84 protein-coding genes and 1 tRNA gene (1 of these 85 cut by a window edge) are annotated in these 100,828 nt (G+C 56.0%); 26 read left to right on the forward strand and 59 right to left on the reverse strand.

Going from position 1 to position 100,828, the window contains the following annotated elements; translation table 11 throughout:
* From IM282_RS02395 to cysG, 11 genes are all read right to left on the reverse strand, one after another.
* Positions 1-488, reverse strand: the 5' portion of a protein-coding gene (locus tag IM282_RS02395) for a protein-L-isoaspartate(D-aspartate) O-methyltransferase (protein WP_022649184.1). The gene continues 139 nt to the left of window position 1, outside the view; only the first 488 of its 627 coding nucleotides appear in the window; it begins with the start codon at positions 486-488; its stop codon lies off the left edge, out of view.
* Positions 482-1,243 carry a 5'/3'-nucleotidase SurE gene (gene surE / locus IM282_RS02400; protein ID WP_017382816.1) on the reverse strand — a complete coding sequence of 254 codons (762 nt, stop codon included), beginning with the start codon at positions 1,241-1,243 and terminating at the stop codon, positions 482-484. Before surE ends, IM282_RS02395 begins: the two co-directional genes overlap by 7 nt.
* Positions 1,224-2,273 carry a tRNA pseudouridine(13) synthase TruD gene (gene truD, locus IM282_RS02405; RefSeq protein ID WP_022649186.1) on the reverse strand — a complete coding sequence of 350 codons (1,050 nt, stop codon included), beginning with the start codon at positions 2,271-2,273 and terminating at the stop codon, positions 1,224-1,226. The genes surE and truD overlap by 20 nt, the downstream gene beginning before the upstream one ends.
* Complete coding sequence (gene ispF / locus IM282_RS02410; protein WP_003862097.1) at positions 2,270-2,749, reverse strand: 2-C-methyl-D-erythritol 2,4-cyclodiphosphate synthase; 480 nt, start codon at positions 2,747-2,749, stop codon at positions 2,270-2,272. Before ispF ends, truD begins: the two co-directional genes overlap by 4 nt.
* Positions 2,749-3,459: a 2-C-methyl-D-erythritol 4-phosphate cytidylyltransferase gene (gene ispD, locus IM282_RS02415; protein WP_192970079.1), complete on the reverse strand. Its 711-nt coding sequence runs from the start codon at positions 3,457-3,459 to the stop codon at positions 2,749-2,751. Before ispD ends, ispF begins: the two co-directional genes overlap by 1 nt.
* 19 nt (positions 3,460-3,478) lie before the next feature.
* A complete protein-coding gene (gene ftsB, locus IM282_RS02420) occupies positions 3,479-3,790 on the reverse strand; it encodes a cell division protein FtsB (RefSeq protein WP_003862095.1) in 312 nt (103 codons plus the stop codon).
* 79 nt (positions 3,791-3,869) lie between these two features.
* Positions 3,870-4,196: a DUF3561 family protein gene (locus IM282_RS02425; protein WP_022649187.1), complete on the reverse strand. Its 327-nt coding sequence runs from the start codon at positions 4,194-4,196 to the stop codon at positions 3,870-3,872.
* A gap of 58 nt (positions 4,197-4,254) precedes the next feature.
* The gene (gene cysC / locus IM282_RS02430; RefSeq protein WP_022649188.1) at positions 4,255-4,860 is read right to left on the reverse strand and encodes an adenylyl-sulfate kinase; all 606 of its coding nucleotides are present in this window, start codon (positions 4,858-4,860) and stop codon (positions 4,255-4,257) included.
* Entirely contained in the window at positions 4,860-6,284 is a 1,425-nt protein-coding gene (gene cysN / locus IM282_RS02435) for a sulfate adenylyltransferase subunit CysN (RefSeq protein WP_192970080.1), read from the reverse strand. Before cysN ends, cysC begins: the two co-directional genes overlap by 1 nt.
* 9 nt (positions 6,285-6,293) lie before the next feature.
* On the reverse strand, positions 6,294-7,202 hold the full coding sequence (cysD, locus tag IM282_RS02440) for a sulfate adenylyltransferase subunit CysD (protein ID WP_006811770.1): 909 nt from the start codon (positions 7,200-7,202) through the stop codon (positions 6,294-6,296).
* Between the two features lie 9 nt (positions 7,203-7,211).
* Positions 7,212-8,570 carry a siroheme synthase CysG gene (cysG, locus tag IM282_RS02445; protein WP_192970081.1) on the reverse strand — a complete coding sequence of 453 codons (1,359 nt, stop codon included), beginning with the start codon at positions 8,568-8,570 and terminating at the stop codon, positions 7,212-7,214.
* Between the two features lie 237 nt (positions 8,571-8,807).
* Here cysG and IM282_RS02450 point away from each other — a divergent pair, with 237 nt between their 5' ends.
* Complete coding sequence (locus tag IM282_RS02450) at positions 8,808-9,851, forward strand: aminopeptidase (RefSeq protein WP_023298484.1); 1,044 nt, start codon at positions 8,808-8,810, stop codon at positions 9,849-9,851.
* 93 nt (positions 9,852-9,944) lie between these two features.
* Here IM282_RS02450 and cysH read toward each other — a convergent pair whose 3' ends face one another.
* The 3 genes from cysH to cysJ all read right to left on the reverse strand — a co-directional run bounded on the left by cysH (position 9,945) and on the right by cysJ (position 14,296).
* Complete coding sequence (gene cysH / locus IM282_RS02455) at positions 9,945-10,679, reverse strand: phosphoadenosine phosphosulfate reductase (protein WP_023298485.1); 735 nt, start codon at positions 10,677-10,679, stop codon at positions 9,945-9,947.
* 99 nt (positions 10,680-10,778) lie between these two features.
* Positions 10,779-12,491 carry an assimilatory sulfite reductase (NADPH) hemoprotein subunit gene (cysI, locus tag IM282_RS02460; RefSeq protein WP_023298486.1) on the reverse strand — a complete coding sequence of 571 codons (1,713 nt, stop codon included), beginning with the start codon at positions 12,489-12,491 and terminating at the stop codon, positions 10,779-10,781.
* Positions 12,491-14,296, reverse strand: a complete 1,806-nt coding sequence (gene cysJ / locus IM282_RS02465) for an NADPH-dependent assimilatory sulfite reductase flavoprotein subunit (protein ID WP_192970082.1) — start codon at positions 14,294-14,296, stop codon at positions 12,491-12,493. The genes cysI and cysJ overlap by 1 nt, the downstream gene beginning before the upstream one ends.
* Before the next feature lie 303 nt (positions 14,297-14,599).
* Between cysJ and queD the strand changes: the two genes are divergently transcribed.
* On the forward strand, positions 14,600-14,965 hold the full coding sequence (gene queD, locus IM282_RS02470; RefSeq protein WP_006811776.1) for a 6-carboxytetrahydropterin synthase QueD: 366 nt from the start codon (positions 14,600-14,602) through the stop codon (positions 14,963-14,965).
* Here the strand turns inward: queD and IM282_RS02475 are convergent.
* Positions 14,950-17,304, reverse strand: a complete 2,355-nt coding sequence (locus IM282_RS02475; protein ID WP_038416606.1) for a helix-turn-helix domain-containing protein — start codon at positions 17,302-17,304, stop codon at positions 14,950-14,952. The genes queD and IM282_RS02475 overlap by 16 nt on opposite strands.
* 171 nt (positions 17,305-17,475) lie before the next feature.
* Between IM282_RS02475 and IM282_RS02480 the strand changes: the two genes are divergently transcribed.
* Together IM282_RS02480 and IM282_RS02485 are read left to right on the forward strand one after the other, a co-directional pair.
* On the forward strand, positions 17,476-18,645 hold the full coding sequence (locus IM282_RS02480; protein WP_023306836.1) for a M20 aminoacylase family protein: 1,170 nt from the start codon (positions 17,476-17,478) through the stop codon (positions 18,643-18,645).
* Between the two features lie 27 nt (positions 18,646-18,672).
* The gene (locus IM282_RS02485; RefSeq protein WP_032626005.1) at positions 18,673-20,070 is read left to right on the forward strand and encodes an MFS transporter; all 1,398 of its coding nucleotides are present in this window, start codon (positions 18,673-18,675) and stop codon (positions 20,068-20,070) included.
* 17 nt (positions 20,071-20,087) lie between these two features.
* Here the strand turns inward: IM282_RS02485 and queE are convergent, their stop codons facing one another.
* From queE to IM282_RS02500, 3 genes are read right to left on the reverse strand one after another with little or no spacing between them, the layout of a single operon-like run.
* The gene (gene queE, locus IM282_RS02490; protein ID WP_006811780.1) at positions 20,088-20,759 is read right to left on the reverse strand and encodes a 7-carboxy-7-deazaguanine synthase QueE; all 672 of its coding nucleotides are present in this window, start codon (positions 20,757-20,759) and stop codon (positions 20,088-20,090) included.
* A 54-nt stretch (positions 20,760-20,813) separates the two neighbouring features.
* Positions 20,814-21,521 (reverse strand): N-acetylmannosamine-6-phosphate 2-epimerase, encoded by a 708-nt coding sequence (locus tag IM282_RS02495; protein ID WP_023298492.1) that lies wholly within the window; start codon positions 21,519-21,521, stop codon positions 20,814-20,816.
* On the reverse strand, positions 21,521-23,080 hold the full coding sequence (locus IM282_RS02500) for a PTS transporter subunit EIIC (protein WP_192970083.1): 1,560 nt from the start codon (positions 23,078-23,080) through the stop codon (positions 21,521-21,523). Before IM282_RS02500 ends, IM282_RS02495 begins: the two co-directional genes overlap by 1 nt.
* A 166-nt stretch (positions 23,081-23,246) precedes the next feature.
* Between IM282_RS02500 and IM282_RS02505 the strand changes: the two genes are divergently transcribed.
* Complete coding sequence (locus tag IM282_RS02505) at positions 23,247-24,071, forward strand: MurR/RpiR family transcriptional regulator (protein ID WP_015571725.1); 825 nt, start codon at positions 23,247-23,249, stop codon at positions 24,069-24,071.
* A gap of 52 nt (positions 24,072-24,123) precedes the next feature.
* Here IM282_RS02505 and eno read toward each other — a convergent pair whose 3' ends face one another.
* The 5 genes from eno to rlmD all read right to left on the reverse strand — a co-directional run bounded on the left by eno (position 24,124) and on the right by rlmD (position 31,805).
* The gene (gene eno / locus IM282_RS02510) at positions 24,124-25,422 is read right to left on the reverse strand and encodes a phosphopyruvate hydratase (protein WP_022649201.1); all 1,299 of its coding nucleotides are present in this window, start codon (positions 25,420-25,422) and stop codon (positions 24,124-24,126) included.
* A gap of 82 nt (positions 25,423-25,504) precedes the next feature.
* Complete coding sequence (gene pyrG / locus IM282_RS02515) at positions 25,505-27,142, reverse strand: glutamine hydrolyzing CTP synthase (RefSeq protein WP_022649202.1); 1,638 nt, start codon at positions 27,140-27,142, stop codon at positions 25,505-25,507.
* A 223-nt stretch (positions 27,143-27,365) separates the two neighbouring features.
* A complete protein-coding gene (gene mazG, locus IM282_RS02520) occupies positions 27,366-28,157 on the reverse strand; it encodes a nucleoside triphosphate pyrophosphohydrolase (protein ID WP_022649203.1) in 792 nt (263 codons plus the stop codon).
* 66 nt (positions 28,158-28,223) lie between these two features.
* Positions 28,224-30,455: a GTP diphosphokinase gene (relA, locus tag IM282_RS02525; protein WP_022649204.1), complete on the reverse strand. Its 2,232-nt coding sequence runs from the start codon at positions 30,453-30,455 to the stop codon at positions 28,224-28,226.
* A gap of 51 nt (positions 30,456-30,506) precedes the next feature.
* On the reverse strand, positions 30,507-31,805 hold the full coding sequence (gene rlmD / locus IM282_RS02530; RefSeq protein ID WP_022649205.1) for a 23S rRNA (uracil(1939)-C(5))-methyltransferase RlmD: 1,299 nt from the start codon (positions 31,803-31,805) through the stop codon (positions 30,507-30,509).
* A 57-nt stretch (positions 31,806-31,862) separates the two neighbouring features.
* Here rlmD and barA point away from each other — a divergent pair, with 57 nt between their 5' ends.
* The gene (gene barA, locus IM282_RS02535) at positions 31,863-34,622 is read left to right on the forward strand and encodes a two-component sensor histidine kinase BarA (RefSeq protein WP_022649206.1); all 2,760 of its coding nucleotides are present in this window, start codon (positions 31,863-31,865) and stop codon (positions 34,620-34,622) included.
* Positions 34,623-34,672: 50 nt separating this feature from the next.
* On the opposite strand, the gene IM282_RS02540 is transcribed toward barA, so the two are convergent.
* The 8 genes from IM282_RS02540 to syd form a co-directional block, all read right to left on the reverse strand.
* Positions 34,673-35,818: a glycerate kinase gene (locus IM282_RS02540; RefSeq protein WP_192970084.1), complete on the reverse strand. Its 1,146-nt coding sequence runs from the start codon at positions 35,816-35,818 to the stop codon at positions 34,673-34,675.
* A gap of 77 nt (positions 35,819-35,895) precedes the next feature.
* Positions 35,896-37,233: a glucarate dehydratase gene (gene gudD, locus IM282_RS02545; protein WP_063147438.1), complete on the reverse strand. Its 1,338-nt coding sequence runs from the start codon at positions 37,231-37,233 to the stop codon at positions 35,896-35,898.
* Positions 37,234-37,248: 15 nt separating this feature from the next.
* Positions 37,249-38,589, reverse strand: coding sequence for an enolase C-terminal domain-like protein (locus IM282_RS02550; protein WP_069597116.1), 1,341 nt, complete (start codon positions 38,587-38,589; stop codon positions 37,249-37,251).
* Positions 38,589-39,944, reverse strand: a complete 1,356-nt coding sequence (gene gudP / locus IM282_RS02555; RefSeq protein WP_003862734.1) for a galactarate/glucarate/glycerate transporter GudP — start codon at positions 39,942-39,944, stop codon at positions 38,589-38,591. Before gudP ends, IM282_RS02550 begins: the two co-directional genes overlap by 1 nt.
* Before the next feature lie 308 nt (positions 39,945-40,252).
* On the reverse strand, positions 40,253-40,702 hold the full coding sequence (locus IM282_RS02560; protein ID WP_022649212.1) for a flavodoxin: 450 nt from the start codon (positions 40,700-40,702) through the stop codon (positions 40,253-40,255).
* A gap of 15 nt (positions 40,703-40,717) precedes the next feature.
* Positions 40,718-41,503 carry a tRNA pseudouridine(65) synthase TruC gene (gene truC, locus IM282_RS02565; RefSeq protein WP_023298500.1) on the reverse strand — a complete coding sequence of 262 codons (786 nt, stop codon included), beginning with the start codon at positions 41,501-41,503 and terminating at the stop codon, positions 40,718-40,720.
* Entirely contained in the window at positions 41,500-41,829 is a 330-nt protein-coding gene (locus IM282_RS02570; RefSeq protein ID WP_032626018.1) for a YqcC family protein, read from the reverse strand. The genes truC and IM282_RS02570 overlap by 4 nt, the downstream gene beginning before the upstream one ends.
* A 632-nt stretch (positions 41,830-42,461) precedes the next feature.
* The gene (gene syd, locus IM282_RS02575; protein ID WP_126502692.1) at positions 42,462-43,007 is read right to left on the reverse strand and encodes a SecY-interacting protein; all 546 of its coding nucleotides are present in this window, start codon (positions 43,005-43,007) and stop codon (positions 42,462-42,464) included.
* Between the two features lie 69 nt (positions 43,008-43,076).
* On the opposite strand from syd, the gene queF reads away from it, so the two are divergent.
* The 5 genes from queF (at position 43,077) to xni (ending at position 49,492) form a co-directional block, all read left to right on the forward strand.
* Positions 43,077-43,919: an NADPH-dependent 7-cyano-7-deazaguanine reductase QueF gene (gene queF / locus IM282_RS02580; protein WP_023298501.1), complete on the forward strand. Its 843-nt coding sequence runs from the start codon at positions 43,077-43,079 to the stop codon at positions 43,917-43,919.
* A gap of 116 nt (positions 43,920-44,035) precedes the next feature.
* A complete protein-coding gene (gene ppnN / locus IM282_RS02585; RefSeq protein ID WP_192970085.1) occupies positions 44,036-45,400 on the forward strand; it encodes a nucleotide 5'-monophosphate nucleosidase PpnN in 1,365 nt (454 codons plus the stop codon).
* Positions 45,401-45,904: 504 nt separating this feature from the next.
* Positions 45,905-47,194, forward strand: coding sequence for an HAAAP family serine/threonine permease (locus tag IM282_RS02590; protein WP_022649218.1), 1,290 nt, complete (start codon positions 45,905-45,907; stop codon positions 47,192-47,194).
* A 62-nt stretch (positions 47,195-47,256) separates the two neighbouring features.
* Complete coding sequence (locus IM282_RS02595; protein WP_022649219.1) at positions 47,257-48,624, forward strand: L-serine ammonia-lyase; 1,368 nt, start codon at positions 47,257-47,259, stop codon at positions 48,622-48,624.
* Between the two features lie 112 nt (positions 48,625-48,736).
* Entirely contained in the window at positions 48,737-49,492 is a 756-nt protein-coding gene (gene xni, locus IM282_RS02600; RefSeq protein WP_032626021.1) for a flap endonuclease Xni, read from the forward strand.
* Between the two features lie 57 nt (positions 49,493-49,549).
* Here the strand turns inward: xni and rlmM are convergent, their stop codons facing one another.
* From rlmM to IM282_RS02620, 4 genes are all read right to left on the reverse strand, one after another.
* A complete protein-coding gene (gene rlmM / locus IM282_RS02605) occupies positions 49,550-50,650 on the reverse strand; it encodes a 23S rRNA (cytidine(2498)-2'-O)-methyltransferase RlmM (protein WP_022649221.1) in 1,101 nt (366 codons plus the stop codon).
* Entirely contained in the window at positions 50,643-51,038 is a 396-nt protein-coding gene (locus tag IM282_RS02610; protein ID WP_003862756.1) for a DUF423 domain-containing protein, read from the reverse strand. The genes rlmM and IM282_RS02610 overlap by 8 nt, the downstream gene beginning before the upstream one ends.
* Positions 51,039-51,077: 39 nt before the next feature.
* Positions 51,078-51,995 carry a glycine cleavage system transcriptional regulator GcvA gene (gene gcvA / locus IM282_RS02615; RefSeq protein ID WP_022649222.1) on the reverse strand — a complete coding sequence of 306 codons (918 nt, stop codon included), beginning with the start codon at positions 51,993-51,995 and terminating at the stop codon, positions 51,078-51,080.
* 350 nt (positions 51,996-52,345) lie between these two features.
* Positions 52,346-52,573, reverse strand: a complete 228-nt coding sequence (locus IM282_RS02620; RefSeq protein ID WP_015571738.1) for a YgdI/YgdR family lipoprotein — start codon at positions 52,571-52,573, stop codon at positions 52,346-52,348.
* 192 nt (positions 52,574-52,765) lie between these two features.
* Here IM282_RS02620 and csdA point away from each other — a divergent pair, with 192 nt between their 5' ends.
* Both csdA and csdE read left to right on the forward strand, forming a co-directional pair.
* Positions 52,766-53,971 carry a cysteine desulfurase CsdA gene (gene csdA, locus IM282_RS02625; protein WP_192970086.1) on the forward strand — a complete coding sequence of 402 codons (1,206 nt, stop codon included), beginning with the start codon at positions 52,766-52,768 and terminating at the stop codon, positions 53,969-53,971.
* Positions 53,971-54,417: a cysteine desulfurase sulfur acceptor subunit CsdE gene (gene csdE / locus IM282_RS02630; RefSeq protein WP_023298505.1), complete on the forward strand. Its 447-nt coding sequence runs from the start codon at positions 53,971-53,973 to the stop codon at positions 54,415-54,417. Before csdA ends, csdE begins: the two co-directional genes overlap by 1 nt.
* On the opposite strand, the gene tcdA is transcribed toward csdE, so the two are convergent.
* Entirely contained in the window at positions 54,408-55,214 is an 807-nt protein-coding gene (gene tcdA / locus IM282_RS02635) for a tRNA cyclic N6-threonylcarbamoyladenosine(37) synthase TcdA (protein ID WP_006811804.1), read from the reverse strand. The genes csdE and tcdA overlap by 10 nt on opposite strands.
* A gap of 75 nt (positions 55,215-55,289) precedes the next feature.
* Positions 55,290-56,387: a murein transglycosylase A gene (mltA, locus tag IM282_RS02640; RefSeq protein WP_192970087.1), complete on the reverse strand. Its 1,098-nt coding sequence runs from the start codon at positions 56,385-56,387 to the stop codon at positions 55,290-55,292.
* A gap of 208 nt (positions 56,388-56,595) precedes the next feature.
* Between mltA and IM282_RS02645 the strand changes: the two genes are divergently transcribed.
* Positions 56,596-56,672, forward strand: a tRNA-Met gene (locus IM282_RS02645).
* Between the two features lie 89 nt (positions 56,673-56,761).
* Here IM282_RS02645 and amiC read toward each other — a convergent pair.
* The gene (gene amiC, locus IM282_RS02650; protein WP_022649226.1) at positions 56,762-58,015 is read right to left on the reverse strand and encodes an N-acetylmuramoyl-L-alanine amidase AmiC; all 1,254 of its coding nucleotides are present in this window, start codon (positions 58,013-58,015) and stop codon (positions 56,762-56,764) included.
* A gap of 227 nt (positions 58,016-58,242) precedes the next feature.
* Here amiC and argA point away from each other — a divergent pair, with 227 nt between their 5' ends.
* Positions 58,243-59,574, forward strand: a complete 1,332-nt coding sequence (gene argA / locus IM282_RS02655) for an amino-acid N-acetyltransferase (protein ID WP_022649227.1) — start codon at positions 58,243-58,245, stop codon at positions 59,572-59,574.
* A gap of 33 nt (positions 59,575-59,607) precedes the next feature.
* Here the strand turns inward: argA and recD are convergent, their stop codons facing one another.
* The 12 genes from recD to rppH all read right to left on the reverse strand — a co-directional run bounded on the left by recD (position 59,608) and on the right by rppH (position 77,970).
* The gene (gene recD, locus IM282_RS02660; protein ID WP_058646258.1) at positions 59,608-61,428 is read right to left on the reverse strand and encodes an exodeoxyribonuclease V subunit alpha; all 1,821 of its coding nucleotides are present in this window, start codon (positions 61,426-61,428) and stop codon (positions 59,608-59,610) included.
* The gene (recB, locus tag IM282_RS02665) at positions 61,425-64,967 is read right to left on the reverse strand and encodes an exodeoxyribonuclease V subunit beta (RefSeq protein WP_192970088.1); all 3,543 of its coding nucleotides are present in this window, start codon (positions 64,965-64,967) and stop codon (positions 61,425-61,427) included. Before recB ends, recD begins: the two co-directional genes overlap by 4 nt.
* Complete coding sequence (gene ptrA, locus IM282_RS02670; protein ID WP_192970089.1) at positions 64,964-67,846, reverse strand: pitrilysin; 2,883 nt, start codon at positions 67,844-67,846, stop codon at positions 64,964-64,966. The genes recB and ptrA overlap by 4 nt, the downstream gene beginning before the upstream one ends.
* Before the next feature lie 139 nt (positions 67,847-67,985).
* Complete coding sequence (recC, locus tag IM282_RS02675) at positions 67,986-71,360, reverse strand: exodeoxyribonuclease V subunit gamma (RefSeq protein WP_192970090.1); 3,375 nt, start codon at positions 71,358-71,360, stop codon at positions 67,986-67,988.
* A gap of 12 nt (positions 71,361-71,372) precedes the next feature.
* On the reverse strand, positions 71,373-71,696 hold the full coding sequence (locus IM282_RS02680; RefSeq protein ID WP_023298509.1) for a prepilin-type N-terminal cleavage/methylation domain-containing protein: 324 nt from the start codon (positions 71,694-71,696) through the stop codon (positions 71,373-71,375).
* Positions 71,681-72,079, reverse strand: coding sequence for a DUF2509 family protein (locus IM282_RS02685; RefSeq protein WP_192970091.1), 399 nt, complete (start codon positions 72,077-72,079; stop codon positions 71,681-71,683). The genes IM282_RS02680 and IM282_RS02685 overlap by 16 nt, the downstream gene beginning before the upstream one ends.
* Entirely contained in the window at positions 72,076-72,636 is a 561-nt protein-coding gene (locus IM282_RS02690) for a prepilin peptidase-dependent protein (RefSeq protein ID WP_157506775.1), read from the reverse strand. The genes IM282_RS02685 and IM282_RS02690 overlap by 4 nt, the downstream gene beginning before the upstream one ends.
* Positions 72,627-73,091: a prepilin peptidase-dependent protein gene (locus IM282_RS02695; RefSeq protein ID WP_023298512.1), complete on the reverse strand. Its 465-nt coding sequence runs from the start codon at positions 73,089-73,091 to the stop codon at positions 72,627-72,629. The genes IM282_RS02690 and IM282_RS02695 overlap by 10 nt, the downstream gene beginning before the upstream one ends.
* 184 nt (positions 73,092-73,275) lie before the next feature.
* On the reverse strand, positions 73,276-74,070 hold the full coding sequence (thyA, locus tag IM282_RS02700) for a thymidylate synthase (protein WP_006811817.1): 795 nt from the start codon (positions 74,068-74,070) through the stop codon (positions 73,276-73,278).
* 6 nt (positions 74,071-74,076) lie between these two features.
* Positions 74,077-74,952 (reverse strand): prolipoprotein diacylglyceryl transferase, encoded by an 876-nt coding sequence (lgt, locus tag IM282_RS02705; protein ID WP_022649236.1) that lies wholly within the window; start codon positions 74,950-74,952, stop codon positions 74,077-74,079.
* A 228-nt stretch (positions 74,953-75,180) separates the two neighbouring features.
* Positions 75,181-77,427: a phosphoenolpyruvate--protein phosphotransferase gene (gene ptsP, locus IM282_RS02710; protein ID WP_023306854.1), complete on the reverse strand. Its 2,247-nt coding sequence runs from the start codon at positions 77,425-77,427 to the stop codon at positions 75,181-75,183.
* 12 nt (positions 77,428-77,439) lie between these two features.
* Entirely contained in the window at positions 77,440-77,970 is a 531-nt protein-coding gene (gene rppH / locus IM282_RS02715; RefSeq protein ID WP_032622373.1) for an RNA pyrophosphohydrolase, read from the reverse strand.
* 684 nt (positions 77,971-78,654) lie between these two features.
* Between rppH and mutH the strand changes: the two genes are divergently transcribed.
* From mutH to IM282_RS02730, 3 genes are all read left to right on the forward strand, one after another.
* A complete protein-coding gene (mutH, locus tag IM282_RS02720) occupies positions 78,655-79,347 on the forward strand; it encodes a DNA mismatch repair endonuclease MutH (protein ID WP_022649239.1) in 693 nt (230 codons plus the stop codon).
* A gap of 128 nt (positions 79,348-79,475) precedes the next feature.
* Positions 79,476-79,694, forward strand: coding sequence for a YgdI/YgdR family lipoprotein (locus IM282_RS02725; protein WP_192970092.1), 219 nt, complete (start codon positions 79,476-79,478; stop codon positions 79,692-79,694).
* A gap of 132 nt (positions 79,695-79,826) precedes the next feature.
* Complete coding sequence (locus tag IM282_RS02730) at positions 79,827-80,867, forward strand: NADP(H)-dependent aldo-keto reductase (RefSeq protein ID WP_015571754.1); 1,041 nt, start codon at positions 79,827-79,829, stop codon at positions 80,865-80,867.
* A gap of 105 nt (positions 80,868-80,972) precedes the next feature.
* Here the strand turns inward: IM282_RS02730 and lplT are convergent, their stop codons facing one another.
* Positions 80,973-82,166 carry a lysophospholipid transporter LplT gene (gene lplT / locus IM282_RS02735; RefSeq protein ID WP_022649240.1) on the reverse strand — a complete coding sequence of 398 codons (1,194 nt, stop codon included), beginning with the start codon at positions 82,164-82,166 and terminating at the stop codon, positions 80,973-80,975.
* Positions 82,159-84,318 (reverse strand): bifunctional acyl-ACP--phospholipid O-acyltransferase/long-chain-fatty-acid--ACP ligase, encoded by a 2,160-nt coding sequence (aas, locus tag IM282_RS02740; RefSeq protein WP_058646260.1) that lies wholly within the window; start codon positions 84,316-84,318, stop codon positions 82,159-82,161. The genes lplT and aas overlap by 8 nt, the downstream gene beginning before the upstream one ends.
* A 617-nt stretch (positions 84,319-84,935) precedes the next feature.
* On the opposite strand from aas, the gene galR reads away from it, so the two are divergent.
* Positions 84,936-85,958, forward strand: a complete 1,023-nt coding sequence (gene galR, locus IM282_RS02745) for an HTH-type transcriptional regulator GalR (protein ID WP_003862806.1) — start codon at positions 84,936-84,938, stop codon at positions 85,956-85,958.
* Here galR and IM282_RS02750 read toward each other — a convergent pair.
* From IM282_RS02750 to IM282_RS02765, 4 genes are all read right to left on the reverse strand, one after another.
* Positions 85,913-86,389 (reverse strand): GNAT family N-acetyltransferase, encoded by a 477-nt coding sequence (locus IM282_RS02750; RefSeq protein WP_023306858.1) that lies wholly within the window; start codon positions 86,387-86,389, stop codon positions 85,913-85,915. The two genes, galR and IM282_RS02750, sit on opposite strands and share 46 nt — an antisense overlap.
* Positions 86,386-87,159 (reverse strand): GntR family transcriptional regulator, encoded by a 774-nt coding sequence (locus tag IM282_RS02755; protein WP_022649243.1) that lies wholly within the window; start codon positions 87,157-87,159, stop codon positions 86,386-86,388. Before IM282_RS02755 ends, IM282_RS02750 begins: the two co-directional genes overlap by 4 nt.
* A gap of 78 nt (positions 87,160-87,237) precedes the next feature.
* Positions 87,238-88,665 carry a glycoside hydrolase family 1 protein gene (locus IM282_RS02760; RefSeq protein WP_023298517.1) on the reverse strand — a complete coding sequence of 476 codons (1,428 nt, stop codon included), beginning with the start codon at positions 88,663-88,665 and terminating at the stop codon, positions 87,238-87,240.
* Between the two features lie 7 nt (positions 88,666-88,672).
* Positions 88,673-89,998 (reverse strand): PTS sugar transporter subunit IIC, encoded by a 1,326-nt coding sequence (locus IM282_RS02765; RefSeq protein WP_003862812.1) that lies wholly within the window; start codon positions 89,996-89,998, stop codon positions 88,673-88,675.
* Between the two features lie 299 nt (positions 89,999-90,297).
* Here IM282_RS02765 and IM282_RS02770 point away from each other — a divergent pair, with 299 nt between their 5' ends.
* Positions 90,298-91,335 carry a LacI family DNA-binding transcriptional regulator gene (locus tag IM282_RS02770; RefSeq protein WP_155025161.1) on the forward strand — a complete coding sequence of 346 codons (1,038 nt, stop codon included), beginning with the start codon at positions 90,298-90,300 and terminating at the stop codon, positions 91,333-91,335.
* Here the strand turns inward: IM282_RS02770 and lysA are convergent.
* A complete protein-coding gene (lysA, locus tag IM282_RS02775; protein ID WP_017692727.1) occupies positions 91,305-92,567 on the reverse strand; it encodes a diaminopimelate decarboxylase in 1,263 nt (420 codons plus the stop codon). The two genes, IM282_RS02770 and lysA, sit on opposite strands and share 31 nt — an antisense overlap.
* A 120-nt stretch (positions 92,568-92,687) precedes the next feature.
* Here lysA and IM282_RS02780 point away from each other — a divergent pair, with 120 nt between their 5' ends.
* Positions 92,688-93,614 (forward strand): LysR family transcriptional regulator, encoded by a 927-nt coding sequence (locus IM282_RS02780; RefSeq protein WP_192970093.1) that lies wholly within the window; start codon positions 92,688-92,690, stop codon positions 93,612-93,614.
* Here the strand turns inward: IM282_RS02780 and IM282_RS02785 are convergent.
* Positions 93,609-94,301, reverse strand: a complete 693-nt coding sequence (locus tag IM282_RS02785) for an aspartate/glutamate racemase (RefSeq protein WP_192970094.1) — start codon at positions 94,299-94,301, stop codon at positions 93,609-93,611. The two genes, IM282_RS02780 and IM282_RS02785, sit on opposite strands and share 6 nt — an antisense overlap.
* Positions 94,302-94,436: 135 nt before the next feature.
* Between IM282_RS02785 and IM282_RS02790 the strand changes: the two genes are divergently transcribed.
* Positions 94,437-94,760 (forward strand): cupin domain-containing protein, encoded by a 324-nt coding sequence (locus IM282_RS02790; RefSeq protein ID WP_022649249.1) that lies wholly within the window; start codon positions 94,437-94,439, stop codon positions 94,758-94,760.
* Positions 94,761-94,793: 33 nt separating this feature from the next.
* On the opposite strand, the gene wzz(fepE) is transcribed toward IM282_RS02790, so the two are convergent.
* Positions 94,794-95,930: an LPS O-antigen length regulator Wzz(fepE) gene (gene wzz(fepE), locus IM282_RS02795; RefSeq protein ID WP_192970095.1), complete on the reverse strand. Its 1,137-nt coding sequence runs from the start codon at positions 95,928-95,930 to the stop codon at positions 94,794-94,796.
* 543 nt (positions 95,931-96,473) lie between these two features.
* Here wzz(fepE) and IM282_RS02800 point away from each other — a divergent pair.
* The 4 genes from IM282_RS02800 to IM282_RS02815 are packed head-to-tail and all read left to right on the forward strand — an operon-like array spanning position 96,474 to position 100,699.
* Entirely contained in the window at positions 96,474-97,364 is an 891-nt protein-coding gene (locus IM282_RS02800) for a carbohydrate ABC transporter permease (RefSeq protein ID WP_003862825.1), read from the forward strand.
* Positions 97,357-98,259: a carbohydrate ABC transporter permease gene (locus tag IM282_RS02805; protein WP_022649251.1), complete on the forward strand. Its 903-nt coding sequence runs from the start codon at positions 97,357-97,359 to the stop codon at positions 98,257-98,259. Before IM282_RS02800 ends, IM282_RS02805 begins: the two co-directional genes overlap by 8 nt.
* 12 nt (positions 98,260-98,271) lie before the next feature.
* Positions 98,272-99,399 carry an ABC transporter ATP-binding protein gene (locus tag IM282_RS02810; protein ID WP_023306863.1) on the forward strand — a complete coding sequence of 376 codons (1,128 nt, stop codon included), beginning with the start codon at positions 98,272-98,274 and terminating at the stop codon, positions 99,397-99,399.
* Between the two features lie 13 nt (positions 99,400-99,412).
* Positions 99,413-100,699 carry an ABC transporter substrate-binding protein gene (locus IM282_RS02815; protein WP_032626062.1) on the forward strand — a complete coding sequence of 429 codons (1,287 nt, stop codon included), beginning with the start codon at positions 99,413-99,415 and terminating at the stop codon, positions 100,697-100,699.
* Positions 100,700-100,828: the final 129 nt, after the last annotated feature.

Below are 100,828 nucleotides of genomic sequence, written 5' to 3' on the forward strand. Positions count from 1 at the left end.
TCCAGCTGCGAAAGAAGCGCAGTGGGGATTTCAGGTGGCGCTGCCGTGACAATGATGGCGTCAAACGGGGCGCGAGCCTGCCAACCCTGCCATCCATCGCCGTGGCGTGTCGATACATTATGTAAATCAAGCTGTTTCAGGCGACGGCGCGCCTGCCACTGCAACCCTTTAATCCGTTCCACCGAACAGACATGGTGCACAAGGTGAGCCAGGATCGCGGTTTGATACCCTGAACCGGTGCCAATTTCCAGCACCCGGGACTCTGGCGTTAGCTCCAGAAGCTCCGTCATACGCGCCACCATGTAGGGCTGCGAAATTGTCTGGCCTTGCCCAATGGGCAGCGCCACGTTTTCCCACGCTTTGTGTTCAAACGCCTCATCTACAAACTTCTCACGGGGAACCTGGGCAAGCGCGTTCAGCACCTGCTCGTTGGCGATCCCCTGTGCGCGTAATTGTTCCAGAAGAGTTTGTACACGTTTACTTACCATTGCGCGTTCACTCCGACCCGATCTAACCAGTCCGACACCACATCATGCGCGCTATAAGCGGTTAAATCTACGTGCAACGGCGTAACGGAAACGTACCCTTCATCCACCGCAGCGAAGTCGGTGTCTGGCCCGGCATCGCATTTATCTCCCGGCGGGCCGATCCAGTACAGGGTATTGCCGCGCGGATCCTGCTGGGGAATAACCTGATCGGCAGGATGGCGACTGCCACAGCGCGTCACGCGGATCCCTTTGATCTCGTCCAGCGGGAGGTCCGGCACGTTAATATTGAGGATACGTCCGGTACGCAGCGGCTCGCGGCCAAGCGCACGGAGAATGGAGCAGGTCACCGCGGCGGCTGTGTCATAGTGGGTGTGACCGTTTAACGAGACCGCCAGCGCCGGAAACCCCAGGTGACGCCCTTCCATCGCCGCAGCCACGGTGCCGGAGTAAATCACATCATCGCCAAGATTTGGCCCGGCATTGATGCCGGAGACCACAACGTCCGGCCGCGGGCGCATCAGCGCGTTCACGCCCAGAAACACGCAGTCGGTCGGCGTCCCCATCTGGACGGCAATATCGCCATTCTCAAAGGTAAAGGTGCGAAGTGAAGATTCCAGCGTCAATGAGTTAGACGCGCCACTGCGGTTACGATCGGGAGCCACGACCTGCACATCCGCAAATTCGCGGAGGTGTTTCGCCAGCGTCTGAATACCTGGCGCATGGATCCCGTCATCGTTACTCAGCAATATTCGCATAATCACCCGACGTGTTGATAAGTTCCCTGACAACACTGGTGGCAAAGCTACCTGCCGGCAGCCAGAAGCGTAACTCGACGGTTACGTCATCCCACCAGTTCCAGCTCAGCTGTTGCGGGTAGAGGAGCATCGCACGGCGTGCCGCCTCGACCTTTTCCCGCACCAGCAACGATTGTAATTCTGGCGCATCCGCCACCGCTGACTGCTCAGCGGCCAGCGCCTCGCCCTGGGTTCCCCAGTCGCCTGAACCCGGCAAGGTGGCGGTAATCATCAGCGTTTTAGCGTCCACGCGCGACTGGACATCGGCCATCTCTTCGGCCGTTGCCACAAACCAGCTTCCGCGTCCCGCTAATTGTAGCGCATCGCCGACAACAACTTGATTAGCGTCCGGTTTTTTCAGCCGTTCGCTCACAATCTGATTAAACAACGCACTGCGGGCCGCCGACAACCAAAAACTGCGTTTATTACGATCGCGCACCGGTGCACCGCTTTGCGCCCAGCGCAGCGCGCCCAGCAGGTTGCTACCACCGATACCAAAGCGCTGAGCACCGAAATAGTTTGGTACGCCGCGTTCGTTTATGGCCTTTAGGCGTTTTTCAACGTCCTCGCGTTCGGTCACTTCGCGCAACACCAGGGTAAAGGCATTGCCTTTCAGTGCGCCCAGACGCAATTTGCGTTTATGGCGGGCGTACTCCAGTACCTTACAGCCCTCAAGCTCAAATTTGCTTAAATCGGGCATGGCATTGCCGGGCACGCGGGCGCAAAGCCACTGTTCGGTCACGGCATGTTTATCTTTTTGACCGGCAAAGCTCACTTCGCGGGCGTGAATATTGAGGAATTTTGCCAGCGCGTCCGCCACGAAGCGGGTATTGCAGCCGTTTTTCAGAATGCGCACCAGGATGTGCTCGCCTTCGCCGTCCGGCTCAAAACCCAGATCTTCCACTACCACGAAATCTTCAGGGTTGGCTTTCAGCAGACCCTTGCCCTGCGGTTTACCGTGCAGATACGTCAGATTGTCGAAATCCGTCATTTGGCCGCCTTCACCAGCAGCGCCACGGCTTCACAGGCAATGCCTTCGCCACGACCGGTAAAGCCCAGCTTCTCCGTGGTGGTCGCTTTGACGTTGACGTCGTCCATATGGCAACCCAGATCTTCAGCGATAAACACGCGCATCTGAGGGATGTGCGGCAGCATCTTTGGTGCCTGAGCAATGATCGTCACATCAACGTTGCCGAGGGTGTAGCCTTTGGCCTGAATACGACGCCAGGCTTCGCGCAGCAGTTCGCGGCTGTCTGCGCCTTTAAAAGCAGGATCGGTGTCCGGGAACAGTTTGCCAATGTCGCCCAGCGCGGCGGCACCCAGCAGCGCGTCGGTCAGCGCATGCAGCGCCACGTCGCCATCAGAATGCGCCAGCAGACCTTTTTCGTAAGGAATGCGCACGCCGCCAATGATAATTGGGCCAACGCCGCCAAAGGCGTGTACATCAAAACCGTGTCCAATACGCATTATGCCTTCTCCTGACTGGTCGTACGGGTAAGATAAAATTCCGCGAGCTGTAAGTCTTCCGGGCGCGTCACTTTTATATTATCAGCGCGTCCTTCAACAAGCGTGGGGTGGAAACCGCAATACTCCAGCGCCGAGGCTTCGTCCGTAATGGTCGCACCTTCTTTAAGCGCTCGCGTTAAGCAGTCGTGGAGTAATTCGCGGGGAAAAAATTGTGGCGTCAGCGCGTGCCACAGATCGACGCGCTCGACGGTGTGGGCAATCGCCGGTTTACCCGGTTCGGCACGCTTCATGGTGTCACGCACCGGGGCGGCCAGAATGCCGCCCACTTTACTGGTTTCACTCAGGGCCAGCAGACGCGACAGATCGTCGTGATGCAGACAGGGACGCGCGGCATCGTGCACCAGCACCCACTGCGCGTTCCCGGCAGCCTGAATGCCCGCCAGAACGGAGTCAGCCCGCTCTGCGCCGCCGTCAACGACGGTAATCTGAGGATGATTTGCCAGCGGGAGCTGCGCAAAACGTGCATCGCCGGGGCTGATGGCAATAACAACGCGTTTCACCCGGGCATGCGCCAGCAGCGCCGCCACGGCGTGCTCGAGGATCGTTTTATCGCCAATTGAGAGATACTGCTTAGGACATTCTGTCTGCATACGCCGGCCAAAACCTGCGGCCGGCACCACGGCACAGACGTCCGAAAAAGTTGCTGCCATGTCGTAATCCTGGGCCTGATTATCGATTGTTTTGTGCGGAGCCCTGATTGCGTTTAGACGCATCCGGAACCAGGCGATAAAACGTTTCGCCCGGCTTAGTCATACTAAGTTCATTGCGTGCGCGCTCCTCAATCGCCTCCTGGCCGCCATTGAGGTCATCAATTTCAGCAAAAAGTTGATCGTTACGCGCTTTAAGTTTGGCGTTTGTCGCCTGCTGTGCCGCGACGTCATCGCTCACCCGGCTGTAGTCGTGCAGTCCGTTTTTGCCGAACCACAGCGAATATTGCAGCCAGACCAGCAAAGCCAGCAACAGCAGCGTTAGTTTACCCATCCTGCCCCCTGAAAAAACGGCATCATCATCCCATAACTTTCCGCTGGACTCTACTGCGGGGTTTTAATTATGCCGTAAGTTAGCCCATCAGCCATAAAAACAGCAGGCCAAAGATGGCCACAACGGTGGCGATAGTGATGAGCGTACTATACAGGAGCTTGCCGTTGAAAAGGGAGTGCAGCGCCACGCCCACCACAACCGCAACGGGCATCAGCGCGAGGAAGAAAGGCCAGGTATAGAGGAAGAAAAAGAGGGTGTTTCCACCGTAGATCAAGAACGGGATACCCAGCGCCAGTAGCCACGACACAAAGCCGACAATCGCCCCAGGGAAGGACCAGGTCGTCTCGTCGTCGGTCGTTAACGGTTCCGACCCGGTGGTAATCATGTAGTTTTCACTGTTGCGCATAGCTAATCCTGTGACCGTGACTCATCGCTCGGGAAGACAGCTCCCGAACGATACCGTCTCAGGATCTGATAATATCGTCCCGTCTGAGCAGGTCTAATAATTGGCTTACTAAATTTGTTACCAATTGTTGACCTTCCAGATGAATCTCAGGGGATTCAGGCGCTTCGTAAACCGAGTCAATACCGGTGAAGTTTCGCAGCTCTCCCGCGCGGGCTTTTTTATACAGCCCTTTCGGATCGCGCGCTTCGCAGATTGCCAGCGGCGTATCCACAAACACTTCAATGAAGCGATTCCGGCCCACGCGCTCACGCACCATCTGACGTTCGGCGCGGTGCGGTGAGATAAACGCCGTCAGCACCACCAGCCCGGCATCCGCCATCAGGCTGGCGACTTCTCCCACCCGGCGAATGTTCTCTTTACGGTCTTCATCGCTGAACCCTAAATCGCTGCACAGGCCGTGACGCACGTTGTCGCCGTCCAGCAGGTAGGTGCTCACTCCCTGCTGATGCAGCGCTTCTTCCAGCGCGCCTGCCACCGTGGATTTACCGGAGCCAGACAGCCCGGTAAACCACAGCACAACCCCACGGTGACCGTGGAGCTGTTCGCGCTGGGCGACGGTGACCGGATGAGGATGCCAGACGACGTTCTCATCATGGGCAGCCATTACTTGCCTCCCAGCAAATCGCGTGCGCCCCAGTGCGGGAAGTGTTTACGCACCAGCGCATTCAGCTCAAGTTCAAACGCGCTGAACTCAGAGGCCACGGTAGCCTGCGTGTTTGGTTCACGGACCATCCCGGCGCCGACGGTGACGTTGGTCAGGCGGTCGATAAAGATCAGCCCGCCCGTCACCGGATTCTGCTGATACGGATCCAGCACCAGCGGCTCGTCGAAGGTCAGATCCACCAGACCGATGCCATTCAGCGGCAGCTCGCTCACGTCACGGTGGGTCAGGTTGTTGATGTCCACCTGGAACTGAATGCCGTCCACGCGGGCGCGGGTTTTCTTGCCGGCAATTTTAATGTCATAGCTCTGGCCTGCGGTCAGGGGCTGTTCCGCCATCCACACCACGTCCATGGATGCGCCCTGCACCGCCGCCAGCGTTTCCTGCGCGTCGACCAGCAGATCGCCGCGGCTGATGTCAATCTCGTCTTTTAGCACCAGGGTTACCGCTTCACCTGCCCCTGCTTCGTCCAGATCACCATCAAAGGTGACGATACGGGCAATGGTCGATTCCACGCCGGACGGCAGCACCTTCACGCGCTGGCCCACGTTGACCGAGCCGGACGCAAGGGTGCCGGAGAAGCCGCGGAAATCGAGGTTCGGACGGTTTACGTACTGCACCGGGAAGCGCATCGGCTGGGTCTCAACCACGCGCTGAATTTCAACGGTTTCCAGCACCTCCAGCAGCGTCGGGCCGCTGTACCACGGCATGTTCGCGCTCTGAGAGGCGACGTTATCCCCTTCCAGCGCCGACAGCGGCACAAAGCGAATATCGAGGTTGCCCGGCAGCTGTTCAGCAAAGGTCAGGTAGCTCTGGCGGATCTCGTCGAATCGCGCTTCGCTGTAGTCCACCAGATCCATTTTGTTCACCGCCACCACCAGGTGTTTGATCCCCAGCAGCGTAGAGATAAAGCTGTGACGACGCGTCTGATCCAGCACGCCTTTACGGGCGTCCATCAGCAGGATCGCCAGGTCACAGGTGGACGCGCCGGTCGCCATGTTACGGGTGTACTGCTCATGCCCCGGGGTGTCGGCGATAATAAATTTGCGCTTTTCGGTAGAGAAGTAGCGATAGGCGACATCAATGGTAATGCCCTGCTCGCGCTCCGCCTGCAAGCCGTCCACCAGCAGCGCCAGGTCGAGTTTTTCGCCCTGGGTGCCGTGGCGTTTACTGTCATTGTGCAGGGAAGAGAGCTGATCTTCGTAAATTTGTCGCGTGTCGTGCAGCAGACGACCAATCAGGGTACTTTTCCCGTCATCAACGCTGCCGCAGGTCAGGAAACGCAGCAGACTTTTGTACTGTTGGGCGTGCAGATAAGCTTCTACGCCGCCTTCATCGGCAATTTGTTGGGCAATAGTCGTATTCATGGCGGCTCCTTAGAAATAACCCTGACGTTTCTTCAGCTCCATGGAGCCTGCCTGGTCGCGGTCAATCACGCGGCCCTGTCGCTCACTGGTGGTCGACACCAGCATCTCCTCGATGATCTCCGGCAGCGTCTGCGCACTGGATTCCACCGCGCCGGTCAACGGCCAGCAGCCGAGAGTACGGAAACGGACCATCTGTTTTTTGATCACTTCACCCGGCTGTAAATCAATGCGATCGTCGTCGATCATCATCAGCATGCCGTCGCGCTCCAGGACCGGGCGCTCTGCTGCCAGATACAGCGGAACGATCTCAATATTTTCCAGATAGATGTACTGCCAGATATCCAGCTCGGTCCAGTTGGAGAGCGGGAAGACGCGAATGCTTTCGCCCTTGTTTATCTGGCCGTTGTAGTTGTGCCACAGCTCCGGACGCTGGTTTTTCGGGTCCCAGCGGTGGAAGCGGTCGCGGAAAGAGTAGATTCGCTCTTTGGCGCGGGATTTCTCTTCGTCACGCCGCGCGCCGCCGAAGGCCGCATCAAAACCGTATTTATTCAGCGCCTGCTTCAGCCCTTCGGTTTTCATGATATCGGTATGCTTGGCGCTGCCGTGCACGAACGGGTTGATGCCCATCGCCACCCCTTCCGGGTTTTTGTGCACCAGCAGCTCGCAGCCGTAGGCTTTGGCGGTACGGTCACGAAACTCGTACATCTCGCGGAATTTCCAGCCGGTATCCACATGCAGCAGCGGGAACGGCAGCGTTCCCGGATAAAACGCTTTACGCGCCAGGTGCAGCATGACGCTGGAATCTTTACCGATGGAGTACATCATCACCGGGTTAGAGAACTCGGCGGCCACTTCGCGGATAATATGGATACTTTCCGCTTCGAGCTGCCGCAGGTGAGTAAGTCGTTTTTGGTCCATAACCGTTCCTTAAGCCAAATTTACAACAGAAGCGCCGAAGCCTTCTGTGTCGGTTGTGTGTTGGAACCAGGCGAGCGAGCTGTGCAACTGCACCACTTCTCCCACCACGATCAGGGCGGGCATCGGGGCGTCTTTCGCCAGGGTTGCAAGGTCTTGTAAAGTGCCGATGGCGACATGCTGATCGACGCGTGTCCCGCGGGAGATCACTGCTACCGGCGTCGTCGCATCGCGACCGTGCTGAATAAGCTGTTCGCTGATGTCTGCCGCTTTCATCGTGCCCATATAAATCGCCAGCGTTTGTCGGCTCTGGGCGAGATGCGACCAGTCAAACGGCGTGCTGTCGGCTTTATAATGCCCGGTCACAAAGGTCACGCTCTGGGCGTAATCGCGATGGGTCAGCGGAATACCGGCGTAGGCCGTGACGGCAGACGCCGCCGTAATGCCGGGGACCACCTGGAACGGGACGCCCGCTTCGGCTGCCGCCTGCAACTCCTCGCCACCACGGCCGAAGATAAACGGGTCGCCCCCTTTCAGACGCACCACGCTCTTGCCCGCTTTTGCGGCGGCAATCAGCATTTGATTGGTGTCGTGCTGCGGCACGGAGTGCTCGCCGGCACGTTTGCCGACGCAAATTTGCTCCGCGTCACGGCGGATCAGTTCGCGAATACCGTCGGTGACCAGATGGTCGTAGAACACGACATCCGCATCCTGAAGAACCTGGAGGCCACGCAGCGTGAGCAGCCCGGCATCGCCCGGCCCGGCGCCCACCAGAATGATCTCCCCGCCCGTGCTGCCGGGGTTATCCAGTTCGTCCTCGAGAATTTGTTGCGCCGCCGTCTCGTTACCGGCATGCATCAGGCTGGCAAAGCGGCCGCGAAACACACGCTCCCAGAAGCGACGGCGTTCCGTCACGCTGGTCAGACGCGTTTTAAGGTGGTTGCGCCAGTAGCTGGCCTTCTCCGCCATGCGCCCGAGGCTGGTCGGCAGCAGCGCTTCGATTTTTTCCCGCAGCACGCGCGCCAGCACCGGTGCGGTGCCGCCGGAGGAGATCGCCACCAGCAGCGGCGAGCGGTCAACAATCGACGGGAAGATAAACGAGCACAGCGGCTGGTCGTCTACCACGTTCACCAGACGGTGGCGGACCTGGGCTGCGTCGGAGATTCGGCGGTTGAGCGCCCGATCTTCGGTTGCCGCAATCACCAGCACCACGCTGTCGATCTGAGACTCTTCAAAATCCGCCTCTGCAACGACCTGCACCTGCGCCCCGGCGCGTTGCAGGAACGCGATTTTGCGATCGGCAATTTCACCCGTCCCGACAACCAGTACCGGTCGGTCTTTCAAGGCAGCAAAAAGGGGGAGATAGTCCACAGGCAACAACTCACTAACAACCAGGAATAAAGGGACTATAGGGGGCGGCTTAGACCGAATGAAATTACGAATTGGAATGAGTAGTTACTCAATGGAATAACGCCATGGAAAAGCAAATATCAAAAAGTGCTTAACACGCGAAATTTCGGGCATTTAAGCGCAATTCAAATTGTGTCTACCCGATCACAGTTTCATACTATGCGGGTTAAAATTTTGCTCTGTTTTTAAGGACTCACTATGTTTTCCGCAATGCGCCACCGATTCGTTGCCCTGGCGCTCGGCGTTTGCTTTATCCTTCCGGCTCAGGCAAAAAATCAATCTTACGGTGAAATAGCCAGTATGCAGGCGCGGCATATTGCGACGGTCTTTCCGGGCCGCATGACCGGAACCCCAGCCGAAATGCTCTCGGCAGACTATATTCGTCAGCAGTTTGCGGATATGGGCTATGAGAGCGACATTCGCGCTTTCCACAGCCGCTACATCTATACCTCACGCAATAAAACGCAGAACTGGCATAACGTAACCGGCAGCACGGTCATTGCGGCGCACGAAGGAAAGGCGGCTGAGCAGATTATTATTATGGCGCACCTTGATACCTACACGCCGATGAGCGACGCCGATGTCGATAATAACCTCGGCGGGCTGACGCTTCAGGGACTGGATGACAATGCGGCGGGGCTGGGCGTCATGCTTGAGCTGGCCGAACGCCTGAAGAATATTCCGACGAAATACAGCATTCGCTTTGTTGCGACCAGCGGTGAAGAAGAAGGAAAACTCGGCGCTGAGAATCTCCTTAAGCGCATGACCGCTGAGGAGAAGAAAAATACGTTGCTGGTGATTAACCTCGATAATCTGATCGTGGGAGATAAGCTCTATTTTAATAGCGGACAGAGCACGCCGAGCAGCGTACGTAAACTCACCCGCGACCGCGCGCTGGCGCTTGCCCGCACGCATGGCGTCTATGCCGCGACAAATCCGGGCGGTAACCCCGATTATCCCAAAGGCACGGGCTGCTGTAATGACGGTGAAGTGTTTGATAAGGCGGGCATTCCGGTGCTGTACGTCGAGGCGACTAACTGGGCGCTGGGCAAAAAAGATGGCTATCAGCAGCGCGCTAAATCGAAGGCGTTCCCAAACGGGACCAGCTGGCATGACGTGCGGCTGGATAATCAGCAGCACATTGATAAAACGCTGCCGCAGCGGATTGAGCACCGCAGCCGGGATGTCGTGAAAGTGATGCTGCCGCTGGTGAAGGAGCTGGCGAAAGCGGGGAAAGCCTGATGCAATTAAGCCCGGTGGCGCTGCGCTTACCGGGCCTACAACGGCACGAAACGTAGGCCCGGTAAGGCGTAGCCGCCACCGGGCGAAAAAACATTACCCTTCGTGCAGCCCGCACTCGCGCTTCAGCCCAAAGAATCGCGTCTCTTCTTCCGCCATTCCCGGTTCCCATTTACGCGTGGTATGGGTGTCGCCTACCGACAGGTAGCCCTGATCCCACAGCGGATGGTACTTCAGCCCGTGCTTTTGCAGATACTGGTACACCGTGCGGTTATCCCAGTCGATGATCGGCAGCACTTTGAACACGCCACGCTGCACCGCCAGCACCGGCAGCGTTGCCCGGCTCCCGGACTGCTCGCGGCGGAGCCCAGCAAACCACGTCTGCGCATGAAGATCTTTCAGCGCGCGGTTCATCGGCTCGACCTTGTTGATCTCATTGTATTTCTCGATGCCCTCAACGCCCTGCTCCCACAGCTTGCCGTAACGCGCCTCCTGCCAGGCCGCGCTTTCGGTTGCGCGATAAACCTTCAGGTTCAGCTTGAGCTTGTCCGTCAGCTCGTCGATAAACTGATAGGTCTCCGGGAACAGATAGCCGGTATCGGTGAGGATCACCGGAATGTCCGGACGGATCTGATTCACCAGATGCAGACTGACCGCCGCCTGAATGCCAAAGCTCGACGAAAGCACATAGTCTCCCGGCAGGTTTTCCAGCGCCCACGCCACGCGCCCTTCGGCGTCGAGCTTTTCCAGTTGGGCGTTAGTTTCTGCCAGGGCCAGAATGCGTTCAACTTTTGGCAGGTCATTAAGGGCGTTTAGATCGAGTACGGACATAAGAACCTCGTTTGCCTGTTTCGCCGGGCGGCACTGCGTTTGCCCGGCCTACAAAACCCGTAGGCCCGGTAAGCGAAGCGCCACCGGGCAAAGGATGGATTACTCCCAGAAATCCCTTGCGGGATCGAGCACCGGGCGAATGATGCCCGCACGTACCGTAAAGTCGCCGAAGCCTTCACCCGCTTCGCGCTCTTTCGCCCAGCGTCCGATAAGCACGTCGAGGGAATCGAGAATTTCCGGCTCGGTGATGTTCTCGCGGAACATACGCGGAATACGTGTCCCGATACGGTTACCGCCCAGGTGCAGGTTATAGCGACCCGGCGCTTTCCCTACCAGACCGATTTCGGCCAGCATCGCGCGGCCGCAGCCGTTCGGACAGCCCGTCACGCGCATAACAATATGCTCGTCCGGAATACCGTGTTTTTCCAGAATCGCCTCCACTTTATCAGTGAAGGACGGCAGGAATCGCTCGGCTTCGGCCATCGCCAGCGGACAGGTCGGGAACGACACGCAGGCCATTGAGTTTTCACGCTGCGCACTCACAGCATTCATCAACCCGTGCTCGCGGGCCAGCTCTTCAATTCTCGCCTTATCGCTTTCCGGCACGCTGGCGACGATCAGGTTCTGGTTGGCGGTAATACGGAACTCGCCTTTGTGGATCTTTGCGATTTCCAGCAGGCCGGTTTTCAGCGGACGGCCCGGATAATCAAGAATACGGCCGTTTTCGATAAACAGCGTCAGGTGCCAGTTATTGTCGATGCCTTTCACCCAGCCGATGCGATCGCCGCGACCGGTGAATTCGTAAGGGCGGATCGGCTCAAACTTGATGCCCGCGCGACGCTCCACTTCTTCTTTGAACGTCTCGACGCCTACGCGCTCAAGGGTATATTTGGTTTTCGCGTTTTTACGATCGGTACGGTTACCCCAGTCACGCTGGGTCGTGACCACCGCCTCTGCCACGGCCAGCGTGTGCTCCAGCGGCAGGAAGCCGAACTCGCTCGCGGTGCGGGCGTAAGTTTTCTTGTTACCGTGCTCAATGGACAAACCGCCGCCCACCAGCAGGTTAAAGCCGACCAGCTTGCCGTTTTCGGCAATCGCCACGAAGTTCATGTCGTTGGCGTGCAGGTCGATATCGTTCTGCGGCGGGATCACCACCGTGGTTTTAAACTTACGCGGCAGGTAGGTCTGACCGAGGATCGGCTCTTCATCGGTGGTGGCGACTTTCTCCTGATCGAGCCAGATCTCCGCATAGGCGCGGGTACGTGGCAGCAGATGTTCGGAGATTTTTTTCGCCCACTCGTACGCTTCGGCGTGCAGCTCAGATTCGTACGGGTTCGAGGTGCAGAGCACGTTACGGTTCATGTCGTTGGCAGTCGCCAGCGCGTCCAGACCCACGGAGTGCAGCATCTGGTGCACCGGCTTGACGTTCTTCTTCAGAATGCCGTGGAACTGGAAGGTCTGACGGTTGGTCAGACGAATGCTGCCGTAGATTGTGTTTTCACCGGCAAACTTGTCGATCGCCTGCCACTGTTTCGTAGTGATTACCCCGCCCGGCAGACGACAGCGCAGCAGCATCGCGTGACGCGGCTCCAGCTTCTGTTCGGCACGCTCGGCGCGGATATCGCGGTCGTCCTGCTGGTACATACCGTGGAAACGGATCAGCAGGAAGTTGTCGCCTTTGAAACCGCCGGTCAGGCCGTCATTTAAATCTTCGGCAATGGTACCGCGCAGGTAGTTGCTCTCTACCTTCATGCGCTCGGCATCAGTCAGTTTGCCTTCGACCACCAGTGGGCCAGGATGTTTTTCGCTCATTAGTAGACATCTCGCTGATAACGGCGCTCTACGCGCAGCTCACTTAAAAATTCATCCGCCGTTTCGGCATCCATACCGCCGAATTCGGCAATCACTTCCAGCAGTGCCTGCTCAACGTCTTTCGCCATGCGATTGGCGTCGCCGCAGACATAAATGTGGGCGCCGTCATTGATCCAGCGCCACAGCTCTGCGCCCTGTTCGCGCAGTTTGTCTTGTACGTATACTTTTTCTTTCTGATCGCGGGACCAGGCCAGATCGATGCGGGTCAGCACGCCCTCTTTGACGTAGCGCTGCCACTCAACCTGGTAGAGGAAATCTTCAGTAAAGTGCGGGTTGCCGAAGAACAGCCAGTTTTTACCCGGCGCGTCGTCTGCCGCACGCTGCTGCATAAAAGCGCGGAATGGCGCAATACCGGTGCCTGGGCCAATCATAATCACCGGCGTTTCGGGGTTCGCCGGCAGGCGGAAGTTGTCGTTGTGCTCGATAAAGACGCGAACTTCGCCCTCTTCTTCCACGCGGTCTGCCAGGAAGCCTGACGCCCCGCCCGCCCGCGCGCGGCCTTCGATGTCGTAACGCACCACGCCAACGGTGATGTGGACTTCGTTTTCCACTTCCGCCTGCGAGGAGGCGATGGAGTACAGGCGCGGGGTCAGCGGACGCAGCAGGCCGACCAGCGCGTCAGCATCCAGCTGTGCCGGAGAGAAACGCACCATATCGACAATCGGCGTTGTCGCCGCGTATTGCTGTAACTTCGCCTTATCCCCGACCAGCGGAAGGAGCGATTCGCTGCGGGTTAAGGTGGCGTAGTTTTCAACGATGTTGGCGGTGTTCACCGTAAGTTCGAAATGCCACTGGAGCGCCTCGGAGATCGAGAGCGTTTTGCCGTCCACGGTAACCGGTTCATCGCCTTTCAACCACAGCAGCTCGACCAGCTCTTTCACCAGCGCCGGATCGTTCTGATACCAGACGCCCAGCGCATCGCCAGGCTGGTAACGCAGGCCAGAGTCACCGAGATCGATTTCGATATGGCGCACGTCTTTTTCCGAATCACGGCCCGTGATTTTCTGGTTTACCGACAGACTCGCCGTCAGTGGCGCCTCTTTCGTGTAAGGGCTGGTGTGGATTTCGTTAACGGTGCCGGCTGCGGTAACGGCGGCCTGCGCTGGCGTCTCTTTCGGGACGCGGGCCTTCAGCACCTCAACGATGCGCGCCCGCCATTCGGCGGCGGCAGCCTGGTATTCCACGTCAGCGTCTACGCGATCCAGCAGGCGCTCTGCGCCCAGCTCCGCCAGCTTGCTGTCGAAATCTTTACCGGACTGGCAGAAAAATTCATAGGACGTATCACCGAGGCCGAAGACGGCAAAGGCGGTGCCCTCGAGCTTTGGCGCTTTTTTCGAGAACAGGAACTTATGCAGCGCGACGGCTTCTTCAGCAGGCTCACCTTCCCCCTGCGTTGACGCCACCACCACCAGCAGTTTTTCTGACGCGATCTGTTTGAATTTATAATCCCCGGCGTTGACCAGGTTAACGTTCAGCTTCGCGGCGAGCAGGTCATCACGCAGCGCTTCGGCCACACGACGGGCATTACCCGTTTGCGAAGCGGAGATAAGCGTGATGGCAGGAATTTCAACGGCCGTTGGCGGTACGCCTGCCACAGCACCCGGCTGCTGGTTCAGCATTCCCCAGAAATAGCCGGAGACCCAGGCAAGCTGGGTGGGTGAAAAATCGGAAGTCGCGGCCTGGAGGCGCGCCAGTTGCTCCGGGTTAAGGGGAAGCAAATTTGAAGGTGGGGCCTGTGTTGTCATGCGTCGTTATGTTCCAGTAGCAAAGCGGACTTTAAGCGAATAAATCCAAACTGAAGATAAGGTTAACGGCGGGGATAATAACAATTAAAGAAGGGATGGAAATAATAAATAACCAAATGGACTAACCTGTTTTAGTTATCGTTCTTAACGATAAAAGCGATTAAATAACTATATGAAATAAAACAACAAAAGTCGATAAACACCATGAATACGAGGCGGTGACCGTTCAGAGCCGTTTTAGTTAATGATAAAAATTGTGCTTTCCGGTACTATGCGGCGGTTTTTTCCGCATTCCTGAGAGCTATGATGTCCACCACACTGTTTAAAGATTTCACCTTCGAAGCCGCACACCACCTTCCACACGTTCCTGCCGGGCACAAATGTGGCCGCCTGCATGGACACTCGTTTATGGTGCGTCTTGAAATCACCGGTGAAGTCGATCCCCATACGGGCTGGATCATGGACTTTGCCGAACTGAAGGCCGCGTTTAAGCCGACCTACGATCGTCTCGATCACTACTATCTGAATGATATTCCGGGCCTTGAAAACCCGACCAGCGAAGTGCTGGCTAAATGGATTTGGGATCAGATGAAACCGCTTGTGCCGCTGCTAAGCGCGGTGATGATCAAAGAGACCTGCACGGCAGGCTGCGTCTACCGCGGGGAGTGAATCTCCTCCGTTTCGGCCTCAAGAGGCACGAGCGGCGTAAACTCATAGAGCACCAGCGCATTACTCTCCAGTGATTCTGTCAGTTGCCAGCCGTCATCAATGCGTTCATCGTACAGGGAAAGCGTTGGACGCGCTTTGTGCGCTATCCAGCGCCACATCTCTTCGTCAGGGCCGCTTTCGCTGCCTACCCCTTCAAGCAACGGATAGAGCGCGCCGTTATGCTGATCGAAAAGATGGCGTTTAATTCGCCAAATACCGCGCATTCCCTTCAGGTGTAAATGATACTGCTGGCGAAAACGCTGGATGAATGCTTCTTCACTGGAAAGGAGCGGATTAAAAACCACGACATTACGCAGCAGCAACTGGTAACCATTGTGATGGCGCGTGAGCAGAACACGCCCGTCGTTTACCAGCACCTCGCCCCGCAGGCGTTGCCAGAGCCAGAGTACCCAATAAACCGGCCGTGGAAGACCATGGTTGTACTGTAGCGCAAGGCTTGACGTATCGATGGTGTTGTTCGCACGGGCTTCACCCTGAAGGCCCGAATTGAGCCAGAATCCCCCTAGCCAGACCTGTTCCGATAGCCCGAGCAGGCTCTGCATCAGCAGCGCCCCACGAAAAAACCAGCCGTTTGTCGCCCGCGTGTTCCCGGTGAGGGTATTCCAGGAGAGAAGCCAGACGGGAAGCGAACATTTGCGCAGACGAAGGGCGGCGATAATCTGGCGGATCTTCTGTACCGGATAATTTTCTGTAGAAGAGAGTTGGGCTGGCTCCCGCTGCGCAGGATCGAGAAGTTCATTGGCATCGGCTGAACAGGCAAGAAAATCGGCCTGCATCAGGATGGCTGAGCTGAACAGGGTATTGTCGCTCACGCCCGCGCTGTCGGGTGAAAATCGATGCCATAAACCAAACTTTGCCTGTGGCAGATAGTTGCGTATGACGTTTTGCTGCGCCAGCCAGACCTGCTCCCGGGTCTCCTCACTCGCCTGTGTTGACCAGTGCATGACAAAGTGCCAGCCCGCGGTGATCTCGGGCGAAAAATGATTGACCGACCGTTGTAAAAAACGGGCAAGTAGATCGCGACGGGTCGTTACGCCGGTGTGCAGCAGCACCGTCCATTGCTTTTTTGCCAGCCAGGTGAAGAGCTGATGCAGATTGTACCAGCAGGCGTAGCCCGCCATCTGGGGGTCATCCCACCCGGTGGCAAACAGACGGCTGCTGAGAAAAGGTTCGGCGATATCAATTCCCTCTATGGGAATGGCCTCATTTATCGCTTCAAGATTCTGACGAACGTCCTCACGCAGTAAATCGTCGAGCTCACGCAGGGTAATGACCACCCGCATACGACGCAGCGAGGTGGAGAGAGGATTGAGCTGCTCAAGATCCAGTGTCTGCTCCTGCTGCGGTCGATCGATAAGCGGGGAGGCTCCCCAGCCGCGCGCCACCGGTTCATTGAGCAGGCTAAACAGTTTATCCATGGCCACCGGATAGCGCTGCTCACACCTGTCCGTACGAACACGTGTGGCCTCCGGGTGCTGGCGTCGGGACTTACGAAACTCACCCGGGGACATATTGTGAACACGCCGAAACCGATCGGTCATCATACGCGTGCTGGCGAAACCCTGCTCAAGCGCAATCTGATGCAGCGGTCGGTTCGTCAGACGGAGCGCGTCAGCCGCCTTTTCCAGCCGCAGGGTAGTGATGTACTGCATGAAACTGATCCCCACTTCCTTTCTAAAGAGACGAGAGAGCCAGGCTTCAGAGACATATTCACTCGCGGCGATTTCCGCAAGCGTAATACGGCGAGAATAACTGGCATTGATCCGCTCTATCACCCGGGCAATACGTTTGCTGTGCGCTGGGGAAAGTTCACGGGACAAAAACCGGGCGGGCTGCTGAAAGCGGCTGGTCAGCAACAGCAATATCTCGCTCAGCCAGCGGTACGCCTCCAGCCGGTAGCGGTGTGGATCGTTGATGAGGGTGACCACAAGAAGCTGGCGCAGCAGATCGCGAAGCGCATCGCATTGGGGCCAGACGCCTCCGGCTTCTGCCGGTATAGCGTAATCATGGACAAAAAAATCATTGCAGAGCTGGACCACCCAGCGCCCGGAAAGGGACACGCGCAGGGTGATATTTGCCGTTTCGCTCGTGAACTGCCAGCGCCGATGACGGTTGATGATGGCAAGGGTATTGGCCTCCAGGATGTCACGTCCCACATCGGTATTCAGCTCAGCCCGCCCTTCCAGCACCCAGAGCAACGTTAGCGTATCGCCTTCATCCTCCACGCAGTGGCGAATGTCCTGGATCTCCACCCAAAATTCATCTCCCCGCTGATTCATCTTTCCCCTCATCAAAGACAAATAATGACCGGCTCTTTTTTGTCATAACGGAATTGTATGAAAAACAATCAAAACAAAACCGTCGCTTTACAACAAAAAAATGCATTTTCTGGCAGTGCGATCGTCATAGACTCGAAATTATCACCGTTTGGCATAAAAAGGATAACAAAAATGACACATCCAATTATCGAAGCTCTGCGCGGCAAAGAGGCCCAGTTCACTGAATTACGTCGCTATTTTCATCAGCATCCTGAAATTGGTTTTGAGGAGCACAATACGAGCGATCGCGTTGCGGCGTTGCTTGAGGAATGGGGATATGAGGTTCATCGCGGCCTGGCGAAAACCGGTGTGGTCGGCACGCTGAAGGTGGGTAACGGGCCTAAACGCCTGGGTCTGCGCGCCGACATGGATGCGCTGCCTATGCAGGAAAACAGCGGCAAGGCCTGGAGCAGTACCGTTGAGGGTAAATTCCACGGCTGCGGTCATGACGGCCACACCACAACGCTCCTGTATGCAGCGGAGTACCTGGCACGCACCCGCAATTTTAACGGCACGCTGCACCTTATTTTTCAGCCTGCGGAAGAACTTCTGTATGGCGGACGCGTTATGGTAGAGGACGGTTTGTTTGACCTGTTCCCCTGCGACCACATTTTTGGTCTGCACAATATGCCGTCACAGCCCGTCGGAAAAATTGGTCTGCGCGATGGCGCCATGATGGCCTCTTCGGACACCCTTCATATTGAGGTTAACGGCGTGGGGGGGCACGGCGCGGTGCCAGAACATACCGTAGATGCCACCCTGGTTGCCTGTCATATCACTATCGCTTTGCAGTCCATTGTTTCGCGCAATATCACTCCTTTTCAGCCTGCCGTCGTTACCGTAGGCAGCATTCAGGCTGGACATGCCCCCAACATCATCAACGACAAAGTATTGATGAAACTTACCGTGCGCACGCTGGATGAAAGCGTGCGGCAAACCGTGCTACAGCGCATCCATGATATCGCCGTTGCGCAGGCGGAAAGTTTCAATGCCACGGCTACCATTCGACACATTAATGGCAGCCCGGTACTGAAAAACAATCCGCAAGCCAATGAGATGGTGCGCAACGTCGCCACCGATCTGTTCGGTCAGGATTCCGTCGCGGAGGTGAATGCGTTTATGGGCAGCGAGGACTTTGCGTTCATGCTCGAGAAAAATCCCAATGGCTGTTATTTCACCCTTGGCGCTGGCGATGAGCCTGACCGCTGCATGGTGCATAACCCGGGCTACGACTTTAACGACACTATTCTCCTCACCGGCGCGGCGCTGTGGGCCGCACTGACCGAACACTATCTGCGCTGATTCGCACCTTCCCGGGAGGGCTGCATTATGAGTACCGTTTCCCTGACAGACGCATCCGCCTACGCCGGTAACGATCGGCTGCTGGCGGGTATCGTCATGAGCGTTCTGACCTTCTGGCTGTTTGCCCAGTCGGTTATCAACGTGGTTCCGGCCATGCAGAATAGCCTCGACATTGCCCTCGAAACCCTTACGCTGGCCGTCAGCCTGAGCGCGTTGTTTAGCGGCTGTTTTGTCGTAGCCTGCGGTGGGTTTGCCGATAAGTTTGGGCGCATGCGCCTGACCATGACAGGCCTGATTTTGAGCATGATCGGAAGCGGTCTGCTGTTCATTTCATGGGAGCCCGTCCTGTTTCTGTTGGGAAGAGCGATACAGGGGCTATCCGCGGCCTGCATCATGCCCGCCACGCTGGCGCTGATTAAGACCTGGTATGAAGGGAAAGCACGCCAGCGCGCAATCAGCTTCTGGGTTATTGGTTCATGGGGCGGGAGTGGCCTGAGCTCGTTTGTGGGAGGCGCCATCGCCACCACGCTGGGCTGGCGCTGGATTTTTATTTTGTCGATAGTGGTGGCTCTGGTCGCGCTATTGCTTATCCGCGCCACGCCGGAAAGCCGCAGCCCTGATGCGTGTCGACACAAGCTGGATATCAGCGGCCTGGTGAGTTTTGTCCTTATGCTGGTGCTGTTTAATCTGTTTATCAGCAAAGGACACAGCTGGGGCTGGAGCAGCAGTTTATCGCTTCTTGTACTGTGTGGAGCCGTGATTGCACTGATGTGCTTTGTCGTTACCGGGCGGCGGAAGGGCGATGCGGCGTTGATCGATTTCGCCCTGTTTAAAAACAGGGCCTATAGCGCCTCGGTATTCTCAAATTTCCTGCTCAACGGCTGCATTGGCACCATGATGATCGCCAGCATCTGGTTGCAGCAAGGCCATCATCTGTCACCGCTACAGACCGGTATGATGACGCTGGGGTATCTGGTTACCGTACTGGCGATGATCCGGGTGGGTGAAAAACTGCTTCAGCGCTATGGCGCCAGGCTGCCGATGATGACCGGCCCGCTACTGACCGCAACAGGTATTACGCTGATTTCATGCACCTTCTTAAGCAAAGAGGTCTACATTGTTACCGTTTTTCTGAGCAATATTTTATTCGGGCTGGGGCTCGGATGTTATGCCACGCCCTCAACGGACACGGCAGTAATGAATGCCCCTGAAAACAAAGTGGGGGTGGCTTCAGGGATCTATAAGATGGGCAGTTCCCTGGGCGGCGCAATGGGGATCGCGGTCACCGCATCGCTGTACGCCCTATGGCTGCCGATGGGAACGGCCAGTGCCGCGCAGTATGCCTTGCTGTTCAACAGTGCGATTTGCCTTGGGTCGGCAGTCGTGACCTGGGCTTTACTGCCAACAACAAAAGCCCCGCGTTAAGCGGGGCCACAAAAGTATCAGGCAATGTTCAGATATTTGTGCGTCTGCATCGACAGGCGCCAGTTGCGGGCGATACAGGTTTCAATGCACAGACGGGTTGCATCGTCTTTCTGGCTGATAGGCTGTAGCGCGATCACGCGCTGCTTCTCATCCGTCAGCGTCGCCAGCAGTTCGTCCAGCGCTTCGATGTCACGCACGCGCCCCACCGGATGTTTGATCTCATCCGCACGCTCAAGCGCCTGCGACAGTACGTCATAACCGCCGCGCATATTCACTTTCGGTGAAACCGTTACCCACGTTGAATGGGAGCAGCGCACTTCATGGGTACCGCTGGTTTCGATCTGACAGCTATAGCCATTCTTCTCGAGCAGTTCGGTGAGGGGCATCAAATCGTGAATGCAGGGTTCCCCGCCGGTGATCACCACATGCCGCGCCGTCCAGCCCTGACGACCAATAATGGCAAGCAGATCTTCCGCGCTGCCCGCGCCCCATTTATCGCTCTCTTTGGTTTTCGCCAGAATGCTGAACAGCGACACTTCCCGATCTGCGAGCTTATCCCACGTATGTTTGGTATCACACCAGGCGCAGCCAACCGGGCATCCCTGTAAACGAATAAAGATAGCGGGAACGCCGGTAAAGTAACCCTCGCCTTGCAGGGTCTGGAACATCTCGTTAATCGGGTACTGCATAGTCAACTCTGTTAAGGGAATAAACGATAAGTATCGCAGATCCCCGTCAGATGATCATGCTCCATCGGTGCTTTGCGCGCCAATTGCCGCCATAAACCGTTCCGTAATTTGCTGCGGTCGGGTGATCGCCCCGCCGACGACAACCGTATGCGCCCCCAACTCCAGACACCTGGCCGCGCGATCGGGGGTATCCACGTTACCTTCGGCAATCACGGGGATCGTGACGGCAGACAGCACCTCTTTCAAAAACGCGCAGTCATTTTCCGGTAGCGAATGGCCCGCGGTCTCTGCCGTATAACCGTAAAGGGTGGTTCCGACACAATCAAACCCCAGCGCCTGCGCGGTCACGGCCTCCTGCACGGTGGCAATATCCGCCATCAGCAGCAGCGAAGGGTAACGGGTGCGGATCTGCGCGATCAGCATGTCCAGCGATACGCCACCGGGCCGTTTCCGGGCGGTCGCATCCAGCGCAACGATGTCCGGGGCGACCGCCATCAGCTCATCCACTTCTTTGAGCGTCGCGGTGATAAACACCTCGCTATCCGGATAGTCCCGTTTGATGATGCCGATGACCGGCAGTGAGACCAGCCCTTTGATAGCCTTGATATCCACCACGCTATTGGCGCGGATCGCAGCGGCACCGCCCTGGGCTGCCGCCAGCGCCATTCGCGACATAATAAACGGGCTGTGCAGCGGTTCATTTTCCAGCGCCTGGCAGGAGACGACCAGTTTTCCTTTCAGGTTATCCAGTACAGTTTTCATTACGATAAGATCTCTTCCACTTCGTTTTTGATAAGGGTGACGTGCGGGCCATAGATGACCTGGACACCGTTGCCGCGGACGATAACGCCGCGCGCGCCGGTCGCTTTCAGTGCTGCTTCATTGACTTTGCTACCGTCTTTCACCGTGACGCGAAGACGCGTGGCGCAGCAGTCAACGTCATCCAGATTGTCTCTTCCACCCAATCCGGCGACCACCGCCGCGGCACGCTCGCTTTGCGGCAGGGTAGCCTCGTCAGCCAACGCCTCCTTTTCACGGCCCGGCGTGGCAAAATCAAAACGTTTAATCAGATAGCGGAAAGTACAGTAGTAAAGGAAGAACCACGGTACGCCTACCAGCGGGACGAACATCCAGTTAGTTTTCGCTTCACCCTGCAAAATGCCGAACAGCACGAAATCAATAAACCCGCCGGAGAAAGTTTGCCCGATGGTGATATGCAGCATGTGCGCGAGCATAAACGCCAGCCCGTCAAACAGCGCATGAATGACGTACAGCACCGGCGCAATAAACAGGAATGAGAACTCGATGGGCTCGGTAATGCCCGTCAGGAAAGAGGTTAACGCCGCTGACAGCAGCAGCCCGGCTACGCGCTTCTTGTTCTCGGGTTTAGCCGTGTGGTACATCGCCAGGCAGGCGCCGAGCAGGCCAAACATCATCGTGATAAAGCGCCCGGACATGAAGCGCGACGTGCCCTCATAGAAGTGCTGGGTGTTCGGGTCCGCAAGCTGAGCAAAGAAGATCCGCTGCGTGCCCTCAACCAGGTGACCGTTAACAATTTCACTGCCGCCAAACGCGGTGGTCCAGAACGGCAGATAAAAGATGTGGTGCAGGCCAAACGGGCCAAGCATGCGCAGGATGAAGCCGTACAGCAATGTTCCCAGATAGCCGGTGGCATCCACCAGACCGCCAAGTCCAAAGATCAGCTTCTGAAAATGCGGCCAGACCACGGTCATCAGCGCGCCGACGAGTATCGCCGCCAGTGAGCTGATAACGGGTACGAAGCGTGAGCCGCCAAAAAAGCCAAGGAATTGCGGAAGCGCGATTTTATTAAACCGATGATGCAGTGCGCAGGTCACAAGCCCAATAACGACCCCACCAAACACGCCCGTTTCAAGCGTCTGAATACCCAGCGTCATGCCCTGCCCTACGGCACCCGGGTTCTCATGCGCCAGTTTTCCGGTCAGGATCAGCAGCGCATTGATAGTGGCATTCATCACCAGATAAGCGAGTAATGCCGCCAGCCCTGCCGTACCTTTATCATTTTTTGCCAGCCCAACGGCGACCCCAACAGCAAACAGTACCGACAGGTTTGCGAACACAATCGAGCCTGCACTGCTCATGATGGTAAAGATGGCCTGTAGCCAGCCAACGTCTAAAAATGGATACGCGGTAAGCGTATTCGGATTCGATAGCGCCCCGCCGATCCCCAGCAACAGACCTGCTGCGGGCAGTATGGCGATAGGTAACATAAAGGATTTGCCAAAGCGCTGCGCTTTTTCAAACCATCCGCCGGAAGACGCTCCGCTGAACATTTGCATCATTTTATTATCCCCCTGGTTGTTGATGAAAATTTTTACCATATATAATTTTAATTGTGAAAATTACCACCAAAAACCAGGACGCCGATCATACTTTTTCGAAATGACTGGCATCTCTCCCCCGCTTTCCGCCACACTAGTTGGCAGAGAAACGCATTAAGGATCTAGCATGTCGGACCATGAAAACCTGCTGCTGAAGCTACGCCAGGAGGCTTCCGGGTACAGCCCAACGCAACAAAAACTGGGGGAGTTTGTTCTCAACGATCCTGCCAGGGTGCTCTACCTGACGATCACCGAGCTGGCGCGTGAAAGCGGCACCAGCGAGGCCAGCGTCACACGCCTTTGCCGCACGCTGGGCTGTAAGGGATATAACGAATTTAAAATGGCGCTTGCGCTGGATATTCAGCAGGGTTTGCCAGAGCGTCAGGCAGGAGATGCGATAGATAACGTGGTGGATGAGTCTGTCCAGGCGCTGCAAGATACCGCAAAACTCCTCGACCGGGCCCAGCTTGAACAGGCGACACTGGCCCTGCATCAGGCGCAATCAGTGCAAATTTACGGGGTGGCAGCCAGCGCGATTCTGGGGGAGTATTTGCATTACAAGCTGCTGCGACTCGGCAAACCTGCACAGCTGTTTAGCGATATGCATCGCGCCGCCATGAATGCGACGACGCTCTCGAAAGAGACGCTGGTGGTGGCCATCTCAAGTTCTGGCTCTACACGGGATCTGCTTCACGTGGTGAAACTCGCCCGCAAGCGTGGCGTTAAGGTACTGGCGCTCAGCAATACACCCCGCAGCCCGCTGGCCTCCCTGAGCGATTTACAGCTGGTTGCAGCCAAGCCCGAGGGACCGCTGAGCGCAGGTGCGCTCAATGCCAAGGTTGGCGTGATGCTGCTGGTTGAACTGCTTACCACTTCCCTTATCGCAGTAGACAGCCATTACGGTGACGTAAGCCAGCAAACGGCCAGCGCCACGCTGCCGCTTCTGCTATAGAAAACAAAAAACCCGCCGAAGCGGGTTTTTTCATAAGAACGAAAGTTCAGGCTTATGCCTGGCCTTTGATCTCTTTACGACCGTTGTAAGGTGCTTTTTCGCCCAGCGCTTCTTCGATACGAATCAGCTGGTTGTATTTAGCAACACGGTCAGAACGGCTCATAGAACCGGTTTTGATCTGGCCAGCAGCGGTACCCACAGCCAGGTCAGCGATGGTAGCGTCTTCAGTTTCGCCAGAACGGTGAGAGATAACAGCGGTGTAGCCAGCGTCTTTCGCCATTTTGATCGCAGCCAGCGTTTCGGTCAGAGAACCGATCTGGTTGAATTTGATCAGGATGGAGTTAACGATGCCTTTCTCGATGCCTTCTTTCAGGATCTTGGTGTTGGTTACGAACAGATCGTCACCAACCAGCTGGATTTTGTCGCCCAGTACTTTGGTCTGGTATGCGAAACCATCCCAGTCAGACTCGTCCAGACCGTCTTCGATAGAAACGATTGGGTACTGTTTGGTCAGGTCTTCCAGGAAGTGGGTGAACTCTTCGGAGGTGAATGCTTTGTTGCCTTCGCCAGCCAGAACGTATTTACCGTCTTTGTAGAATTCAGATGCTGCACAGTCCATCGCCAGGGTGATGTCTTTGCCCAGCTCGTAGCCTGCTGCTTTAACCGCTTCAGCGATAACAGCCAGCGCTTCTGCGTTAGAACCCAGGTTTGGCGCGTAGCCACCTTCGTCACCAACAGCAGTGTTCATACCTTTAGCTTTCAGAACTTTAGCCAGGTTGTGGAACACTTCAGAACCCATACGCACCGCTTCTTTCAGGGATTTCGCGCCAACAGGCTGAATCATGAATTCCTGAATATCAACGTTGTTGTCTGCGTGCTCACCACCGTTGATGATGTTCATCATTGGTACAGGCATAGAGTATTTGCCTGGGGTGCCGTTCAGTTCAGCGATGTGCTCGAACAGTGGCATACCTTTAGCAGCAGCGGCTGCTTTGGCGTTCGCCAGGGAAACTGCCAGGATTGCGTTCGCACCGAAGTTAGATTTGTTTTCAGTACCGTCCAGATCGATCATGATCTTGTCGATGCCAGCCTGATCTTTGGCATCTTTGCCAACGATAGCCTGAGCAATAGGACCGTTAACAGCGCCAACCGCTTTCAGTACGCCTTTGCCCATGAAACGGGATTTGTCGCCATCACGCAGTTCCAGCGCTTCGCGGGAACCTGTAGATGCGCCTGATGGAGCAGCAGCCATACCGACGAAACCACCTTCCAGATGAACTTCGGCTTCAACGGTCGGGTTACCACGGGAGTCGATGATTTCACGACCGATGACTTTAACGATTTTGGACATTAGATTTTCCTCAGTACAAGTTAAACTAAAACTCCAGACAAACAACGCGTACCAGGGGTACGCGTTGCCGTTCTAACTTTTTTTACTTCGCCTGACGCTTCTGGTACTCGCTGGCGGCTTTCACGAAGCCTGCAAACAGCGGATGCCCGTCACGCGGCGTTGAAGTAAATTCCGGGTGGAATTGGCAGGCCACGAACCACGGATGGTTTGGCACTTCGATGATCTCGACTAACTGATCATCCCCGGAACGGCCCGCAACACGCAGACCCGCAGCTTCAATTTGTTTCAACAACATGTTGTTGACTTCATAGCGGTGACGATGGCGCTCGGTAATCACCGGCTCGCCGTACAGCTTGCGAACCACGCTATCGTCTGACAGCTGGCAGGCCTGTGCGCCAAGACGCATGGTGCCACCCAGATCGCTCTTCTCGGTACGGACTTCGACGTTACCGTCTTCGTCGCGCCATTCCGTAATCAGCGCCACGACAGGGTACTTACAGTCTGGCACAAATTCCGTAGAGTTCGCGTTTTCCATTCCCGCTACGTTGCGCGCAAATTCAATCAGCGCAACCTGCATACCCAGGCAGATGCCGAGGTATGGAATATTGTTTTCACGCGCATAGCGTGCAGTGGCGATCTTGCCTTCAACACCACGGTAGCCGAAGCCGCCAGGGATGAGAATCGCATCCAGATCTTTGAGAATTTCGACGCCGCGCGTTTCAACATCCTGCGAATCAATCAGCTTGATGTTGACGGAGACGCGATTCTTCAGACCACCGTGCTTCAGCGCCTCGATAACTGACTTATAGGCGTCCGGCAGTTCAATATACTTGCCGACCATACCGATAGTCACTTCGCCGCCCGGATTGGCTTCTTCGTAAATCACCTGCTCCCATTCAGACAGGTTAGCTTCCGGACAGTTCAAGCTGAATCGTTTACAAATATAATCGTCCAGACCCTGTGATTTCAACAGGCCCGGGATTTTATAAATGGAATCGACGTCTTTCATTGAAATAACGGCTTTTTCAGGCACGTTACAGAACAATGCAATTTTCGCGCGTTCGTTCGCCGGAATCGCGCGATCGGAACGGCAAACCAGGATATCAGGCTGAATACCGATGGAGAGCAGCTCTTTAACAGAGTGCTGAGTCGGTTTGGTTTTCACTTCACCTGCTGCCGCCATGTAAGGCACCAGCGTCAGGTGCATGAACAGCGCGTTCTCACGACCAATATCTACCGCCAGCTGACGAATCGCTTCGAGGAACGGCAGGGATTCGATATCCCCTACGGTACCGCCGATTTCAACCAGCACAACGTCATGCCCTTCGCCACCGGCAAGGACACGCTCTTTGATGGCGTTAGTGATGTGTGGGATGACCTGCACGGTCGCGCCCAGGTAGTCACCACGGCGCTCTTTACGCAGAACGTCAGAGTAGATACGGCCAGTCGTAAAGTTGTTACGACGGGTCATTTTGGTACGGATGAAACGCTCGTAGTGGCCAAGATCCAGATCGGTTTCAGCGCCGTCTTCAGTAACGAACACTTCCCCGTGTTGGGTTGGGCTCATGGTGCCTGGATCGACGTTGATGTACGGATCCAGTTTCATCATGGTCACATTGAGGCCACGGGCTTCAAGAATGGCTGCGAGGGAGGCTGCGGCAATGCCTTTACCCAGAGAGGATACGACCCCGCCGGTCACAAAAATATAGTTCGTTGTCATGCTGAACCTGAGAAGTTAGGGTGAAACGATGGAATAACCAGGACGGGAAAGTAGTATACCCGAACACGACGAGCGCCACAAACTTTCATTCTCCGTCTCCTTCCCAGGCCATGACAAACATAAGGAGTGAGAAAATAGCCCCTTTTGGGTAAATGTTTTTGACGCAAATCAAGCGCTTGTCATTTAAAAAATCACACAAATTGCGCTTGATCGCAAAATTTCGTTAGAGATCATGTTCCTGGCGTTTTACTTCCTGCCAGACTTCTTCCATCGCCTCGAGGTCAATGCCGCTCATTTCCAGGCCGCGCGAGGCCACAATCCGCTCAACTTCGCGGAAGCGACGTTCGAATTTAATGTTCGCTTTTTGCAGGGCGGTTTCCGCTTTTACACCGAGGTGGCGAGAAAGGTTGACGGTCGCGAACAGCAGATCGCCCATCTCCTCTTCCAGCTTTGCTTCATCCACAACGGCCTGCTGCGCTTCATGCATCACTTCGTCGATCTCTTCGTGCACTTTTTCCAGCACCGGGCCGAGAGAGGTCCAGTCAAACCCTACCGCCGAGCAGCGCTTTTGAATTTTGTGCGCGCGCATCAGCGCAGGAAGGTTCAGGGGAATGTCGTCCAGCGCCGAGTGCTGGGATTTTTCAGCGCGTTCGGCGCTTTTGATCTGCTCCCAGCGCGCCAGCACTTCCGCACTGTTGCCTGCGGAGGCATCGCCAAAGATATGCGGATGACGGCGCTCCAGCTTGTCGCTGATAGCGGCGCAGATGTCGTCAAAGTTAAAGCGCCCCTCTTCCTGCGCCATCTGTGCGTAGAACACCACCTGGAACAGCAGGTCGCCCAGCTCACCGCGCAGGTCGTCGAAATCTTCGCGCGAAATCGCATCCAGCACTTCGTAGGTTTCTTCCAGCGTGTAAGGCGCAATGGTGGCGAAAGTCTGCTCTTTATCCCACGGGCAGCCGTTTTCCGGGTCGCGCAGGCGTTTCATGATGCCAAGCAGGCGGTCGATTTGAGTCATAGTTCTGTCCTGATGTCAAAATGCCGGGTGGCAGCGTTGCCTTACCCGGCCTACAGAAGAGGATGTTCAGCCGCCGTGCAGACGACGCGCGTCAATCACATCCGGCACCTGGTTCAGTTTACCGAGCACCCGGCCCAGCACCTGCAGGTTATAGATTTCGATGGTCATATCGATGGTGGCAAGCTGCTCGCGGGTATCGCTGCGGCTGGCAACGCCCAGCACGTTGACCTTCTCGTTGGCGAGAATGGTGGTGATGTCGCGCAGCAGGCCACTGCGGTCGTTGGCAGTGACGCGCACCACCAGCGAGTAGCCAGCGGAGTAGCTTTCACCCCAGACGGCTTCCACGATACGTTCCGGCGCATGCGATTGCAGCTCAGCAAGCTGATCACAGTCGGAGCGGTGAATTGAGATCCCGCGCCCCTGGGTGATAAAGCCGACAATATCGTCACCCGGTATCGGCTGGCAGCAGCGGGCAATATGGTGCATGAGGTTACCCACCCCTTCAACCACCACGCGGCCATTGTCCTTGCTGCGCTGCTGCGGAGCGTAGGTTTTCTGCTGGAGCTGTTTCAGCGCTGCCGCATCCTGCTCTGCCGCGCTTGGCTTGTTGAACTGCGCTTGCAGGAAGTTCACCATCTGGTTCAGGCGGATATCGCCGCCGCCAATCGCCGCTAACAGTTCGTCGAGCTCGTTGAAGTTGTAGCGCGGCAGCAGGAACTTCTCCGCCTCTTTCAGGTTTATCCCGATATGCTCCAGCTCGTCGTCAAGGATCTGACGACCGGCAAGGATATTCTTGTCACGATCCTGCTTGCGGAACCAGGCGTGAATTTTAGAGCGCCCGCGGCTGGTGGTCACGTAACCGAGGTTTGGATTCAGCCAGTCGCGGCTTGGGTTTGGCTGCTTCTGGGTGATGATTTCAATCTGGTCACCCATCTGTAGCTGATAGGTAAACGGTACGATACGTCCGCCGATCTTCGCCCCGATGCAACGGTGCCCCACGTCGCTGTGAATGTGGTAGGCGAAATCGAGCGGCGTAGAGCCTGCCGGCAGATCAACCACATCCCCTTTCGGGGTAAAGACGTAGACGCGATCGTCGAAGACCTGACTGCGCACTTCGTCGAGCATTTCGCCGGAGTCGGCCATCTCCTCCTGCCACGCAATCAGCTTACGCAGCCAGGCGATACGGTCCTCGTGACCGGAGCGCGCGCCGCCGGAAGTGCCTTCTTTGTACTTCCAGTGCGCGGCGACGCCCAGCTCGGCGTCTTCGTGCATCTGTTTAGTACGGATCTGAATTTCCACAGTTTTGCCGCCGGGGCCGAGCACCACAGTGTGGATGGACTGATAGCCATTCGGTTTGGGGTTCGCGACGTAGTCATCGAACTCATCCGGCAGATGGCGGAAGTGAGTATGTACTATCCCCAGCGCGGCGTAGCAGTCCTGGAGACGCTCCGCCACGATACGCACGGCGCGCACGTCAAACAGCTCGTCAAAGGCGAGGTGTTTCTTCTGCATTTTGCGCCAGATGCTGTAGATGTGCTTCGGACGCCCGTAGACCTCGGCGCGCACATTCTCCTCTTTCATCGACTGGCGCAGCCCGCTGACAAATTCCTCGATATAGTGTTCGCGGTCGATGCGGCGTTCGTGCAGCAATTTTGCAATGCGTTTGTATTCCGCCGGATGCAGATAGCGGAAGCAGTAATCTTCCAGCTCCCACTTCAGTTGCCCGATACCCAGACGGTTCGCCAGCGGCGCATAGATATTCGTACACTCTTTGGCGGCCAGGACGCGCTCGTCTTCCGGCGCATCCTTCACTTCGCGCAGATGGGCAACCCGTTCGGCCAGCTTGATCACCACGCAGCGAAAATCATCCACCATCGCCAGCAGCATGCGGCGGACGTTATCCACCTGCTCGGAAGAGACAGAATCCGTTTGCGCGGCTTTCAGTTGACGGATGGCGGCCATATCACGCACGCCGTGGATGAGCGCCACGACGGACTGGCCGACGCTTTCACGCAGCACGTCTTCCGTCACCACGTTAGCATCTGCCAGTGGGAACAGCAGTGCGGCCTGTAGCGTTTCGATATCCATGTTAAGCATGGAGAGAATTTCAACCATCTCCACGCCGCGCCACAACAGCAGTTCAGCGTCCGGATGCCCCTGCGTTGTGCGTAAACAATAGGCCCAGGTTTCGGTTAAGCGTTCACACGACTGCTGGCTGGAAATCCCCAGACTTGCGATCCATTTTTGAGGGTCAAACTCACCAGCTTTATTTAAATGTGCACTTCTTACCGCAACCATCGTCCTCTCCTTTAGGGACAAGGGCCTGTCGAAGTCGACAAGCCAAACTCATTAGATGTGCTCGAACAACACCATTGATTCCAGATGTCCAGTGTGCGGGAACATGTCCAGCATTGCCAGACGCCGAATCTGGTAACCCCCGCTCAATAATGCTTCGCTGTCACGGGCCAGCGTCGCCGGGTTACAGGAAACATAGACCACGCGTTCAGGCGCGAGTTTAATTATATGCTGCATCACGCCCGGCGCACCTGCGCGCGCCGGATCGAGCAGGATCTTATCAAAGCCCTGCTTAGCCCACGGTTGCTGAGTAACATCATCCTCAAGATTTTGATGAAAGAATGTCACATTTTGCAAGCCGTTCTGTTGGGCGTTCTCCTGGCCTTTCGCCACCAACGCCTCAACGCCTTCCACCCCGACCACGCTTGCGGCTTTGCGGGCCAGCGGCAGGGTAAAGTTACCCATACCGCAGAACAGATCGAGCACCCGATCGGTGGGCTGGACGTCAAGCCACGCCAGCGCGTTCGCCACCATCTGCTGGTTCACGCCGTCATTGACCTGGATAAAATCCCGCGGGCTGAACGTTAAGCGTAGCCCGTCTGACGCATACCAGGGCGCGTCTCCGCTAACCTGCTCAAGTATCTCGCTTTGCGGCGCGAGGAAAAGCGCAAGCTCATGAGAATGCGAAAAGCGTTCCAGTTTTTCGCGATCTGCCCTGGACAGCGGTGCGGTGTGGCGCAGCACCATCAGCGGGCCGCCGTTGGCCAGCACCAGTTCGACATGGCCCAGCGAACGCACACCATCCAGCGATGCAAGACAGTGGTGCACGGCCGGGAGCAGTGCCTCAAGTTGGGGCACCAAAACAGGGCATTGCGTGATGGAGACGATATCGCTGGAGCTGGCTTTGCGAAAACCCATCTCCAGCCTTTCAGTTTTTGGCTGGTAGCTTAGACTCAGGCGAGCGCGGCGACGGTAGCCCCACGGCTGGTCAGCAACAATGTCACTGACGTCATGTTTTAGCAGGCGGGCCAGCGCGTTGCTTTTACTTTTTTGCTGTAATTCTGTGCTGGCATGCTGTTGCTGACAGCCTCCGCAAACGCCAAAATGGGGGCAGCGAGGCGTCACGCGCTCCGGGCTATCATTAAGACGGCGCTTGACCTGGCCGCGCGCATACTGGCGTTTGTCTTCCGTCAGCGTAATATCTGCGCGTTCTCCTGGCAGCAAACCTGTGATAAACAGTGTCTTACCCTTGTGACGCGCTACCCCCTGTCCAAAAGGATCGAGGTCAGAGGCTTCAACAGTTATGATCTGACGCGTCGTCACGCGTCGTTTTGCAGAGTAGAATTGCGCCATCGCCGAGATTGTTCTCAAATAAACATAATTAGCCTGATTGTCCCATAACGGAACTCCATGACCAACTACAGCCTGCGCGCGCGCATGATGATTTTGATCCTCGCTCCTACCGTTCTCATCGGTTTGCTGCTGAGCATTTTCTTTGTGGTGCATCGCTATAACGATTTGCAGAGACAGCTTGAAGATGCCGGGGCCAGCATTATCGAACCGCTGGCCGTCTCCAGCGAGTACGGTATGAACCTGCAAAACCGTGAATCCATTGGTCAGTTAATCAGCGTGCTGCACCGCCGTCATTCAGAGATTGTGCGCGCCATTTCCGTTTACGATGAGCATAACCGTCTTTTCGTCACCTCGAATTTCCATCTGGATCCCACGTCGCTGAAAATCCCGGAAGGTACCCCTTTCCCGCGTCATCTCACGGTCCTGCGGCGCGGCGATATCATGATCCTGCGCACGCCGATTATCTCAGAAAGCTATTCACCCGACGAATCCGCCCAGTCCGATGCGAAGTCCAGCAATAATATGCTGGGATATGTGGCGCTGGAGCTGGATCTCAAGTCGGTGCGGCTCCAGCAGTACAAAGAAATATTCATCTCCGGCGTGATGATGCTGTTCTGTATCGGCATCGCGTTGATCTTCGGCTGGCGGCTGATGCGCGACGTCACGGGGCCTATCCGTAACATGGTGAATACCGTTGACCGGATCCGCCGGGGTCAGCTGGACAGCCGCGTGGAAGGCTTCATGCTCGGCGAGCTGGATATGCTGAAAAACGGCATCAACTCAATGGCGATGTCGCTGGCGGCTTATCACGAAGAGATGCAGCACAACGTTGACCAGGCCACCTCTGACCTGCGCGAAACGCTGGAGCAGATGGAGATCCAGAACGTGGAGCTGGATCTGGCGAAAAAACGCGCTCAGGAGGCGGCCCGTATTAAGTCTGAGTTCCTGGCAAACATGTCACATGAGCTGCGCACGCCGCTGAACGGGGTGATTGGCTTCACCCGTCTGACGCTCAAAAGCGAGCTCAACCCGACCCAGCGTGACCACCTGCATACCATTGAACGCTCAGCCAACAACCTGCTGACCATTATTAACGACGTACTGGACTTCTCGAAGCTGGAAGCGGGCAAGCTGATTCTGGAGAGTATCCCCTTCCCGCTGCGCAGCACACTGGATGACGTGGTCACGCTTCTCGCCCACTCCTCGCATGATAAGGGGCTGGAACTGACGCTCAATATCAAAAATGACGTACCGGATAACGTCATTGGCGACCCGCTGCGCCTGCAACAGGTCATCACCAATCTGGTGGGCAACGCGATTAAGTTCACCGAGAGCGGCAACATCGACATTCTGGTCGAAAAAAGGGCGCTCAGTAATAATAAGGTCCAGATTGAAGTTCAGATCCGGGATACCGGCATCGGCATTCCGGAGCGCGATCAGTCGCGTCTGTTCCAGGCGTTCCGCCAGGCCGATGCGAGCATTTCCCGTCGTCACGGCGGAACGGGCCTGGGTCTGGTGATCACCCAAAAGCTGGTGAAAGAGATGGGAGGCGATATCTCCTTCCACAGCCAGCCTAACCGGGGCTCGACCTTCTGGTTCCATATCAATCTTGATCTTAATCCGAACGTGCAAACCGACGGTCCGGTCACCGACTGCCTGAAAGGGATGCGTCTGGCCTATGTGGAACCGAACGCCGCCGCGGCGCAGTGTACGCTGGATGTATTAAGCAGCACGCCGCTGGAGGTGGTCTACAGCCCGACCTTCTCCGCGCTGGCGAACGATCATTACGATATTCTTTTGCTGGGGATTCCGGTGACGTTTACCGGAGAACTGACCATGCAGCAGGAACGGCTGGCGAAGGCGGCCTCAATGACGGACTACCTGCTGCTGGCTCTGCCGTGCCACGCCCAAATCAACGCCGAAGAGCTTAAAAACGACGGGGCGGCGGCATGTCTGCTGAAACCCCTCACCGCCACACGGCTGTTACCTGCGTTGACCGAATATTGCCGTCTGACGCATCAGTCCCTGCCGCTGGAAAACGACGAACATAAGCTGCCGATGACGGTGATGGCCGTGGATGATAACCCGGCAAATCTTAAGCTGATTGGCGTGCTGCTTGAGGATCAGGTTCAGCACGTTGAACTGTGTACCAGCGGCGCCGAAGCCGTAGAACAAGCCAAACAGATGCAGTTTGACCTGATCCTGATGGATATTCAGATGCCGGGCATGGATGGCATCCGCGCCTGCGAATTAATTCGTCAGCTTCCGCACCAGCAGCAGACGCCGGTGATTGCCGTGACGGCGCACGCGATGGCGGGACAAAAAGAGAAACTGCTGGGTGCGGGCATGAACGATTATCTGGCGAAACCGATTGATGAAGAGAAGCTGCACAGCCTGCTGCTGCGCTACAAACCGGGTCACATTGGCGGGACGTACACCATTTCTGCTGAATCGCCGGAAATCAGCGTTAACCAGAATGCCACGTTTGACTGGCAACTGGCGCTGCGCCAGGCAGCAGGCAAAGCCGATCTGGCCCGCGATATGCTGCAAATGCTGGTGGACTTCCTGCCTGAGATCCGTAACAAGGTTGAAGAACAGCTGGTGGGCGAAAACCCTGAAGGGCTGCTGGAGGCCATCCATAAACTGCACGGTAGCTGCGGCTACAGCGGCGTGCCGCGGTTGAAAAATCTCTGCCAGCTGCTTGAACAGCAGCTCCGCGCGGGTACGCCAGAATCCGATCTTGAGCCGGAGTTTCTGGAGCTGCTGGACGAGATGGACAACGTGACGCGGGAAGCGATGAAGGTGTTGGGTAGCTAAGACAAAAGCCCGGTGGCGCTTCGCTTACCGGGCCTACAGGAGCACGAACGTTAACGCGACATCCCCTGTCCCACCTTTATCACCGCCGCAATATTCCTTGCGGCCATCTGTACATTCTGTTGCGCATTTTCCAGCGCATCCTCCAGCGAGCAGATGGTGTAAATCACGCTGAATACCGCATCCAGTCCGTGCTCGTGCACCACGCCAACATCCGCCGTCAGGCTGCCGGCAATGCCGATAACCGGTTTGTTATAGCGTTTCGCGACTCTCGCCACGCCAACGGGCACTTTGCCGTGGATCGTCTGGCTGTCGATACGCCCTTCGCCCGTGATCACCAGATCGGCGTCCGCGACCTGTTCATCGAGATGCAGGGCATCGGTGACAATCTCAATCCCCCGACGAAGCTGCGCCCCGCAAAATGCATACAGCGCCGCCCCCATTCCGCCAGCTGCTCCGCCCCCCGCCAGGTTTAAGACGTCAATATCCAGATCCCTGGCGATAATGTTTGCGTAATGCGCAAGCGCGTTGTCCAGCGTCCTGACCATCTCCGGCGTCGCCCCTTTCTGAGGACCGAATACCGCAGAAGCGCCAGTCTCGCCAATCAGGGGGTTGGTCACATCGCAGGCCACTTCAATTCGACAGTCTGCCAGCCGCTCATCCAGCCCACTAAGATCGATATGCGCAAGGCTTGCCAGTTCGCCGCCGCCCGGCCCAACGGGCTGTGCTTTCGCATCCAGCAGTTTTACGCCCAGCGCCTGCACCATGCCTGCGCCACCGTCATTGGTCGCGCTGCCTCCAATGCCAATAATGATATGCTTAACGCCCGCATCCAGCGCATGACGGATCAGTTCCCCGGTCCCCCACGAGGTGGTGATTAACGGGTTACGCTTTGCAGGAGCAACAAGCTCCAGACCGCTCGCGGCCGCCATCTCGATAAACGCGCTTTTCCCGTCTCCGGATAACCCGAAAAACCCTTCCACGCGTTCTCCCAAAGGCCCGGTAACGGGAACATGGACAAGACGCCCATGGGTGGCTGCAACCATAGCTTCCACCGTCCCTTCGCCACCATCGGCAACCGGTAATTTGACGTACTCCGCTGAGGGGAAAATTTCGCGAAAACCGATCTCTATCGCTGTCGCCACCTCCAGCGCGCTCAAGCTTTCCTTATACGAGTCCGGAGCGATAACAATTTTCATAAGCCATCCTTACGCATGTTAGTTACGTTAAGCATACACCACGTAAGGGACCGCCCATGGGAGCGGTCCCAGTTGGCTTATCGTACCATGCACGGACGTTTATTGTCGAATGACCACTCTGGGATCAGGTACTGCATCGCCAGCGCATCATCACGTGCGCCCAGCCCGTGTTTCTGGTAAAGCTCGTGCGCTTTCATGACCTGATCCATATCCAGTTCAACGCCCAGCCCCGGCGTAGCTGGAACCTGCACCATCCCCCCCTTGATCTCAAACGGCTGTTTAGTCAGGCGCTGATTGCCCTCCTGCCAGATCCAGTGGGTGTCGATAGCGGTAATGTTGCCCGGCGCAGCAGCCGCTACGTGGGTGAACATCGCCAGCGAGATGTCGAAGTGGTTGTTGGAGTGCGAGCCCCAGGTCAGGCCGAACTCATGGCACATCTGCGCCACGCGAACCGAGCCCTGCATCGTCCAGAAGTGCGGGTCTGCCAGCGGAATGTCCACCGATTGCAGCGAGAGCGTGTGCCCCATCTGGCGCCAGTCGGTCGCGATCATGTTGGTGGCGGTTGGCAGCCCGGTGGCGCGACGGAACTCCGCCATCACTTCACGTCCAGAGAACCCCTGCTCTGCGCCGCACGGATCTTCCGCGTAGGCCAGCACGCCTTTGAGCTGCTTACCGATTTTGATCGCCTCATCAAGGGACCAGGCACCGTTCGGATCCAGCGTGACGCGCGCCTGCGGGAAGCGCTTCGCCAGCGCGGAAATCGCCTCAGCTTCTTCTTCACCCGCCAGTACGCCGCCTTTCAGCTTGAAGTCATTAAAGCCATATTTTTCATACGCGGCTTCAGCCAGGCGCACCACCGCATCCGGGGTCATCGCTTCATCGTGACGCACACGATACCAGTCGCATTTTTCGTCCGGCTGGCTCTGGTACGGCAGCGGGGTGAGTTTGCGGTTGCCGATAAAGAACAGGTAGCCGAGCATTTCCACTTCGCTGCGCTGTTGGCCGTCCCCCAGCAGGGAGGCGACATTGACGCCCAGATGCTGGCCTAACAGATCCAGCATCGCGGCTTCAATGCCCGTGACCACGTGGATAGTGGTACGCAGATCAAACGTTTGCAGACCACGGCCACCCGCATCACGATCGGCAAAGGTCGTACGCACGCTGGTCAGCACATTTTTGTACTCGCCCAGCGTTTTACCTACCACCAGCGGAATGGCGTCCTCCAGCGTTTTACGGATCTTCTCCCCGCCCGGGATTTCACCGACACCGGTATGCCCTGAGTTGTCCTTGATCACCACAATATTACGGGTGAAGAACGGCGCATGGGCGCCGCTCAGGTTCATCAGCATGCTGTCATGTCCCGCGACAGGAATGATCTGCATGGAGGTGACTACAGGGGTAGAAAATGTGCTCATCGTTAGATCCTTTTATCAGTGACGTCCAAATACAGGGCGCTTACGGTCAAATGTCCAGCCGGGGATAAGGTACTGCATCGGGCCTGCGTCGTTGCGCGCGCCGCCCGGCAGTTTTTTATACGCTTCATGCGCCTTGTGGATCTGATCCCAGTCAAGCTCCACGCCCAGCCCCGGCGTATCCGGTACGGCAATGGTGCCGTTTTTGATTTCAAGTGGATTTTTGGTCAGGCGCGCTTCGCCTTCCTGCCAGATCCAGTGCGTATCGATGGCGGTCGGGTTACCCGGCGCCGCCGCGCCAACGTGGGTAAACATCGCCAGCGAAATGTCGAAATGGTTATTGGAGTGGCAGCCCCAGGTGAGCCCCCAGTCATCGCACAGCTGCGCCACGCGCACTGCGCCGGAAAGGGTCCAGAAGTGCGGATCAGCCAGCGGTATGTCCACCGCATTCAACATCACCGCGTGGCCCATTTCGCGCCAGTTAGTGGCGATCATGTTGGTCGCAACCGGCAGCCCGGTAGCGCGGCGGAATTCGGCCATCACCTCGCGGCCAGAAAAGCCCTGCTCGGCGCCGCACGGATCTTCCGCGTAGGTCAGCACGTCGCCCAGTCCTTTGCACAGCGCGATAGCTTCATCCAGCCGCCAGGCGCCGTTCGGATCGACGGTGATGCGTGCCTCCGGGAAGCGTTTTTTCAACGCGCGCACGCTGTCAATCTCCTGTTCGCCCGGCAGAACGCCGCCTTTCAGCTTGAAGTCTTTAAAGCCGTAGCGATCCTGCGCCGCCTCTGCCAGGCGTACCACCGCCTCGCCAGAGAGCGCTTCCTGATGACGCAGGTGATACCACGCGTGGCTGCCCGGCGAGCACTCCAGATACGGCAGATCGGTTTTCGTCCGGTCGCCAACGTAGAACAGATAGCCCAGCACCGTTACCGCATCACGCTGTTTGCCTGGCCCCAGCAGTTCGCAGACCGGCACATTCAGCGCCTTACCCAGTAAATCAAGGAGAGCCGCCTCCAGCGCCGCCACCGCGTTAACGCGCAGTTCAAACGTCCAGGCGCCCTTGCCGAAGGTATCAAAATCAGCCGACTGGTTGCCCTTATGCACCCGCTGAACCACCTTGTTCAGGCGGGCGACCTCCTGCCCAACCACCTGCGGGATGGCGTCGACCAGCGTCTGGTAAATCACCTCTCCGCCCGGCGCTTCCCCGACGCCGGTATTCCCTGCGCTGTCGGTCAGCACCACGATGTTGCGGGTGAACCAGGCGTTATGCGCGCCGCCAATGTTGAGCAGCATGCTGTCCTGACCCGCCACCGGGATGACTTTCATCTCCGTCACGATCGGGCTTGATTGCGTTGTCATCATCCGCGCTCCCCAACAGGTTTCAGTTCGATTCGTTTGATGTCCCCCACCAGCACCAGGTAACTGAGTACCGCCACCAGCGCATGGACGCCTACATAAATCAGCGCACCATTGAAGGAGCCGGTGGTGCCGACGATGTAACCGATAGCGATTGGGGTGACAATGCCGGAAATGTTGCCAAACATGTTGAACAGACCGCCGCTCAGGCCGCTGATCTCTTTCGGCGCGGTATCTGCCATCACCGCCCAGCCCAGCGCGCCGATGCCTTTACCGAAGAAGGCCATCGCCATAAAGCCGATAATCATCCACTCCGCGCTGACGTAGTTACAGAACACCATGGTCATGGAGAGCAGCATGCCGAGCACGATTGGCGTTTTACGCGCAATATTCAGCGAACCGGTGCGACGCATCAGCCAGTCGGAGATGACCCCGCCGAGCACCCCGCCCACGAAGCCGCAGATGGCTGGCACGGAGGCGACAAAACCCGCCTTCAGAATCGACATCCCGCGCGCCTGCACCAGGTAAACCGGGAACCAGGTGATGAAGAAGTAGGTTAAGGCGTTAATGCAGTACTGGCCGAGATAGATACCGATCATCATCCGTGAGCCGACGAGCTGTTTGATCTGCCCCCATTTCTGGCTGAACGGGACTTTTGCTTTCTGGGTTTTCTGATCCATGTTGATCAGCGCCCCGCCTTCAGCAATGTAGTCCAGCTCTTTCTTGTTCACGCCCGGGTGCTGGTTTGGTTCGTGGATCACTTTCAGCCAGATAAAGCTGATGACGATCCCCAGCCCGCCCATGAAGAAGAAGACGTGCGACCAGCCCACTTCGTGCGTCAGCCAGCCCATAATTGGCGCGAAAATAACCGTCGCAAAGTATTGCGCCGAGTTAAAGATTGCTACCGCCGTTCCCCTCTCCTGCGCCGGGAACCAGGCGGCCACAATGCGGCTGTTGCCCGGGAAAGATGGCGCTTCCGCTAAACCCACCAGGAAGCGGAGGGTAAAGAGCGCAATGATAATGCCGAAGCCGCTGAAGATATCCACGAAGCCCTGTAACAGGGTAAACATCGACCAGATGAAAATGGACCAGAAATAGACCCGTTTTGAGCCAAAGCGGTCCAGCAGCCAGCCGCCAGGGATTTGGCCGATTACGTAGGCCCATGAAAATGCGGAGAAAACATAACCCATACCCACCGGATCAAGTCCGATGTCCTTTGCCATCTCAGAGCCGGCAATGGATAACGTGGCACGGTCGCCGTAGTTGAAAGAGGTGACGATAAACAGCATCACCACTATCCAGTATCGGGCGTTGGTGCGCTTCTCAGCGCTGCTCGCCGCGTGGCTTAATGTACTCATTGTTGCACTCCTGAAACATAGCTTTCGCCTGGTTCATTCTGTACAGCACCTGTAGGGTAATCAGAATGAGAGATTTGTGTTTGGTTTTGGTACGGCCCGAAGCCGTTTTATAGTGACGGGAAAAGTATATGAAGGAGTGACCGGTTCTCTCACCGTGCAGAAACACAACATTGACGGGCGTGGGGAACGTGGATTGGGGCATAAGCCCAAAGTGGTGGAAGATACTTCACGGAATTGAGGATATGGTGCAGCTTCGTTGCCGGGTGGCGGCTACGCCCTACCCGGCCTACAGCTCGTATAGTACAGGGTTAGTTCAGGAGCGTGGCCCAATGTTCAACCCAGGGATTTGACTCGCTTTCCGGTTCGGGGTGCTCGCCAGCATCAATCAGTAACATCTCGCCGACCCGCTGAGCGTGCTGTTCCTGCAACAGCGCGTCGAACTGCTTACCGCCGCCGCAGAAATTGGCGTAAGAGCTATCGCCGAGGGCGATGATGCCATAGTGAACATCTGGCTGATAGCCAAGCTGGTCTTTAATGCCCTGGAAAAGCGGGACGATGCTGTCCGGGAGATCGCCCTGCCCGGTGGTGGAGGTCACCACCAGAATGTATTTATCTTTATACTTTTCCCAGTCTGCCAGCTCCGGGTCTTCATAGACCGTTGCTTTATGGCCCTGATTGACGAGGATTGCTTCTGCTTCCTCCGCAACCAGCAGCGAGTTGCCGTACATCGTGCCGACAAAAATACCTACTTCAGCCATGCTTTGCTCCCGTAATTATTGCGCTTGCTGTTCATCCTGAACGTTGCCTGCGGCAAACTCAACCCTTTCATTTTCGGGGAGTTGTCCCAGCCAGCCAAACTGTGACAGCGCCTGCATCCAGACCTCGTCCAGCCCCGCGCGAATAGTCAGCGGTTCGCCGGTAAACGGGTGCGTCAGGCTTAGTTCGCTGGCGTGCAGCATCAGTCGGTTACAGCCAAAGTGCTCTGCCGCGCTGCGGTTCTGCCGCAGATCGCCGTGCTTGCTGTCGCCGATAATTGGGTGGCGCAGATGTGCAAGGTGGCGGCGAAGCTGGTGCTTGCGCCCCGTTTTGGGCAAAAGCTCAACCAGACTGTATCGCGTAGTGGGAAATTTGCTGGTCGCCACCGGCAGTTCTGTGGTCGCCATACCGCGATAGTCGGTCACCGCAGGCTGCGGACCTTTATCTTCGCGGGCAAATTTATCGGCGATTTTATCCAGTTCCTCCACTAGCGGATAATCCAGCGTGGCGGAATCCGTCAGCCAGCCGCGCACAATGGCGTGGTAGCGCTTCTGGATCTGGTGCTGTTCAAACTGCTGCGACAGCAGGCGCCCGGCCTCACTGGAAAGCCCCATCAGCAGAACGCCAGAGGTTGGCCGATCCAGACGGTGGGCAGTAAAGACGTGCTGACCGATTTGGTCGCGCACGGTTTGCATAACAACCACTTTCTCATCGCGATCGAGCCAGCTTCGGTGTACCAGCCAGCCGGACGGTTTATTCACCGCCACCAGCCACTCATCCTGATACAGGATCTCAAGCGTCATGCATCGTCACCGGCGAAAAGCCCATCCAGCTTTTCCAGCTCAACCAGCATAACGTCGCGCGCCGGGTGGGTCGCCTCCAGCGCCATTTCGTAATAGGGAGAGACGGCAAACGCCTGGGGCAACGCGTGTCCCCCTTCCAGCAGCGCGTGCATGCGCGGAATTAATACCCACTGGAGCCATTCGAATGGAGACAGCGTATCCAGACAAAACGGCTGGGTGCTGGCGAACGCGTCTGGCTGCGGCGCACTTTCCTGCCACAGCTGATGCTGGCGCATAAGGGCTTCGATGGCGTGCAACTGCGCACGAACGCTATCGTGATGCGTCATAGTAACCTCAACTGAAAAACGGAATGGCGCGAAGCATAGCATTGCGGAAGACAGAAATAAAAAAAGGGAGCACTGTAAAAACAGTGCTCCCGGTTCGTTTCGCAGCATTCCAGCTACAATACGTGCTCCCTGCTCATCCGTGACAACTTTTCCTGATGCCCGAAGGCCTGGTCATCCCTTTACCTTTTGCTTCCTGCTCACATCATCCTGACGTGTAGGTTTCATCCTGAAACGTCCTGGCCATCCTGACCCACCGACCATCCTGACCGGCTCACGTTCTCCTTCCTGGAGGTGTCCCTTACGCATCCTGCGTGATCCACTTTGCTTCATCCTGAAGCCTTCCTGCGGCGTCGTCCTGACGTGTTCCTGGTGAGAAACGCCATCATCCTGATGTTCGTTTCTCGCGTCGGCATCCTGTCGACACAGATAGAATCCGCTATTCTGCCTCGTCTTACAACCCACCCTGTGAGCAAGGTAAGCCTGGCGAAACGGGGATAATCGTTTCAGGAAATCGCTAACCCGTTGAAAGGGAAGTTGATATTAATCTGAAATCCCTAAGACAATGCTAATTGTTTCGGCGATGTCTCACAGTGCGTGTAAGAGATCTCTCACACGTCCAGTAGCATCATGGATTACAGAAGCGGCTCAAGTCGGGTAAGAAAATCCGCAAGAGAAGGCGCGAGAACGTCGCGATTGCGGGTGCCGAGCGTCTCTTTAATGACCTCGCCAGACAGGTTGCAGACTGAAATGACGTCCAGTTCACTGTCGAGCGTCGCAATAAAGAGAGTCGGGGAGAGCTTAAGGCGTTTTTGCGTGACCAGGTGACCAATGAGGTTTTCCTGAACGCGTTGAAGATCGTCTTCGCTCCAGGTTTGCAGCAGCGTCAGCGGCTGTCCTGCAAAACATGCAGTCATATCCCCGGCAAACTGCGTGGTATAAATTGCATGAAGCGCAGGTTGTACCACAATGTCCATTGCGCGTTCAACCGCATTTACATTCTGCTCGCCCGTGAACGGTTTCGGTTGCCAGATAACGTAATCATCCTGCGAAGCGATAATGCACGGTGACGGCACGCCATATAAGTCAGTACTTTGCGGCCACGTCCCCCGCTTTTCATGCCAGGCATCGCAATAGCGGGTCGTGAAGGACGTCAGGGCATTTGCAGTTTCGATATCCACCGATTTCTCTCTTCTTGTAAGACAGGATAAACTCAGCCCCTAAGTGTACCTGTAAAGTGGCTATGAAACATGTCTTACGAAAATCATCAGGCGTTAACGGGCTTAACGCTGGGTAAATCGACCGATTACCGCGACACCTACGACGCAAGCCTGCTTCAGGGTGTGCCGCGCAGCCTGAACCGCGATCCGCTTGGCCTTCATGCCGACGCGCTGCCGTTCGTCGGCGGCGACATCTGGACGCTGTACGAACTCTCCTGGCTGAATGCGCGCGGTCTGCCGCAGGTGGCCGTGGGCCATGTCGAGCTGGATTACGCCAGCGTAAACCTGGTTGAATCCAAGAGCTTTAAGCTCTATCTCAACAGCTTTAACCAGACCAAATTTAACAGCTGGGACGAGGTACAACAGACGCTTGAACGTGATTTAAGCGCGTGCGCGCAGGGGAACGTAACCGTCTCGTTATACCGTCTGCATGAGCTGGAAGGTCAGCCCATCGCCCATTTCCACGGCACCTGCATCGACGATCAGGACATTGATGTGGAGAGCTACGAATTTAGCACCGACTATCTGGAAAACGCGGCGGGCGGAAAAGTGGTCGACGAAACGCTGGTCAGCCATCTGCTGAAATCCAACTGCCTTATCACCCATCAGCCGGACTGGGGCTCGGTACAGATCCAGTATCGCGGCCCGCAGATTGACCGTGAAAAGCTGCTTCGTTACCTGGTGTCATTCCGTCATCACAACGAATTCCACGAGCAGTGCGTGGAACGCATCTTCAATGACATCCAGCGTTTCTGCCAGCCCGAAAAGCTGAGCGTTTATGCCCGCTATACCCGTCGCGGCGGTCTGGACATTAACCCATGGCGCACCAATACCGATTTTGTGCCTGCCACCGGACGGCTGGTGCGCCAGTAAGATAAATATTTTCACAATATGCGGGCGGTATTCCGCCCGAAGTGTTGTGAAACGTCATAAGCCAGGGCTATTGTAATCAACAGGGAAAGACGATAATCGTCCCATAAGGAGCTCACTTGATTACACATATTAGCCCGCTTGGCTCTATGGATATGTTGTCGCAACTGGAAGTGGACATGCTTAAACGCACCGCCAGTAGCGACCTGTATCAACTGTTTCGTAACTGTTCACTTGCTGTACTGAACTCCGGAAGCCTGACCGACAACAGTAAAGAGCTGCTGTCCCGCTTCGAAAGTTTTGATATCAATGTGCTGCGCCGCGAGCGCGGGGTGAAGCTGGAAGTGATCAACCCGCCGGAAGAGGCGTTTGTCGATGGGCGTATTATTCGCTCACTTCAGGCCAACCTTTTTGCCGTGCTGCGCGACATCCTGTTTGTTAACGGACAGATCAGCAACGCCGGTCGTTTCCAGCATCTCGATCTGGAAAGCTCCGTTCATATCACCAACCTGGTTTTCTCCATTCTGCGTAACGCCCGCGCCCTGCACGTTGGCGAAGCGCCGAACATGGTCGTCTGCTGGGGTGGTCACTCCATTAACGAAACCGAATACCTGTACGCCCGCCGCGTGGGTAATCAGCTCGGCCTGCGCGAGCTGAACATCTGTACCGGCTGCGGTCCTGGCGCGATGGAAGCGCCGATGAAAGGCGCGGCAGTAGGACACGCGCAGCAACGCTATAAAGAAGGCCGTTTTATCGGCATGACCGAGCCGTCAATCATCGCCGCTGAGCCGCCTAACCCGCTGGTTAACGAACTGATTATTATGCCGGATATCGAAAAACGTCTTGAGGCGTTTGTCCGTATCGCGCACGGCATTATCATCTTCCCGGGCGGCGTAGGTACGGCGGAAGAGCTGCTTTATCTGCTCGGGATCCTGATGAACCCGGCCAACAAAAATCAGGTTCTGCCGCTGATCCTGACCGGCCCGAAAGAGAGCGCCGACTACTTCCGCGTGCTGGACGAGTTTATCGTGCATACGCTGGGCGTAGACGCGCGCCGTCACTACCGCATTATTATTGACGATGCCGCAGAAGTGGCCCGTCAGATGAAAAAAGCGATGCCGCTGGTGAAAGAGAACCGTCGTGATACCGGGGATGCCTACAGCTTTAACTGGTCCATCCGTATCGCACCGGATCTCCAGATCCCCTTCGAGCCGTCGCATGAGAACATGGCGAACCTCAAACTCTATCCGGATCAGCCGGTGGAAGTACTGGCAGCTGACCTGCGTCGCGCCTTCTCTGGCATCGTGGCGGGGAACGTGAAGGAGGTGGGGATCCGCGCGATTGAGGAGTTCGGGCCGTATAAAATCCACGGTGACCCGGAGATGATGCGCCGCATGGATGACATGCTGCAGGGCTTTGTGGCTCAGCACCGCATGAAACTTCCGGGTTCTGCCTATATTCCCTGTTACGAAATCATCAAATAAAGCGTCCTTACCCTCCTCTCAAGCCGGATTGTCATCCGGCTTTTTTATTAGTGATGTAATTCATAGCGATCTTCAATGTTATTAACAAATCTGGCGTCTGCGCAAACGATTACCTCGTTTTTGAAACCGTAAATAATCAGCCTTAATCGAAATTACCTGCCAGAAAATCCTAAAATCCTATTTCTTTACAGCGAAAGACACCTATCTCGCGGGTCAGCCTTTTCGAAAACATGTCGTTAATGGTAGCCTTCGCGCCCGTAAATCCTCTTTGATGTTTTTTTAACAGATAAATGGTCTAAATATGCCCACATCATAAGTGGATTATTGCATTTGGGATCGCGATCACTGATAGATTCATAACGAGAATGTATCTTTCCGCCCGCCAATAGTTACGGGCAAAAATTATTAAAAAACCGTCACTGAACGAATTTCATATTACCGTCAGGCACTTTTTCATCGGATTTGACTAAAAACCTGACAATTTGCTTCCTCCAGGAGATACAGATGGAAACCACTCAAACCAGCACCGTTGCTTCGATTGAATCCCGAAGCGGTTGGCGCAAAACGGATACCATGTGGATGCTTGGCCTGTACGGCACGGCAATCGGCGCTGGTGTACTGTTCCTTCCTATCAACGCAGGTGTCGGCGGTCTGATCCCGCTGATCATCATGGCCATCATCGCCTTTCCGATGACCTTCTTTGCACACCGCGGCCTGACCCGCTTCGTGCTGTCCGGTAAAAACCCGGGCGAAGACATTACTGAAGTCGTTGAAGAACACTTCGGCGTCGGCGCAGGTAAGCTGATTACCCTGCTCTACTTCTTCGCGATTTACCCGATTCTGCTGGTGTATAGCGTTGCTATCACCAACACCGTTGAAAGCTTCATGATGCACCAGCTGCAGATGACCCCGCCGCCGCGTGCGATCCTGTCCCTGATCCTGATCGTCGGTATGATGACCATCGTGCGCTTTGGCGAGCAGATGATTGTCAAAGCGATGAGCGTGCTGGTATTCCCGTTTGTTGCAGCCCTGATGGTGCTGGCGCTGTACCTGATCCCACAGTGGAACGGCGCTGCGCTGGAAACTCTGTCTCTGAGCAGCGCATCCGCAACCGGTAACGGCCTGCTACTGACCCTGTGGCTGGCGATCCCGGTAATGGTGTTCTCCTTCAACCACTCGCCAATCATCTCCTCCTTCGCGGTGGCGAAGCGTGAAGAGTACGGCAATGGCGCAGAGAAGAAGTGCTCCAGCATCCTGGCTCGCGCACACATCATGATGGTACTGACAGTTATGTTCTTCGTGTTCAGCTGCGTGCTGAGCCTCTCCCCGGCGGATCTGGCGGCGGCGAAAGAGCAGAACATCTCTATTCTGTCCTACCTGGCAAACCACTTTAACGCACCGCTGATTGCGTGGATGGCACCGATCATCGCGATTATCGCCATCACCAAATCCTTCCTGGGCCACTACCTGGGCGCACGTGAAGGCTTCAACGGTATGGTGATTAAATCTCTGCGCGGTAAAGGCAAGAGCATTGAAATCAACCGTCTGAACAAAATCACCGCGCTGTTCATGCTGGTGACCACCTGGGCGGTAGCCACCCTGAACCCAAGCATTCTGGGCATGATTGAAACCCTGGGCGGCCCGATTATCGCGATGATTCTGTTCCTGATGCCGATGTACGCGATTCAGAAAGTGCCAGCGATGCGTAAATACAGCGGCCATATCAGCAACGTGTTCGTTGTTGTGATGGGTCTGATTGCCATCTCCGCTATTTTCTACTCGCTGTTCAGCTAATACCTCCTGCGCCGTCTTCGGATGGCGCACTCCTCCCCTCTGACTGAAGCAATGGACGCATCATGATTAGCGTATTCGATATCTTCAAAATCGGTATTGGTCCTTCCAGCTCTCACACCGTCGGACCAATGAAAGCCGGTAAACAATTCACGGATGACTTGATTGCACGCGGCATTTTGCACGACATCACCCGCGTGGTTGTCGATGTATACGGTTCCCTTTCCCTGACCGGTAAAGGCCACCATACCGATATTGCCATTATCATGGGGCTGGCGGGTAACCTGCCGGATACCGTTGATATTGACTCCATTCCTGGCTTTATCCAGGACGTGAACACCCATGGTCGTTTGCTGCTGGCCAACGGCGAGCACGAAGTTGAATTTCCGGTTGACCACTGCATGAATTTCCATGCGGATAACCTGTCGCTGCACGAAAACGGCATGCGCATTACCGCGCTGGTCGGCGATAAAGCGGTTTACAGCCAGACGTATTACTCCATCGGCGGCGGGTTTATCGTCGACGAAGACCATTTTGGTCAAACCAACGGCTCCGCCGTTGAGGTGCCGTACCCGTACAAAAACGCGGCCGATTTACAGCGTCACTGCCAGGAGACAGGCCTTTCTCTCTCCGGCCTGATGATGAAAAACGAGCTGGCCCTGCACAGCAAAGAGGAGCTGGAACAGCACTTCGCAAACGTCTGGGAAGTGATGCGCAGCGGCATTGAGCGCGGGATCACCACCGAAGGCGTGCTGCCGGGGAAACTGCGTGTTCCACGTCGTGCGGCTGCGCTGCGCCGCATGCTGGTCAGCACCGACAAAACCACCACCGACCCGATGGCCGTTGTCGACTGGATCAACATGTTCGCGCTGGCGGTGAACGAAGAGAACGCCGCGGGTGGCCGCGTCGTCACCGCGCCAACCAACGGGGCGTGCGGCATTGTTCCGGCGGTCCTGGCGTATTACGACAAGTTTATCCGTGAAGTAAATGCAAACTCACTCGCGCGGTATATGCTGGTCGCCAGTGCGATTGGCTCACTGTACAAGATGAACGCCTCGATTTCCGGCGCGGAAGTGGGCTGTCAGGGTGAAGTGGGCGTAGCCTGCTCTATGGCGGCGGCGGGTCTGGCCGAATTGCTGGGCGCAAGTCCTGCGCAGGTTTGTATTGCGGCGGAAATCGGCATGGAACATAACCTGGGGCTGACCTGCGATCCGGTCGGCGGTCAGGTCCAGGTGCCATGCATCGAGCGTAACGCCATCGCCTCTGTGAAAGCGGTGAACGCGGCCCGTATGGCGCTGCGCCGCACCAGTGAACCGCGCGTGTGTCTCGACAAGGTTATCGAAACCATGTACGAAACCGGTAAAGATATGAACGCCAAATACCGCGAAACCTCCCGCGGTGGCCTGGCGATGAAGATCGTTACCTGCGATTAAGCCTCTCAGGAAGCCTCGTTTTGCGAGGCTTCTTCCTGTTTTCCCCACCATTCATAGTTTCATGCTGCGCTCAGTGTTACCCTTTCCCCATTAGACAGAAGGGAGATTATCTGTGGCCGTTCATTTGCTTATCGTCGATGCACTTAACCTGATTCGCCGTATTCACGCGGTACAGGGCACCCCCTGCAAGGACACCTGTTTACACGCGCTGGAGCAGCTCATTCGCCATAGCGAACCCACCCACGCTGTTGCCGTATTCGACGATGAAGCACGCAATACCGGCTGGCGGCACCAGCGCCTGCCGGACTACAAAGCCGGGCGTGCGCCGATGCCGGACGATCTGCACGCCGAAATGCCCGTTATACGCGCGGCCTTTGAACAGCGCGGCGTTCCGTGCTGGGGCGCACACGGTAATGAGGCTGACGATTTAGCCGCAACGCTGGCGGTTAAAGTCGCGAGCGCCGGGCATCAGGCGACTATCGTTTCAACCGACAAAGGCTACTGCCAGCTGCTCTCTCCAACGGTCCGCATCCGCGACTACTTCCAGAAACGCTGGCTGGACGCGCCATTTATTGCCAGCGAGTTTGGCGTATCGCCTGAGCAATTGCCGGATTACTGGGGGCTGGCGGGGATCAGCAGCTCCAGAGTGCCGGGTGTCGCCGGTATTGGACCCAAAAGTGCCGCACAGCTGCTGACGGAGTTTCAGAATCTGGAAGGGATTTACGCAAGGCTTGAGGAAGTGCCGGAAAAATGGCGCAAGAAGCTGGAGGCGAATAAAGAGATGGCGTTTATCTGCCGGGAAATCGCAACGCTACAGACGGATTTACAGCTGGACGGGAATTTACAGCAGTTAAGGTTAGAACGTTAAAACAACTACACGATTTTGTAGGCCCGGTAAGCACAGCGCCACCGGGCGTTACAAACGTTATCGCTCGTCGCGACGCCCACCCACGGCCGCCCACCAGCGACGGATATGCACCGTCACTTCTTCACGGTCGTGATACAGCTGACGCGCCTGGATTTCCGCGTTAATCCCGTGTTCGTCCAGTTGCTGCTGAATATAAGCCAGGTTCTGCGACACCTCTTCGTAACGCTTTTTCATCGGCAGCTTGAGGTTGAAAATCGTCTCACGACACCAGCCGTTCACCAGCCAGGAGGCCATCAGCGCCGCGACTTTCGCCGGTTTTTCTACCATGTCGCACACCATCCAGGAGATGTTGTTACGGGTAGGACGGTAGCGGAAACCATCTTCACGCAGCCAGGTGACCTGCCCGGTGTCCATCAGGCTTTGCGCCATCGGGCCGTTATCCACAGACGAAACCCACATGTTGCGTTTCACCAGCTGATAGGTCCAGCCGCCCGGGCACGCGCCAAGATCGACGGCATACATGCCGTTTGCCAGACGTTCGTCCCACTCGTCCGCCGGGATAAAGACGTGGAACGCCTCTTCCAGCTTCAGGGTTGAACGGCTCGGCGCGTCTGACGGGAAGCGCAGACGCGGGATCCCCATAAAGAACGGCGAGTTATTGGTGGTATACGAGTAGCCGGTGTAGCAACATCCTGGCGCAATAAAGAAGATATGCACGACTGGACGCTTTGGCGTTTCGTAGTTTGTCAGCACTCCCGCATCACGCAGTGCCGCGCGGAGCGGCACGGTAAACTTACGGCAGAACTTCATCAGCTCTTTGCTTTCATTGGTGTCAGCCACTTCCACGCGCAAATCGCCGCCCTTCTCCACCACGCCCTGCAACAGGCCAACAATCGGCGTGATGCGATCTTCCGGCGGAAGATCTTTCAGTAATTCGCCCGCGACAAACATCTGACGGGCGAAAATCAGCGAGCTGAACGGCAGTTCGCGCGCCAGCTTGTCGGCATCATCAGGCTGATAGCATTCAAATACCACATAGCCCGCGTTCTCTTTGACGCGAGCGAATCCGAAGACTTCACGCTTCGCCGCTTTATCGGTGATTTCCGCGGCGCACTCTTTCTCAAACCCCGGGCGACAATATAAAACAACCTTATTCATGAACAACGCCCTTGCGTTTCAGACGGATAGCTCCGATAAACATTAAAACCCAACCCGCCAGGAAGCTGACGCCGCCGACAGGTGTAACAAACGCCCACAGGCGTAAATGCGACAGCGCCAGACAGTAGAGACTGCCGCTGAACAGTACGGTACCCAGCGCCAGAAAGACGCTGCTCCAGTAAAACCAGATGCTGATACGGCGCTGCATCGCCACCGCCAGCCCAAAAATTGCCAGCGTGTGGAACGCCTGATATTCAAGGCCGGTCTGGATCCAGCCCATCTCCACAACGCCCAAAGACTTGCTTAAGACATGCGCGCCAAACGCGCCCAGAGCTACAAAAATAAAGCCACTCACCGCGGCGAAAATCAGCATGAATCGGCTGGTCATGTTTAAGTCCTGAATTAATGCGTGCCCGGCACACAAACGTTATTGTTCATACCTGAAGCGGAATTTTTCTTGCTCGCTTGCCGCTTTCGCCAGTATCCACTGCCGGAAAGCGGCTATTTTACCCAGTTCTGCCTGACTGTCATGACAAACCAGATAAAATGCATTCTTGCTGACCAGTACATCGTTAAATGGGCAAACCAGACGGCCTGCCTCAATTTCGGACTGCGCCATGACGTTATTCGCTAATGCCACGCCCTGCCCGTGAATGGCAGCCTGTAGCACCATCGCGCTGTGGCTAAAAATGGGCCCCTGCTGCACGTTTATATGATTAAGACCTAACTGACGGGTATAAGTTTGCCAGTCGCGACGCGACGCATCGTGCAAAAGCGTGTGTTGCGCCAGATCGGCGGGCGTTTTGAGCGCTTTCTCCCCCGTCAGCAGCAGTGGTGAACAGACCGGCAGCAGATATTCTGCGTATAATTTTTCAACACGCAAGCCCGGCCAGTTACCGCGACCGTAAAAAATCGCCACATCCACATCGTCTGCAAGCTTGTCTTCCTGACGGTCCACTGCCTGGATTCGGACATCGATTCCCGGATAAGTTGAGTTAAAGCTTGAGAGTCGCGGCACCAGCCACTGAATGGCAAAACTGGGCAATAAACTCACAGTCAGGGCGCCTTTTGCGCTCCGTGCCTGAAGCTTACGGGTGGCTTCCGTCAGCTGGGAGAAAATCTCTTTAATATCCTGAAAATAGCTCTGCCCTTCTTCGGTCAACAGCAACGAACGGTTGCGGCGACGGAACAGCTTAAGCCCCAGAAAATCCTCCAGAGACTTGATTTGATGACTTACTGCGGCCTGTGTCACAAAAAGCTCATCGGCTGCGCGGGTGAAGCTGAGGTGGCGTGCTGCTGCATCAAAAACACGTAATGCATTTAGGGGTGGCAATCGCTTGGACATGGTTATCTGGCTTAGATGTTAACGAAATTTAACATATAGGAAACAACGTTTAACCTATTAGTTTTTTTTATCTGAGCCATTATAATTTGTCCGTTGAGGAACTACCAGCAAATACCTATAGTGGCGGCACTTCCTGAGCCGGAACGAAAAGCTTTTTTTGGAATGCGTGTTCTGAAGGGCTTTTGGCTTACGGTTGTGATGTTGTGTTGTTGTGTTTGCAATTGGTCTGCGATTCAGACCACGGTAGCAACGCTACCAATTTTTCACTTCCTGTACATTTACCCTGTCTGTCCATAGTGATTAATGTAGCACCGCCAACTTGCGGTGCTTTTTTTTCGCTTATCTAACTGTTAATGCTCGATTTCCTTCATCTCTTTCACGTCACTGCGATTGATCTGCTGTTTGTTCCCGTTAGCATCTTTGTATGAAATCATCCCGGTATCATTATCGGTTGTCGGTTTCCCTTCAGAGACGATAGATCGACCATCGTTGGTATGCATTACGTAGTTATTACCAGAACATGCGCTCAGGGCAAAGGTCAACGCACAGGCAGAAATGATTGCAGCTGTCTTTTTCATGATTATTCTCCTTTAGCAATTAATGCTATTCAAACCTCGATTTATAACAGGCTAAAACATCCGCCTAACACTATTTAGCATAACCTGCTTTTTCAGACTCGCCAGGATAAGCAGACAAATCTGATAGATATCAACTTCCTTGCCCTGCCGATGAATTTGCGCGACGATCGTAGTATCGATATGAGGAATTCCATGAACGCTTTCAGTCCTGCGCAGTTTCGCGCACAGTTTCCTGCGCTGGCCGATGCCGGCATTTATCTTGATAGCGCCGCCACGGCCCTTAAGCCGCAAGCGGTGATTGAGGCAACCCGCCAGTTTTACAGCCTGAGCGCCGGGAACGTGCATCGCAGCCAGTATGCCGACGCGCAGCGCTTAACGGCGCAATACGAAGCCGCACGGGATCAGGTCGCGCGCCTGATCAATGCTGACAGCGCTAAGAACATCGTCTGGACTCGGGGCACTACCGAGGCCATTAACATGGTGGCGCAATGTTACGCGCGTCCGCTGTTGCAGCCCGGGGATGAGATCATCGTCAGCGAGGCGGAACACCACGCCAACCTGGTGCCCTGGCTGATGGTGGCCGAACAAACCGGGGCACGGGTTGTAAAACTCCCGTTGGGTACAGACTTCCTGCCTGACGTGGCGCGTCTGCCTGAGCTGATTACGCCGCGCAGCCGTATTCTGGCGCTGGGGCAGATGTCCAACGTCACCGGCGGCTGTCCGGATCTGGCGCGCGCCATTGAGATTGCCCATGCCAGCGGCGTGGTGGTAATGGTCGACGGTGCGCAGGGTGTGGTGCATTTTCCGGCTAACGTTCAGGCGCTGGATATCGACTTCTATGCCTTCTCAGGGCATAAATTGTACGGGCCAACCGGTATCGGCGCGCTGTACGGCAAACCTGAACTGCTGGCCCGGATGACGCCGTGGCTCGGCGGCGGCAAGATGATTACCGAAGTCACCTTCGACAGTTTCAAAACGCAGGATGTGCCTTACCGCCTGGAAGCCGGTACGCCGAACGTGGCAGGGGTTATCGGTCTGAGCGCAGCGCTCGAATTTCTCGCAGATACGGACGTGGCTCAGGCTGAAAGCTGGAGCCGGGGCCTGGCGACGCTGGCAGAAGAAGAGCTTAAGAAACGCCCCGGGTTTCGCTCGTTCCGCGTCCAGGACTCCAGCCTGCTCGCCTTTGATTTTGCGGGCGTACACCATAGCGACATGGTGACGCTGCTTGCCGGATACGGCATTGCCCTGCGCGCAGGACAGCACTGCGCACAGCCGCTGCTGGCGGCCATGGGGGTGAGCGGTACCCTGCGCGCCTCGTTTGCACCGTACAACACAAAAAGTGACGTCGACGCGCTGGTTTCCGCCGTCGACCGCGCCCTGGAATTACTGGTGGATTAATGACAAGTTCAGCCTTAGCCGGGCATCCGTTCGGCACCGTTATCACTGAAGAGACGTTAAAACAGACCTTCGTCCCGCTCACGCAGTGGGAAGATAAATATCGTCAGCTGATCCTGCTGGGCAAACAGTTGCCCACGCTGTCAGACGAACTGAAATCACAGGCGAAGGAGATAGCTGGCTGCGAGAACCGCGTCTGGCTTGGGTTTAGCATATCCGGTGAGAAACTGCATTTCTTCGGCGACAGCGAGGGACGCATTGTTCGCGGTCTGCTGGCGGTGCTGTTGACCGCAATCGAAGGGAAAAGCGCCGCAGAGCTGCTGGTGCATTCTCCGCTGGCGCTGTTTGATGAGCTGGGACTTCGCACGCAGCTTAGCGCCTCGCGCGGTCAGGGACTGATTGCGCTAAACGACGCGGTGCTGGATGCCGCCCGTCAGGCTCAGGCCTGACGTTCCGCCTTCGCCATCATCTTCTTCAGGGCGTGAGAGACCGCCACAAAGCCGAAGGAGGCGGTCACCATGGTGGCCGCTCCAAACCCTGAGGCACAATCCATCCGCTTTGGCCCTTCCGCTGTGCTTTTCATTGCACAGACCGAACCATCCGCCTGCGGATAAACCAGCGCTTCTGTCGAGAACACACAGTCCACGCCCAGCTTGCCTTTACTGTTCTTCACCACGTTGAAGTCGCTTTTTAAGCGCTCGCGCAGCTTAGCAGCCAGTGGATCCTGAATGGTTTTCGCCAGATCTGCCACCTGGATCTGCGTCGGATCAATTTGTCCACCCGCGCCGCCCGTTGTCACCAGCGGCACCTTGTAACGACGACAGTAAGCGATCAGCGCCGCTTTTGGCCGCACGCTGTCGATGGCGTCAATCACATAGCTGTAGCCTTTGCTCATGTACTCCGCGACGTTATCTGCCGTCACAAAGTCGTCAATCACCGTTACGCGGCACTCCGGGTTGATGAGACGAATACGCTCCGCCATCACCTCGGACTTCGCCAGACCGACGTTATCACGCAGGGCGTGGATCTGACGGTTAGTGTTAGTGACGCAGACGTCATCCATATCAATCAACGTAATTGCGCCAATGCCGGTTCTCGCCAGCGCTTCTGCCGCCCACGAACCCACGCCACCAATGCCCACCACGCAGACATGCGCATCCGCGAACAGTTGCAGGGCTTTTTCACCGTATAACCGTGCCGTGCCGCCGAAACGCTGGCGCCAGGCATCGCTGATTACCACAGACATAAAACCTCAGATGTAAAAAGGGTGAGGTATTCCTCACCCTGAACCGTAATCCGTCTTGCGCTCAGAATACCACACTCAGCCGCTAAATATGTTCCCGGTACCCGGCGCTGTCTTCAGCACCCACACGCGCCCGTAGTGGTTATACCAGCCTGCACGGTGGCCGGCATCCGGGCCGATGCCCTGGTAAATATCGAAGTGCTGACCTTTAATCGCCCCGCCCACGTCCAGCGCCACCATCAGGCGTAATTCATACTTGCCGTTGAATTTGCCGTTGTTGTCGAGGAGAGGGACTTCCGCCAGCAGCGTGGTACCCGCCGGGATAATCGAACGATCCGATGCCACAGAAGCGCGGCCAATCAGCGGGACGGCGCTCGCCCCTTTCACCGGCGCAAAGTTCTGCGGTTTGAAGAAGACAAACGATGGATTCTGCTCAAGCAGCTCACGCACTTCCGCTTCGCTGTGTTTTTCGCCCCACTCGCGGATCGCCTGCATCGACATATCTTCTCGTTTCACTTCACCACGGTCGATGAGCACCTTACCGATGCTGCGATAGGCATGGCCGTTTTTCCCGGCATAGCTAAAGAAGTTCAGCGGCGAGCCGTCGCCAAAATCAATATAGCCGCTGCCCTGCACGTCCATGATGAAGTTATCCATCAGCGAGTTGCTGTAGGCCAGCACGTAATTTTCGCTAAGCGCACCGGCATAGATTTCAGCGCGGGACGGGAGACGACCGCGTTTTGGCGGCATGCGGTAAATCGGATACTGGAATTCGCCCTGACGCGTGTGTCGTGCCTGGACAACCGGGGTGTAGTAGCCGGTAAACTGAACGTTACCGTAGTTATCCGCCCCTTCCATCTGCCACGCGTCAATACCAAACTGGCGCATATTGCGCGTATCACCGCCAGCACGCAGCCAGTCCTGCACTGCACTATAAACGTTGTTCTGTGAGCCATACAGGCGCGGCGACGCTTTGCGGATCTGGTACACCTGCTCGGAGAAATCCCCGGCATTGATTGGAGCACCCACGGCATCTGGCTGGTTAACTAAAGAGAAAGGCTGGGATAACTTCCCGTCTTTATACTGTTGACCGCGATCGGTCGGTTTGGAAGAGCAGGCCGCAAGAATCGCTACCATTGCGCCTGTCATCAGATACTTCACCCAACGTCCTTTCATTATTTCTCGTCTTTTAGTTGCCCAATTCCGCGTGATGAAGATAACAAACCCATCGTGGTAATGAAATGCGATCGCCTTCCCTTTGGCAAATTCTGGACAAAAAATAGTCCAAAGTGGCTATTCCCGTTCATTTTGCATACAAAATAATGAATTATGCGAAAAAGGGGTTGCATCACAAACCTATCCGAGTATAGTGCGCTTCCACGGACGCGGGGTGGAGCAGCCTGGTAGCTCGTCGGGCTCATAACCCGAAGGTCGTCGGTTCAAATCCGGCCCCCGCAACCAACACTTCTTAAAACAATAAACACCCTTAAGGGTGTTTTTTTGTATCTGCCGTTTGTGAAAGTGCCGGGCGAGATACCCGGCGTAATACCCTATCCCCGCCGCGCCAGCGTTTCCCCGTCTGAGAAATAGGCCCGAATACCCGCCAGAATCGACTCCGCCACTTCCTGCTGGAATTTAGCCGTCTTGAGCTTGCGTTCCTCTTGCACGTTACTGATAAACGCGGTTTCGACCAGAATGGACGGAATATCTGGCGCTTTCAGTACTGCAAATCCGGCCTGCTCGACGCTGTTTTTGTGCAGCTTGTTGACCCGGCCCAGTTTGCCCAGCACCGCTTTACCAAACTTCAGACTGTCGGTAATGGTCAGCGACTGCACCATATCAAACAGCGTATGGTCGACGTAACGATCCCCGCTTTTGCTCACGCCACCGATTAAATCCGAGGCGTTCTGCGTGTCCGCCAGGTATCTCGCGGCGGTACTGGTCGCCCCTTTCGTTGACAGGGCAAACACCGACGATCCGCTCGGCTGGCGGCTGGTGAAGGCATCCGCATGAATAGAGACAAACAGATCCGCGCGCTGCTTCTGCGCTTTCGCCACGCGGACCTTCAGCGGGATAAAGACATCTTCGTTGCGCGTCATGTAGGCGCGCATATTGCCCTCTTTGTCGATTAACGCCTTCAGACGACGGGCAATTTGCAGCACCACATCTTTTTCGCGGGTGTGATATTTCCCAACGGCGCCGGAATCTTCCCCGCCGTGGCCAGGATCGAGCATGATCACAATCGGACGATCGCGCCCCGCCCTGCCCGGCTTAGGACCACTTTGCGCAGGTGGGACCTGCCGCTGGAGATCGCCTTTGTTGTAATCTTCAAGTAACGCCAGGAGCGGATCCTGAATATCCGTTGCATTCGCCGGATAGAGATCCATTACCAGGCGCTCCTTAAAGGCGGCAACAGGCGCAAGGGCAAAGAGCTGCGGTTTCACGTTCTGCTTCAGCTCAAACACCATGCGCACGGTTTGCGGATCGAACTGCCCGACGCGCGCCGATTTGATAAAAGGATCGTCGCCACGGATCTGCGCCGCCATGCCTTTAAGCACGGAGTTGAGATTCACACCTTCGAGATCAACCACCACACGTTCAGGATTGCTGAGGGCAAATTGTTTGTATTTCAGCACGCGGTTGGACTCGACCGTCACGCGCGTATAGGTCGACGACGGCCAGACGCGCACCGCGACTACCTGGCTTGTGGCGGCAAGACCCACCTGGCTGACGCTAAGCAACCACATCGCCCCGGCCCCTTTTAACAGGCGGCGGCGGCTTATTGCTGAATTGGATCCCGACATGCTTCTCCCGAGCAAGAAATCTGATTGATGAACAAAACGCCCAAATTGACCGAAAACTTTAACGAATGACGCATAAACTGTCATCTATAAAAGGGTAAACAATCATACGTTAACGCACGGATTACTTATTATTTTCTGTGTGTCGCAGAAAATTTTGGCTTGCACACGCGGCCACAATCGAATAAAAATACATAAATAACGAATAAACATTCATTAAGGGTTGTGTCATGGTTAAGGAACGCAGAACCGAACTGGTCCAGGGATTCCGCCATTCTGTTCCCTATATCAACACCCATCGGGGGAAAACCTTTGTCATCATGCTTGGCGGCGAAGCCATTGAGCATGAGAACTTTTCCAGTATCGTCAATGATATCGGCCTGCTGCACAGCCTCGGCATCCGTCTGGTGGTGGTGTATGGCGCACGTCCGCAAATCGAAGCCAACCTGGCCGCCCATCACCATGAGCCGATCTACCACAAACATACCCGCGTGACGGATGCGAAAACCCTCGAACTGGTCAAACAGGCGGCGGGTCTGTTGCAGCTCGATATCACCGCCCGCCTGTCGATGAGCCTGAGTAATACGCCGCTGCAGGGCGCGCACATCAACGTGGTGAGCGGCAACTTTATCATCGCTCAGCCGCTCGGCGTGGACGATGGCGTGGATTACTGCCACAGCGGCCGCATCCGGCGCATTGATGAAGAAGCCATTCACCGCCAGTTAGACAATGGCGCGATCGTCCTGATGGGACCCGTTGCCGTTTCCGTAACGGGTGAAAGTTTTAATCTGACCTCAGAAGAGATTGCCACCCAGCTGGCCATCAAGCTGAAAGCGGAAAAAATGATCGGCTTTTGCTCCTCACAGGGTGTCGTGAACGATGAGGGCGTGATTGTGCCAGAACTTTTTCCGAATGAAGCCCAGGCGCGCGTCGAAGCGCTGGAAGCACAAGGCGATTACTATTCCGGTACCGTGCGTTTTCTGCGCGGCGCCGTCAAAGCGTGCCGCAGCGGGGTACGCCGCAGCCACCTGATCAGCTATCAGGAAGACGGCGCGCTGTTGCAGGAACTGTTCTCCCGGGACGGGATCGGTACGCAGATCGTAATGGAGAGCGCCGAGCAGATCCGCCGTGCCACCATCAATGACATCGGCGGCATTCTGGAGCTGATCCGTCCGCTGGAACAACAGGGCATTCTGGTTCGCCGCTCCCGCGAGCAGCTGGAGATGGAGATCGACAAGTTCACCATCATCCAGCGAGATAACCTGACCATTGCCTGTGCGGCGCTTTATCCGTTCCCGGAAGAGCAGATTGGCGAAATGGCGTGCGTTGCCGTGCACCCGGATTACCGTAGCTCCTCGCGGGGGGAACTGCTGCTTGAACGCGTGGCGGCACAGGCGCGCCAGATGGGTCTGAGCAAGCTGTTCGTGCTCACCACGCGCAGCATTCACTGGTTCCAGGAGCGCGGCTTCACGCCGGTGGATATTGATTCGCTGCCGGAAAGTAAGAAAGAGATGTACAACTACCAGCGCCGCTCGAAGGTGTTAATGGCGGACCTGGGATAACAATCACCCTCTCCTGTCGGAGAGGGTGATTACTCAGACAGATTCAAAAATCGCGCTTAATCCGCTTCTGCGCTCGGTGCGAGTGGCAATCGCCTGACCCAGCACGCGCTCATCCGCATACAGCGACAGACGCTGGCGCGCACGGGTAACGGCGGTGTAGACCAACTCACGGGTTACGACCGGCGAAAGCTGTGTCGGCAGGATCAGGGCCGCATGGTTGAACTCTGAGCCCTGAGACTTGTGTACCGTCATCGCCCATGCCGTTTCATGCTCTGGCAGACGGCTGGGCTGGACGGACTTCACGCTGCCGTCCGGTAGCTGGAACCAGACGCGCAAACCGTTACCGCGATCGAGCGCAATACCGATATCCCCGTTGAACAGCCCCAGCGTACTGTCGTTGCGGGAGATCATCACTGGCCGGCCTTCATACCATCGCGAATGCTGCTGACGGTTAATTTTGCGTTTCTGCACCAGCAACTGCTCCAGCCTGTCATTCAGGCCCGCAACGCCGAACGGCCCTTCCCGCAATGCGCACAGAAGCTGGTATTCGCCAAATGCGGCAATGACCTGCCCGGGCTGACTGCGCTGCTGCACGCAGCTCAGAAAACGCTGGTATCCATGGAGAGCCTCCTCAAGCATAGCCTGATACTCTTCCCCGCTTTGCAGCGATTTCTTTTCAATGTCAGTGAAAGAGCCGTCAAACACCGTGCGCGTGGCATGCCGATCGCCACGGTTGACCGCCGCAGCCAGCTGGCCGATGCCGGAGTCGCTACCGAAACGGTAGCTTTTTTGCAGCAGGCACAGGCTGTCACGCAGTGCGCCTGCGACCGGCGAGTGATCGGGTTCAAGCGAGCAGCCGGTCAGGCGGGCAAGCTCCTGCGCCCGCGCGGCGGTATAACCGTAGCTGGCGTAGGTACAGATATCCCCCAGTACCGCCCCGGCTTCCACGGAGGCGAGCTGGTCGCGATCGCCCAGGAAAACCACGCGCGCATGCGGCGGCAGAGCATCGATCAGGCGCGACATCATGGTCAGGTCAATCATGGAGGCTTCATCCACCACCAGCACGTCCAGATGCAGCGGATTACCCGCATGGTAGCGCAGCCGCTGGCTACCCGGCTGCGCGCCGAGCAGACGGTGCAGGGTACTCGCTTCACCCGGGAAAAGCGCAAGCTGCTCCTGAGTGAGCGGCAGCTGTTGCATCGCACCGCCCAGTGATTCGGTCAGTCGCGCCGCTGCTTTCCCGGTGGGCGCCGCCAGACGAATACGACATCGCTGCTCACCTGATAGCTGGATCAGGGCTGCCAGCAGCTTTGCGACGGTCGTGGTTTTCCCGGTCCCCGGGCCACCTGAAATCACCGAAATCCGCCGCGTCAGGGCGACGGCCGCCGCCACTTTCTGCCAGTCTGTAGGCTCACCGGAGTCAAACAGCCTGTCCAGTGTCTGGCGAAGCTGCGCTTCGTCGCAGGGAAGCGGCGCGTTGGTCTCACTAAAGAAACGCGCTACCGTCAGTTCGTTTCGCCACAGACGGTTCAGATATAAGCGCTCACCCGTCAGGATCAGCGGCGCCTGGTTTTCTCCCGGCCCGACGGCCGACGATTCGCGCAAAATTTTCTGCCAGTCCACCCTCTCCCCCAGCAGCGCAAAGCAGGACTGGAGGACAGGCGGCATTTTCTCGTCAACAACCAGACGCGAGAGCGGCAGACACACATGCCCCTCTCCGGCGTCTTTACTCAATAGGGCAGCGGCAAGCATCACGGCGGGCTGGTCAGCGGCAATCATCATGGCAAACTGCACATCCAGCTGACGCAGCACGCGTTGCTCTACCGCTTCCAGCAATAAGTCCTGCATCGTCATGCCATCTCCTCCGTGTTTGCTGCAAACAGGTTATCCATTTTATTAATCAATTCCGCATCCGGACGGGTGCTGAAGATCCCGGAGCGCGGATCGGCAGCGTCGACCCCGCGCAAGAAGAGGTAGATGACGCCACCAAAATGATCGTCGTAGCGGTAATCCGCAATACGGTGGCGCAAATAGCGGTGCAGCGCTAGCGTGTAGAGCTGATATTGCAGATCGTAGCGATGCATTTGCATGGCTGCCGCCATCGCCTGCTGGGTATAGGCTTCGCTGTTCTCGCCCAGCCAGTTCGATTTGTAATCCAGCAGGTAGTACCGTCCTTCGTGACGGAAGACCAGGTCGATAAAGCCTTTCAGCATGCCCTGCACTTGACGGAAGTTCAGCGGCGGGCAACCGGCTGAGAGCGGATCGTACTGACGGATAAGCGCATCGAGCGCGTCGGCCTTAAGCGGGCCTGCGACAGGCAGATAAAACTCCATCTCAACCTGTTTATTTCTGGCCGTTAGCTGACGAAGAGCGAAGCCCTGCTCAGTCAGCGGCGCCTGCAAAATGGCGTTGATCCAGTCAGTGAGAACGGGCTGCCAGTGCGCGTCATAGCCCCCGCTCTGTAACATCTTCAGCACCCACTCCTCACTGACAGGCTGAGTAAAATCAAGCTCTTCAAAGAGGCTGTGCAAAAAGGTGCCCGGCGACGCGCCGCGTGGGAACTGATGCGGAGTTAACGTCGGTTCAACCGGAATATCACCCACCCCTGCGGCATCCACGTCCAGCTTCGGCATGAGATCCAGCGCAATACTTTGCCCGTGCTGTTGCAGGCCAGAATAGCTGGTGACGCGCCAGTCGTCGGCAAGCACCCGCGTGATCTGGCGCGCATTAAGGTCGGTCGCGGGCTCTTGCGCCATTTGCCAGCGGCTATTGTCTGGCAGAGACGGGATATGCAGCGCGATATCGTCACCGCAGAGCGACTCAATGCAGAGGCGCAACCCCGCCGCATCTTTCGGCTCGCCACGCTGAATAAGCCGCCCTAACGCGCTTAAATGGAAATCGCTTTCCCCTGTTTTCTCCCCGCGACGGCGGAAAACCGGGGCGACGCCCAGGCTGCAATGCCAGACAGAACGGGTCAGCGCCACGTAAAGCAGGCGCAAATCCTCCGCCAGACGCTCCGCTTCTGCCAGTTCAACGCTGGTCTCCGCCTTGCTGAGATCGAGCACCGCATCGAAAGTCTCGCGGTCATGGTAAAAGGCCTGATCCTGAACCCGGTAGTTCGCGATGAAAGGCAGCCAGACCAGCGGATATTCGAGACCTTTGGATTTGTGAATGGTGACGATTTGCACCAGATGCTTATCGCTCTCAAGACGCATCTGCTGGCTTGAAGAGTTACTGTTTGGATCCGCGATTTGCTGCGCCAGCCAGCGCACAAGGGCATGTTCACTTTCAAGCTGGGTACCCGCTTCCTGTAACAGTTCGCTGATGTGTAAAATATCGGTCAGACGCCTTTCACCGCCGGATGTCGCCAGCATATTTTCGGCAATCTGACGCCGTGTCATCAGCTCGCGCAACATCGCCATGACGCCGCGCTTTTGCCAGCGTTCACGGTAATGGACAAACTCTTCTACCACCGCATCCCATGCGTTTTCGTCATGGTTGAGTTCATCAATATCCCGTGCGTTCAACCCCAGCATAGAACTGGCCAGCGCGCTTCGAAGCGTATTTTCGCGCTCCGGCGCCAGCACCGCCTGAAGCAACCAGAGCATTTCCTGGGCTTCCAGCGTGTCGAACACGCTGTCGCGGTTAGAGAGATACACTGACGGAATATCCAGCAACGTTAGCGCATCGCGGATTAACGCCGCTTCCTGACGACTGCGCACCAGCACGGTAATATCAGAGGCCTTTACAGGATATGCCTGTTCCCCCTTCCACAGTAGTGCCTCGCCGCGCGCGCCTGCGCTTAGCCAGTCACGGATTTGCGCGGCGCAGTGCTGGGCCATCGCCGCCTGATAATCGGCAACGCCATAGCCTTCCCCCTCAAGCAGCCAGAAGGTCATGGCGGGTTGTACCGCACCGCTGACTTCGAAGCGCAGGGATGCGTTTTTTGGGGCGGATTTCACCGGCAGGAAAGGGATTTCATTGAACATGAATGCCGTCTCCATACGGCTGAACAGCGCATTGACGCTCTCAACCATCCCCGGAGCGGAGCGCCAGTTGGTATCTAACGTGTAATGCGCGACCACCTCACTACGGGCTTTCATATAGGTGAAGATATCTGCCCCACGGAAGGCGTAAATGGCCTGTTTAGGGTCGCCTATCAGCAGCAGGGCAGTGTCGGGCTGCTGTCGCCAGATGCGGCGAAAAATGCGGTACTGCTGGGGGTCGGTGTCCTGAAATTCGTCAATCATCGCCACCGGAAAACGGGTACGGATCGCGCTGGCGAGCGCTTCACCATTCTCGCTGGACAGGGCTTCGTCCAGGCGGCTCAGCATGTCATCAAACCCCAGCTCGCCCCGGCGACGTTTTTCGCGCGCGACGGCCTGGCGGATCTCCGTCATGGCGCGGGTGATCATCAGATCATTGAGCGTTAATGGCTCCGCAAGCAACGCTTCAATCGCCACAAACAGGGGATGCTCAGGCACAATACCGTCGGCTTTGGTTCGCTCGGTCAAAAAGCGCTGCGAAAATTTTTCCAGTGCGTCCGGAAGCTGGTAACCCCGCGTCTCCTCATGGGCCCAGGCGCTGATCTTTTCGATCCACTTCCCCTGGTTCCCACGGTTGAACTTGCGTCTGTCGATGCCTGAGTTTTCGATGATTGCATCAATTTCACCAACCGACTCATTCCACTTCTGCTTAAGCGCGGTAATTTTGGCGACGATCTTTTCATGGCGCGAGGCCAGCGTTTCATCGGCAGGCGGAGGAGATTTAATGACCGGCGCTTCGCCTTGCAGGTAACGGTCGATGGCGCGAAGAAGCTCTTCCGGACCTTTCCACAGGGCGTGAACCGCTTCAGCAATGTCGCGCTGCAACGGATAACAGTGACGACGCCAGAAATCCGCACAGGCCTGATAGCGAAGCTCGGATTCATCTTCAATAAGCTGCTGCTCAAAGAGCATGCCGGATTCAAACGCATTCAGGCTCAGCATGCGCTGACAAAAACCGTGAATGGTGAAGACGGACGCTTCATCCATTTGCCGTTCGGCCAGCAGCAGCCATTGCGCAGCCTGTTGCTTATCCGCAATCTCGTCCAGCAGGCTCGCGTAGAGGGGGTTATCCGTCGTCTGACGCAGACAGGCGATGCGCAGCTCATGAATGTTGCTGCGAATACGGCCACGCAGCTCGGCAGTGGCCGCTTCGGTGAAGGTTACCACCAGCAGCTCTTCCACGCTTAACGGGCGCGAAAAAGCGGCGTTGCCGCCGAGCCCCAACAGCAGACGCAGATAGAGCGCGGCGATGGTATAGGTTTTTCCCGTTCCCGCTGAGGCTTCAATCAGTCGCTCACCCTGTAGAGGTAAACTTAGGGGATCAAGCGGCTCAGCGGTATGGGTCATTCTTTCTTACTCCAGGGCATAGTTTGTTGCAGCGCGCTGACGCTATTCCAGACGGTCCACTCTTTTGATTTTACGTAGTCCGTTTTCCCGTTCTGGCTGCCAGAAACCTGAGACAGGATGGCCATACCCTGCGGTTTTACTACCGCCTGATGGAAGAAATCGGCAACTTTTTGTGGCGTCAGCTGTTTTATTTCGGCCACTATTTTATCACGCGAATCAAATTTCATATTACCGCGATCAAAATCTTTGCTCAGCTGCGAGGCCTCTTCACCCAGCGTCTGCGGCGGTTGCATCACCTGAGCGATAACCGCCTGCTGGATCTGGGCAAACTCTTCCGGCTTCATGGCGCGCAGTTTTGCTTCCGCCTGCGGGAAGAATGCCTGATAACGTTGCCACAGGTAAGCGGGTTGCTTGTCGCTGCTTTGCAGAAGGAAGCCCAACCCCCACTGACGGCCCACATTCATCGAGAAAGCGAATACCGCATAACCCAGCTGCTCTTCGGTGCGCAGCTGGTTGTAAAACCACGGCTGAATAATTTGACCGAGCACCGCACTCTGGGCAGAGCTGGTAAATTCGTCATATCCGACAGGGACAAACACCGCGGCCAGCGCGGAATCCGTGCTGCTTCCGGCTTTTTCGAAGATCGCATTCTGCTTTTTCTCTACCAGCACATCCTGGTTACGGCACCACTCATCGCCTTTTGAACCCAGTTGCGTACGCACGTTTTGTGCCAGCGTTTTAGCCTGATCTTCGCTCATGTTCCCTACAACCAGGAACTCCGGACGAGTATTGGTTTTCAGCGAATCACGGTAAGCCAGCACCTCTTTTAAGGTGACTGAGGGCAATAACGCGCGGCGATCTTCGCGCTGGAAATAAGGAATTTGGGACAACATCTGTGCTGGCATAATCGCCTGATCGTAGGCTTTACCCTTCTCGGCAGAATCCATCATCTGGGCATACCAGGACTTAGCCTGCTCGAGCTGTTCTTCCGTAGGCGTATAGCTGAAATAACCGTCCAGCAGCGCCTGGAACAGCTGCGGCAAACGCTGGGTATAGCCGTTGGCATTCACCATCAGGCCGTTATTGGCATTGGTGGAGAAACTGATACCGCCAACGGCAGCCTGGTTGCTGAGCTGATCGAGGGCAATACCGGCCAGATAATCGTTAAGCGCAAACAGCACCTGGTTTCTGGCGCTGTCCATTGCTTTAGGATTACGCAGCACTACGCTGACATCCGCTTTTGGCTCGTCGCCGAAATAGCGGCTTGGGGTGTAGACCACGCGCAGCGTCGGCTCATCAACAATCAGCTCCGGATGCGGATAGGCCTTTGCGGGTTTGATCAGCGAGAAATCGTCCGGGATGTAGGGGTTAAGCTCCGGTAACTTCAGCGCAATTTCCCCCGCCTTTTTCTGCCAGCCCGCGAAGGTCTGTTCGCTGATTTTTTCAACCTGATACGGGGCATCAACGAAGTAGGCCATTTTGTTATGCGGTTCGTTCGGGCTGATATACCAGACGCGGGCATTCTGCGGAGTCATCATCGCCAGACGCGCTTTGAGCGCCCCGGCGTCATACTGATCGGCAATATTTACCGCATCCAGCGTATGTTCCACCGGCACGCGGATCATGGTATCTGCCAGCCACTCGACGTAGTCCATATCACGCGTAATAGAGGGATAGCGGAAATCGAGATCCAGCACGTGCGCCAGCTCGTCGAAGTAGCGTTTATCGACGCCTTTGTCGCGCAGCAGAGAGAGATAACTGAAAATGGCCGCAACGACGTCGTCACGGTGAGCCAGCCCTTTATCGGTCAGCGTCGCGGAGATGGCCAGCACGCCGCTATTCCCGTTTACGACGGGATCGGAGTCAGCGCGAATACCTTCCACCAGCCCCTGCTTTTGCAGCCAGTCGGAGAGCGTACCCGGGCTGCGGTTACCGATAAGATAAGTCACCAGCTCGTCGGTTTTGCTGCGGAACTGCGCCGTGTTGTTATCAATACGGAATTCAACGCGTAACACCTTGCGCGGCAAGGCCGGCACATAGTGAATAACAATGCCTTTTTGCGCGTCCGTGACAACCGGCACGTTAATCTGCGGCAGATCGATATTTTTATTTGGCACCCTGCCATAGGTCTGCGCAGCCATGTTTGCCAGCGTCGGCAACGGTTTATTGCTGTAAATAACCGCTTTCATCAGATTGGCGGAATAGTATTTTTCACGAAACGCATGCAGCGCATCGAGCACCGGGCTACCCGGCTTGTCGCTCAGCGTTTCAAGGTTGCCGCCTGAGAAGCGCGAACCCGGATGCGCCGGATTGATGGTTTCAGCGCTAACCTGCGCCATGCGCATACCGTCTCGCGTGCGCGCCATCGTCAGTTCGGCGTTTACGGCGTTGCGTTCCCGGTCAGCATATTTTTTATCCAGCAGCGGTGCGGCGATGGCATCCGCCAGACGGTCCACCGCCCCGTCAAGCGCATCATTTTCCACTTCCAGGTAAAACGCGGTACGATACGGCGCAGTGCTGGCGTTGTGGCTGCCACCATGCATTTTCAGAAATTCGGACAGGCTGTCAGGCTGTGGGTATTTTTTAGACCCCATCAGCGTCATGTGCTCAAGGTAGTGCGCCAGTCCCGGATGGTCATCAGGATCTTCCAGCGATCCGACCGGCACAACCAGTGCGGAGAGCGATTTAACCGCCTGAGGATCGGAAACCAGCAGCACGGTCATCCCGTTATCAAGACGAATCGCCTGATACTGACGGGTGTCCTTATCGCTCTTACGGATTGTTTCCTGGACAGGTTGCCAACCGGAATCGGCCTGAGTGACGGGAGCCCAAAGGGCGATAAACAAAACAAACGCTTTGAACAAGGTGCTGCCTGGCATTACGACCTCTTTATCACGGCTACATCATTAACAACGTGCGTGCTGGACACGCCAGCATCTCTTTCTTTGGGTACATCAGTCCGTGATAAGAGGTGCATCATAAATGAACACCCCGTACTGTGCAATTTTTATACAGCACTCAGGACTGCTTAAATTTGAACAACGGTAACAGGTAGCGTTGCGCCTCTTCCGTGATAATGTCGAAATATTCTGGCTCCAGCGTTCGCCATAAACGTTGATACCAGACATCGTCGCCCTCGCCACGTACCATCATGTTCCCTTCGTAGGCCTGCAAAAACTTGCTGCGCGCTTTCTGGAGCGAAGCCTCATCCGTTAACATGGCATCATTCTGCGCGTCGTAACAGGCTTTTATCCATGCCCCCCCACTTTCAGGCAGCAGAAGCAGAGGCTTGTTCATGCCCTGACGATAACCTTCAATATAAAGCGACAGATTCGTCAACGCCTGCTCAGGCTCCATCGGCGGGAAGCGCCACTCGCCGTCCTTACGTACAAACAACCGGCTTTCGCCTTCGTGACCACTCGCACTGTAGACAAGATGTTCGAGCCAGAGTTGCAGGCCATGTGAAACGCTGAGCATAGATGGGCGCCAGCGTAGCAGCCCGTCAGACTGCACGTGCGTGAGCCAGCCGCTGAGGTGCATACCGTTACAATCGAGATCAATTTCAATGCTGCTCGCCGGTTGCCGACACGCGATAACCCGGTCAGCAAGCGCTTGCATCTCCTCACACTGGGCATCCCAGACGATTTCGCCGAACGCACCATACGGCAGTAATCCCGACGCCCTGTAACGTCGGAACAGTTTACTGGCGTCTTCTTCGTCAACCAGCGCATTCAAAAGCTGGGAATTAAGCTTAAAACGCTCCAGTCCATCAAGAATAAACGGTTCCGCATCAGGGATTTCGCTCTCTTCCGAGCGGAAGTTCACCTGCAAGCGTTGCTGGAAAAAAGCCCGAACCGGATGGGCCCAAAAGCGCTGCAGCTGCTCAAACGTAAGGGTGTCTATGGCGCGCGGTTCGAGCGCCTGAATGAAATCGGTTTGCGGTGTGCCCGCGTTCTTCGCAGCGGGAAGCCACTCGCGGGCGTAGCTTTGCAGTTCATCAGGAACGTAATTGACAGGATCAAACGGCATACGGCTATGGTGACAGGTAATATGCGCTTTCACCCGACGTTCGCTTTCGTCGCAGTTACAGGCCTCATCGCCCGGCAGATAGTGACTCTGCCCGATGTAGTCCACCAGCTCCTGCACCAGCACGGACGGGAAACGCTCGCTGTTGTCCTGAATTGAACGGCCGATATAGCTGATATAAAGCCTGCTTTGCGCAGACATCAGCGCCTCAAGGAAGAGATAACGGTCATCATCGCGGCGGCTGCGGTCGCCCCGCTTCGGCTGTGCGCTCATGAGATCAAAGCCCAAGGGTGGCAGCGCACGTGGATAAATACCGTCGTTCATGCCAAGCAGACAGACTACTTTGAACGGGATTGAACGCATCGGCATCAGGGTGCAGATATTCACCGGCCCAGCAAGGAAGCGCTGGCTGATGCGCTCCTGATCGAGACGTTGCGTCAGCTCATCACGCAGAAGCGAAAGGGGAACCGCCTCGTGATAGTGCGAATTAACCCCCTCATCAACGATGGCCTGCCACTGCTTCTCGATAAGCGCCATGGCGGCTTCCGTTTCGCTGTCCGGCAGGAAGAAGTCATTTAGCATTTCGCGGCAAATCGGCAGCCACTCTTCGAGTGGACGGGGCTGCATCAATGCACGGCGCCAGCGGTTGAGCTGCATCAGCAGCGAGGCTAAGTGACCAACCAGTTCCGCAATTAACCCACTGGACTCATCGTACGGCAGCACGTCATTCCATTCGCCGTGGATGCTCTCCATCGCATACCCCAGCAGCATACGCGTCAGGCCAAACTGCCAGGTATGCTGGCCAGTCGCGGGCAGCTCAAACTCCTGGACGTTATCATCGTCGATTCCCCAGCGGACGCCGGATTCGTTGACCCACTGGCGCAGGTAGCGCAAGCCCTCTTCGTTAATGCTGAAGCGTGCGGCCAGAACAGGCACATCCAGTAATGCCAGCACATCCTCAGAGATAAACCGGCTATCAGGCAGCGAAAGCAGGCTGATAAAGGCCTGTAGCGCCGGGTGTGACTGACGAGCACGGCGGTCAGAGATCGCGTAGGGAAGATAGCGGTCGCCCGTTGCGCTGCCAAATACAGCCTGAATAAACGGGCTGTAGCTGTCGATATCCGCCACCATCACCACGATATCGCGGGGTGTCAGGGTTGGGTCGTCCTGCAACATGGCCAACAGGCGGTCATGAAGAATTTCAACTTCACGCTGTGGGCTGTGGCAAACGTGGATCGCGATACTGCGATCGTCAGGATCCAGTTTTCGCTTCTTATCGCTTCGCGCAAACTCCTCGGCAGTGATCCCGGCCACGGCACGGTTTTCTAAATCCAGAATATCAAGCTGAATATTGTGCAGCAGGCTGTCCGGCGTAATATCCGCAAACGCGTCCACGTCCCCCTCTCCCGAGGAGGTGATATCTGAAAGCAGATAAATATAGTCGCGCCCTAGCTTGCCCCACGAGGCAAGTAGCGGGTTCGGCAGGTTCTGAATCCCCTCTTCATCGAAAAGCTGCGCCGCGTTTTCACTGTCTTTAAACAGCGGCACGGCGCGTTCCTCAAAGAGGCGTTTACGCTGGCGGGTGACCAGCCGTGAAAGCCAGCGCGGATCCTGAATATCTCCCCAATAGTGCCGACATGGGTTGGTAAAGAGGATATGGATATCAATGTGCTTACCGAGCGCTTTTAGCGCGTTCAGGTAGACAGGCGGCAACGCGGAGATACCGCAAATGAACACGCGTGACGGCAAACTGGCTGGCCGTTCTGCAGTGTTCTCGAGTATTGAGATAAAGCGATCGTACAAGTTAGCACGGTGCCATTTAGGCTGACCGAGCTGCCCGGTATGCTCGACCAGCGCTTTCCAGAGCGGCGCCTGCCAGATTTGCGCTTCCGGTAACCCATCGACTAATTCTCCCGCTTCCCAGCGAATCAGCCATTCTGCGCGGTAAACCAGATACTGGTCATAGAGGTCAGCAGTGCGTGAGGCCAGCTGAAAAAGTTTGCGCTTGTCGGTGTCGTCATTCAGATAGTGGCGCAGCATGGCGAACTCATCATGCGCCAGCATGTCCGGCAGCAGCGTCATCAGTTTCCAGGCCATGCTTTGTTTGTTGAAGGCACTCTGCTCAGGAATATCCGGCAGGACGCGTACAAACATCTCCCAGATAAAGCTCGCGGGCAGCGGAAAATCGATATTCGCCGCAATGCCAAACTTCTGCGAAAGGGACATTTGTAGCCACTGCGCCATACCGGTGCTCTGCACCAGCACCATTTCTGGCTCAAATGGATCGTCAAGACGCTCTTGCTCAACGATATACTCCATCAGTGCTTCCAGCACATCCAGACGATTTGAGTGGTAAACCCTTAGCATAAACGCTCCCGACTAGCGGCTAACCGGGCAATGCAGACGCGTCAACGCGCCCTGCCGCCCCAGAGGAGAAATAAGTGTGACCGTGATGCTGACACATCCGGACTGTGTTGTCTGCCCCCGACTGACCTGCCAGCCCGGCGGGAGCGTTAATGTTGAGATCTGCGACTGATTCCACGCATGATGCCATAGCTGGCGATACTGGCTAAGCGCCGCATACCGGGCTGCCAGCGCGCGATGATATCCGGATAACGCCGTCACAACTACAACCAGCAACATCATTGCCAGCAAAACCTCAACCATGCTAAATCCTTTTTGTCTGCTCAGGGTAACTGACATAGCGCACTTTCCTTAAGGGGGCAGAAGTCGCTCCAGCCGTGGGCAGAAAAGCGTATTTGTCCTTCCGCGATATCCCCGCCTCGCCATAGCAACAGATCGTCATTTCCGGCAATAAGCAAAACACGCTCCCCAAACAGCCTTACACAGACCCTCAGACCTTGTGTCAGTTTGCACTGAACCTCTGGCTGTAAAGCCCAGTCCTGAACGCGTCCCCACTCCAGTGCAGATTGCAAGGCAGCCTGCTGGCGAATAGACAAACTCTCGCCATTCACCAACGTACTAAAGGTTTGCAACTGCTGGTTTAATCCGGTGAGGATCAGCGTGCCGAGCACCAGCAATAGCAGGACCAGCGCCAGCGATGACATGCCCCGCTGACGATTCACAGATTAAACCCCGTTACGGTGTGGCGAGCCGAAAAGGGTGCGGTCAGTTCACCTTTGCGGCGGGCACGCAGCTCGACATTGATTACCGGTGCAAAACCAGCACGATCGGTTTTAGTGACCATAAACTGCTCTATCAGGACCCGATCCGGGTCAGTGAGCTTATCCCATCCCTTACCTTCACAGGATGTCGCGCCCCGCAGCGTTTCGAGCGTTCCGGACTCAAGCCGGAATCCCGTGCTGTCATTTTCTGACGCGGTGCTATCCCACTGGCCGTTGCTGTTTGCATCCCATTGCACAATTGCACATCGCCCTTGCCTGCCGATGATCACCCCCTGCCCCTGGCAATGCCCTGCACAGTATCCTGCTCGCTGGAGCTGTTTACCCATCGCAAGCAGGCGTTGCCACACCTCATCTTCCAGCTCCCGTTGCCCGGATTGCAGTAAAACACCCCGCTGTAGCCCCGGTAAAAAACGTGACGTGCTGAGTAACAGAATACTGCTTATCGTCATCGCAATCAGGACCTCCAGCAGGGAAAACCCTTTTTGTTTTACTGGCATAGACTTTCTCCTGCGGCATTACACAGCCTGATACGTCCGCCATTTGAGACAATAACCCACCACGCACCGGCGCGGCTCTGCACGCGAATATGTCCGGCCCATGCGGTATCCCTTAAGCCGTAAAATCCCAGCGCAGGCGTTACGTCGCTCAGCGTGACCTCCGGCCATAACGGTTTCATCACGAACGGGCCGCCGCTGTCGCAGCCCGGGACCACAGCGCTGACAAGGCAGGCCTGATTCCCGTCAGCATGAAGCGCGATCCTGTGCTCGCTGTTGTGACGATTTGCGTCGTTTCGTAAGAACGCCAGGTAATCCCGCACCTGACAGGCTGTCTGCCAGAGCCGCTGCCGCTGTTGCCAGCTGTCCCAGCCATAAAGACCCGTCGCGCTGAGGATCACAACCAGCGAGATGGCGAAAAGGGTTTCGATAAGCGTAAAGCCATGTTCGTTTTTCATGGCGGAAGTGTGGCGGAATGGCAGAAAAGGCGCGAGCGTTAAACCAGAACATTACGAGCCGCTTTCCGGAGATTTTCACCCGTTGCAACGCGTTACATCGTCTCTGGAAACAGGCTCGAAGAACAAAACGAGCGCGAAAAAAAACCGGCGCTAAAGAGCACCGGTTGTGTCAGGATTCGCCGTATCAGATGGCGACAGGGGCTTTGATGCCAGGATGCGGGTCGTAGCCTTCAATCTCGAAGTCATCAAAACGGTAATCGAAGATCGAGTCCGGTTTGCGTTTGATCACAAGCTTCGGCAATGCACGCGGTTCGCGCGTCAGCTGGAGATGCGTCTGTTCCATATGATTGCTGTAGAGGTGGGTATCACCGCCCGTCCAGACAAAATCGCCCACTTCAAGATCGCACTGCTGCGCCATCATGTGCACTAACAGCGCGTAGCTGGCGATGTTAAACGGCAGGCCGAGGAACACGTCGCAGGAGCGTTGATACAGCTGGCAGGAGAGTTTGCCGTCCGCCACGTAGAACTGGAAAAACGCGTGGCAAGGCGCCAGCGCCATTTTATCCAGTTCACCCACGTTCCAGGCAGAAACAATGATACGGCGCGAGTCCGGGTCATTTTTCAGCTGGTTCATGACGGTCGTGATCTGGTCGATATGGCGGCCGTCCGGGGTAGGCCACGCGCGCCATTGCTTGCCGTAAACCGGCCCCAGGTCTCCGTTCTCATCTGCCCACTCGTCCCAGATGGAGACATTGTTTTCATGCAGATAAGCAACGTTGGTATCGCCTTGCAGGAACCAGAGCAGTTCATGAATGATCGAGCGCAGATGGCAGCGCTTCGTCGTCACCAGAGGGAAGCCTTCTTGCAGATTGAAGCGCATCTGGTGGCCAAAAATGGAGAGCGTACCGGTGCCGGTGCGGTCGTTTTTCGGCGTGCCCTCGTCGAGCACTTTTTTCATCAATTCAAGATACTGTTTCATGATTCCTCAGGAAAGTTGTTGCTGTGGACGACGACGATACGCCCAAATCATCATAATGGCACCCGCGACAATCATCGGAATGGAGAGGATCTGCCCCATGCTGATGTACTGTACCCACTCGCCGGTAAACTGTGCATCCGGCTGGCGGAAGAACTCGACGATGATACGAAACGCGCCGTAGCCAATCAGGAACAGACCAGATACTGCCCCCATTGGGCGCGGTTTGCGGATATACAGATTCAGGATGATAAACAGCACCACACCTTCCAGCGCCAGCTCATAAAGCTGAGACATATGACGCGGCAGAACGCCGTAGGTATCGAAAATGGACTGCCACTCAGGATGCGAAGGCAGCAGCGCGATATCCTCTGCGCGGGAGCCCGGGAACAGCATGGTAAACGGCACGCTCGGATCGACACGCCCCCAGAGTTCACCGTTGATGAAGTTGCCCAGACGCCCTGCACCCAGCCCAAACGGGATTAATGGCGCAATAAAATCAGCCACCTGGAAGAAGTTACGTTTGGTGCGTTTGGCGAAGATCACCATCACGAGGATCACACCAATCAGTCCGCCGTGGAAGGACATGCCGCCGTCCCAGACGCGGAACAGATAGAGCGGGTCGTTCAGGAATACCGGGAAGTTGTAGAACAGGACATAGCCGATGCGCCCGCCCAGGAATACGCCAAGAAAGCCAGCATAAAGCAGGTTTTCCACTTCGTTCTTCGTCCAGCCGCTGCCCGGACGACTGGCGCGACGACCAGCAAGCCACATGGCAAAGACGAAGCCCACCAGGTACATCAGTCCGTACCAGTGAAGCGCTACAGGTCCTATTGAGAAAATAACCGGATCGAATTCCGGAAAATGCAGATAACCACTGTTCATCTGTCACCACAAGATGTTGTTATTCCGCTGAAAGTGGACAGCGGCTGAATTGCATTCCCGCCGTTGGCAGGTGCTCCAAAGTTGCGAATCATAGCATAAGGCAGGCGCGGAGGATGCGCCTGAGATGTAAAAGATGTGTATAGGGTTTTATGCGCGCTGTTCCCCCTCACCCCATTCCTCTTCCTCAAGGGAGAGGGGGTCGTCCGAGCAGTCATTATTTTGTGGGGATCAGCGGCCGCCGCGGATCAAACCGCCCATGCCGCGTCGCTCCATAAACGCCGCCACCTGATGGCGCACTTCGGCTGCCAGCTGTGCTTCCAGGCTACGCGCGGCCAGCTCATGCGCCTCATCTTGTTCGATGTGACGTAACAGGTATTTCACGCGCGCAACGGAACGTCCGTTCATTGACAGGTGACGGAAACCGAGGCCAATCAGGATCGCCACGCACATCGGATCGCCGGCCATTTCACCGCACAGGCGCAGGTCGATATTATGCTGCTCGGCTTCGCGGGCGATCATCGCCAGGGCACGAAGCATCGCCGGATGCAGGCTGTCGTAGATACTGGCCACGCGGGTATTGTTGCGATCGACCGCCAGAATGTATTGCGTTAAGTCGTTGGTGCCAACGGAGATAAAATCAACGCGGGTCGCCAGCTGCGGCAACATAAAGACCATCGAAGGCACTTCCAGCATCACGCCAATACGGGGTTTAGGGATCGCGTAGCCGATCATCTCTTCCACTTCGCGCCCTGCACGTTCAATCAACCGCCGCGCTTCGTCGATCTCGTCAATACTGGTGACCATCGGCAGCAAAATGCTGAGATTCCCCGTGGCCGCGTTGGCACGCAGCATCGCACGAACCTGGATAAGGAAAATTTCCGGCTGATCGAGGGTAATGCGGATCCCACGCCAGCCGAGGCAGGGATTCTCTTCACTGATGGGCATATAGGGCAGTTGCTTATCCGCGCCGACGTCGAGGGTGCGCAACGTGACGGGTTTGTCGTTAAACATCTGCAACATGCCCTGATACTGCGCAACCTGCTCCTCTTCTGACGGGAAGCCGCTTTGCAGCATGAACGGTATTTCGGTGCGGTAGAGACCAATGCCATCGATGCGGCTGCCGAGCTTCTCTTCATGCTCGGGGCTTAATCCCGCGTTGAGCATCACCTTTACCCGCTCACCGCTCTTGAGCTGCGCGGGCAGGTTGACATCATCTTCCGCCAGCTTGCTTAATTCATTCTCTTCGCTGATAAGACGCTGGTACTCCTGAAGGAGAACCGGCTCAGGATCCACCAGCAACTCACCGCGATATCCGTCCACCACCAGCGTGCGGCGATGCAGTACGGAGGGCTGAATATCCGCCCCCATCACGGTCGGAATACCGAGCGCACGCACCATAATGGCGGCATGAGAGTTAGCTGCGCCATCGCGCACCACCACGCCCGCCAGCCTGTCCTGCGGTAATTCCGCCAGTGTCGTCGCCGAGAGTTCATCGGCCACCAGCACAAACCGGTTCGGCCAGGCATTCGCCCCCTGAATAGTATCATCGAGGTGGAACAGCAGACGTTGCCCAAGCGCGCGTAAATCGCCGGCGCGCTCTTTCAGATAGCCGTCAGTCAGTACCGCAAACTGCTCGGCAAATTTTTCAATGACCTTTTTAACCGCCCACTCTGCCACCGACCCCTTATCGACCTCGGCAAATAACTCACGACGCAAACGCGCATCGGAAAGCAGGTGTGAGTAGAGATCGAAAATGGCCGCCGTCTCTTTTTGCGCGCCAGCGGCAAAGCGTTTGCTGTAGCGACGAAACTCATTCGCCGCCTCTTCCAGCGCAGCGGTGAGCCGTTCGCGCTCAAGCGCCTCATCCAGCGTAGAGGCTTCGTAGACCTGCTCCATCAGCGGGAGCGTGGCATCCATCCAGCCTTCGGCTATAGCGACCCCCGGCGAGGCCGGAAGCGCGCGAATACGCGTATGACGATACTGACCAAAAAGAGCTGTCAGTTGGGACTGAGAGAGGATCGCCGCCATCTGCGTTGCCAGCGTGACGAGGAAGGACTCCTCGCTTTCATCGTACTGGCGCAGCTCGCGCTGCTGAACAACAAGCACGCCAAGCAGCTGGCGGCGCTGAATAATCGGTACGCCAAGAAACGCGCGGAAACGCTCTTCTTTGACGGAAGGGATATATTTGAAGCTGGGGTGTTTTTGCGCATCGGCAAGGTTGATTGGCTCCGCCAGTCGCCCGACCAGGCCAACAATACCTTCATCAAACGCGAGCGTGACGGTACGTCCCCGTGGTTTTTTTAATCCGCGGGTTGCCATAAGGTAGTAGCAACGTCGGTCATGGTCGGCCAGGTAGACCGAACAGACCTCGGTTTCCATCGCAAGACAGATGTCCGTCACCAGAATATTCAGCGCCTCGTTGAGGCGAGGCGCACTGGCGACCTTTTCAACTATTTCTCGCAAGCGGGTGAGCATGATTTGCGTAGCTTAACCTCTTTTACGTCGCCAGGCAGGTGCGCTCTGTGGCTTCGGAGTCGTCTCCTGAAGCTGCATCACGACACTTGCGAACTCTTTCATCACCCTACGGTATACATCGCGCTTGAATGACACGACCTGACGAACCGGATACCAGTAGCTTACCCAGCGCCAGCCATCAAACTCTGGCGTGCTGCTGGTTTGCATATTGATATCTGAATCGTTGCCCACCAACTGCAAAAGAAACCACTTCTGTTTCTGGCCGATACAAACCGGCTTTGTGTCCCAACGCACCAAACGTTTCGGTAACTTGTAACGCAACCAGTTGCGGGTCGAAGCCAGGATGCGAACATCTTTTCGGCTTAAACCAACCTCTTCAAACAGCTCCCGGTACATCGCTTGTTCTGGGGACTCTCCAGGATTGATCCCGCCTTGCGGGAACTGCCAGGAGTGCTGACCATATCGCCGGGCCCACATCACCTGGCCCTGACGATTACAAATTACTATTCCTACGTTTGGGCGGTAGCCATCGTCATCAATCACCGGACTACCCCAAACTAAATCTGATATATGAATGATTGTTTCACACTACAGGGAGGCGGTAAACCACTCTCTTACAGGCCTGCAACCTAATAACATTTGAATAACTCACAATTTTGTGAGGAGTTATAAACAGATGAGGGCGACTGAGACCATTTTTATTCACCTTTTCTGTGGATATAGTTGTGAAGAAGTATGGAATTACCGATGAACAACCTTGTGGCCCGGCGAATCGGCAATTTTCATCACTTAAAATAAATCATTTAAATTCATATAGTTAAACGTAAATTTAGGGTATCAAAGGCGATTAACGTGACGATCGTCACATCAAAGATCTTCCTGGTGATGAAAGATCGAACAGCGTCGGTTTTATCCACAGATTGTGCCAATAAGTTAGGCACAATTTGTGTGAAAATTCGATTTTCATCGCACGTCAAGGCTGTAAATTGAAACAGTAGTGGCGGTTATTCGCAGTTATCCCATTTTTCTGTGGATAACATGGTGTAAGATCCTGTTTATTGTCAGTGACCAGAATTGCACAACCTGTTTTTTAGCCATGGCGCGACGGGATACATTTCTAAAAAACATAATATAAATCATCCACATGGAATATGTACTCAGAAAAAAGTAAACTCTATCCACAAGGGATAAAATATCAGTTCATTTTTTAACCAAAAGGTTGTCAGCATGCATTCTCTCGCCCCACTGCTCTCTCCTCCCGTCAGTGAAGCCCAGTTGCTCCAGCAGGCACAACGTCTGGCAGGCTATGCACTGGGCGAGCTGGCCGTGATGGCGGGGTTGACGATACCCAACGATCTGAAGCGCGATAAAGGCTGGATCGGCGTGTTGCTTGAACGTTGGCTGGGCGCAAGCGCGGGCAGTAAACCCGAGCAAGATTTTGCGGCGCTGGGGGTGGAACTGAAGACGATCCCCATTGATAGCCTGGGGCGGCCACTGGAAACTACCTTTGTCTGCGTTGCGCCGCTAACGGGTAATAGCGGAGTGACATGGGAAACCAGCCACGTCAGGCATAAGCTGAAGCGGGTGTTGTGGGTACCCGTTGAGGGTGACAGGCAGATCCCGCTGGCAGAGCGTCGCGTTGGCGCCCCGCTGCTCTGGAGCCCGGATGAAGAAGAAGAGAGACAGCTTTCCCAGGACTGGGAAGAGCTGATGGACATGATTGTGCTGGGACAGGTTGAGCAGATCACCGCCCGGCATGGCGAAGTGCTGCAACTCCGTCCCAAAGCCGCCAACAGCAAAGCGCTCACTGAAGCGGTAGGTGCACAGGGCGAACCGATCCTGACGCTGCCGCGCGGCTTCTATCTTAAAAAGAATTTCACCGGTGCACTGCTTGCACGACACTTCCTGTTGAAAACATAGTTTTTTACCAATTTTGCGCTCCGGCTAACATAATCTCCTCCTTTTTAAGATTTCCCCCCTTTCACCTGTCGTAATATCAGGTTATTACTACACTATGATTTGATACGAGCCAGGTGAGGATGAGAACGATGAAAAAATGGGCAGTAATTATCTCAGCAGTCGGTTTAGCGTTTGCGGTATCGGGTTGGAGCAGCGACTATGTCATGTCAACGAAAGATGGTCGTATGATCCTGACCGATGGCAAACCCGAAGTCGACGACGATACCGGTCTGGTGAGTTACCGCGATCGCGAAGGCAATCAAATGCAAATTAATCGCGACGAAGTCTCCCAGATCATCGAGCGTTAAACAGATAAAGGTCAGTAGCTTGCTGGCCTTTTTGAATTTTTCCTTCCCCTTTTGCCTTCCCTCTGCCATGTTTATATTCCTTTGTCGGGAGGTTCCTGACGCGGTCTGTATGTCTAAAAAAGGAAACCGGCTATGCATTATCACCGTATCCCCCATAGCGCTCTGGAGATCAGCCAGCTGGGGTTAGGCACCATGACATTTGGTGAACAAAACAGCGAAGCCGATGCCCATGCACAACTCGATTACGCCGTCAGCCAGGGCATTAACCTGATTGACGTGGCGGAGATGTACCCAGTTCCTCCCCGCCCGGAAACTCAAGGTCTTACCGAAACGTATGTCGGCAACTGGCTGGCGAAACGCGGCAATCGCGAAAAGCTGGTCATCGCTTCTAAGGTTAGCGGCCCTTCCCGTAATAACGATGCCGGGATCCGCCCTAACCAGATCCTCGATCGCAAGAATATCCGTGCTGCACTGGATGCCAGCCTCAAGCGCCTGCAAACCGACTATCTCGATCTTTATCAGGTGCACTGGCCGCAGCGTCCGACGAACTGCTTCGGTAAGCTTGGCTACACCTGGAACGAGAGTGCTCCGGCCGTCACCCTGCTGGAAACGCTGGAAGCGCTCACGGAGTGCCAGCGGGCGGGTAAGATCCGCTACATTGGCGTTTCCAACGAGACGGCGTTTGGCGTGATGCGCTATCTGCATCTGGCCGATAAACACGACCTGCCGCGCATCGTGACCATTCAGAACCCGTACAGCCTGCTGAACCGCAGTTATGAAGTGGGTCTGGCGGAGGTGACGCAGTACGAAGAGGTGGAACTGCTCGCCTACTCTTGCCTGGGCTTCGGTACCCTGACGGGCAAATACCTGAACGGCGCGAAACCGGCTGGTGCGCGTAACACGCTTTTCAGCCGCTTCACCCGCTATAGCGGCGAGCAGACGCAAAAAGCCGTTGCGGCCTACGTGGATATCGCGAAACGCCACGGACTCGATCCGGCGCAGATGGCGCTGGCCTTCGTGCGTCGTCAGCCGTTTGTGGCGAGTACCCTGCTCGGCGCAACGACGATGGATCAGTTGAAAACCAATATTGAGAGTTTCCATCTGAACCTGAGTGAAGAGGTATTAGCGGAGATTGAAGCGGTGCATCAGGTTTATACTTACCCGGCACCTTAAGTTGACGATTTGCCCGGTGGCGGCGTTGCCTTACCGGGCCTACAAAATCCGCCAACATCACGAAACGTAGGCCGGGTCAGGCGGAGCCGCCACCCGGCAAAGATATCACCGCCGACGCTGCCAGACCCACAGCCCGGTAATCGCCAGCGCAAACAGTGCGCCAAACCCCACCCCGATTGCCACAACCGGCGCACCTGCTTTTACCGCCAGCGAGTAAATCCCCAGCATCAGCAGCATCGCCATGTTTTCGCCAAGGTTTTGCACCGCAATGGCGTTGCCAGCCCCGACGGTCTGCTTGCCGCGCTCCTGCAAAAGCGCGTTGAGCGGTACCACAAAGAAACCGCCTAATACGCCGATCAGTAACAACAGGGCATAGGCAGGCAATATGGCATGTTGCAGGGAGAAGAACAGAACGCCGACGCCGATCAGGATCCCCGCAGGCATGCAGCGCGCAACGGTTTCAAGCGTTACCAGTTTGGCCGCAGCCCCGGCCCCGACCACAATCCCGACGGCGACCATGGCATTCAGGTAGGTCGGCGTGGCGTTGTCTGTTATACCCAGCGCCACCGGCACCCACAGCACCAGCAGGAAACGCAGCGTAACGCCGGCCCCCCAGAACATGCTGGTGCCCATCAGCGAGAAGCGTGTTTCACCGTTACGCCACAGTACGCGGCAGGCGTTGAAGAAGCTGCCGGTCATTGGCCCGAAGCGCCAGGATTGTCCCGGACGCGCCACGGCCAGTTTGGGGATAAACAGGTTGGCGATCACCGCGCCACCGTACATCAGGGCACAGATGCCAAGCGCGGCGAGTACATGCCAGTCTGCCAGCACGCCGCCCGCCACCGAACCCAGCAGAATCGCCGCAATGGTGGAGGACTCCATCAGGCCGTTGGCCTTCACCAGCTTATCGCCGGTGGTGAGCTCACCCAGAATGCCGTACTTCGCCGGGGAGTAAGCTGCCGCGCCAATGCCTACCAGCGTGTAGCCAACAAACGGGTTGATACCAAAGCAGATGCTTGCCGCGCCCAGAAGCTTAAGACTGTTGGCAAACATCATGACCCGACCTTTGGGGAAGCTGTCCGCCACCTGGCCAACAAACGGCGCAAATACAATGTAAGCACCCACAAACACCATCTGTAGGATCGGCTGGCTCCAGTCGGGATAAAACTCAGCTTTCAGCAACGCCAGCGTAGCAAACAGCAACGCGTTATCGCCGAACGCGGAAAGAAACTGGGCGGCGATAACCGCCATCATGCCTTTCGACCAGATTGAAGTGTTAGTGTGTACTGACTCACGCATTATGCTGTTCCGCCTCTTCAACCATGCCCTTCAGGGTCACAAAATCGGGTTTACCGCTGCCCAGCACCGGTAACTGTTTGAGGTAACGAATATCGCGGGGGACCGCCAGCTCGGGGATACCATGTTCGCGCGCATACCTGAGAAGCGCATCACGCTTCAGTTCACCGTCAGTAGTAAAGAGCACCAGCGCCTCACCTTTACTGGCATCACTTTTCACCACGGTCGCATGCATTTTCTCCGCCGAGACTGCGGTCGCCAGCGTCTCGACCATTTCAAGAGAGACCATTTCCCCGGCGATCTTGGCGAAGCGTTTTGCACGTCCCTGGATCTGCACGAAGCCCTGATTGTCGAAGCGCACGATATCGCCCGTGTCGTACCAGCCCGTTTCAACCTCGCCATTGACGTTCTCGGCCGTCGGCGCCTCAAGCACGCCCGGGTTTTCCACACGCAGATAGCCGTTCATGACGTTCGGCCCTTTCAGCTGAAGACGTCCGCCGTCTTCAATACCCGGTACCGCCAGCAGACGCGCGTCCAGCCCCGGCAGAATGCGGCCAACCGTTCCCGGTTTTGCCGCCATCGGAACGTTGATGGAGACCACCGGCGCGCACTCCGTCACGCCATAGCCTTCCAGAATCCGCAGGCCAAACTTGTCCTGCCAGATCTGGCGCGTACTGTCCTGGAGTTTTTCCGCCCCCGCCACCACGTAGCGCACGCGGAAGAAATCATACGGGTTGGCGAAGCGCGCGTAGTTTCCGAGGAAGGTGGACGTCCCGAACAGCACCGTGCAGTTACGGTCATAAACCAGCTCCGGCACAATGCGGTAGTGCAGCGGGCTTGGGTAGAGGAACACCTCGGCACCGGTCAGCAGCGGCGTAAAGAGACCCACGGTCAAACCAAATGAGTGGAACAGCGGCAGCGCCGACATAAAGCGATCGTTGGCGGTAAAGTCAGCGATGGTTTTAATCTGTTCGACGTTTGCCAGAATGCTTTTGTGGCTATGAACCACACCTTTCGGGTTGCCTTCAGAGCCGGAGGTAAAGAGGATAATGGCATCATCCTCCGGCTGCTGCTTAACCTGCGCCAGACGCGGCATCAGCAGGTGCGCGAAAATCCACAGCTTGTCGGCGGTCGTGACGTCTGCTTTCAGATCTTCCAGGAACACCCAGCGCACCTGCGTCAGCTGTTCCGGCAGGTGCCACAGCTTGCCTTTATCCAGGAACTGGCGGGAGGTAAAGATGGTGTTGATTTGTGCTGCGGTAATCGCGCTGGAGAGCCCTTTCACGCCCGCCGTGTAGTTCATCATCGCCGGAATGCGGCCCCGGGAGACGGCACCAAAGATCACCGCCGCGCTGATACCCGCGTTTGGCAGCATCAGGCCGATCTTTTCGCCCTGTTTGCTGTACTTTTCCAGGATACGCCCGACAAACAGCGTTTTGGTCAACAGCTTACGGTAGGTATCCGGCGTAAAGTTGATGTCTTCGATGCAGTTTTTCTTCGCACCGTAGCGATACTGCGCCGACAGCAACGATTCATACAGCGTTTCGCGCGGGCGAACGGCCATGCGCGCTTCCATCATAATCTGGTGCAGCATTTCCCCGGCGATTTTACGGCGGTCGCGCGCGCGCGGCGCCTCGGGCATCGGCAGTGACGTCGGCGGTAATATATGCATCGTAATTTTCGGGAACAGACGCTGCTTCACCAGCCCTTTCAGACGGCTGAAAAAGGTCAGCTCAGCCCCGTCGATGCGTAGCGGCACGACGGTGGCCTGAGACTTCGCCGCGACAAAACCGGCGCCGTCGTAAATTTTCATCAGGGAGCCCGTCACTGAAATCCGCCCTTCCGGGAAGATAACCACCGGACGCCCCTGCCCAATCAGACGCACCAGATGTTTAATCATCATCGGTTTGGTAGGGTCGAGCGGGACAAAATCAATCAGCGGCCTGAGCCAGCGCATGTACCATTTTTCACTGATGGAGCTGTACACCGCAAAGACGGGCCGCACGGGCAAAAACAGCGCCAGCAATACGCCATCAAGAAAAGAGACGTGATTCGGTGTGATAAGAACACGCTCGCCATAGAGTGCCTGCGTATCGCCAGTCACGCGAATGCGAAACAGGACACGAAACAGTGTGCGGAAGAACCCAAAAAGCATTTCAACTCCCTTTGCCAGCCAGTGTGAAAGGTATAAATGGTGGCAGATTACACGAGAAGTAGTGAGGGAGCGATAGCAAAAACAGAGGCGAAAAAAAACCTGCGCATCCGCGCAGGTTGGTGCAAGTGAAGAGTACGAAAACGTACCAGGAATTCTCACCAATCAATACCTCTGGGATCTTGATTGTGGCCTCCGGCGACAGGCTTCGCCAGCAGGAAAACGCAAGGGAATGAGCCGAAGTGCAACCAGGTGTGAATAATCTCTTTTGCTGTTACAGGTTGAACTTACAGGCAAAAAAAAACCTGCGTAAAACGCAGGTTGGTGTAAATCGTGTTAATCAACCGAAGTTGATTCCACCTATCAATACCTCTGGGATCTCGACTCTAGCAATTCACAACGCATCGTTGCCAACGGACAATCGCAACAGCCTGAGGCAAAGTGTAACTAAAGGTTCAGATTGACATTATTCAGACATGACTGGCCGTGTAACGATTACACCGCGAGGGATGTTCTGCTTCACGTTTGCAGAGGACGCTCACCCGCTCCCCTTGAATGCGCGCCGCTTTTCCGCAACACTAGTTAGTGTGTAAACGCTTACCCCTATAAGAAGGTATTGAATGGCGACAATTAAGGATGTGGCTCGTCTGGCCGGTGTTTCCGTCGCGACCGTCTCCCGCGTGATCAACAACTCCCCTAAAGCGAGTGATGCATCACGCCAGGCCGTGCAGGACGCCATGGAAAACCTGAATTATCACCCTAACGCCAACGCACGCGCCCTTGCCCAACAGTCGACAGAAACCATCGGGCTTGTGGTCGGGGATGTATCCGATCCGTTTTTCGGTGCGATGGTCAAAGCCGTAGAACAAGTTTCTTATCACACCGGTAATTTCCTGCTGATTGGTAATGGCTACCACAATGAACAGAAAGAACGCCAGGCCATTGAGCAGTTGATCCGTCATCGCTGTGCGGCGCTGGTGGTCCATGCCAAAATGATCCCCGACGCCGAGCTGATCCATCTGATGAAACAGATGCCGGGGATGGTGATTATCAACCGTATTATTCCCGGATTTGAAACCCGCTGCGTGGCGCTCGACGACCGTTACGGCGCATGGCTCGCAACCCGTCACCTGATCCAGCAGGGCCATACCCGAATTGGTTATCTGTGCTCCAACCACCCAATTTCCGATGCGGAAGATCGCCTTCAGGGCTATTACGACGCGCTGCGCGAAGCCGGTCTGCCGTGCAACGATCGTCTTGTGGCGTACGGAGAACCGGATGAGAGTGGCGGCGAGCAGGCGATGACCGAGCTGCTGGGCCGCGGGCGGAATTTCACCGCCGTGGCCAGCTATAACGACTCCATGGCCGCCGGCGCGATGGGCGTGCTGAATGATAACGGAATCGACGTCCCGGCAGAAATTTCGCTGATTGGCTTTGATGATGTGCTGGTGTCGCGCTACGTGCGCCCTCGCCTGACCACCGTGCGCTACCCGATTGTGACCATGGCAACGCAGGCGGCAGAACTGGCGTTAGCGCTGGCCGAGCATCGCCCGCCACCGGAAATTACCCACCTGTTCAGCCCAACCTTAGTGCGCCGTCACTCGGTGGTATCGCCCGCGGAAGCCGTGAGCGAACAGCGATAGAGATGGACGGTTTTATCCGGGTATTCCAGCGCATCACCGATGTAGTGCCAGCCGTAACGTTCGTAGAAGTCGCGGCAGGCAGACCAGAGATGAAGCTCGTGATACCCGGCGCGTCGCGCGTAGCCGATAACATGCTGCTGAAGTTTTCCCGCCAGCCCGTTTCCCCGCGCGGCTTCATCGACATACAGCGCAGCCAGCCAGGGATGAAGATCCTGCCGGGAAATTAAATCGCAACGCCACAACCCAACGGTGCCCAGCAGCTGGTCATCTTCAACGGCAATAAAGGTGAGCGGTAACTCGCCTGGCGTCAGGCTGTGCTCGACAATGCTCTGGAAAAAGGCACGCGGCATACCTTCACCAAACGCGTTCCAGATCCAGTCGATCACCTGCTGTGTAAACTGCGGCGCAGCGTGAAGCGGCAGTATATTCACACCAGCTTCCCCTGGAAAAGAGGGACCGATTCGAAGAGATAGCCGTCAAAATCGGGCGCGTCTTCGTCTGACAGCTCGAGCAGGCTCTTTTTGACGTTTTCAAGATGCTGGAACATCGCCTGCCACGCCCCCATCACGTCGCGGCGGCGGAGCGCAGCGAGAATGGTTTGCCTGTCTCCGAGCCACTTCAGGCGCCAGGCGCGGCTGGCGATATGGCCATTGAACTGCTGCCACAGCGGACTGCTGTCCATGTGATGCCAGACGCTCTCAACCGTCGCCAGCAGCATCTGGTTTTGTGTGGCCCCAGCCAGCACCAGGTGGAACATTTTGTTGTTGTCCTGGCTGCGATCGTCGACGGCAATCGCCCGTTGCTCTTGCTCGATAATGCGGCGCAGGTTGTCGATGTCCGCCCGTGTCGCCATTTTTGCGGCAAAGGCAGCGATGTTGCTTTCAAGCAGTTGACGCGCCTGGAGAATTTCAAACGGCCCAACGTCACTGTTCAGAAAACGCTCTTCCTCGTTTTCATGCTCTTCCGGAATGCGCATCACGTACACGCCTGACCCCTGGCGAATATCCACCGTTCCCTGGAGCTCAAGCATCAGCAGCGCCTCGCGCACGATAGTGCGGCTGACGCCATACGTCTCGGCGATGTTGCGCTCCGGCGGCAGACGCGATCCCACGGGATAATGCCCCTGGATAATCTGCGCCCGTAAATCCTCGCCAATTTCCTGGTACTGTTTTTTTTCCGGCAGGATGACAGCCTTATCCACGTTTTCACCTGTGTTTTTCAGTTAATGCGCGGGCCGGACGTCCCCCCGGCCAGTTTGTGCGCTATTTTACCAGAAGGCTTACTTCCATTCATCGTCTACCCTGAGCGTCAGCACACGCTCATCGCGCAGCTGGCGGAACCAGGACGCTGATTTCTTTGCCCGCCGTGCGCGTTGATTTTCAAGGTCGATCTCAATCAGCCCGTAGCGGTTTTTAAACGCGTTCATCGGGGAGACATTGTCGGTGAAGGCCCACAGCATATAACCGTGACAGTTCGCCCCCGCCTCCCGCGCCAGCAGCGTGTAGTAGAGATGTTCGCTGATAAACGCGATGCGGTACGTGTCGTCAATGACGCCGTCACGATTGCGATACTGCGCTTCGTTCTCCACGCCCATCCCGCTTTCCGCCACAAACCAGTCAATGTTGCGATAGTCGTTTTTAATCCGCATCGCCATGTCGTAAATAATGCGCGGAAAGATCTCCCAGCCGCGGGAGGTGTTCATTCGCCGTCCGGGCAGCTCAAACGGCTCGTAGTAGTACGCCGGATGGAACGGCGTCTCCGGGTGCCAGGCGCGGGACGGGGCTTTGACGCGATGCGGGTAATAGAGGTTAATGCCCAGCTCATCGACGGTGTTGTCGGCAATCAGCGCCAGCTCGTCAGCCGTGTAGTCCCACTGCACCTGATGCTGCGCCAGCAGGGTAAAGAGCGCCTGCGGATAGCGCCCGTGCACCAGCGGGTCGAGAAAGACGCGGTTGTAGAACAGATCGTACATCTCTGCCGCTCGCACGTCATGCGGCGCGCGGGAGCGCGGATAGGTCACTTCCGGGTTAAGAATACAGCCCACCGTGCCGTCATACCCTTTCTCGCGAAACAGCTTCACCACTTTCGCCGTCGCCAGCACCTTATGGTGGTTCCACTGCATCCAGGTGCTGGTGCTCTGCTCATAGGGCCAGCGCAGCGCGTCAAGGTAGACGCGCGTCTGAACCACAATCGGTTCGTTGAAGGTAAACCAGCGGGTGACTTTGCCGTGAAAGCGCTCAAATACCTTTTCTGCATAGCGAACGAACAGCTCGACGACGTGCTTTGACGCCCAGCCGCCGTAGGTCTCCAGCAGCACGCCCGGCAATTCGTAGTGTTCCAGGCAGATCATCGGCTCAATGCCCTGACGGTGCATTTCATCGAACAGCGCGTCGTAATACGCGGCGTACTCTTCATCTACCGTCGCATTTTCATAGTCGGTTAAAAAGCGCGACCAGTTGATCGAGGTGCGATAGTGCGTCAGTCCCGCCTGCTTCATCAGCGCTACATCTTCGCGGAAGCGATTGATAAAGTCGGTTGCCACCGCCGGACCATAGCCGTTATGCCAGACGTGACGATCGTTCATGTACCAGAGATCGATCCACGAATCCTGCCCCGGCTTTTTGCCGCTCCAGCCCTCGGTCTGCCAGGCCGATGCCGCCGCGCCCAGAATAAAATCTTGCGGTATGGCTATCTGTTTTGTGCTCATCGTATCCTCATGCGTTATCGGTGGCTTGTTGCAGTGCGGCCTGCTCTGCGCGGCGTGAAGCAATTTTCACAAACGGCAGATAGATAATCACCGCGGTCACGATGCAGATAAACTGGGTGATGACCGCCCCCATGGAGCCCGCCGTTGACAGCCAGGCGTTGATCAGCGGCGGCGTGGTCCAGGGCACCATTACCACGGCTTTCCCGGCAAATCCGGTCACGGTGGCAAAATAGCCAATCGAGCCCGTCACCAGCGGCGTGATGATGAAGGGGATAGCCAGGATCGGGTTGAGCATGATTGGCATACCGAAGATCACCGGCTCATTGATATTAAAAATACCCGGCCCGATGGAGAGCTTGGCTATCTCCTTCATCTCTTTACGTTTGGTGGCAATCATGACGGCTATCAGCAGGCCGATGGTCAGGCCGGAGCCGCCGATGCTCATATAGACGTCCCAGAACGGCATGGTGATGATGTTTGGCACCTCTTTGCCCTGCTCGAACGCGCTCATGTTAACGGTGATTGCCCCCAGCAGCAGCGGCTCGCGGATCGGCTTGATCATCTGGTTGCCGTGAATACCAATCACCCAGAACAGCTGGGCGACAAACATCAGCAGAAGGATCCCCGGCAGGCTTTGCACCACGCGCTCCAGCGGCTGTTGCACCACCTGGTATACCGCGTCGTAGAGATACATGCCGGTAATCTGATGAAACACGAAGCCAAAGGTGGCGATGGCGGTGGTGGTGATAATGGCCGGGATCAGCGCAGAGAACGACGCGGCAACGTTCGGCGGCACCGTGTCCGGCATCCTGATTTTCAGCCCCTTGCGGTTTTCCAGCCAGCAGTAGATCTCCACCGACAGGATGGCGATAAACATACCGAGGAACAGGCTGCGGGTATCTGAGAACTGGCGCAGCAGCACATCTTTCACCACGTGCATCTCACCGTCCACCAGCATTTCCACCGTGGTCGGCGTCACGCAGATAAAGCAGATCACCGCCAGCAGGCCGGGGAACAGGGACTTAATGCCGTTAATACGCCCCAGCTCAATGCCGATTAAAAACACCGCGCCGATGTTGAGAAAGTTCAGCGTGGCGTAGTTGAGCGCGCTGGTGATCGGCTTTAAGGCCGCGAGAAACGACAGCGACTGAAAGCTCGCCAGACCGTTTTTCGGATCCAGCACCATATTGGAGATCAATACCGAGAACGCCCCCACTATGATGACTGGCATTAAGGTAATAAACGCAGACTTGATCGCCTGGATATAGCGATAGCTGTTGAAGGTAGTGGCAAAACTGCCCAGAGCGTCGATCAGTTTTTCCTGAAATGCCATAGGGTAATACCTCAGTAAAAGGGCTTTTATTGAATAAGGTGTACAGCCGGATACTATTGGTATGCCAAAAATAGCGTCCACAGGCGATTTGTTCTGTGATTAAGCTCCCAACGCCGTTAGAGGTATTCCAGATTATGATTTATCACCATTTTGGTATACCAATGACAGGCATTTATTCCGCGGGCGAGGATCGTTACTGAAAAGCGTGATCGTTATGGGGTTTTGTCCTTCCCACGTCGCTTATGCGCCGGATGGTCTGTGTTAAACTGCAAACCATTACGTGGAAACAGGAATTTCGAATGGCAACAATGCTGGATGTCTCACTGCGTGCGGGCGTGTCGAAGGCCACCGTTTCGCGCGTGCTGAACGGCACGGGTCAGGTTAAAGAGAGCACGCGCCAGCAGGTATTTCGCGCGATGGAGGAGCTGGGCTATCGTCCGAACTTTCTCGCGCGCTCGCTGGCTAACCAGACCAGCAACAGCATCGGTCTGGTCGTCTCGACGTTCGACGGTTTTTACTTTGGTCGTTTGCTACAGCAGGCGTCACGGCAGACCGAAACGCACGGTAAACAGCTGATTGTTACCGACGGTCACGATGCCCCTGAACAGGAAGAACTGGCGGTGCAGATGCTCGCCGACCGCAAGTGCGACGCCATCGTGCTGTACACGCGTTACATGAGCGAAAAGACGATCCTGAAGCTGATCAACAGCGTGCAGACGCCGCTGGTGATCATTAACCGCGAAGTGAGCCAGGCGGCGGATCGCTGCGTCTTCTTTGAACAGCAGGACGCAGCCTTCAAAGCGGTGGATTACCTGATAAGCCAGGGCCATCGGGAGATCGCCTGTATCACCGTCCCGATCCACACCCCAACGGGTAAATCGCGGCTGATGGGCTACCGTAAGGCGCTGGAGAAGCACGGTATTCGTCTCGATGAGCGGCGGATTAAATACGGCGATGCAGGCATGACGCGGGGTTACGAGCTGTGCAAGGAGCTGATTGCGGAAAAGACATCGTTCAGCGCCCTGTTTGCCTGTAATGATGATATGGCCCTGGGCGCCTCCAAAGCATTACACCAGGCCGGGCTGAAGATCCCGCAGGATATTTCGCTGTTTGGTTTTGACGATGCCCCCAGCGCAAAGTGGCTGGAGCCTGCCCTGTCGTCGGTGTATTTGCCGATCGACAACATGATCGTGACGGCGATCGACCAGGCGATCCGGCTGGCAAAAAACCAGCCGGTTGAAGCGATCCCACCGTTCACCGGCACGCTGGTGTTACGCGATTCGGTGACAACAGGCCCCTGGTTTAATCAGACCAGCTCTAACGCCAGCAATTCCTGAATGGTCTGGCGACGGCGAATCAGCCGCGCCACGCCGTTATCAAACAGCACTTCCGGCAGCAGCGGACGGCTATTGTAGTTCGAAGACATAGACGCCCCGTACGCACCGGTATCATGCAGCACCAGATAATCTCCCGGTTTTACCTCTGGCAGCGAACGGGTTTCGACTTTCCCGCCTTCCTGCTGAGTAAAGACGTCACCGGATTCACACAGCGGGCCGGCAACAACGGTCTCGATGCGCGGGGCGTTGACCAGATCGCGGCCATCGGCGGCAAGCGCGGTGATGTGATGATAGCTGCCGTACATGGACGGGCGCATCAGGTCGTTGAAGCCAGCATCAATCAGCACAAAGTGACGGCTTCCCATCTCCTTCACGCTCCGCACCTGCGCCACCAGCACGCCAGCTTCGGCGACCAGGAAACGACCCGGCTCAATCTCCAGCTTCACCGCATGGCCCAGATGAGCGGCGATGCTGTCACGCGCGGCGCTCCACAGGCCGTAATAGTGATCCGTGTCGATCGCCTCCTCCCCTTCGCGGTAAGGGATCGAAAGCCCTCCCCCGGCGGAGATCGCCTCCAGATCTTGGCCAAAATCGATAACCTGACGCACCATCGCGCCACAGACCTGCTCAAGATGGCCATAATCCACGCCGGATCCGATATGCATGTGAATACCCACCAGCTTAAGGTTGTAACGTTGTAAAACCTCCAGCGCCGCAGGCATATCGGCATACCAAATCCCGTGCTTGCTGTTTTCGCCCCCGGTGTTGGTTTTCTGACTGTGACCGTGACCAAAGCCCGGGTTGATGCGCAGCCAGACGCGATGGCCCGGGGAAACCTGCCCAAGCTGTTCCAGCATATCCACCGAACCGGCATTCACCGGGATTTGCAGCTCGTGCACGCGCGCCAGCGTGGCGTCGTCTATCAGGTCAGCGGTGAAGACGATCGCGTCGCTATCGGCCTTTGGATCAAACCCGGCCGCCAGCGCACGTTCGATTTCACCCAGCGATACGGAGTCAACCTTCACGCCCTGCTCGCGCATCAGGCGCAGAATATGAATATTGGAGCAGGCCTTCTGCGCAAAACGCACCACGTCAAACTGATGCAGCGCGGCGATTTTCTCGCGAACAATCTGCGCATCGTAGACCCACACCGGACAGCCGAATTCGGCAGGCAGGCGCAGCAGGTTATCGGCGTTTAAATCGGTTTCGGTCTGGTTGAGCGGGCGTGGCATGGTCGTCTCCGGTATTCTGTTTTTTATCATTACGCCATAGCCTGAAGAGAATAAAAAATATCGTTTTATCGTGAGTCTATGCAAAAATGATATGGACCACGCTCAGCCATCAGGTGCCCTATGCCCGCCGTTAACCTACGCCATATCGAGATTTTTCATGCGGTGATGACCACCGGCAATCTCACTGAAGCCGCGCAGATGCTGCTCACCTCGCAGCCGACGGTCAGCCGCGAGCTGGCGCGTTTTGAGAAAGTGCTGGGGCTGAAGCTGTTTGAACGCACCCGCGGCAGGCTGCATCCAACGGTGCAGGGTTTACGTCTTTTTGAGGAGGTTCAGCGCTCCTGGTACGGGCTGGACAGGATCGTGAGCGCGGCGGAGAGCCTGAGGGAGTTTCGCCAGGGCGAGCTGTCCATCGTCTGCCTGCCGGTCTTTTCTCAGTCATTCCTGCCGGTACTGCTACAGCCGTTTCTGGCCCGCTATCCGGAGGTCAGCCTGACCATCGTGCCGCAGGAGTCGCCGCTGCTGGAGGAGTGGCTTTCGGCCCAGCGCCACGATCTGGGTCTGACCGAAACCCTCGTCACGCCAGCGGGAACGGAACGCACGGAGCTGCTCTCGCTGGATGAGGTCTGCGTGCTGCCTGCCAGCCACCCGCTTGCTTTCAAAGCAGTTCTGACCCCGGCAGATTTTCACGGTGAGAACTATATCAGCCTGTCGCAGACCGACAGCTACCGGCAGCTTCTGGATGGCCTGTTTGCCGAACATCAGGTGAAGCGGCGGATGGTGATGGAAACGCACAGTGCGGCATCAATTTGCGCGATGGTGCGCGCGGGCGTGGGTATTTCGGTGGTGAACCCGCTCACGGCTATGGACTACGCCAGCAGCGGCGTGGTTCTGCGCCGTTTTAGCGTTTCCGTTCCCTTTACCGTAAGCCTGATCCGCCCGCTGCACCGGCCCGCCTCAGCGCTGGTTGATGCCTTTAGTGAACACCTGATTGCGTACGCGCGTCAGGTGGCGCTTCGCTTACCTGACCTGCAAAAACCTTTATGACAGCATAAACTCCACCGCATCCGCGGCATGGATGGCGGCGGTATCGAAGACCGGTATCGGGCTTCGGTCTGCCGGCACCAGCAGGCCAATTTCGGTACAGCCGAAGATGACCCCTTCCGCCCCCTGCTGCGCCAGTTTCTCCATCACGCTGACATACCAGGCGCGCGAAGCTTCGCTGAAGGTGCCGAGGCACAGTTCATCAAAAATAATCTGGTTAATGCGCGCCCGGTCTGCCTCCTCCGGGATCAGGCTTTCAATCCCGAACTGGCTACTCAGCCGCCCGCGGTAAAAATCCTGCTCCATGGTGTAGCGCGTCCCCAGCAGCGCCACGCGCGTCATGCCGGCGGCACGTATGGCACGCCCGGTGGCATCCGCGATATGTAAGAACGGCAGCGAACAGCGGTCTTCAATATGCGACGCCACCTTATGCATGGTGTTGGTACACAGCAGAATACCCTGCGCGCCCGCACGCTCCAGGCCAAGTGCGGCGTCTGCCAGTATTTGCCCGGCTTTGTCCCACTCCCCGCTCGACTGGCAGGCTTCTATTTCATGGAAATCCACGCTGTGCAGCAGCAGGCTGGCCGAATGCAGACCGCCCAGACGCTGTTTGACGCCTTCATTAATCAGGCGGTAGTACGGGATCGTTGATTCCCAGCTCATGCCCCCTAACAGACCGATCGTTTTCATCTTTCCTCCTGTACGTTTCACCCAGTGAAGCAAACTTGTGATCGCCTTTCCAGTTATTTGGCTAAACGTTTTCTTTTCGCTGCGGCTGAGATAAGTTAAATGAAACAATGTTTCATTACATAACAGGGCGAAAATATGTTTATTTTCCATAAAGAGACCACGCTTGAGGATTTGGGCAACGGCGTGACGCGTCGTATTCTGGCGCACGACGGCAGGATGATGGCGGTGGAAGTGAATTTCGAGCAAGGTGCGATTGGCCCGCTGCATAACCACCCGCATGAGCAGCTCACCTACGTTCTCTCGGGGGAATTTGAGTTCACCATTGGCGAGGAAAAGCATGTGGTGACGGCGGGCGACACTCTCTATAAAAAGCCGCACGTGATGCACGGCTGCGTTTGCCTCAAACCCGGCACCTTGCTGGATACCTTTACGCCGGTACGCGAGGATTTCCTGAAATAAAAAAAGGCGCTCATCAGAGCGCCTTTTTTCATGTTATTCCGTAACCGGCTCAGGAAGTTGTTCCGGCAGCGGGTTGCGGGAGCGCATTGCTTCGCGCAGCAGCACGCTGCCACAGGCGAACAGCCCACCCAGAATACCCGCCAGCAGCACGATCAGTGCTTTGCCCGGGCCATCTTTTTTCACCGGCATAGAAGGAGAGAGCTGGTATTTGAACGGCTCCAGGCTCACGTCTTCGAAGGAGAGTTTTTGCAGCTGCGCCAGATAGTATTCGCGGTTCTGGAAATCGGCGTTCAGCTCAGAAACATCCTTCAGATTTTTTTCAATCTGCAATTTCTGCGCAATCCCGTCCGCGCCGAGCGCGACGGAGTAATCCGGATCGTCTTTCACCGCTTGTCCGTTACTGTAAACCGGCTTTTTGATCCCTGCCGCGTTCGCCACTTCCAGCGAGTAGTTAAGGCGTTGCAGGTTGGTATTGTGGATATTGGTCAGTCGAACCCGATCCAGCTCCAGCTGCTGCTGAACCGTTTTGGTTCTCAGGATCAGCTGATCGCGGATGTTTTGCATGGTCTCCTGCTCGACGATGCGGGAAATGTACTGAATGTAACCATTCAACACTTTCTGCGCGTCCTCTGCCGTTGGGGCAGTGAAGCTTAACGTCCAGGAGAGATACGGTGCTTTATCAGCATTTTTTTCCTGGGTGTTATCAATAGCCTTCATCTTTTCGGCGATATTGACCACCGCGCGGTGCAGCTCCAGCGGGTCAACCTCGGCGCCATCGAGCTGAGCCATCACGTAAGGAGAGCTCTTCATGTACTCTTCAAGCAGGGACTGAGACTGAAACTTTTTGATAAACAGATTAAATACATCCGCACGGGTAACTTTAACGTCCACATCAAGCACCTGCAGCGTCACCATCATCTGGCGCAGCGAACTCCACTGCGTCTGTTCCGCTGGCGTAATGACCGCTTTACTGGTCCATTTTTGCGGTATCAGGAAGGCGATTGCCAGGCCGACCAGTGCAAATGCAAACACAATGGTAATGATGCGTTTTTTTGCTGCCAGCAGGACGTCCAGCAGACCCAGGAGATCTATTTCTTTAGCGCTCACCGACGGGGGAGCATAGTGAGGAAAGTTGAGATCCGTATGTTGTTTGAAATCCATTGCTGACATAACTGTTCTTCTTTTAAGGATGCAGTGAAATTCTGCCTGACTGGTTCCGGTTTGAGAAATCATACAAGAATGTAAGAATTATCTGAATGCCGAATTGGTACATCTGTAGACCTGCTATCAGATCTGGTAGTTAGCCACGCTGCGTGACTATTGTTTTTCCCGTTTCCACTTGTGCTTCGTCTCGCCTCCTCGCAGCCCCGACGAACGTCCGTGAAAAGGCAAAAATGCCACCTCCCTCACTATATTGAAACAGCGTTTCGACGCTGATCACATTTCCATCATTAAGCGAATGACGCAGAAATAAATCGCAATAATATAAAATAAAACGATGTTTTAGTATCCAAGAACGGCGGTTCAGCTCTTTTGAAACCCAACGCATTTAGCGCAAAGAGGAAGGCAAAAAAGCGTTAATAAACAATTTTATATTTAGCCGACGCCAGATATTGCACCCTAAAATTCAGCTCTCATGCCGCGCGATGCGGGCCTGGGAAGATGTAACAAAGCAGATTCCGTTTTAAACCATTGATCGCCAGGTAGGTATGTATGAATGAAAACAAGCTGCTGGGGCTCGCATGGATATCACCCTACATCATCGGGTTGATACTCTTTACGGCATTCCCCTTCGTCTCATCATTTTTCCTCAGCTTTACGGATTACGATTTGATGAGTCCGCCGGTGTTTAACGGCATCGAAAACTATCGCTACATGTTTACCGAAGACACGCTCTTCTGGAAATCAATGGGCGTGACCTTTGCATACGTATTTTTAACCATTCCGTTAAAGCTCGCCTTCGCATTAGGGATTGCCTTTGTCCTGAACTTTAAATTACGCGGCATCGGATTTTTCCGTACTGCCTACTATATTCCGTCGATCCTCGGCAGTTCCGTCGCCATTGCCGTATTGTGGCGCGCCTTATTTGCCATCGATGGCCTGCTGAACAGCTTTATCGGCGTATTTGGTTTTGACCCGGTGAACTGGCTGGGTGAACCGTCACTGGCACTAATGTCCGTTACCCTGCTGCGCGTCTGGCAGTTCGGTTCCGCGATGGTCATCTTCCTGGCCGCGCTGCAAAACGTACCGCAGTCCCAGTATGAAGCGGCGATGATCGATGGCGCATCGAAATGGCAGATGTTCATGAAGGTGACCGTGCCGCTGATTACGCCGGTGATCTTCTTCAACTTCATCATGCAGACCACGCAGGCGTTCCAGGAATTTACCGGGCCGTACGTGATCACCGGCGGCGGGCCGACCTATTCGACCTACCTGTTCTCGCTCTACATCTACGACACCGCGTTTAAGTATTTCGATATGGGTTATGGCGCGGCGCTGGCGTGGATCCTGTTCCTGGTGGTGGCCGTCTTCGCCGGTATCGCCTTTAAGTCGTCGAAATACTGGGTGTTCTACTCCGCCGATAAAGGAGGCAAAAATGGCTGATATTCAACAACTCTCCACGGCAAGAAGCATCGCCGAACGCGAAGTAGCCCGCACGCTGCGCAGAGAGAAAATCAACGCCACCGTTCGCTATGCGATCCTGCTGTTTGTCGGCCTGCTGATGCTTTACCCGCTGGTGTGGATGTTCTCCGCGTCGTTCAAACCGAACCACGAGATCTTCACCACCCTGAGCCTGTGGCCTGCCCATGCCACCTGGGACGGCTTCATCAACGGCTGGAAAACCGGCACCGAGTACAACTTCGGCCACTACATGCTGAACACCTTTAAGTATGTGATCCCGAAAGTGATCCTGACCATTATCTCCTCCACCATCGTGGCGTATGGCTTTGCCCGCTTCGAGATCCCGTGGAAGAAGTTCTGGTTCGCCACGCTCATTACCACCATGCTGCTGCCAAGCACCGTGCTGCTGATCCCGCAGTACCTGATGTTCCGTGAGATGGGCATGCTGAACAGCTATATGCCGCTGTACCTGCCGCTGGCCTTCGCCACCCAGGGGTTCTTCGTCTTCATGCTGATCCAGTTCCTGCGCGGCGTCCCGCGTGACATGGAAGAGGCGGCGCAGATTGACGGCTGTAACTCCCTTCAGGTGCTGTGGTACGTGGTTGTGCCGATCCTTAAACCGGCCATTATCTCCGTCGCCCTGTTCCAGTTCATGTGGTCCATGAACGACTTTATCGGGCCGCTGATTTATGTCTACAGCGTGGATAAATACCCGATTGCACTGGCGCTGAAAATGTCCATCGACGTCACCGAAGGGGCGCCGTGGAACGAAATTCTGGCAATGGCGAGCATCTCCATTCTGCCATCCATCATTGTCTTCTTCCTGGCACAGCGCTACTTCGTACAGGGCGTCACCAGCAGCGGAATTAAAGGTTAAGAGGGAAATACCATGGCTGAAGTTATTTTCAACAAGCTGGAAAAGGTCTACTCCAACGGTTTTAAAGCGGTACACGCTATCGATCTTAAAATCGCCGAAGGTGAATTTATGGTGATCGTCGGCCCATCCGGCTGCGCCAAATCCACTACTCTGCGCATGCTGGCGGGACTGGAAACCATCAGCGGCGGCGAGGTGCGTATCGGCGACAAGATCGTGAACAACCTCGCGCCGAAAGAGCGCGGGATTGCGATGGTGTTCCAGAACTACGCCCTCTATCCACACATGACGGTGCGCGAGAATCTGGCCTTTGGCCTCAAGTTGAGCAAGCTGCCGAAAGATCAGATTGAGTCCCAGGTGAATGAAGCCGCCAAAATTCTCGAGCTGGAAGAGCTGCTCGACCGCCTGCCGCGCCAGCTTTCCGGCGGCCAGGCGCAGCGCGTGGCGGTAGGCCGTGCGATTGTGAAAAAACCGGATGTGTTCCTGTTCGATGAGCCGCTTTCAAACCTCGACGCCAAACTGCGCGCCTCGATGCGTATCCGTATTTCCGACCTGCACAAGCAGCTGAAGAAATCCGGAAAACCGGCCACCACCGTTTACGTGACCCACGACCAGACCGAAGCGATGACCATGGGCGACCGCATCTGCGTGATGAAGCTCGGCCATATCATGCAGGTGGATACGCCGGACAATCTCTACCACAAGCCGAAGAACATGTTCGTGGCGGGCTTTATCGGCGCGCCGGAGATGAATATACGCAAAAGCGTGCTGGTCGAAAAAGCGGGACAGCTGCACATCGCCATTGGTGATGAAAGCATGCCGCTGAACGCGGAGAAGCAGGAGAAAGTCGCCGCTTACGCGGGTCAGGAGATCTTCTTCGGCGTGCGTCCGGAATTTGTGTCGCTCTCTGATGAGCCCTTCCCGAACGGCGGCTGTAGCGGGGAGATGGTGCGCGTTGAGAACATGGGCCACGAATTCTTTGTGTACCTGAAGGTCGCGGACTACGAACTGACCGCCAGAATCCCGTCCGATGAAGCTAAACCAATGATTGATAAGGGGCTTCATCGTAAGGTGTATTTCACGTTTGATATGAATAAGTGTCATATTTTTGACGCAAAAACTGAACAGAACCTCTCTCTCTGATGGAGTGATAAAAATGAAAAAAGTGCTTTTAAGCGCAGCTATCTCCGCGACCCTGGGCCTTACCGCTTTGCCATCGATGGCGCAGAATGTGGATTTACGGATGTCCTGGTGGGGCGGCAACGGCCGTCACCAGGTCACCCTGAAAGCGCTGGAGGAGTTCCATAAGCAGAACCCGGACATCAACGTGAAAGCGGAATACACCGGCTGGGACGGTCACCTCTCCCGTCTGACCACCCAGATTGCGGGTGGAACCGAGCCAGACGTAATGCAGACGAACTGGAACTGGCTGCCGATCTTCTCCAAAACCGGTGACGGCTTCTACGATCTGAACAAAATGAAGGAGGTGATCGACCTGTCGCAGTTCGATCCCAAAGAGCTGCAAACCACCACCGTGGATGGCAAGCTGAACGGCATTCCGATCTCGGTGACGGCGCGGGTGTTCTACTTCAATGACGAAACCTGGAAAAAAGCGGGTATTGCGTACCCGAAAACCTGGGACGAGCTGATGGCAGCCGGTAAAACCTTCGAGAGCAAGCTCGGTAAGCAATACTACCCGGTGATCCTCGAGCACCAGGATACGCTGGCGCTGCTTAATTCGTACATGATCCAGAAGTACAACATTCCTGCGGTGGATGAGAAAACCAAAAAGTTCAGCTACACAAAGGAACAGTGGGTGGAGTTCTTCCAGACCTACAAAAAGCTGATCGACAGCCACGTCATGCCGGACACCAAATATTATGCCTCATTTGGTAAGAGCAACATGTATGAGATGAAGCCGTGGATCCAGGGAGAATGGGGCGGCACCTATATGTGGAACTCCACCATCAACAAATATTCCGACAACCTGAAGCCACCGGCGAAACTGGAGCTGGGCAGCTACCCAATGCTGCCAGGCGCCACCGACGCGGGCCTGTTCTTCAAACCGGCACAAATGCTGTCGATTGGTAAGTCGACCAAAAACCCGGAAGCGGCGGCGAAGTTGATTAATTTCCTGCTCAACAGCAAAGAAGGGGTCGATACGCTGGGCCTTGAGCGTGGCGTACCGCTGAGCAAAGTAGCGGTGCAGTATCTGACTGAAGACGGCACCATTAAAGAGGACGATCCTTCCGTGGCAGGCCTGCGTCTGGCGCAGTCGCTGCCGGCGAAACTCACCGTCTCGCCATACTTTGACGACCCACAGATTGTGGCGCAGTTCGGTACTTCTTTGCAGTATATCGACTACGGGCAGAAAACCGTGGAAGAGACGGCCGCTGACTTCCAGCGTCAGGCGGAGCGTATTTTGAGACGTGCGATGCGGTAAACACTAAGCCGCTTACCCGGCCTACACGGTATCGTAGGCCCGGTAAGCGAAGGGTATGAACCGGAAACATGGGTAACACTTTAGACCGGATACATGGGTAACAGTTATAACTGGCATAGAAGAGGAGAC

It is taken from the genome of Enterobacter cloacae complex sp. P29RS, from assembly GCF_014893445.1.
GTDB lineage: Bacteria > Pseudomonadota > Gammaproteobacteria > Enterobacterales > Enterobacteriaceae > Enterobacter > Enterobacter intestinihominis.

What these genes read in the sequence shown, in the direction of transcription:
- queE (WP_006811780.1), bottom strand. Translation starts at nt 20,759, where the DNA reads ATGCAGTACCCGATTAACGAGATGTTCCAGACCCTGCAAGGCGAGGGT.
- queF (WP_023298501.1), top strand. Translation starts at nt 43,077, where the DNA reads ATGTCTTACGAAAATCATCAGGCGTTAACGGGCTTAACGCTGGGTAAA.
- IM282_RS02780 (WP_192970093.1), top strand. Translation starts at nt 92,688, where the DNA reads ATGCCCGCCGTTAACCTACGCCATATCGAGATTTTTCATGCGGTGATG.
- amiC (WP_022649226.1), bottom strand. Translation starts at nt 58,015, where the DNA reads ATGTCGGGATCCAATTCAGCAATAAGCCGCCGCCGCCTGTTAAAAGGG.
- barA (WP_022649206.1), top strand. Translation starts at nt 31,863, where the DNA reads ATGACCAACTACAGCCTGCGCGCGCGCATGATGATTTTGATCCTCGCT.
- recD (WP_058646258.1), bottom strand. Translation starts at nt 61,428, where the DNA reads ATGACGATGCAGGACTTATTGCTGGAAGCGGTAGAGCAACGCGTGCTG.
- csdE (WP_023298505.1), top strand. Translation starts at nt 53,971, where the DNA reads ATGACAAGTTCAGCCTTAGCCGGGCATCCGTTCGGCACCGTTATCACT.
- thyA (WP_006811817.1), bottom strand. Translation starts at nt 74,070, where the DNA reads ATGAAACAGTATCTTGAATTGATGAAAAAAGTGCTCGACGAGGGCACG.
- IM282_RS02540 (WP_192970084.1), bottom strand. Translation starts at nt 35,818, where the DNA reads ATGAAAATTGTTATCGCTCCGGACTCGTATAAGGAAAGCTTGAGCGCG.
- rlmM (WP_022649221.1), bottom strand. Translation starts at nt 50,650, where the DNA reads ATGAATAAGGTTGTTTTATATTGTCGCCCGGGGTTTGAGAAAGAGTGC.
- ispD (WP_192970079.1), bottom strand. Translation starts at nt 3,459, where the DNA reads ATGGCAGCAACTTTTTCGGACGTCTGTGCCGTGGTGCCGGCCGCAGGT.
- cysN (WP_192970080.1), bottom strand. Translation starts at nt 6,284, where the DNA reads ATGAATACGACTATTGCCCAACAAATTGCCGATGAAGGCGGCGTAGAA.
- eno (WP_022649201.1), bottom strand. Translation starts at nt 25,422, where the DNA reads ATGTCCAAAATCGTTAAAGTCATCGGTCGTGAAATCATCGACTCCCGT.
- IM282_RS02550 (WP_069597116.1), bottom strand. Translation starts at nt 38,589, where the DNA reads ATGACAACGCAATCAAGCCCGATCGTGACGGAGATGAAAGTCATCCCG.
- recC (WP_192970090.1), bottom strand. Translation starts at nt 71,360, where the DNA reads ATGCTAAGGGTTTACCACTCAAATCGTCTGGATGTGCTGGAAGCACTG.
- IM282_RS02505 (WP_015571725.1), top strand. Translation starts at nt 23,247, where the DNA reads ATGTCGGACCATGAAAACCTGCTGCTGAAGCTACGCCAGGAGGCTTCC.
- IM282_RS02785 (WP_192970094.1), bottom strand. Translation starts at nt 94,301, where the DNA reads ATGAAAACGATCGGTCTGTTAGGGGGCATGAGCTGGGAATCAACGATC.
- galR (WP_003862806.1), top strand. Translation starts at nt 84,936, where the DNA reads ATGGCGACAATTAAGGATGTGGCTCGTCTGGCCGGTGTTTCCGTCGCG.
- IM282_RS02475 (WP_038416606.1), bottom strand. Translation starts at nt 17,304, where the DNA reads ATGAATCAGCGGGGAGATGAATTTTGGGTGGAGATCCAGGACATTCGC.
- IM282_RS02800 (WP_003862825.1), top strand. Translation starts at nt 96,474, where the DNA reads ATGAATGAAAACAAGCTGCTGGGGCTCGCATGGATATCACCCTACATC.
- IM282_RS02485 (WP_032626005.1), top strand. Translation starts at nt 18,673, where the DNA reads ATGAGTACCGTTTCCCTGACAGACGCATCCGCCTACGCCGGTAACGAT.
- truD (WP_022649186.1), bottom strand. Translation starts at nt 2,273, where the DNA reads ATGACGGATTTCGACAATCTGACGTATCTGCACGGTAAACCGCAGGGC.
- IM282_RS02730 (WP_015571754.1), top strand. Translation starts at nt 79,827, where the DNA reads ATGCATTATCACCGTATCCCCCATAGCGCTCTGGAGATCAGCCAGCTG.
- IM282_RS02695 (WP_023298512.1), bottom strand. Translation starts at nt 73,091, where the DNA reads ATGAAAAACGAACATGGCTTTACGCTTATCGAAACCCTTTTCGCCATC.
- lgt (WP_022649236.1), bottom strand. Translation starts at nt 74,952, where the DNA reads ATGAACAGTGGTTATCTGCATTTTCCGGAATTCGATCCGGTTATTTTC.
- csdA (WP_192970086.1), top strand. Translation starts at nt 52,766, where the DNA reads ATGAACGCTTTCAGTCCTGCGCAGTTTCGCGCACAGTTTCCTGCGCTG.
- IM282_RS02620 (WP_015571738.1), bottom strand. Translation starts at nt 52,573, where the DNA reads ATGAAAAAGACAGCTGCAATCATTTCTGCCTGTGCGTTGACCTTTGCC.
- truC (WP_023298500.1), bottom strand. Translation starts at nt 41,503, where the DNA reads ATGACGCTTGAGATCCTGTATCAGGATGAGTGGCTGGTGGCGGTGAAT.
- cysC (WP_022649188.1), bottom strand. Translation starts at nt 4,860, where the DNA reads ATGGCTGCCCATGATGAGAACGTCGTCTGGCATCCTCATCCGGTCACC.
- recB (WP_192970088.1), bottom strand. Translation starts at nt 64,967, where the DNA reads ATGACCCATACCGCTGAGCCGCTTGATCCCCTAAGTTTACCTCTACAG.
- IM282_RS02495 (WP_023298492.1), bottom strand. Translation starts at nt 21,521, where the DNA reads ATGAAAACTGTACTGGATAACCTGAAAGGAAAACTGGTCGTCTCCTGC.
- cysJ (WP_192970082.1), bottom strand. Translation starts at nt 14,296, where the DNA reads ATGACAACACAGGCCCCACCTTCAAATTTGCTTCCCCTTAACCCGGAG.
- IM282_RS02610 (WP_003862756.1), bottom strand. Translation starts at nt 51,038, where the DNA reads ATGACCAGCCGATTCATGCTGATTTTCGCCGCGGTGAGTGGCTTTATT.
- aas (WP_058646260.1), bottom strand. Translation starts at nt 84,318, where the DNA reads ATGCTTTTTGGGTTCTTCCGCACACTGTTTCGTGTCCTGTTTCGCATT.
- gcvA (WP_022649222.1), bottom strand. Translation starts at nt 51,995, where the DNA reads ATGTCCAAGCGATTGCCACCCCTAAATGCATTACGTGTTTTTGATGCA.
- IM282_RS02595 (WP_022649219.1), top strand. Translation starts at nt 47,257, where the DNA reads ATGATTAGCGTATTCGATATCTTCAAAATCGGTATTGGTCCTTCCAGC.
- ftsB (WP_003862095.1), bottom strand. Translation starts at nt 3,790, where the DNA reads ATGGGTAAACTAACGCTGCTGTTGCTGGCTTTGCTGGTCTGGCTGCAA.
- IM282_RS02570 (WP_032626018.1), bottom strand. Translation starts at nt 41,829, where the DNA reads ATGACGCATCACGATAGCGTTCGTGCGCAGTTGCACGCCATCGAAGCC.
- mazG (WP_022649203.1), bottom strand. Translation starts at nt 28,157, where the DNA reads ATGACTCAAATCGACCGCCTGCTTGGCATCATGAAACGCCTGCGCGAC.
- ptsP (WP_023306854.1), bottom strand. Translation starts at nt 77,427, where the DNA reads ATGCTCACCCGCTTGCGAGAAATAGTTGAAAAGGTCGCCAGTGCGCCT.
- IM282_RS02770 (WP_155025161.1), top strand. Translation starts at nt 90,298, where the DNA reads ATGGCAACAATGCTGGATGTCTCACTGCGTGCGGGCGTGTCGAAGGCC.
- gudP (WP_003862734.1), bottom strand. Translation starts at nt 39,944, where the DNA reads ATGAGTACATTAAGCCACGCGGCGAGCAGCGCTGAGAAGCGCACCAAC.
- mltA (WP_192970087.1), bottom strand. Translation starts at nt 56,387, where the DNA reads ATGAAAGGACGTTGGGTGAAGTATCTGATGACAGGCGCAATGGTAGCG.
- relA (WP_022649204.1), bottom strand. Translation starts at nt 30,455, where the DNA reads ATGGTTGCGGTAAGAAGTGCACATTTAAATAAAGCTGGTGAGTTTGAC.
- rlmD (WP_022649205.1), bottom strand. Translation starts at nt 31,805, where the DNA reads ATGGCGCAATTCTACTCTGCAAAACGACGCGTGACGACGCGTCAGATC.
- cysD (WP_006811770.1), bottom strand. Translation starts at nt 7,202, where the DNA reads ATGGACCAAAAACGACTTACTCACCTGCGGCAGCTCGAAGCGGAAAGT.
- IM282_RS02480 (WP_023306836.1), top strand. Translation starts at nt 17,476, where the DNA reads ATGACACATCCAATTATCGAAGCTCTGCGCGGCAAAGAGGCCCAGTTC.
- cysH (WP_023298485.1), bottom strand. Translation starts at nt 10,679, where the DNA reads ATGTCCGTACTCGATCTAAACGCCCTTAATGACCTGCCAAAAGTTGAA.
- argA (WP_022649227.1), top strand. Translation starts at nt 58,243, where the DNA reads ATGGTTAAGGAACGCAGAACCGAACTGGTCCAGGGATTCCGCCATTCT.
- IM282_RS02560 (WP_022649212.1), bottom strand. Translation starts at nt 40,702, where the DNA reads ATGGCTGAAGTAGGTATTTTTGTCGGCACGATGTACGGCAACTCGCTG.
- IM282_RS02810 (WP_023306863.1), top strand. Translation starts at nt 98,272, where the DNA reads ATGGCTGAAGTTATTTTCAACAAGCTGGAAAAGGTCTACTCCAACGGT.
- gudD (WP_063147438.1), bottom strand. Translation starts at nt 37,233, where the DNA reads ATGAGCACATTTTCTACCCCTGTAGTCACCTCCATGCAGATCATTCCT.
- IM282_RS02690 (WP_157506775.1), bottom strand. Translation starts at nt 72,636, where the DNA reads ATGCCAGTAAAACAAAAAGGGTTTTCCCTGCTGGAGGTCCTGATTGCG.
- IM282_RS02805 (WP_022649251.1), top strand. Translation starts at nt 97,357, where the DNA reads ATGGCTGATATTCAACAACTCTCCACGGCAAGAAGCATCGCCGAACGC.
- IM282_RS02500 (WP_192970083.1), bottom strand. Translation starts at nt 23,080, where the DNA reads ATGATGCAAATGTTCAGCGGAGCGTCTTCCGGCGGATGGTTTGAAAAA.
- surE (WP_017382816.1), bottom strand. Translation starts at nt 1,243, where the DNA reads ATGCGAATATTGCTGAGTAACGATGACGGGATCCATGCGCCAGGTATT.
- mutH (WP_022649239.1), top strand. Translation starts at nt 78,655, where the DNA reads ATGCATTCTCTCGCCCCACTGCTCTCTCCTCCCGTCAGTGAAGCCCAG.
- IM282_RS02680 (WP_023298509.1), bottom strand. Translation starts at nt 71,696, where the DNA reads ATGTCAGTTACCCTGAGCAGACAAAAAGGATTTAGCATGGTTGAGGTT.
- IM282_RS02790 (WP_022649249.1), top strand. Translation starts at nt 94,437, where the DNA reads ATGTTTATTTTCCATAAAGAGACCACGCTTGAGGATTTGGGCAACGGC.
- pyrG (WP_022649202.1), bottom strand. Translation starts at nt 27,142, where the DNA reads ATGACAACGAACTATATTTTTGTGACCGGCGGGGTCGTATCCTCTCTG.
- IM282_RS02815 (WP_032626062.1), top strand. Translation starts at nt 99,413, where the DNA reads ATGAAAAAAGTGCTTTTAAGCGCAGCTATCTCCGCGACCCTGGGCCTT.
- IM282_RS02725 (WP_192970092.1), top strand. Translation starts at nt 79,476, where the DNA reads ATGAAAAAATGGGCAGTAATTATCTCAGCAGTCGGTTTAGCGTTTGCG.
- IM282_RS02425 (WP_022649187.1), bottom strand. Translation starts at nt 4,196, where the DNA reads ATGCGCAACAGTGAAAACTACATGATTACCACCGGGTCGGAACCGTTA.
- tcdA (WP_006811804.1), bottom strand. Translation starts at nt 55,214, where the DNA reads ATGTCTGTGGTAATCAGCGATGCCTGGCGCCAGCGTTTCGGCGGCACG.
- IM282_RS02765 (WP_003862812.1), bottom strand. Translation starts at nt 89,998, where the DNA reads ATGGCATTTCAGGAAAAACTGATCGACGCTCTGGGCAGTTTTGCCACT.
- queD (WP_006811776.1), top strand. Translation starts at nt 14,600, where the DNA reads ATGATGTCCACCACACTGTTTAAAGATTTCACCTTCGAAGCCGCACAC.
- IM282_RS02760 (WP_023298517.1), bottom strand. Translation starts at nt 88,665, where the DNA reads ATGAGCACAAAACAGATAGCCATACCGCAAGATTTTATTCTGGGCGCG.
- cysI (WP_023298486.1), bottom strand. Translation starts at nt 12,491, where the DNA reads ATGAGCGAAAAACATCCTGGCCCACTGGTGGTCGAAGGCAAACTGACT.
- ispF (WP_003862097.1), bottom strand. Translation starts at nt 2,749, where the DNA reads ATGCGTATTGGACACGGTTTTGATGTACACGCCTTTGGCGGCGTTGGC.
- IM282_RS02590 (WP_022649218.1), top strand. Translation starts at nt 45,905, where the DNA reads ATGGAAACCACTCAAACCAGCACCGTTGCTTCGATTGAATCCCGAAGC.
- ptrA (WP_192970089.1), bottom strand. Translation starts at nt 67,846, where the DNA reads ATGCCAGGCAGCACCTTGTTCAAAGCGTTTGTTTTGTTTATCGCCCTT.
- IM282_RS02450 (WP_023298484.1), top strand. Translation starts at nt 8,808, where the DNA reads ATGTTTTCCGCAATGCGCCACCGATTCGTTGCCCTGGCGCTCGGCGTT.
- lysA (WP_017692727.1), bottom strand. Translation starts at nt 92,567, where the DNA reads ATGCCACGCCCGCTCAACCAGACCGAAACCGATTTAAACGCCGATAAC.
- lplT (WP_022649240.1), bottom strand. Translation starts at nt 82,166, where the DNA reads ATGCGTGAGTCAGTACACACTAACACTTCAATCTGGTCGAAAGGCATG.